At 61.7% G+C, this 114853-nt stretch carries 104 protein-coding genes and 5 pseudogenes (1 of these 109 cut by a window edge); 75 read left to right on the plus strand and 34 right to left on the minus strand.

Annotated features, from left to right (window positions below; translation table 11 throughout):
* The first annotated feature begins 135 nt into the window (after positions 1 to 135).
* Positions 136 to 936: a 3'(2'),5'-bisphosphate nucleotidase CysQ gene (cysQ, locus tag EN861_RS32275; protein WP_167531229.1), complete on the plus strand. Its 801-nt coding sequence runs from the start codon at positions 136 to 138 to the stop codon at positions 934 to 936.
* A 59-nt stretch (positions 937 to 995) separates the two neighbouring features.
* Positions 996 to 2258 carry an O-antigen ligase family protein gene (locus EN861_RS32280; RefSeq protein ID WP_127871302.1) on the plus strand — a complete coding sequence of 421 codons (1263 nt, stop codon included), beginning with the start codon at positions 996 to 998 and terminating at the stop codon, positions 2256 to 2258.
* Positions 2259 to 2316: 58 nt separating this feature from the next.
* Here EN861_RS32280 and EN861_RS32285 read toward each other — a convergent pair whose 3' ends face one another.
* From EN861_RS32285 to EN861_RS32300, 4 genes are all read right to left on the minus strand, one after another.
* Positions 2317 to 3459 (minus strand): DegT/DnrJ/EryC1/StrS aminotransferase family protein, encoded by a 1143-nt coding sequence (locus EN861_RS32285; protein ID WP_127281072.1) that lies wholly within the window; start codon positions 3457 to 3459, stop codon positions 2317 to 2319.
* 229 nt (positions 3460 to 3688) lie between these two features.
* Positions 3689 to 4612, minus strand: a complete 924-nt coding sequence (locus EN861_RS32290) for a carbohydrate kinase (RefSeq protein ID WP_127871303.1) — start codon at positions 4610 to 4612, stop codon at positions 3689 to 3691.
* Positions 4609 to 5055 (minus strand): RbsD/FucU domain-containing protein, encoded by a 447-nt coding sequence (locus EN861_RS32295; protein WP_127276098.1) that lies wholly within the window; start codon positions 5053 to 5055, stop codon positions 4609 to 4611. Before EN861_RS32295 ends, EN861_RS32290 begins: the two co-directional genes overlap by 4 nt.
* The gene (locus EN861_RS32300) at positions 5056 to 6282 is read right to left on the minus strand and encodes an ROK family transcriptional regulator (protein ID WP_127276097.1); all 1227 of its coding nucleotides are present in this window, start codon (positions 6280 to 6282) and stop codon (positions 5056 to 5058) included. It lies immediately after the preceding gene.
* A gap of 230 nt (positions 6283 to 6512) precedes the next feature.
* On the opposite strand from EN861_RS32300, the gene EN861_RS32305 reads away from it, so the two are divergent.
* The 10 genes from EN861_RS32305 (at position 6513) to EN861_RS32350 (ending at position 22654) form a co-directional block, all read left to right on the plus strand.
* On the plus strand, positions 6513 to 7529 hold the full coding sequence (locus tag EN861_RS32305) for a sugar ABC transporter substrate-binding protein (RefSeq protein ID WP_167531230.1): 1017 nt from the start codon (positions 6513 to 6515) through the stop codon (positions 7527 to 7529).
* Positions 7530 to 7687: 158 nt separating this feature from the next.
* Positions 7688 to 8749, plus strand: a complete 1062-nt coding sequence (locus tag EN861_RS32310) for an ABC transporter permease (RefSeq protein ID WP_127276095.1) — start codon at positions 7688 to 7690, stop codon at positions 8747 to 8749.
* Positions 8746 to 9528: an ATP-binding cassette domain-containing protein gene (locus EN861_RS32315; protein ID WP_127276094.1), complete on the plus strand. Its 783-nt coding sequence runs from the start codon at positions 8746 to 8748 to the stop codon at positions 9526 to 9528. The genes EN861_RS32310 and EN861_RS32315 overlap by 4 nt, the downstream gene beginning before the upstream one ends.
* Positions 9529 to 9662: 134 nt before the next feature.
* Positions 9663 to 12125, plus strand: coding sequence for a glycogen/starch/alpha-glucan phosphorylase (locus tag EN861_RS32320; protein ID WP_135867589.1), 2463 nt, complete (start codon positions 9663 to 9665; stop codon positions 12123 to 12125).
* A gap of 71 nt (positions 12126 to 12196) precedes the next feature.
* Positions 12197 to 14410: a 1,4-alpha-glucan branching protein GlgB gene (glgB, locus tag EN861_RS32325; protein WP_127276092.1), complete on the plus strand. Its 2214-nt coding sequence runs from the start codon at positions 12197 to 12199 to the stop codon at positions 14408 to 14410.
* Positions 14411 to 14461: 51 nt separating this feature from the next.
* Positions 14462 to 15727, plus strand: a complete 1266-nt coding sequence (gene glgC / locus EN861_RS32330; protein WP_127276091.1) for a glucose-1-phosphate adenylyltransferase — start codon at positions 14462 to 14464, stop codon at positions 15725 to 15727.
* Between the two features lie 21 nt (positions 15728 to 15748).
* Positions 15749 to 17194, plus strand: coding sequence for a glycogen synthase GlgA (gene glgA, locus EN861_RS32335; protein ID WP_127276090.1), 1446 nt, complete (start codon positions 15749 to 15751; stop codon positions 17192 to 17194).
* Positions 17195 to 17197: 3 nt separating this feature from the next.
* Entirely contained in the window at positions 17198 to 18826 is a 1629-nt protein-coding gene (locus tag EN861_RS32340) for an alpha-D-glucose phosphate-specific phosphoglucomutase (RefSeq protein WP_135867590.1), read from the plus strand.
* A 196-nt stretch (positions 18827 to 19022) separates the two neighbouring features.
* On the plus strand, positions 19023 to 21020 hold the full coding sequence (glgX, locus tag EN861_RS32345) for a glycogen debranching protein GlgX (protein ID WP_135867591.1): 1998 nt from the start codon (positions 19023 to 19025) through the stop codon (positions 21018 to 21020).
* A complete protein-coding gene (locus EN861_RS32350) occupies positions 21020 to 22654 on the plus strand; it encodes an alpha-glucosidase family protein (protein ID WP_135867592.1) in 1635 nt (544 codons plus the stop codon). The genes glgX and EN861_RS32350 overlap by 1 nt, the downstream gene beginning before the upstream one ends.
* 28 nt (positions 22655 to 22682) lie before the next feature.
* On the opposite strand, the gene EN861_RS32355 is transcribed toward EN861_RS32350, so the two are convergent.
* Together EN861_RS32355 and EN861_RS32360 are read right to left on the minus strand one after the other, a co-directional pair.
* Positions 22683 to 24452 carry a TadG family pilus assembly protein gene (locus EN861_RS32355; protein WP_127279559.1) on the minus strand — a complete coding sequence of 590 codons (1770 nt, stop codon included), beginning with the start codon at positions 24450 to 24452 and terminating at the stop codon, positions 22683 to 22685.
* Positions 24453 to 24899, minus strand: coding sequence for a TadE/TadG family type IV pilus assembly protein (locus tag EN861_RS32360; protein WP_189343786.1), 447 nt, complete (start codon positions 24897 to 24899; stop codon positions 24453 to 24455). It lies immediately after the preceding gene.
* Between the two features lie 283 nt (positions 24900 to 25182).
* On the opposite strand from EN861_RS32360, the gene EN861_RS32365 reads away from it, so the two are divergent.
* From EN861_RS32365 to EN861_RS32380, 4 genes are all read left to right on the plus strand, one after another.
* Entirely contained in the window at positions 25183 to 26775 is a 1593-nt protein-coding gene (locus EN861_RS32365) for a peptide ABC transporter substrate-binding protein (protein ID WP_135867593.1), read from the plus strand.
* 164 nt (positions 26776 to 26939) lie between these two features.
* Entirely contained in the window at positions 26940 to 27863 is a 924-nt protein-coding gene (locus EN861_RS32370; RefSeq protein WP_127279557.1) for an ABC transporter permease subunit, read from the plus strand.
* Positions 27856 to 28977, plus strand: coding sequence for an ABC transporter permease subunit (locus EN861_RS32375; protein WP_127279556.1), 1122 nt, complete (start codon positions 27856 to 27858; stop codon positions 28975 to 28977). The genes EN861_RS32370 and EN861_RS32375 overlap by 8 nt, the downstream gene beginning before the upstream one ends.
* A 49-nt stretch (positions 28978 to 29026) precedes the next feature.
* Positions 29027 to 30646, plus strand: coding sequence for an ABC transporter ATP-binding protein (locus EN861_RS32380; protein WP_127871312.1), 1620 nt, complete (start codon positions 29027 to 29029; stop codon positions 30644 to 30646).
* 28 nt (positions 30647 to 30674) lie between these two features.
* Here the strand turns inward: EN861_RS32380 and EN861_RS32385 are convergent, their stop codons facing one another.
* The 5 genes from EN861_RS32385 to EN861_RS32405 form a co-directional block, all read right to left on the minus strand.
* On the minus strand, positions 30675 to 30908 hold the full coding sequence (locus EN861_RS32385) for a hypothetical protein (RefSeq protein ID WP_348630914.1): 234 nt from the start codon (positions 30906 to 30908) through the stop codon (positions 30675 to 30677).
* Between the two features lie 248 nt (positions 30909 to 31156).
* Positions 31157 to 31606 carry a hypothetical protein gene (locus EN861_RS32390; protein ID WP_245464386.1) on the minus strand — a complete coding sequence of 150 codons (450 nt, stop codon included), beginning with the start codon at positions 31604 to 31606 and terminating at the stop codon, positions 31157 to 31159.
* Positions 31603 to 31833, minus strand: a complete 231-nt coding sequence (locus tag EN861_RS32395; protein WP_127278659.1) for a hypothetical protein — start codon at positions 31831 to 31833, stop codon at positions 31603 to 31605. Before EN861_RS32395 ends, EN861_RS32390 begins: the two co-directional genes overlap by 4 nt.
* A gap of 578 nt (positions 31834 to 32411) precedes the next feature.
* A complete protein-coding gene (locus EN861_RS32400; RefSeq protein WP_127278660.1) occupies positions 32412 to 32702 on the minus strand; it encodes a hypothetical protein in 291 nt (96 codons plus the stop codon).
* Positions 32703 to 33488: 786 nt separating this feature from the next.
* Positions 33489 to 34769, minus strand: coding sequence for a tyrosine-type recombinase/integrase (locus EN861_RS32405; protein WP_245512157.1), 1281 nt, complete (start codon positions 34767 to 34769; stop codon positions 33489 to 33491).
* Between the two features lie 609 nt (positions 34770 to 35378).
* On the opposite strand from EN861_RS32405, the gene EN861_RS32410 reads away from it, so the two are divergent.
* The 3 genes from EN861_RS32410 (at position 35379) to EN861_RS32420 (ending at position 39951) form a co-directional block, all read left to right on the plus strand.
* Positions 35379 to 36569: a DUF932 domain-containing protein gene (locus tag EN861_RS32410; RefSeq protein ID WP_135867596.1), complete on the plus strand. Its 1191-nt coding sequence runs from the start codon at positions 35379 to 35381 to the stop codon at positions 36567 to 36569.
* Between the two features lie 171 nt (positions 36570 to 36740).
* Entirely contained in the window at positions 36741 to 38837 is a 2097-nt protein-coding gene (locus EN861_RS32415) for a ParB/RepB/Spo0J family partition protein (protein ID WP_135867597.1), read from the plus strand.
* A gap of 61 nt (positions 38838 to 38898) precedes the next feature.
* On the plus strand, positions 38899 to 39951 hold the full coding sequence (locus EN861_RS32420; RefSeq protein WP_245512158.1) for a toprim domain-containing protein: 1053 nt from the start codon (positions 38899 to 38901) through the stop codon (positions 39949 to 39951).
* Between the two features lie 141 nt (positions 39952 to 40092).
* Here the strand turns inward: EN861_RS32420 and EN861_RS32425 are convergent, their stop codons facing one another.
* Entirely contained in the window at positions 40093 to 40302 is a 210-nt protein-coding gene (locus EN861_RS32425; RefSeq protein WP_135867599.1) for a hypothetical protein, read from the minus strand.
* Here EN861_RS32425 and EN861_RS32430 point away from each other — a divergent pair.
* The 3 genes from EN861_RS32430 (at position 40301) to EN861_RS32435 (ending at position 43048) form a co-directional block, all read left to right on the plus strand.
* On the plus strand, positions 40301 to 41230 hold the full coding sequence (locus EN861_RS32430) for a DUF2493 domain-containing protein (protein WP_135867600.1): 930 nt from the start codon (positions 40301 to 40303) through the stop codon (positions 41228 to 41230). The genes EN861_RS32425 and EN861_RS32430 overlap by 2 nt on opposite strands.
* Positions 41231 to 41575: 345 nt before the next feature.
* Positions 41576 to 41743 carry a hypothetical protein gene (locus EN861_RS35640; protein ID WP_181167519.1) on the plus strand — a complete coding sequence of 56 codons (168 nt, stop codon included), beginning with the start codon at positions 41576 to 41578 and terminating at the stop codon, positions 41741 to 41743.
* A gap of 711 nt (positions 41744 to 42454) precedes the next feature.
* A complete protein-coding gene (locus EN861_RS32435) occupies positions 42455 to 43048 on the plus strand; it encodes an SOS response-associated peptidase (RefSeq protein ID WP_127277134.1) in 594 nt (197 codons plus the stop codon).
* Between the two features lie 21 nt (positions 43049 to 43069).
* On the opposite strand, the gene EN861_RS32440 is transcribed toward EN861_RS32435, so the two are convergent.
* The 4 genes from EN861_RS32440 to EN861_RS32455 all read right to left on the minus strand — a co-directional run bounded on the left by EN861_RS32440 (position 43070) and on the right by EN861_RS32455 (position 44531).
* Positions 43070 to 43324, minus strand: a complete 255-nt coding sequence (locus EN861_RS32440; RefSeq protein ID WP_127277136.1) for a hypothetical protein — start codon at positions 43322 to 43324, stop codon at positions 43070 to 43072.
* Complete coding sequence (locus tag EN861_RS32445; protein WP_135867601.1) at positions 43325 to 43522, minus strand: hypothetical protein; 198 nt, start codon at positions 43520 to 43522, stop codon at positions 43325 to 43327.
* A gap of 223 nt (positions 43523 to 43745) precedes the next feature.
* Positions 43746 to 44018, minus strand: a complete 273-nt coding sequence (locus EN861_RS32450; protein ID WP_127277140.1) for a hypothetical protein — start codon at positions 44016 to 44018, stop codon at positions 43746 to 43748.
* Between the two features lie 87 nt (positions 44019 to 44105).
* A complete protein-coding gene (locus EN861_RS32455; protein WP_135867602.1) occupies positions 44106 to 44531 on the minus strand; it encodes a hypothetical protein in 426 nt (141 codons plus the stop codon).
* A gap of 536 nt (positions 44532 to 45067) precedes the next feature.
* Between EN861_RS32455 and EN861_RS32465 the strand changes: the two genes are divergently transcribed.
* The 12 genes from EN861_RS32465 to EN861_RS32520 all read left to right on the plus strand — a co-directional run bounded on the left by EN861_RS32465 (position 45068) and on the right by EN861_RS32520 (position 53903).
* Complete coding sequence (locus EN861_RS32465; RefSeq protein ID WP_135867603.1) at positions 45068 to 45394, plus strand: DUF736 domain-containing protein; 327 nt, start codon at positions 45068 to 45070, stop codon at positions 45392 to 45394.
* Positions 45395 to 45570: 176 nt separating this feature from the next.
* Positions 45571 to 45831: a DUF2285 domain-containing protein gene (locus tag EN861_RS32470; RefSeq protein WP_127277148.1), complete on the plus strand. Its 261-nt coding sequence runs from the start codon at positions 45571 to 45573 to the stop codon at positions 45829 to 45831.
* Between the two features lie 119 nt (positions 45832 to 45950).
* Positions 45951 to 46322, plus strand: a complete 372-nt coding sequence (locus EN861_RS36485) for a DUF6499 domain-containing protein (protein WP_245464304.1) — start codon at positions 45951 to 45953, stop codon at positions 46320 to 46322.
* Positions 46225 to 46716, plus strand: coding sequence for a DUF2285 domain-containing protein (locus tag EN861_RS32480; RefSeq protein WP_348629805.1), 492 nt, complete (start codon positions 46225 to 46227; stop codon positions 46714 to 46716). Before EN861_RS36485 ends, EN861_RS32480 begins: the two co-directional genes overlap by 98 nt.
* A gap of 126 nt (positions 46717 to 46842) precedes the next feature.
* On the plus strand, positions 46843 to 47124 hold the full coding sequence (locus EN861_RS32485) for a helix-turn-helix domain-containing protein (protein ID WP_127277152.1): 282 nt from the start codon (positions 46843 to 46845) through the stop codon (positions 47122 to 47124).
* Between the two features lie 146 nt (positions 47125 to 47270).
* A complete protein-coding gene (locus tag EN861_RS32490) occupies positions 47271 to 47741 on the plus strand; it encodes a DUF2840 domain-containing protein (protein WP_245458500.1) in 471 nt (156 codons plus the stop codon).
* On the plus strand, positions 47738 to 48283 hold the full coding sequence (locus EN861_RS32495) for a S26 family signal peptidase (protein WP_135867604.1): 546 nt from the start codon (positions 47738 to 47740) through the stop codon (positions 48281 to 48283). The genes EN861_RS32490 and EN861_RS32495 overlap by 4 nt, the downstream gene beginning before the upstream one ends.
* 69 nt (positions 48284 to 48352) lie before the next feature.
* The gene (locus EN861_RS32500; RefSeq protein ID WP_127277158.1) at positions 48353 to 48688 is read left to right on the plus strand and encodes a DUF736 domain-containing protein; all 336 of its coding nucleotides are present in this window, start codon (positions 48353 to 48355) and stop codon (positions 48686 to 48688) included.
* A gap of 3 nt (positions 48689 to 48691) precedes the next feature.
* Complete coding sequence (locus EN861_RS32505; RefSeq protein ID WP_135867605.1) at positions 48692 to 49465, plus strand: lytic transglycosylase domain-containing protein; 774 nt, start codon at positions 48692 to 48694, stop codon at positions 49463 to 49465.
* Positions 49466 to 49708: 243 nt separating this feature from the next.
* On the plus strand, positions 49709 to 51448 hold the full coding sequence (locus EN861_RS32510) for a VirD2 family relaxase/mobilization nuclease (protein ID WP_135867606.1): 1740 nt from the start codon (positions 49709 to 49711) through the stop codon (positions 51446 to 51448).
* 20 nt (positions 51449 to 51468) lie between these two features.
* On the plus strand, positions 51469 to 53457 hold the full coding sequence (locus tag EN861_RS32515) for a conjugal transfer protein TraG (protein WP_135867607.1): 1989 nt from the start codon (positions 51469 to 51471) through the stop codon (positions 53455 to 53457).
* A gap of 5 nt (positions 53458 to 53462) precedes the next feature.
* Positions 53463 to 53903 (plus strand): CopG family transcriptional regulator, encoded by a 441-nt coding sequence (locus EN861_RS32520; protein WP_127277166.1) that lies wholly within the window; start codon positions 53463 to 53465, stop codon positions 53901 to 53903.
* A gap of 93 nt (positions 53904 to 53996) precedes the next feature.
* Here EN861_RS32520 and EN861_RS32525 read toward each other — a convergent pair whose 3' ends face one another.
* Both EN861_RS32525 and EN861_RS32530 read right to left on the minus strand, forming a co-directional pair.
* Positions 53997 to 55307 carry a type II toxin-antitoxin system HipA family toxin gene (locus EN861_RS32525; RefSeq protein WP_135867608.1) on the minus strand — a complete coding sequence of 437 codons (1311 nt, stop codon included), beginning with the start codon at positions 55305 to 55307 and terminating at the stop codon, positions 53997 to 53999.
* A complete protein-coding gene (locus tag EN861_RS32530; RefSeq protein WP_127277171.1) occupies positions 55307 to 55561 on the minus strand; it encodes a helix-turn-helix domain-containing protein in 255 nt (84 codons plus the stop codon). The genes EN861_RS32525 and EN861_RS32530 overlap by 1 nt, the downstream gene beginning before the upstream one ends.
* A gap of 355 nt (positions 55562 to 55916) precedes the next feature.
* On the opposite strand from EN861_RS32530, the gene trbB reads away from it, so the two are divergent.
* The 11 genes from trbB to EN861_RS32585 are packed head-to-tail and all read left to right on the plus strand — an operon-like array spanning position 55917 to position 65564.
* Positions 55917 to 56900, plus strand: a complete 984-nt coding sequence (gene trbB / locus EN861_RS32535; protein ID WP_135867609.1) for a P-type conjugative transfer ATPase TrbB — start codon at positions 55917 to 55919, stop codon at positions 56898 to 56900.
* A complete protein-coding gene (locus EN861_RS32540; RefSeq protein WP_135867610.1) occupies positions 56897 to 57229 on the plus strand; it encodes a TrbC/VirB2 family protein in 333 nt (110 codons plus the stop codon). The genes trbB and EN861_RS32540 overlap by 4 nt, the downstream gene beginning before the upstream one ends.
* Positions 57229 to 57510, plus strand: coding sequence for a VirB3 family type IV secretion system protein (locus EN861_RS32545; RefSeq protein ID WP_127281203.1), 282 nt, complete (start codon positions 57229 to 57231; stop codon positions 57508 to 57510). Before EN861_RS32540 ends, EN861_RS32545 begins: the two co-directional genes overlap by 1 nt.
* Positions 57511 to 57519: 9 nt before the next feature.
* Positions 57520 to 59976 (plus strand): conjugal transfer protein TrbE, encoded by a 2457-nt coding sequence (gene trbE, locus EN861_RS32550; RefSeq protein ID WP_135867611.1) that lies wholly within the window; start codon positions 57520 to 57522, stop codon positions 59974 to 59976.
* Entirely contained in the window at positions 59973 to 60731 is a 759-nt protein-coding gene (trbJ, locus tag EN861_RS32555) for a P-type conjugative transfer protein TrbJ (RefSeq protein WP_127280923.1), read from the plus strand. Before trbE ends, trbJ begins: the two co-directional genes overlap by 4 nt.
* An 11-nt stretch (positions 60732 to 60742) precedes the next feature.
* Complete coding sequence (gene trbK-alt, locus EN861_RS32560; protein ID WP_135867612.1) at positions 60743 to 61069, plus strand: putative entry exclusion protein TrbK-alt; 327 nt, start codon at positions 60743 to 60745, stop codon at positions 61067 to 61069.
* Between the two features lie 2 nt (positions 61070 to 61071).
* Positions 61072 to 62448 (plus strand): P-type conjugative transfer protein TrbL, encoded by a 1377-nt coding sequence (gene trbL / locus EN861_RS32565; protein ID WP_135867613.1) that lies wholly within the window; start codon positions 61072 to 61074, stop codon positions 62446 to 62448.
* A 3-nt stretch (positions 62449 to 62451) separates the two neighbouring features.
* Complete coding sequence (gene trbF / locus EN861_RS32570) at positions 62452 to 63141, plus strand: conjugal transfer protein TrbF (RefSeq protein ID WP_127278043.1); 690 nt, start codon at positions 62452 to 62454, stop codon at positions 63139 to 63141.
* Positions 63142 to 63149: 8 nt separating this feature from the next.
* Complete coding sequence (trbG, locus tag EN861_RS32575) at positions 63150 to 64199, plus strand: P-type conjugative transfer protein TrbG (RefSeq protein WP_245512161.1); 1050 nt, start codon at positions 63150 to 63152, stop codon at positions 64197 to 64199.
* Positions 64196 to 65338, plus strand: a complete 1143-nt coding sequence (locus EN861_RS32580; RefSeq protein ID WP_127278041.1) for a TrbI/VirB10 family protein — start codon at positions 64196 to 64198, stop codon at positions 65336 to 65338. Before trbG ends, EN861_RS32580 begins: the two co-directional genes overlap by 4 nt.
* 1 nt (position 65339) lies before the next feature.
* Positions 65340 to 65564 carry a DUF2274 domain-containing protein gene (locus EN861_RS32585; protein WP_127278040.1) on the plus strand — a complete coding sequence of 75 codons (225 nt, stop codon included), beginning with the start codon at positions 65340 to 65342 and terminating at the stop codon, positions 65562 to 65564.
* A 10-nt stretch (positions 65565 to 65574) separates the two neighbouring features.
* Here the strand turns inward: EN861_RS32585 and EN861_RS32590 are convergent, their stop codons facing one another.
* Positions 65575 to 66540, minus strand: coding sequence for a LysR family transcriptional regulator (locus tag EN861_RS32590; protein ID WP_135867615.1), 966 nt, complete (start codon positions 66538 to 66540; stop codon positions 65575 to 65577).
* 177 nt (positions 66541 to 66717) lie between these two features.
* On the opposite strand from EN861_RS32590, the gene EN861_RS32595 reads away from it, so the two are divergent.
* The 7 genes and pseudogenes from EN861_RS32595 to EN861_RS32625 all read left to right on the plus strand — a co-directional run.
* On the plus strand, positions 66718 to 66939 hold the full coding sequence (locus EN861_RS32595; protein WP_127280293.1) for a helix-turn-helix transcriptional regulator: 222 nt from the start codon (positions 66718 to 66720) through the stop codon (positions 66937 to 66939).
* Positions 66940 to 67364: 425 nt separating this feature from the next.
* Positions 67365 to 68024, plus strand: a complete 660-nt coding sequence (locus tag EN861_RS32600) for an ABC transporter permease subunit (protein WP_127280292.1) — start codon at positions 67365 to 67367, stop codon at positions 68022 to 68024.
* 12 nt (positions 68025 to 68036) lie between these two features.
* Positions 68037 to 68786, plus strand: coding sequence for an ABC transporter permease subunit (locus tag EN861_RS32605; protein ID WP_135867616.1), 750 nt, complete (start codon positions 68037 to 68039; stop codon positions 68784 to 68786).
* A 53-nt stretch (positions 68787 to 68839) separates the two neighbouring features.
* Positions 68840 to 69688: a transporter substrate-binding domain-containing protein gene (locus EN861_RS32610; protein ID WP_135867617.1), complete on the plus strand. Its 849-nt coding sequence runs from the start codon at positions 68840 to 68842 to the stop codon at positions 69686 to 69688.
* A gap of 77 nt (positions 69689 to 69765) precedes the next feature.
* Positions 69766 to 71019 (plus strand): CapA family protein, encoded by a 1254-nt coding sequence (locus EN861_RS32615; protein ID WP_135867618.1) that lies wholly within the window; start codon positions 69766 to 69768, stop codon positions 71017 to 71019.
* A gap of 74 nt (positions 71020 to 71093) precedes the next feature.
* Positions 71094 to 71567 carry a helix-turn-helix transcriptional regulator gene (locus tag EN861_RS32620; protein ID WP_245512159.1) on the plus strand — a complete coding sequence of 158 codons (474 nt, stop codon included), beginning with the start codon at positions 71094 to 71096 and terminating at the stop codon, positions 71565 to 71567.
* A 299-nt stretch (positions 71568 to 71866) separates the two neighbouring features.
* Positions 71867 to 72205: pseudogene (locus tag EN861_RS32625) on the plus strand (DUF1403 family protein); the annotation flags it as partial.
* A 154-nt stretch (positions 72206 to 72359) separates the two neighbouring features.
* On the opposite strand, the gene EN861_RS32630 reads toward EN861_RS32625, so the two are convergent.
* Positions 72360 to 72941 carry an amino acid synthesis family protein gene (locus EN861_RS32630; protein WP_127279672.1) on the minus strand — a complete coding sequence of 194 codons (582 nt, stop codon included), beginning with the start codon at positions 72939 to 72941 and terminating at the stop codon, positions 72360 to 72362.
* 163 nt (positions 72942 to 73104) lie between these two features.
* Here EN861_RS32630 and EN861_RS32635 point away from each other — a divergent pair, with 163 nt between their 5' ends.
* From EN861_RS32635 to EN861_RS32675, 9 genes and pseudogenes are all read left to right on the plus strand, one after another.
* Positions 73105 to 74904: a helix-turn-helix domain-containing protein gene (locus tag EN861_RS32635; protein ID WP_127279673.1), complete on the plus strand. Its 1800-nt coding sequence runs from the start codon at positions 73105 to 73107 to the stop codon at positions 74902 to 74904.
* Positions 74905 to 75080: 176 nt separating this feature from the next.
* Entirely contained in the window at positions 75081 to 76058 is a 978-nt protein-coding gene (locus EN861_RS32640; protein WP_127279674.1) for a flavin reductase family protein, read from the plus strand.
* 22 nt (positions 76059 to 76080) lie between these two features.
* A complete protein-coding gene (locus EN861_RS32645; protein WP_135867621.1) occupies positions 76081 to 77592 on the plus strand; it encodes an aldehyde dehydrogenase in 1512 nt (503 codons plus the stop codon).
* 28 nt (positions 77593 to 77620) lie between these two features.
* Entirely contained in the window at positions 77621 to 78697 is a 1077-nt protein-coding gene (locus EN861_RS32650) for an LLM class flavin-dependent oxidoreductase (RefSeq protein ID WP_135867622.1), read from the plus strand.
* Between the two features lie 2 nt (positions 78698 to 78699).
* The gene (locus EN861_RS32655; RefSeq protein WP_127278742.1) at positions 78700 to 79527 is read left to right on the plus strand and encodes an alpha/beta hydrolase; all 828 of its coding nucleotides are present in this window, start codon (positions 78700 to 78702) and stop codon (positions 79525 to 79527) included.
* A gap of 264 nt (positions 79528 to 79791) precedes the next feature.
* Entirely contained in the window at positions 79792 to 80625 is an 834-nt protein-coding gene (locus tag EN861_RS32660) for a transporter substrate-binding domain-containing protein (RefSeq protein ID WP_135867623.1), read from the plus strand.
* 54 nt (positions 80626 to 80679) lie between these two features.
* Complete coding sequence (locus EN861_RS32665; RefSeq protein WP_127278740.1) at positions 80680 to 81654, plus strand: amino acid ABC transporter permease; 975 nt, start codon at positions 80680 to 80682, stop codon at positions 81652 to 81654.
* Positions 81651 to 82394 carry an amino acid ABC transporter ATP-binding protein gene (locus EN861_RS32670; protein ID WP_127278739.1) on the plus strand — a complete coding sequence of 248 codons (744 nt, stop codon included), beginning with the start codon at positions 81651 to 81653 and terminating at the stop codon, positions 82392 to 82394. Before EN861_RS32665 ends, EN861_RS32670 begins: the two co-directional genes overlap by 4 nt.
* A 119-nt stretch (positions 82395 to 82513) precedes the next feature.
* Positions 82514 to 83145: pseudogene (locus EN861_RS32675) on the plus strand (tyrosine-type recombinase/integrase).
* A gap of 128 nt (positions 83146 to 83273) precedes the next feature.
* Here EN861_RS32675 and EN861_RS32680 read toward each other — a convergent pair.
* The 6 genes from EN861_RS32680 to EN861_RS32705 form a co-directional block, all read right to left on the minus strand.
* The gene (locus EN861_RS32680) at positions 83274 to 86648 is read right to left on the minus strand and encodes an adenylate/guanylate cyclase domain-containing protein (protein ID WP_189343788.1); all 3375 of its coding nucleotides are present in this window, start codon (positions 86646 to 86648) and stop codon (positions 83274 to 83276) included.
* Positions 86649 to 87009: 361 nt separating this feature from the next.
* Positions 87010 to 88245 (minus strand): arabinose transporter, encoded by a 1236-nt coding sequence (locus EN861_RS32685; RefSeq protein ID WP_135867625.1) that lies wholly within the window; start codon positions 88243 to 88245, stop codon positions 87010 to 87012.
* A 47-nt stretch (positions 88246 to 88292) separates the two neighbouring features.
* Complete coding sequence (locus EN861_RS32690) at positions 88293 to 89036, minus strand: SDR family oxidoreductase (protein ID WP_127279415.1); 744 nt, start codon at positions 89034 to 89036, stop codon at positions 88293 to 88295.
* 30 nt (positions 89037 to 89066) lie between these two features.
* Positions 89067 to 89462: a cupin domain-containing protein gene (locus EN861_RS32695; RefSeq protein WP_135867626.1), complete on the minus strand. Its 396-nt coding sequence runs from the start codon at positions 89460 to 89462 to the stop codon at positions 89067 to 89069.
* Between the two features lie 15 nt (positions 89463 to 89477).
* Positions 89478 to 89945, minus strand: coding sequence for a cyclophilin-like fold protein (locus EN861_RS32700; protein ID WP_210235204.1), 468 nt, complete (start codon positions 89943 to 89945; stop codon positions 89478 to 89480).
* A 76-nt stretch (positions 89946 to 90021) separates the two neighbouring features.
* Entirely contained in the window at positions 90022 to 91116 is a 1095-nt protein-coding gene (locus EN861_RS32705) for an alpha/beta hydrolase (RefSeq protein WP_127279417.1), read from the minus strand.
* A gap of 270 nt (positions 91117 to 91386) precedes the next feature.
* Between EN861_RS32705 and EN861_RS32710 the strand changes: the two genes are divergently transcribed.
* The gene (locus EN861_RS32710; protein ID WP_127279418.1) at positions 91387 to 92280 is read left to right on the plus strand and encodes a LysR family transcriptional regulator; all 894 of its coding nucleotides are present in this window, start codon (positions 91387 to 91389) and stop codon (positions 92278 to 92280) included.
* Positions 92281 to 92652: 372 nt separating this feature from the next.
* Here the strand turns inward: EN861_RS32710 and EN861_RS32715 are convergent, their stop codons facing one another.
* The gene (locus EN861_RS32715; protein ID WP_135867627.1) at positions 92653 to 94050 is read right to left on the minus strand and encodes a PLP-dependent aminotransferase family protein; all 1398 of its coding nucleotides are present in this window, start codon (positions 94048 to 94050) and stop codon (positions 92653 to 92655) included.
* A 118-nt stretch (positions 94051 to 94168) separates the two neighbouring features.
* Between EN861_RS32715 and EN861_RS32720 the strand changes: the two genes are divergently transcribed.
* The 10 genes and pseudogenes from EN861_RS32720 (at position 94169) to EN861_RS32765 (ending at position 106216) form a co-directional block, all read left to right on the plus strand.
* Positions 94169 to 95488, plus strand: coding sequence for a hydroxymethylglutaryl-CoA reductase, degradative (locus EN861_RS32720; protein ID WP_127280677.1), 1320 nt, complete (start codon positions 94169 to 94171; stop codon positions 95486 to 95488).
* Positions 95489 to 95617: 129 nt separating this feature from the next.
* The gene (locus tag EN861_RS32725) at positions 95618 to 96856 is read left to right on the plus strand and encodes a CoA transferase (RefSeq protein WP_245464518.1); all 1239 of its coding nucleotides are present in this window, start codon (positions 95618 to 95620) and stop codon (positions 96854 to 96856) included.
* The gene (locus EN861_RS32730) at positions 96857 to 97609 is read left to right on the plus strand and encodes an enoyl-CoA hydratase/isomerase family protein (RefSeq protein WP_135867628.1); all 753 of its coding nucleotides are present in this window, start codon (positions 96857 to 96859) and stop codon (positions 97607 to 97609) included.
* Positions 97610 to 97671: 62 nt separating this feature from the next.
* On the plus strand, positions 97672 to 98634 hold the full coding sequence (locus tag EN861_RS32735) for an ABC transporter permease (protein ID WP_210212420.1): 963 nt from the start codon (positions 97672 to 97674) through the stop codon (positions 98632 to 98634).
* Positions 98635 to 98666: 32 nt separating this feature from the next.
* Positions 98667 to 99671, plus strand: coding sequence for a sugar ABC transporter substrate-binding protein (locus EN861_RS32740; RefSeq protein ID WP_127278775.1), 1005 nt, complete (start codon positions 98667 to 98669; stop codon positions 99669 to 99671).
* 68 nt (positions 99672 to 99739) lie between these two features.
* A complete protein-coding gene (locus EN861_RS32745) occupies positions 99740 to 101854 on the plus strand; it encodes an SMP-30/gluconolactonase/LRE family protein (RefSeq protein WP_127278776.1) in 2115 nt (704 codons plus the stop codon).
* Positions 101855 to 101856: 2 nt separating this feature from the next.
* Positions 101857 to 102993, plus strand: a complete 1137-nt coding sequence (locus EN861_RS32750) for a strictosidine synthase (RefSeq protein WP_127278777.1) — start codon at positions 101857 to 101859, stop codon at positions 102991 to 102993.
* Positions 102990 to 104492: a sugar ABC transporter ATP-binding protein gene (locus EN861_RS32755; protein ID WP_127278778.1), complete on the plus strand. Its 1503-nt coding sequence runs from the start codon at positions 102990 to 102992 to the stop codon at positions 104490 to 104492. The genes EN861_RS32750 and EN861_RS32755 overlap by 4 nt, the downstream gene beginning before the upstream one ends.
* The gene (locus EN861_RS32760) at positions 104492 to 105358 is read left to right on the plus strand and encodes a hydroxymethylglutaryl-CoA lyase (protein ID WP_127278779.1); all 867 of its coding nucleotides are present in this window, start codon (positions 104492 to 104494) and stop codon (positions 105356 to 105358) included. The genes EN861_RS32755 and EN861_RS32760 overlap by 1 nt, the downstream gene beginning before the upstream one ends.
* Positions 105359 to 105585: 227 nt before the next feature.
* Positions 105586 to 106216: pseudogene (locus EN861_RS32765) on the plus strand (tyrosine-type recombinase/integrase).
* A 485-nt stretch (positions 106217 to 106701) separates the two neighbouring features.
* Here the strand turns inward: EN861_RS32765 and EN861_RS32770 are convergent.
* Together EN861_RS32770 and EN861_RS32775 are read right to left on the minus strand one after the other, a co-directional pair.
* Positions 106702 to 107490: an SDR family oxidoreductase gene (locus tag EN861_RS32770; RefSeq protein WP_127278386.1), complete on the minus strand. Its 789-nt coding sequence runs from the start codon at positions 107488 to 107490 to the stop codon at positions 106702 to 106704.
* Complete coding sequence (locus tag EN861_RS32775) at positions 107487 to 107816, minus strand: nuclear transport factor 2 family protein (RefSeq protein ID WP_127278385.1); 330 nt, start codon at positions 107814 to 107816, stop codon at positions 107487 to 107489. Before EN861_RS32775 ends, EN861_RS32770 begins: the two co-directional genes overlap by 4 nt.
* A 126-nt stretch (positions 107817 to 107942) precedes the next feature.
* Between EN861_RS32775 and EN861_RS32780 the strand changes: the two genes are divergently transcribed.
* Positions 107943 to 108878, plus strand: coding sequence for a LysR family transcriptional regulator (locus tag EN861_RS32780; protein ID WP_127278390.1), 936 nt, complete (start codon positions 107943 to 107945; stop codon positions 108876 to 108878).
* A 244-nt stretch (positions 108879 to 109122) separates the two neighbouring features.
* On the opposite strand, the pseudogene EN861_RS32785 reads toward EN861_RS32780, so the two are convergent.
* Positions 109123 to 109727: pseudogene (locus tag EN861_RS32785) on the minus strand (EAL domain-containing protein); the annotation flags it as partial.
* 475 nt (positions 109728 to 110202) lie between these two features.
* On the opposite strand from EN861_RS32785, the gene EN861_RS32790 reads away from it, so the two are divergent.
* Positions 110203 to 110595, plus strand: a complete 393-nt coding sequence (locus EN861_RS32790; RefSeq protein ID WP_135867630.1) for a helix-turn-helix domain-containing protein — start codon at positions 110203 to 110205, stop codon at positions 110593 to 110595.
* Positions 110596 to 110737: 142 nt separating this feature from the next.
* Positions 110738 to 110878 (plus strand): annotated as a pseudogene (locus tag EN861_RS32795) (IS3 family transposase); the annotation flags it as partial.
* 67 nt (positions 110879 to 110945) lie between these two features.
* Here the strand turns inward: EN861_RS32795 and EN861_RS32800 are convergent.
* The 4 genes from EN861_RS32800 to EN861_RS32815 form a co-directional block, all read right to left on the minus strand.
* Positions 110946 to 111695, minus strand: a complete 750-nt coding sequence (locus EN861_RS32800; protein ID WP_189343789.1) for an outer membrane beta-barrel protein — start codon at positions 111693 to 111695, stop codon at positions 110946 to 110948.
* 230 nt (positions 111696 to 111925) lie between these two features.
* Positions 111926 to 113338, minus strand: a complete 1413-nt coding sequence (locus tag EN861_RS32805; protein WP_127278383.1) for a hypothetical protein — start codon at positions 113336 to 113338, stop codon at positions 111926 to 111928.
* Positions 113328 to 114581 (minus strand): MFS transporter, encoded by a 1254-nt coding sequence (locus EN861_RS32810; RefSeq protein ID WP_127278382.1) that lies wholly within the window; start codon positions 114579 to 114581, stop codon positions 113328 to 113330. Before EN861_RS32810 ends, EN861_RS32805 begins: the two co-directional genes overlap by 11 nt.
* A 48-nt stretch (positions 114582 to 114629) precedes the next feature.
* A protein-coding gene (locus EN861_RS32815) for an AraC family transcriptional regulator (RefSeq protein WP_245464364.1) crosses the window boundary here: on the minus strand, positions 114630 to 114853 show its end. 502 nt of this gene lie beyond the right edge of the window; the window shows 224 of its 726 coding nt (coding positions 503-726); the start codon falls outside the window, past its right edge; it ends in the stop codon at positions 114630 to 114632.

The following is a 114853-nucleotide window of genomic DNA, read 5'->3' on the forward strand; positions in this document are numbered from 1 at the left end:
AGAAACCGGAGATCCATCTCAAGACGCTCGGCAAGTCGGCCGAAGAGATGGTAGATACCCTGGAACACTGGCTGGACGAGCGTGACATTGCCGAAGAGCAATATGACAATGGCGGCGGCATCTGACGACAGGCCGATGCTCGAAATCTTCGAGCGGCTGGCGCTGGCGGCCGGGCGCGAGGTCATGCGCGTGTTCCATGCCGGCTGCGCGGTCGACCGCAAATCGGACTCCTCGCCAGTGACCGAGGCGGACCGCGAGAGCGAGAAGATCATTCTTGCCGGCCTGCGTACGGAATTCCCCGACATTCCCTGCGTGGCCGAGGAAGAAGCGGCTGCCGGTGTCATGCCGGGCGAACTTGGCGAGGCTTTCTTCCTTGTTGATCCGCTTGACGGCACCAAGGAATTCGTCAACCGGCGCACCGACTTCACCGTCAATATCGCGCTTGTCCGCCATGGCGTGCCGGAAGTTGGCGTCGTCTTCGCCCCTTGCGGTGGCCGCTTCTTTTCCGGTCTGCCGGGCAGGGCGGAAGTCCTCGACATCGACGGCGATTACCAGATTATCGCCCGTCGGCCAATTTCGGTGAGAACGGCCGCGTCGCCGCTGGCAGTGGTCGCCAGCCGCTCGCACAACACGCCGGAAACCGAAGCCTATATTCGCGACCTTGGCGCCGCCGAGATCGTCTCGGTCGGTTCGTCGCTGAAATTCTGCCTCCTCGCCAATGGCGAGGCGGATGTCTATCCGCGCTTCGGTCGCACCATGGAATGGGACACCGCGGCGGGTGACGCGGTGCTGCGCGCCGCCGGCGGCACGACGCGCACGCTGGACGGCAAGCCCTTGGCCTATGGCAAGCGCAACCAGGCCGATGACGAGGACTTTGCCAATCCGCATTTCATTGCCAGCGGCAGCGCTGCAACCGGAAGGCGCATCGAACGTTGAGGTGGAAACCTCCCGTAGATGGCCTATCCTGTATGGACGTTCCCTGAGTCGGTAGTTGAATGTCCTTTTTTCAGAAATGCCATGCCGTCACTTTGGGCGGATTTCCGGTATGGACCAGCAGTCGCGATGAACTAGGCCTCAGGATGTTGCTGGGCCTCTACGCCCTCTCTCCCGCCCTTTTCGTCTTCGTCGAAATGTCTCCCACTGCCCTGGCATTTGTCGCGGCACTCATGGGTGCTCTTACACTTTTTACCAAGGGGGCACGCTTTGGCAGGGCAACGATAGGCCTGGCCGTCACTCTGGCTCTCTTGTCCGGCTTTGTCCTGTCGAGCGCCCTGTGGTCGATCGACGCGAGCCGCTCTCTCATGGCGGCGAAGGACGTGTTTGGCTACTCGGTCGCCGCCATCTTGCTGTTTGAGTGCATTCTGGCGCTTCCGGACGCTCAACGCGACCGGCTGGCACGGGTCTCGTTATTCGGCATGTTGATTGGCCTGGTGTCGGTGATGGGTTGGGAACTGTATTTTGCGTTTTTGACCGAAGATCCAAGATTTGTGGAAAATGTTTTCACCCTCCACAAGATCACGGTCTACGGAGCTTTTTTTGCCGTCATATTTCTTGCGCAGCCGAGGCTGGTCTGGAAGGGGCTTGCGGCTCTCTTTGCCGTGCTGACATTGCTCTACGGCCAATCGACCGGCGTCAATCTGGCGATTGTCTTCGTGGCGGCGATGTTTGTCATGCCCGCCAAATACCGCCAGCACGCCTTGGTCGGATTCTTCGCCGCCTATTTGTCTCTTGCCCTGATTGCCCCTTTCGTCGTCTCGCCGCTGTTTGCCTACCTCAAAACAACGGGCTGGCTGGCTTTCTATCCGGGAACGTTCGCCGCGCGGCTTGATCTTTGGCAGATGATCTCGCCCCACATTGCGGAGCAGCCGGTTCTCGGCCATGGCGCCAATACGATGAGAAACGCGGTCGGGGTCGTGGTGAATCCCACATATTACGCGCAGGCGGATCTTCCGAGCGCGCACAATATCGTATTCGATTTGTGGTACGAGTTGGGAGCGCTGGGCATCATTGTGTACGGGGTGCTCCTGGGCACGATCATAAGAATGATCGGCCGTTTGAGCGGCCCCTGCCATTTCATAGCCAGCAGCTATCTGATCATAGCTGTTGTCGAACTGTCGGTCGACCATCGGATCTGGTTGTCATGGGTGCTGGGCACTTTGGTCTTCACAGCGGGCATCTGCATATTGCAGTGCCGTTCCGTGGCCCGGCCGGGAACGGATGACCGGATCACAAGACGCGCGGCGACCTTCTCAAAATAGCGGCGCGAAGCGCACGACCGCCTATGCCGGCGAGGTGTCGCCTCTGGTATCCGGCGCCTTATTCGGCCGCGGCCTGCGCCGAGTTCGAGCCGATATAGTTGCGGATCGTTTCGATGATCCGGTTCTGGTCAGCCTCGCTGAGATAGGGGTGCATCGGCAGGCACAGGATGCGTTTCGGCAGGTCCTCCGAAACCGCGAGACCGGTCGGCGTGCGCGGGTAGTCGCGATAGGCGATCTGCTCATGCAGCGGCTTGACATAGTAGATGACGGACGGGATGCCCTTTTCGCTCAGATGCCCCTTAAGGCCATCGCGTTTCGGCGTCTCGATCGCGTATTGCGCCCACGCCGAGCGGCTGCCATCCAGGTTGCGGGCGGCGGTGACGATGTCGCCGAGGCCTTCCGCGTAACGCTGGGCGACCACTTGCCGCGCCACCATTTCTTCCTCGAGGATGGCGAGCTTCTCGATCAGGATCGCCGCCTGAAGCGTATCGAGCCGTGAATTGATGCCGACGCGGACGTTGTCGTACTGCGTCTCGCCCTTGCCGTGGAAGGCGAAGGAACGCAGCGCGTCGGCCAGAGCGTCGTCATTGGTGAACATCGCGCCGCCGTCGCCATAGCAGCCGAGCGGCTTGGCCGGATAGAAGCTGGTCGAGCCGACATGGCCGAACCCGCCGCACATCCTGCCTTCGAGCGAGCCACCCATGGACTGGGCGGCATCCTCGATCACCAATAGGCCTTCGCGATTGGCGATGGCCATGATCGCCTCATAGTCGGCGGCAAGACCGAACAGGTCGACGGGGATGATCGCCTTCGGCTTCAGTCGGCCTTCCTTCTTGATGGCCGCGATCGCCGCCTCGAGGCTGGCGATGTCGATGTTGTAGGTCTTCGGATCGACATCGACGAAAACCGGCTCGGCCTTGGCCAGCGCCACCACTTCCGCCGTGGCGGCGAAGGTAAAGCTCGGCACGAACACCGCGTCACCTGGGCCGATGCCGGCGGCGAACAGCGGCAAAAGCAATGCGTCGGTGCCGTTGGCGCAGGCAACCACATGCTTGACGCCGACATAGGCGGCGAGCTTCTTCTCGAATTCGGCGACCTGGGGGCCTAGGATGTAGCGGCCATCTTCGACGACGTGGTCGACCGCGGCTTTCAGCCGGTCGCGGATTCGTTCGCGCTGCGCGCCAAGATCGATGAACTGCATGTCGGCCTCAATACCTGCCACTAACCGGCCCGCTGGTACCAGACTTGGCGCGGCTGAAAAAGCCGGCTGCGGGCCGGGCATATGGCGCAAGTGTCGCAGCCCGTTACCGTGTTTTGCCGGCGCATTGGCCTAAAAAGCCGGGAATCCGGCCTTGGCGGCGCAATTCAGGCCATGTCTATCGCGGTTTTCCGGCGCATGGAAACATAAAGTGATCGCGCTGGAGGGCCGATCAGCCGATCTCGTGCCGCCATGGGGAATTGGCGCCGGCCCGTGATACCGTCACCGCCGCCGCCTTGGCGCCGAGCGCCAATGCTTTGCCGATAGCGTCTTGCGACAGGCTGGAAATCGCCGCCTTCGTCAGCAGGCCTTGCTCATGCAGGGAGGCAAGGATGCCGGCATTGAACGTGTCTCCGGCGCCGACGGTGTCCACCACCTTCACTGTCTCCGGCATGACGGTGACACGGTGCTGCTTGCTATAGCCAACGGCGCCTTCGCTGCCATGCGTGACGACGATCAGTTTCGGGCCGCGGTCGAGCCAATTGCGCACGACATCCTCGTGCGAACCGGCTTCACCGAACCAGTTGAGGTCTTCGTCCGAAAGTTTGACGATGTCGGCCATCGCCATCATCTCCCGGATGCGCCTGAGGTGCTTGGCCTTGTCGGGGATGAAGTTCGGCCGGATGTTGGGATCGAGCATCATCACGCGGGCCTCGTGCTCGCGCCGCATGAATTCCTCATAGGCCGAGCCAGCCGGCTCCGAGATCAGGCTGATGGCGCCGAACAGCATCGCCTCGATCTCGCCGCCGAGTTGCGGCAGGTCCTCGATGGTCAGCATGCGCCCGGCCGTGTTCTCGTCATAGAAGGTGTAGGTCGCCTGGCCGTTGTTCAGCCGCACGAAGGCCAGTGTCGTCGGCCGGGGCGATGTGTGCGCGTAGGTCGAACTGACCTTGCTCGCTCCGAGCGCCTCCCTGAATTGCCCGCCAAACAGGTCCGACGACAGGCCGGAGAAGAAGCCGGCCGGCGCGCCGAGCCGGCCGAGTGCGATCGCCGTGTTGAAAACAGCGCCGCCGACATAGGGAGCGAAGGCCGGCTCACCCTGCGTGGTGGTGCGCGGCAGCATGTCGATGAGGGCTTCGCCACAGCAGAGGATCATGGCTTCCTGGTCTCCGGCGGATAGATCACGCCCTTGCGGATGATGATGTTGGCGTAAAGCCGCGGCTCGCTCGTCGCGACGATGGCATGCGCCGATTTGACCCGTGCATAGAAGTCGGCGCCGGCCAGCGCAACCACCTTGCGGCCTGGTGCACGTTTGGCGCAGATCGCCTCCATTTCACGATGGACAGGGTCGGCAAGCGACGGATCGCCTTTCACCGAGGCTCGAAACAGCGCCTCCGGAACCGCGTCGTCGACCGGAAGCAGCGTCAGTATCGCGTCGAGTACGGGAATGAGGGCATGGCCGTCGGTCCGGATGAGGCGTCTTGCCTGCTCCAGCGCCGGATAGTTCCCGTCGACCAGGGCAATCTCGTCACCATGCCCCATGGCGCGCAACGTTGCCAGAAGCTCCGGACCAAGCAGCGCCGGAATCCCGATCAGCATTCAGGCGCTCCTGGCGATCGTCGTCGAACCGATCAGGAAGCGTTCGGAAAGCGGCAAGCTGGCGCCGCCGAGCGCCCGTGCATGGATGCCCACGCTTCCCTCGCGGACCGCCGGAAGTTTCAGCCCTTCGCCGTCGATGGCGCCGATTGCCGTCACGACCGCCTCGACCAGCTTCTTGCGCACGGCCTTCGGCATCCACCCGTCGATCACCGCGGCCTCGAAATCGATGACCGAGGACGCTGCGACGATGGCGTAAGCGAGTGCCTGCGAGGCGCTGGCGATCCACTCGTCGAGTTCGGCGCCGATCTCCCCCCAATCCTCGGGTGAGGTCCACAGATACGAGGCCTCGACGCCACGCGCATTGAGTGTTTTTTCGAGCATGGCGATCGAGGCCACGTCGATCAGCTGGGTCGGTTTTCCACCCGGCCCGGGCACGGGCATGGAGCCGAGCGCGCCGGCATTGCCGGTCGGTCCGCCGAACAGCCGGCCGTTGAGCACAATGCCGCCACCGGCAAAGGCGCCGATGTAGAAATAGACGAAGTCCCGCGCCGCGCCCGTCTGGCCGAAGACCAGTTCGGCGCCGCAGGCCGAGGTGGCGTCGTTCTGCAGATAGACCGGAAAATCGCACTGCGTCTGGATGTCGGTCCTGATATCGCGATGGCGCCATTCGTCCATGACCTCGCGCGGCGCGCCGGCGGTGTCGGCCCAGTTCCACAGCTCGAACGGCATGGCGATGCCGAGTCCGGCAATGCGTTTGTCCTGCGCCGGTGTCAGCGCGCCGCGCATCGTCTTCATGCCTGACGTGACGAACTCGACCGTTTCGCGTGGGGCAGGGTAGCGGTAGGAGTGCTGCAGCATTGCGCGCACGTTGCCGAGGAAATCGATCAGCACGAGTTCGGCGCTGCGGCGGCCGATCTTGAGGCCGATGAAGAAGGCGCCTTCGGGGTTGAGCGCCATGGGGATCGAGGGCTGGCCGATCTTGCCGCGCAACGGCGCCTGACGGACGAGCAGGCTTTCTTCCTCCAGTTCGCGCATGATGACCGAGACTGTCTGCGCCGAAAGTCCGGTCATGCGGGCGATGTCGGACTTCGCCAGACTGCCGTGCTGACGCACCAGCGAAAGCACCAGGCGCTCATTGTGATCGCGCATGCCGCTCTGGTTGGTGCCGCGGTGAATAAGGCTCTCATTCGCTTCGGGCGAACCATGCCTCGCAGTGGCGGTCTCCACCCTGTTCCTCCCGTCGTTTCCCCGGCAATGCTTTTGGGTCAGAATGAGTGAAGGACGCAAGGCTGTCAATAATAAATAAGAGTGATTTAATTATTGACAGATGCCTTGGTCTGGTGTTTTTTGATCTGGCATCCGCGCTGGGAGAAGTCGCCTGGATGCCGTGCGGGTGCCGGTTGGCCGGCATTCGAAAATGTTCCACTGGGAGGAAAATCGTGACCAATACAAAATTGTTGAAGTCCACCGTTTTTGCGGCGGCCGCGCTGGGTCTGATGGCGTTCGCTTCGTCCGCATCCGCCGCCGGCGTCGGCGCCTGCCTGATCACCAAGACCGACACCAATCCGTTCTTCGTCAAGATGAAGGAGGGCGCTACCGCCAAGGCCAAGGAACTCGGCGTCGATCTCAAGACCTATGCGGGCAAGATCGACGGTGACAGCGAGAGCCAGGTGGCGGCGATCGAAAGCTGCATCGCCGACGGCGCCAAGGGCATTTTGATCACCGCGTCCGACACCAAGGGCATCGTGCCGACGGTGAAGAAGGCGCGCGATGCGGGCCTGCTGGTGATTGCGCTCGACACGCCGCTCGATCCGATCGACGCCGCCGACGCGACCTTCGCAACCGACAATCTGGAGGCCGGCAAGCTGATCGGTGCCTGGGCCGCCGCGACGCTGGGCGACAAGGCCAAGGACGCCAAGATCGGCTTCCTCGACCTGACCCCCTCGCAGCCGACCGTGGACGTTCTGCGCGATCAGGGCTTCATGATGGGCTACGGCATCGACGTGAAGGATCCCAACAAGATCGGCGATGAGACCGATCCGCGTATCGTCGGCCACGATGTGACGAACGGCAATGAAGAGGGCGGCCGCAAGGCGATGGAAAACCTTCTGCAGAAGGACAACACCATCACCGTCATTCACACCATCAACGAGCCGGCCGCGGTCGGTGCCTACCAGGCGCTCAAGGCCGTCGGCCTCGAAAGCCAGGTGCTGATCGTCTCGGTCGACGGCGGCTGCCCCGGCGTGAAGTCGGTCACCGAAGGCGTCATCGGCGCCACCTCGCAGCAATATCCGCTGCAGATGGCCGCGCTCGGCATCGAGGCGATCGCCGCTTTCGCCAAGGATGGTACCAAGCCGAAGCCGACCGAGGGCAAGAACTTCTTCGACACCGGCGTCAACCTCGTCACCGACAAGCCGGCCAAGGGCGTCAAGTCCATCGACACCAAGGAAGGCCTCGCCAAGTGCTGGGGCTGATGCTGGCCTGACCGGTAACAGAACCGATCGGCCGGGGGGACTTGATCCCCGGCCGCATCGGGTGGACGATACATCACTGTAAACGCGAACAATCCCGGCGACAGACCGGAAGGCGTGGACGGCGTAAGCGCGTGGCTGAAGCCCTACGGGGAGGAAACATGGCTCAAGCTCAGGAATTCGAGAAGGTTCTCTCGGCCAGCGACACAAGCGTGGCCGCTTTCGACGAGCACAAATCAGCCGTCAAGCGCATCCAGCATTTTCTGCATTCAACGCCGGCGGCGGTGCCGCTGATCGTGCTGCTTCTGTCGATCATCATCTTCGGCATCGCGATCGGAGGGCGGTTCTTCTCGTCCTACACGCTGACGCTGATCCTGCAGCAGATCGCCATCGTCGGCATTCTCGGGGCCGCTCAGACTCTGGTCATCCTGACCGCCGGCATTGACCTGTCGATCGGGGTGATCATGGTGATTTCTGCCGTGATCATGGGCAATTGCGCGGTCAGCTACGGCATGCCGAGCGTGCTCGCCGTGGCGATCGGGCTTGCCGCCGGTGCGGCTTGCGGGCTGCTGAACGGACTGCTGGTCGCCTATATGAAGTTGCCGCCCTTCATCGTGACGCTTGGCACCTGGAACATCGTCATGGCCACGAACTTCATCTATTCGGCCAATGAGACGATCCGCGACACCGACGTCGACACTCAAGCGCCGCTGCTGCATCTGTTCGCCCTGAGCTTCAAGGTCGGCACGGCGGTGCTGACGCTCGGTGTCATTGCCACGGTCGTGCTCGTGATGGTCCTTTGGTACGTGCTCAACCACACCGCATGGGGCCGTCATGTCTACGCCGTCGGCGACGACCAGGAGGCGGCGAAGCTGTCTGGCATCCAGACCAAGAAGGTGCTGGTGACGGTCTACACCCTTGCCGGGCTGATCGCCGCTTTCGCGGCCTGGGTCTCCATCGGCCGCAACGGCTCGATCTCGCCATCAGCCGCCGTCACCGACTACAATCTGCAGGCCATCACCGCGACGGTGATCGGTGGTATTTCTCTCTTCGGCGGTCGCGGCTCCATCCTCGGCACCTTGTTCGGCGCGATGATCGTCGGCGTCGTCTCGATGGGCCTCAACATGCTGGGCGCCGATCCGCAATGGAAAGTGCTCCTCACCGGCGTGCTGATCATCGGCGCCGTCGCCATCGACCAATGGATCAGAAAGGTTTCGGCATGACCCAGGAACCCATCCTCACCGCGCGCGGCCTGGTCAAGCGCTATGGCCGCGTCACCGCTCTCGACAATGCCGATTTCGACCTATACCCCGGCGAAATCCTTGCCGTCATCGGCGACAACGGCGCCGGCAAGTCGTCGCTCATCAAGGCGATTTCCGGCGCGGCCGTGCCGGACGAGGGCGAAATCCGGCTTGAAGGCAAACCCGTCTCCTTCAAGTCGCCGATGGAAGCGCGCGAAGCCGGCATCGAAACCGTCTACCAGAACCTCGCGCTGTCGCCGGCGCTGTCGATCGCCGACAACATGTTCCTCGGCCGCGAGATCCGCAAACCCGGCTTCGTCGGCCAGTGGCTTCGCATGCTGGACCGTCCGGCAATGGAAAAGCGCGCCCGCGACAAGCTTACCGAACTCGGCCTGATGACCATCCAGAACATCAGCCAGGCGGTGGAGACGCTGTCGGGCGGCCAACGCCAGGGCGTGGCGGTGGCCCGCGCCGCCGCCTTCGGCTCGAAGATGGTCATCATGGACGAGCCGACGGCGGCGCTCGGCGTCAAGGAGAGCCGCCGCGTGCTCGAACTGATCCTCGACGTGAAGAAGCGCGGCCTGCCGATCGTGCTCATCTCGCACAACATGCCGCACGTCTTCGAAGTGGCCGACCGCATCCACATCCACCGTCTTGGCCGTCGCCTGTGCGTCATCGACCCCAAGCAATATACGATGTCTGATGCCGTTGCCTTCATGACCGGTGCAAAAGCACCCCCGGAGACGGCATTGGCGGCCTGAACTGCCTGATTGCCGCTGGGTAAGGAGGCGGGGGTGTTCTCTAAATCGATTGAAAACATGCTGCAATGCACTAGGATGGGCTGGGAGAAACGGTGAAAGCCGGTATGATCAGGCCAAACCGAACGAGAGGCGATATGACATCCGCCATGACGATCGAAGCCCCCGCTCTCGACAATCCCGATCCCAAGACGCTCGCCGAAGAAGTCTTGATGTCGCTCAAATACCGGGTCGGCAAGGACACCACCGTCGCGACCCAGTACGACTGGCTGACCGCCTCGATCAAGGTCGTGCGCGACCGCGTCGTCGACCACTGGATGCAGGCGACCAAGGAAGCCTACGACCAGCAGGAAAAGCGCGTCTATTACCTGTCGCTCGAGTTCCTGATCGGACGTCTGATGCGCGACGCCTTTTCCAATCTCGGCCTGATGGAGAACATGCGTGAGGCGCTGTCCTCGCTCGGCGTCGATCTCGACCTGATCGCCGCGCTCGAGCCGGACGCTGCCCTTGGCAATGGCGGCCTTGGCCGGCTCGCCGCGTGCTTCATGGAAAGCATGGCGACCGTCGACATTCCCGCGCATGGCTACGGCATCCGCTATGCCAACGGCATGTTCCGCCAGGAAATCCATGACGGTTGGCAGGTCGAACTGCCCGAGACCTGGCTGGACCACGGCAACCCCTGGGAGTTCGAGCGGCGCGAGCGCTCCTTCGAAGTCGGCTTCGGCGGTTCGGTCGAATCGATCACCTCCAGGGACGGCCGGCTCGAACGCCATGTCTGGAAACCGAGGGAGCATGTTCTGGCGGTTGCCTATGACACGCCCGTGGCCGGCTGGCGCGCCAAGCGCGTCAACACGTTGCGCCTTTGGTCAGGCATGCCGATCGATCCGATCCTACTCGACAAGTTCAACGCCGGCGACCACATCGGGGCGCTGGCCGAAAGCAACAAGGCCGATGCGCTGTCGCGCGTGCTCTATCCCGCCGATTCCCACATGGCCGGACAGGAACTCAGGCTCAGGCAGGAATATTTCTTCTCCACCGCCTCGCTGCAGGACATCGTCCAGCGGCATCTGAGCCAATATGGCGACCTGAAGTCGCTTCCCGACAAGGCGGCGATCCACCTCAACGACACCCATCCGGCAATCGCCGTGCCGGAGTTGATGCGGCTTCTGATGGACGTCCACGGCATGGATTTCGATCTCGCCTGGGATATCACCAAGCGTACCTTCGGCTACACCAACCACACGCTGCTGCCCGAGGCGCTGGAAAGCTGGCCGGTGCCGCTGTTCGAGCGGCTTTTGCCGCGTCATATGCAGATCGTCTACGCCATCAACGCGCAGGTGCTGCTGGAGGCGCGCGCCACTGATCAATTCTCCGATGAGCAGATCAGCCGTATCTCGCTGATCCAGGAGAATGGCGACCGCCGGGTGCGCATGGGCAATCTGGCCTTTGTCGGTTCGCATTCGATCAACGGCGTGTCGGCGCTGCATACCGAACTGATGAAGGAGACGGTGTTCGCCGACCTGCACCGGCTCTATCCCGACCGCATCAACAACAAGACCAATGGCATCACGCCGCGGCGCTGGCTCATCCAGTGCAATCCGGGCCTTACCGCGCTCGCCCGCGAGACGATCGGCGATCGCTTCATGGATGACATCGAGGCGATCAAGGGGCTCGATCCGCTCGCCGACGACACCGCCTTCCGCGAAAAATTCGCCGCCGTGAAGCGCCAGAACAAGGTGAGGCTAGCCAACTTGGTCGCCGACCGCCTCGGCATCAAGCTCGACCCTTCGGCGCTCTTCGACATTCAGGTCAAGCGTATCCACGAATACAAGCGTCAGCTCCTCAACATCCTCGAAGCGATCGCGCTCTATGACCAGATCCGCTCGCATCCCGAGCGCGACTGGATGCCACGCGTGAAATTCTTCGGCGGCAAGGCCGCGCCCAGCTACCACAACGCCAAGCTGATCATCAAACTGGCCAACGACGTCGCCAGGGTGATCAACAGTGACCCTTCGGTGCGCGGCCTGCTCAAGGTCGTGTTCGTACCGAACTACAATGTCAGCCTGGCCGAGGTGCTGATGCCGGCCGCCGATCTCTCGGAGCAGATCTCGACCGCCGGCATGGAAGCGTCGGGAACCGGCAACATGAAGTTCGCGCTGAACGGCGCACTGACCATCGGCACGCTCGACGGCGCCAATGTCGAGATCAAGGAGCATGTCAGCGACGACAACATCTTCATCTTTGGCCTCACCACCGAAGAAGTCGCCGAGCGGCGCAACAATGGCTACAATCCCCGCGGCGTCATCGAGGCGTCCCCCGAACTGGCGCAGGCGGTCGCGGCCGTTTCTTCGGGCGTCTTCTCCCCCGATGATCCCAATCGCTACCGCGATCTGATCAACGGCCTCTACGACAGCGACTGGTTCATGGTCGCGGCGGATTTCGACGCCTATGCCGCCTGCCAGCGCGACGTCGATGCCGTCTGGCGCAACAGCCCGGACTGGTACGCCCGCGCCATCCGCAACGTCGCGCGCGTCGGCTGGTTCTCTTCCGATCGCACGATCCGCCAATACGCCAAAGAAATCTGGAACGTGCCCGTCTGATATGATTGCATGAGGCCACGAACGATGGCCGCAAAAACAAACATTTGGTGCCCGGGGAGGGCGACCGCCTGATGAGGAAGCCGCGCGCGACCGCTGCGACAAGCGGGCCGGACGGACTGGCGTCAGCCAGCGATGTCGAGGCGATTGTCGCCGGTACGCACGGTGATCCTTTTGCGGTTCTCGGTGTTCAGGAGGCCGGCAAGAGCCTGTTCGCGCGCTGCTTCGTTCCGCATGCGCAGTCCGTCACCGCCTACACGCTGACCGGCATCGAGGCAGGCGAATTGACCAGGCGCGACGAAGCCGGTTTCTTCGAGGGCAAGCTGTCGATCAGGAAGCGCCAGCCGCTCCGCTACCACGCGCGCAATGCCGGCGGCGACTGGTGGCTGACCGATCCCTATTCGTTCGGTCCGGTGCTCGGACCGATGGACGATTACTATATCGCCGAGGGCTCGCATCTCAGGTTGTTCGACAAGCTCGGCGCCCATGTCATTGAGCACGAAGGCGCCACCGGCGTGCATTTCGCGGTATGGGCCCCAAATGCCAGGCGCGTCTCGGTGGTCGGCGATTTCAATGACTGGGACGGGCGCCGGCATACGATGCGCGACCGTCGCGACACCGGCATCTGGGAGCTGTTCATTCCCGATATCGGCGCCGGCCGGCCCTATAAATATGAAATCATAGGTCCCGACGGCGTGAGATTGCCGCTGAAAGCCGATCCATTCGCCTTCAAGTCGGAGCTGCGCCCGGCAACGGCCTCGGTGACCGCGGTGCCCCCGGCGCATCCATGGGGCGACGAGGCGCATCGCAATTTCTGGCGCAACGCCGACCCCCGGCGCGAAGCCATCTCGATCTACGAAGTCCATGCCGGTTCCTGGCAGCTTCGCGACGACGGCACCTTCCTGTCCTGGGATGAGCTGGCCGACCGGCTGATCCCTTATGTGGTCGAGGCCGGGTTCACCCACATCGAATTCCTGCCGATCTCCGAGCATCCCTATGACCCGTCCTGGGGTTATCAGACCACCGGCCTCTACGCGCCATCGGCCCGCTTCGGCGATCCGGACGGCTTTGCTCGCTTTGTCGATGGCGCCCATCGTGCCGGCATCGGCGTAATCCTAGACTGGGTGCCGGCGCATTTTCCTGTCGACGAGCACGGTCTGGTCCATTTCGACGGCACCGCGCTCTACGAGCATGCCGACCCGCGCAAGGGCTTCCACCCGGACTGGAACACCGCGATCTACAATTTCGGCCGCCGCGAGGTGGTGTCGTTCCTCGTCAACAACGCCTTGTTCTGGGCCGAAAAATACCATGTCGACGGTCTTCGCGTCGACGCGGTGGCCTCGATGCTCTACCTCGACTATTCGCGCAAGCAGGGCGAATGGATTCCCAACGAAAAGGGTGGGCGCGAAAACCTCGAGGCGGTCAGCTTCCTGCAGAAGATGAACAAGGAGCTCTACGGGCACCATCCCGGTGTCATGACTATCGCCGAGGAATCGACTTCATGGCCAAAGGTCTCGGCGCCCGTTCATGAAGGCGGGCTGGGCTTCGGCTTCAAGTGGAACATGGGCTTCATGCACGACACGCTGGAGTATTTTTCCAAGGAGCCGATTTTCCGCAAGCACCATCACAACGAGCTGACCTTCGGTCTGACCTACGCCTTCTCGGAGAATTTCGTGCTGCCGCTCTCGCATGACGAGGTCGTGCACGGCAAAGGCACGCTGCTGGGCAAGATGGCCGGTGACGACTGGCAGAAATTCGCGACTTTGCGTGCCTATTACGGCTTCATGTGGGGTTATCCCGGCAAGAAGCTGCTGTTCATGGGCCAGGAATTCGCGCAGCGCCGCGAATGGAGCGAGGCGCGCGCGCTTGATTGGAACCTGCTCGATTTCCGGCCGCATCGCGGCGTCTGGCAGACGGTGCGCGATCTCAACTATCTCTACCGTTCACGTCCGGCCCTGCATGGCCGCGACTGCGAGCCCGAAGGGTTTTCCTGGCTGATCGTCGACGACAGCCAGAATTCGGTTTTCGCCTGGGTGCGCAACGCTCCTGGCGGCAATCCGGTCGCCGTCATCTCCAATTTCACGCCGGTGCCGCGCGACAATTATCGTGTACCTCTGCCGAAGGCCGGCAAGTGGCGCGAGATCATCAACACCGATGCTTCCGAATATGGCGGCTCCGGCATGGGCAATGGCGGCGTGGTCGAGGCGAGGGCGGAGGGCAAGAGCATCTCGGCAACGATGCTTCTGCCGCCGCTGTCGACGATCATGCTTGAACTCGCCGACGACTGAACTCGTTAAGGCTGGTCAACGCATAAAGACGAGTAACTTGGGAGGGTATAAATGGCAGACTTGAAAAGAACCCAGCCGCTGGCCCGCGACGCCATGGCCTATGTGCTGGCCGGCGGACGCGGCAGCCGCCTCAAGGAGCTGACCGATCGGCGCGCCAAGCCGGCGGTCTATTTCGGCGGCAAGACGCGCATCATCGATTTCGCGCTCTCCAATGCACTGAACTCTGGCATCCGCCGCCTCGGCGTCGCCACCCAGTACAAGGCGCATTCGCTGATCCGCCACCTGCAACGCGGCTGGAACTTCCTGCGGCCCGAACGAAACGAGAGCTTCGACATCCTGCCGGCGAGCCAGCGCGTGTCGGAAACGCAATGGTATGAAGGCACGGCTGACGCCGTCTACCAGAACATCGACATCATCGAGGCTTATGGCCCGGAATACATGGTGATCCTGGCCGGCGACCACATCTACAAGATGGATTACGAGCTGATGCTGCGCCAGCATGTCGATGCCGGCGCCGATGTCACGGTCGGCTGCCTCGAAGTGCCGCGCATGGAAGCGACAGGCTTCGGCGTCATGCATGTCGATGCCAAGGACAACATCATCGCCTTCGTCGAAAAGCCCGTTGATCCGCCCGGCATTCCGGGTAACCCGGAATTCGCCTTGGCCTCGATGGGCATCTACGTCTTCAAGACCAAGTTCCTGATGGAACAGCTGCGCCGCGATGCCGCCGAGCCGGGCTCCAGCCGCGACTTCGGCAAGGACATCATCCCCTATATCGTCACGCACGGTAAGGCGATCGCGCACCGCTTCACCAAGTCCTGCGTGCGTTCGACCGCCGAGAACGAGGCCTACTGGCGCGATGTCGGCACGGTCGATGCCTATTGGGAAGCCAACATCGACTTGACCGACGTGACGCCGGAACTCGACCTCTACGACCGCGACTGGCCGATCTGGACTTATGCCGAGCTGAAGCCGCCGGCAAAATTCGTCCACGACGAGGATGGCAGGCGCGGTTCTGCCGTGTCGTCACTGGTGTCGGGCGATTGCATCGTCTCGGGCGCTTCGCTGAAGAAGAGCCTGATCTTCACCGGCGCGCGCATCAATTCCTATTCGGCACTCGAAGAAGTCGTCATGCTGCCCGACGTTCATGTCGGCCGGAACGCAAAGTTGAAGCGCGTCGTGATCGACCACGGTGTAAGGATACCGGAAGGGCTGGTGGTCGGCGAGGATCCCGCGCTCGACGCCAAGCGTTTTCGGGTTTCGGAAAAGGGCATCTGCCTGGTCACCCAGGACATGATCGACAAGCTGAAGCTTTAGGCCGGATCGGATTGTAGGCGCATGCATGTTCTGTCGGTCACGCCCGAAATCTTCCCGCTGATCAAGACCGGCGGGCTTGCCGACGTAACCGGGGCGCTGCCGATCGCGCTCGCGGCCAAGGGCGTGACCATGCGCACGCTCATTCCGGGTTTTCCGGTGGTGATGGGCGCCTTCAAGAAAAAGAAGGCCGTCTACCAATACCCCTTGTTGCAAGGCGGCAAGGCCGCGATCCATGCCGTCGAGGTCGCCGGGCTCGATTTGTTCGTGCTCGACGCGCCGCATCTGTTCGACCGCCCCGGCGGCCCCTATGGCAACGCCTCGGGCGCGGATTGGCCGGACAATTGGCGGCGCTTCGCGGCGCTGAGCCAGGCCGGCGCCGATATCGCCGGCGGCGCCATTTCGGGCTACCTGCCTGACATCGTGCATGCCCATGACTGGCAGTCGGCGATGACGCTGGCTTATATGCGTTACGGCAAGGCGGTTGGCACGCCATCAATGATGACCGTCCACAATCTCGCCTTCCAGGGTCAGTTCGGCGCCGGCATCTTCGGCGAACTCGGTCTGCCGGCCGCGGCGATGGCGCTTGACGGCGTCGAATATTATGGCGGCGTCGGCTTCCTCAAGGCGGGTCTGCAGGCGGCCTGGGCAATCACCACGGTGAGCCCGACCTATGCGCAGGAGATCCGTTCACCGGAATTCGGCATGGGCCTCGATGGTCTCATCAACATGCGTTCAAGCGATCTCCATGGCATCGTCAACGGCATCGACACCGCCATCTGGGATCCAGCAACCGATAGACATCTGGTGTCGACCTATACGGCCGAAACGTTGAAGGCCCGCGCGCCCAACAGGGCGGCCGTCGAGGACCGTTTCGGTCTCGACCGCGACGGCAGCCCGATTGTCTGTGTCGTCAGCCGGCTGACCTGGCAGAAGGGCATGGACATATTGGCGACGGTGATCGACGGCATCGTTGCGACAGGCGCCAGGCTGGCTATCCTCGGCTCGGGCGACGCCGGCCTCGAAGGCGCGCTGCTGGCGGCCGCCGCACGCCACCGTGGCCGCATCGGTGTGGTCGTCGGCTATGACGAGGGGCTGTCGCACATCATGCAGGGCGGCTGCGACGCCATCGTCATCCCTTCGCGCTTCGAACCTTGCGGGCTGACGCAGCTTTACGGCCTGCGCTATGGCTGCGTGCCGGTCGTCGCGCGCACCGGCGGCCTCGCCGACACCATCATCGACGCCAACGAAGCGGCGATTGCAGCCGGCGTGGCGACCGGCTTCCAGTTTGCCCCCAACAATGGCGGCGCGCTGCTGCACGCCATCCGCCGCCTGGCCGACGCCCACGCCAGTTCCGCAACCTTCGAGACCATCCAGCGCCAGGGCATGAAGACCGATGTGTCGTGGGATCGAAGCGCCGAAAAATACGTCGAACTCTATCGCCTGCTGCTTTCGAAAAGGGTTGCCTGAAGCATGATACGCACCGTCCCCACCAAGCCCTATTCCGACCAGAAGCCCGGCACGTCGGGACTGCGCAAGAAGGTGCCAGTGTTCCAGCAGGAGCACTATGCCGAGAACTTCATCCAGTCGATCTTCGACGCGCTCGACGGATTTGCCGGCAAGACCCTGGTCATCGGCGGCGATGGCCGCTTCTACAACCGCGAGGTCATCCAGAAGGCCATTGCCATGGCCGCCGGCAACGGCTTCGGCAAGGTGATGGTAGGGCAGGGCGGCATATTGTCGACGCCGGCGGCCTCGCATGTCATCCGCAAATACAAGACCTTCGGCGGCATCATCCTGTCGGCCAGCCATAATCCCGGCGGCCCGCATGAGGATTTTGGCATCAAGTACAATGCCGGCAATGGCGGCCCGGCGCCGGAAAAGCTGACCGACGCCATCTTTGCCAGGACCAAGGCGATTTCGAGCTTCAAGATCGCCGACATCGATCCAATCGACATCGATACGGTCGGCACCGTCAAGGCCGGCGGCATGACCGTCGAGATCATCGATCCGGTCACCGACTATGCCGAACTGATGGAGAGCCTGTTCGATTTCGACGCGTTGCGCAAACTGTTCAAGTCGGGCTTTCGCATGCGCTTCGACGCCATGCACGCGGTGACCGGACCCTACGCCAAGGAAATCCTCGAACACCGGCTCGGCGCACCGAACGGCACCTGCCGCAATTTCAAGCCGCTGCCCGATTTCGGCGGCCATCACCCCGATCCCAACCTTGTCCATGCCAAGCACCTCTATGACGAGATGATGGGGCCGGACGCGCCGGATTTCGGCGCCGCCTCCGACGGCGACGGCGACCGCAATTTGATCATCGGCAAGGGCATTTTCGTCACCCCGTCGGATTCGGTCGCCATGCTTGCCGCCAATGCCCGCCTGGCGCCCGGCTACAAGGACGGGCTGAAGGGCATCGCCCGCTCGATGCCGACCAGCGGTGCCGCCGACCGCGTCGCTCACAAGCTCGGCATCGGCATTTACGAGACGCCGACCGGCTGGAAGTTCTTCGGCAATCTGCTCGACGCCGGCATGGCGACGATCTGCGGTGAGGAAAGTGCCGGCACCGGCTCCAACCATGTCCGCGAAAAGGACGGTCTGTGGGCGGTGCTCCTGTGGCTCAACATCCTCGCCGCGCGCGGCGAAAGCTGCCAGCAGATCGTCACCGAGCACTGGGCGGCCTATGGGCGCAATTACTATTCGCGGCATGACTATGAAGAGGTGGAGAGCGACCGCGCCAATGCGCTGGTCGACGAACTCAGGGCCAAGCTCGGCTCGCTGCCCGGCACCAGCGTGCGCGGCTTGAAGATCGCCAATGCCGACGATTTTGCCTATCACGACCCGGTCGACGGCTCGACCAGCGAGCACCAGGGCATAAGGGTGCTGTTCGAAGGCGGCTCACGCGTCGTCTTCCGCCTCTCCGGCACCGGCACCTCGGGCGCGACCCTCCGCGTCTACATCGAGCGCTACGAGCCGGACAAGTCGAGGCACGATCTCGACACGCAGGAGGCGCTCGCCGATCTCGTCGCCGCCGCCGACGACATTGCCGGGATCAAGAGCCACACCGGCCGCGACAAACCGAGCGTGATTACTTGAGGGTGGGGAGGCGCGACTCCCCCTTCTCCCCTTGTGGGAGAAGGTGTCGCCGAAGGCGACGGATGAGGGGTGCTCCAGCTTGGCGCAAACCGGCGCCCGGGACACCGATGCCTCATTCCTTCCAACACCCCTCATCCGTCTCGGCGGTGCGCGCCGATCCACCTTCTCCCACAAGGGGAGAAGGGAAGGCGCTCACGTGAACAATCTCGGCGCCGCCATCACCAGCGAAGGCATCCGCTTCGCCGCCTGGTCGTCGTCGGCGCGGCGGCTCTGGGTGTCGATCTTCGATGAAACCGGCGACCACGAAATCGAGCGGCTTGAACTCCAGCCCGAAGGCGAGGGTTTTTACGCCCTGTTCGTCGCGGGTCTCGCCGCCGGCACCCGCTACGGCTTTCGTGCCGATGGCGACTATGCACCCGAGCGTGGGCTGTGGTTCGACCCCGACAAGCTGCTGACCGATCCTTATGCCGCCGAAATCGACCGGCCCTATGCCTATCACTGGCGGCTCGCCGCGCGGCGCAATGAGGGTGCCGACACCGCGTCGCTGATGCCCAAGACCGTGGCCAAGGCCTTGCCCGCGGCCCCACCGATCCTGCCGCCGCTGTTTCGTCCGGGCGGCCTGATCTACGAACTGAATGTCCGCGCCTTCACCAAGCTCCACCCGGATGTGCCGCAAGAACAGCGTGGTACGATCGCCGCACTTGCCCATCCGGCCATCATCGAGCATCTGCAAAGGCTCGGCGTCTCCGCCGTCGAATTGATGCCGGTGACGGCGTCGATCGACGAGCGGCATCTGCCGCCGCTGGGCTTGAGCAACGCCTGGGGCTACAATCCCGTCACCTTCATGGCGCTCGACCCTCGCCTCGCACCCGGCGGCCTGACGGAATTACAGGACACGGTCGCAGCGCTGCGCCGGGTTGGCATCGGCACCATTCTCGACCTCGTCTTCAACCATACCGGCGAAAGCGACAGGCTGGGGCCAACGCTCTCGCTGCGCGGCCTCGACAACCAGGCCTACTATCGGCATCGGCCGGATGGCGGGCTGGTCAATGACACCGGCACCGGCAACACCATCGCTTGCGACCATCCGGTGGTGCGCGAAATGGTGCTCGACACGCTCCGTCATTTCGTGCGCCGGGCTGGCGTCGACGGCTTCCGGTTCGATCTGGCTCCGGTGCTGGGCCGGGTCGATGGTCTGTTCGATCCGGAAGCACCACTGCTCCGGGCCATTGCCGATGATCCGGTACTTTGCGACCGCGTGCTGATCGCCGAGCCTTGGGATATCGGGGCAAACGGATATCAACTGGGCAATTTTCGGCCACCGTTCCTCGAGTGGAACGATCGCTACCGCGACGATGTCAGACGCTTCTGGCGCGGCGATGCCGGCATGGTCGGCACTCTCGCCACGCGCCTTGCCGGTTCGTCCGACGTGTTCAACAGGGCAGGGGAGCCGGCAAGCCGCAGCGTGAACTTCATCGCCGCCCATGACGGCATGACGCTGGCCGACATCGTCGCCTACGAGCGCAAACACAACGCCGACAATGGCGAGCAGAACCGCGACGGCCATAACGACAACCTGTCCTGGAACAATGGCGTCGAGGGAGACACGAACGAGGCAGCGATCATCAAGGCGCGCTTCGACGACCAACGCGCACTGCTCGCCACGCTGTTCGCCTCGCGCGGCACCATCATGCTGACGGCAGGCGACGAATTCGGCAGAACGCAGCAAGGCAACAACAACGCCTATGCGCAGGACAACGCCATTACCTGGCTTGACTGGACAGGCCGCGATCAGGCGCTGGAGCGTTACGCATCGGCGCTTGCAGCGCTTCGCCAGGCGGTGCCGGCACTGTCGGACACACGTTTCCTGGCCGGAGAACCGGTCGAGGCTTCAGGCGTTCCCGACGTCGCCTGGCTGACCGAGACGGGTGAGCCGCTCGCAGAGACCGACTGGAACGACTCCAGCCGGCATCGCCTTATCATGCTGCTTGGCGGCGAGGATGGCAGGCTTGCCGTCATGATCAATGGTGACCGCCGCCAATGCGTCTTCACCTTGCCGGCGCGCGATGGCTTCCAGTGGCGCCCGGCAATCGAGACACAGGCGATCGACCTCCTGCGCCCGCTGCCGGGCCGCAGCGTCAATTTCATGATCGAGGGCCGGACCGGAAACGGTGGCGCCGGGAAGGGTTCGTAATGGCCGACGACAATGCCAGGCAGGGAGCCGAGTGGTGGCGAGGCTGCGTCATCTATCAGATCTATCCGCGCTCTTTCCAGGACACGACCGGCGATGGCAGCGGCGATCTCAAAGGTATTACGGCAAGGCTCGCCCATATCGCCTCCCTCGGCGTCGACGCTGTCTGGCTGTCGCCCTTCTTCAAGTCGCCCATGGCCGACATGGGCTATGACGTATCGGACTACTGCGACGTCGACCCGATGTTCGGCACGTTGGCGGATTTCGACGCGCTGGTCGCCGAAGCGCATCGGCTCGGCCTGAAAATCATCATCGACCAGGTGCTGTCGCATTCATCCGACAAGCATGAATGGTTCATCGAAAGTCGCGCCAGCCGCGACACCGCCAAGGCCGACTGGTACGTCTGGGCCGACGCCAGGCCCGACGGCGGCGCGCCCAACAATTGGCTGTCGGTCTTCGGGGGGCCATCCTGGGAGTGGGACGCGACCCGTCGCCAATATTACATGCACAATTTCCTCGCCTCGCAGCCGGATCTCAATTTCCACAATCCGGAAGTCCAGGACGCGTTGCTGGACACGGTGCGGTTCTGGCTGGAGCGCGGTGTCGACGGCTTCCGGCTCGACACGGTCAATTACTATGTCCACGACCGCTGGCTGCGCAGCAATCCGCCCTTGGCTTCGAGCGTTGCCGGCACCAACACGGAAACCAACACCTACCTCTATCAGGAGCATCTGTTCGACAAGACGCAGCCGGAGAACCTGGCGTTCCTCAGGCGTTTCCGCGCGTTGCTCGACGAATTTGGCGACCGCGCCGCCGTCGGCGAGATCGGCGATGAAGGCCGCTCGCTGCAGACGCTCGCAGCCTACACCTCCGGCGGCGACAAGCTTCAGATGAGCTACACGTTCGATTTGCTCGGCTCGCAATTTTCGGCGGCGCATGTGCGTGGTTGCGTCGAGGAGTTTGAGAATGCGGTTGCCGACGGCTGGGTCTGCTGGGCCTTCTCCAACCATGACGTCGTGCGCCATGTCAGCCGCTGGACGCGGCCGGATGGCGATCCCGATCTGGTGGCCAAATTCTCGATCATGCTGCTCGCCTGCCTGCGCGGCTCGATCTGCCTCTATCAGGGCGAAGAACTCGGCCTTGAGGAAGCGGAGCTTGCCTATGAAGATTTGCGCGATCCCGTCGGCATCCGTTTCTGGCCGGGCGTGAAGGGCAGGGACGGCTGCCGCACGCCGATGGCCTGGGAGGTCGGGGCCGACAATGCGGGCTTTTCCACCACAAAACCATGGCTGCCTGTGCCGGCAAGCCATCGCGCCCGTGCGGCGGATGCGCAGAACGGCGAGGAGCAATCGGTGCTGTCGGTCTACCGCTCCACGCTTGCCTTGCGCAGACAGCACCCGGCACTGGTCGGTGGTTCGATCCGTTTTCTCGACGCCGAGGGAGACATGCTCGCCTTCATCCGCGAAGGAGACGGGGAGAGGCTGCTCTGTGTCTTCAATTTCGCCGGGGAGCCGGCGACGTGGCCCTTGCTGCCTGATATCGGAACCGTCGCGGCTGTCCTGGGCGGTACCGCGGCTGTCGAGGAAAACGCGCTCTCGCTGCCGGCTCTCGGTTGCTTCCTCGGTCGGCTCGGCTGATCGGCGCTTCGGTTGCGGCCAAGCGGTCCTACTGAACGAGCACTGCCCGTCCGCAGGTCGCACCGGTGACGCGCACGTCGGCCTGGCCGACACCGACGCCCAGGGCTGAAAGCACATTGTAGAGCAAGTCGTCGACGGGCGCCGTTACGGTGTTGAGCAGGGCCACCACTGCCGGTTTGACCGTTCCAAGCAGGGCGGTCAGATCGATGCCCAAACCAAGCGCATTGACCGAAAGCGACAGGTTGTTGACCAGAGACGTGGTGAGCGACTGCGAGATGTTTCGCGTCGAAACGGTCTTGATCGTCTTGTTGGCGATGTCGGTTGCGTTGAAGGTCAAGGTCTGCGGGCTGTTGTTGGTGATCGCGGTCGCGGCCGAACCCATCACCTGAATCAGCGGGATGTTGATCAGCAGGAGCTTCAGACTCACATCGGCGATCTCGGCGTCGGTGAAGGTCTGCGGCTGGCTGAAATCGGCGAAGCCGGACGGGTTGTTGCTGTTGGCCAGGTTCAAACGCGCAATGCCGGGGTGCGCGGCGATGGAGACATTGATGCTGGACGGCCCTGTCGGACAGCTTATGTCGGTCAGCTTGGCCTCGGCATAGGCGACTTCCACATTGAGCGGCAGATTGACGGCAAGCAGGCTGATGCCGCCGGCCAGGCTCGGCGTGCCGACACCGACGGAGGCCGTCAGCTTGATGCGCGTCTGGGCGGTCCGCACGACGGTGCCGATGCCATCGATGGCCAGCCAGGGCGAGGATTGCATCGGCTCCCCAATGGCGATGCTGAGCTTGGTGGAGAGCAGCCCCGGGATGGTCGCGCCGAGATCGACCGCGGCCTGGTTGGTGCCGTTGGCGAGTACGGCCGCCGCCGTCAGCATCCCCATTGCGCTTGCGTCTACGCCAAGGCCGGACGGCTGTTGCCCGAGGCCCAGGCTGCCGATGGAACCAAGGTTGACAAGACTGCTGAGTGGGATCTTGACGGTGCTGGTCGACTTGGAGGCGATGGTCTGCAAGGCGACCTTGGCGGTATTGCCGAGACCGGGAACATTGGCCATGGCAGTAGCGATCTGGCCGACGGTCGCCTTCGAGGCCAAAACGTTGGAATAGGTGCCGGCCGTGATGTTCAGTTGTGTGCCGAGCGCACTGACGAAGGAAAGCACGCTTACATCGGCCGAGATCAGTCCGTTGTAATCCATGACGCTGAGCGAGATGTTGCCGCCGAGAAGTCCGCTCAAAAGTGCGTTGAGGATGCCGCCATTGACGCTGAGCAATCTCGACCCGACCGAGAATGTCGCCTGCGGCGTCATGCTGGCGGTGGCTTGGGTGCCGATGACGGGAGTGGGGATCAGCGAGCTTGCGAAGTAGCGCTTGGGGATCTTCGCCAAAGTCACCCGGACGGCATTGTAAGGCGTCACGCCCGCCTGGAAGCGCTGGCTGACATTAGCGGTCGATGAGGCATATCGGCCTTGCGTAACCGTCACCACCGTCTTCCCGGCGGCCGCCGGGATGGTCTGGCCCGAAGCTTGAACAACGACACCCGGCATGCCGTTGTCGGTGAGCGTGGTGACGACGGCTGTGTTGACGTTGTTGATGTTCGAGGCAGCGGTGATCGCTGCCAGGTCGACCATCGCCTGGGCTTCCCGGCGCTCGGTGTAGATGGAGGCCTCGTCTATCGCCACCGCGGCCAGGGCCAGCGCGACCGGCGCGCTCAATGCGGTCATGACGGCGAAGTTCGCCTTCCTGTCCCCCATCATCGACCGTGCAAGCCGGCCGATGCCCTTGCCCGCCCGCTGCAGCATTCAGATACCCCCGACCCTGATCGTTGACTGACGCCTGATGGTCGTCCCTGGCATGGCTATGCCCGGGAACAGATTCCAGATCGGCAGGTTGCGGGCATCGTACGAGATGGACACCACGAACTGGCTTCCGTCGGCAACGCTGTCATTGGCCTGGTAGGTCAGTTTGCTGGCGTCCACGAAGGGGTAACCGCCGGCGTTGTTGGCGAGGTAGCTGGCCACGAGCGTCTGGCGCTCGGTCTGGTTCACCCCGGCGATAGCCGTCCGGGCGGCGTCGGCTGCAATTTGCTGTATCGAATTGGCGGCGCCAAAATAGATGCCGTACCCAACCATCCCGAGCAAGAGAAGCATGAAGAGCGGCGACAGCAGGGCGAACTCGACCGCTGAAGTGCCCGAATTGTCTGTTCGGAACTGGCGCCTTCGGACCTTGCAAATGAGGTTGTCAACCATGGCTGCAGCATGCCCAAGTTCGCATGCAGAAAGCGAAAACTCTGGACGCAACCAAAGGATGTGCTCGATTGAAAAAGACTCTCTAATTTAGTCATTGCTTCTGCAATCATGAGGCTTGACTTAAGGTCAATCAGTACTCGGTTGAAAAGAGCTGACCTCCTGTCTAGTCTCCTGCCACCAGCCGCCGGAGGGAACCGGCGGCGCGCTCAAAGGAATCAGACATCGGTTCCGGGGCGTCAACACGTTAAGGCGCGCCCATGGCAGCGCCGACAGGGAGAACTTCATGCTGAAAAACATGCTGAAGGCGACGGTGTTCGCCACGACCATGACCTTGGCTGCCGGCACTTTCTTGACGCCAGCCTTCGCCGAGACCGTCTATAACAGGGGCACCGCCGCTGAATCGGAGTCGGTCGACCCACACAAGACCTCGACGGTCTATGAAGCCAACGTGCTGCGTGACCTGTTCCAGGGACTGGTCATGCAGGATGAGAAGGCCAACCTCATTCCGGGCGCCGCCGAAAGCTGGACGGTATCGGATGACGGCACGGTCTATACCTTCAAGCTGCGCAAGGACGGCATGTGGTCGGATGGCAGCCCGGTGACGGCGGACGACTTCGTCTATGCCTTCCACCGGCTGGAGGATCCGGCGACCGGCGCGGAATACGCCTCGATGCTGTATCCGGTGAAGGGCGCGGAGGACGTCAACACCAAGAAGGGCAAGCCGGAAGACATGGGCGTCAAGGCGATCGACGCCAACACCCTGGAAGTGTCCTTGAAGGCGCCGACGCCGTACTTCCTGGAGATGCTGACCCATCAGGCGACCTATCCGGTCAGCAAGGCCTCGATTGAAAAGCTCGGCGCCGACTGGATCAAGCCCGGCAAACTGGTTTCGAACGGCGCCTATACGCTCGCCGAATGGGTTCCCAACGACCACATGAAACTGGTCAAGAATCCGAAATTCTGGGACGCCGCGACCGTCAAGTTCGACGTCGTCAACTACATCCCGACCGAAGATCGTTCGTCGGCGATGAAGCGCTTCGAGGCCGGCGAACTCGACAGCTATGACGATCTGCCGACCGAACAGCTGGCCGACCTCAAGACCAAGTTCGGCGACCAGATCCATGTCGGACCGTATCTCGGCACCTACTACTATGCGATCAAGACCGACAAGGCGCCGTGGAACAATCCGGAGCTGCGCAACGCCATCTCGATGGCGATCGACCGTGACTTCATCGCTGAAAAGGTCTGGCAGAACTCGATGCTGCCCGGCTATTCGATGGTGCCTCCCGGCATCGAGGGTTATGCGCCCGCAATGGCCAAATACGCCGACATGCCGCAGATCGACCGCGAGGACGCCGCCAAGAAGATCCTCGAGAAGCTTGGCTACACGCCCGAGCATCCGCTGAAGATGGAAATCCGCTACAACACCTCGGAAAACCACAAGAACACCGCTGTGGCGATCCAGGAACAGTTGAAGCCGCTTGGCGTCGACGTCACGCTGCTCAACACCGACACCAAGACCCACTACTCCTTCCTCGAGCAGAAGGGCGACTATGACGTGGCGCGCGCCGCCTGGATCGCCGACTACAAGGATCCGGAAACCTTCCTCGGCATCACGCGCAAGGCCAGCGGCAACAACTATTCGAACTACAACAGCCCGCAATACGAAGCGGCAATGGACAAGGCCGCGGCCGCCGGCGGCAAGCCCGAAGAGCGCATGAAGGATCTCTCCGCGGCCGAGCGCATCCTCATCGACGATGTCGGCCAGATCCCGCTTCTGTACTACAGCTACCACGATATCGTTTCCTCGAAGCTGCATGGCTTCGTCGACAATGTGATGGACGTGCATCCGTCGCGCTTCGTCAGCAAGGACTGATCCCTGGCCAAGCCGCCGCGCAACCGAATGCGCGGCGGCGCTGGTTTGCCATCGCATCGGCTCGGGAAGCGGAATCGATTTTCGGAAAGTTCGGTGCGAAGATTTGAAGGCTGGAGCGCAATCGTCCGAGTGGACGGGCCTGCTCTGGATCAAGCGGGGCACCGATGCTGCGATACGTATTCCGGCGGCTTTTGACCGCCATCCCGACGCTGTTCGTCATCGTGACGATGGCGTTCTTCCTGATGCGCGTCGCGCCAGGCGGTCCATTCAACCAGGAGCGGGGTCTGAGCCCCGAGATCAAGGCCAATCTTGAAGCCCAGTTCGGCCTCAACGATCCGCTCTGGCTGCAATATGTCCATTATCTCGGCAATCTGCTGCGCGGCAATTTCGGCCCGAGCTACAACATGCCGGATTTCACCGTCACCGAACTGTTTGCCAAGGGCCTGCCCATTTCCGTCCAGCTCGGTGCCTCGGCGCTGATCCTGGCGCTGTTGCTCGGCAGCGTGCTCGGCACCATTGCCGCGCTCAACCAGAACAAGCTTGGCGACTATACGGTGATCGCCCTGGCGACCGCCGGCAGCACCATCCCCACCTTCGTCATCGCGCCGGTGATCCAGCTCCTTTTCGGGCTGACCTGGAGGCTGTTGCCGATCGGTGGCTGGGGCGACGGCGCCTTCATCAACAAGGTCGGCCCGGTGCTGACACTTGCCTTGCCGCAGATCGCCATCGTTGCACGCCTGATGCGCGGCTCGATGATCGAATCGCTGCGATCCCATCATATCCGAACGGCGCGCGCGCTCGGCCTCTCCGACTGGTCGGTGGTGGTCAAGCACGCGCTGCGCGGCGCCATCCTGCCGATCGTCTCCTTCACCGGCCCGGCTGCGGCGGCACTGCTGACCGGCTCGGTCATCGTCGAGACGATCTTCTCCATTCCCGGAGTCGGCCGCTATTTCGTCGATGCCGCGCTCAACCGCGATTACACACTGGTGATGGGAACGGTGGTGGTGATCGCCATTTTCACCATCGTCTTCAACCTGATCGTCGACGTCATGTACGCGGTCGTCGACCCGAGGGTGCGCTATGACTGACATCACGGCCACGGCTCCCGCCATCGTTGGTCGCTCGCTTTGGGGCGATGCCTGGGCGCGCCTCAAGGCCAATCGCGCCGCCATGTTCAGCCTCTACTACCTCATTCTGATCGGTGTCGTCAGCGTCTTTGGCCCCTGGTTCGTGCCGCATCAATACACGACCATCTACGCCGACTATGTGCGCATGCCGCCAAGCCTGTCGGCCTACCCGAAACCCGATATGATCGAGACGGCGCTTGCCGAAGCGATCAAACGCATGCGGGTCGATATCAAGGAGTGGCACCAGGAGGGGAGCCAGGTCTTCGTCACGGTCAAGTCGACCAAGCCGATCGACGACCGTAACATCCGCTACCTCGACCGTTCCGATGCCTTCGACGACACCAAGATAGAGAGCAAGTCCCCCGACGGCCTCGAAGTGACGATGAGCGCATCGGTCAAGCAGCAGTATTTCCTGTTCGGAACCGACAACACTGGCCGTGATCTGTTGTCGCGCACGCTGATGGCCGGGCGCATCTCGCTTGCCATCGGCCTGCTCGCCGGCATCGTTGCCGTGGTGATCGGTGTGATCTATGGCGCCGCCGCCGGCTTTTCCGGCGGCAAGGTCGACGAGGTGATGATGCGCATCGTCGACGTGCTCTATTCCTTGCCGTTCATCTTCTTCGTCATCATGCTGGTGGTGTTCTTCGGCCGCAACTTCGTGCTGATGTTCCTGGCGGTCGGTGCCGTGCTGTGGCTCGACATGGCGCGCATCGTGCGCGGGCAGGCGCTGTCGATCCGCCGGCAGGAATATGTCCAGGCGGCGGAAGCCATGGGCATCGGCCAGCGCGGCATCCTGGTGCGCCATGTCATCCCCAACCTGCTTGGCCCCGTGGTGATCTACATGACCCTGCTGGTGCCGCAGGTCATCATCCTGGAGAGCTTCCTGTCGTTCCTCGGCCTCGGCATCCAGGAGCCGATGACCAGCTGGGGCGTGCTGATCTCCGTCGGCGCCAAGAACATCGGCACCGCCAACTGGCTGCTCCTGTTTCCCGCCTTCTTCCTCGTCTCGACGCTGTTCGCCCTGAACTTCGTCGGCGACGGCCTGCGCGACGCGCTCGACCCAAGAGATCGATAAAGATTGGGATCGGTAAAAATGGGGTTAGATAGAAATGGGGATCGCTGACATGGCCACTCCCGAAACGATCCTCAGCGTCAAGGACCTGCGCGTGCGCTTCCGCACGCTCGACGGTGCCGTCGAAGCGGTCAAGGGCATCAACATCCATGTCAATGCCGGCGAAACCGTCGCAGTCGTGGGCGAATCCGGCTCCGGCAAGAGCCAGACGATGATGGCGGCGATGAGCCTGCTGGCCTCCAACGGCGAAGCGTCGGGCCATGTCGATTATCGCGGCCGCAATTTGCTCACATTGAGCAAGTCCGAGCTGAACAAGGTCCGCGGCCGCAAGATCAGCATGATCTTCCAGGAACCAATGACCTCGCTCGATCCGCTTTATTCGATCGGCAACCAGCTGATGGAGCCGATCCGCAGGCATCGCGGCCTTAGCGCCGCCGAAGCGCGTGAAGAGGCGCTCAAGCTGCTGCGGCTCGTCCATATTCCCGATCCGGAACGGCGGATGAAATCCTATCCGCACGAGATGTCCGGCGGCCAGCGCCAGCGCGTGATGATCGCCATGGCGCTCGCCAACGACCCCGACATCCTGATCGCCGACGAACCGACGACGGCACTCGACGTGACCATCCAGGCACAGATCCTGATGCTTCTGGCCGAGCTGCAGCGCAAGCTCGGCATGGCGATCGTCTTCATCACCCACGACCTCGGCATCGTGCGGCGCTTCGCCGACCGGGTCTATGTCATGCGCCAGGGAGAGGTCGTCGAGGAAGGCGCGGCGGAAGCGATCTTCGCCAACCCGCAGCATGCCTACACCAAGATGCTGCTGGCGGCCGAGCCGACGGGAACCAAGGCACCTCCGCCCGCCAACGCGCCCGTGGTGCTCGAAGGCAGGAACGTCGAAGTCACATTCAGGATCGGCGGCGGGTTCCTGGCCGGCGAACCCCTGATGCTGCGGGCTGTCGATCACATCTCGATCCGGTTGCAACGCAACCAGACCATCGGCATCGTCGGCGAATCCGGATCGGGCAAATCGACGCTCGGCCGAGCCTTGCTGCGGCTGTTGCCGAGCGATGGGCTCATCCGGTTCGGCGATCGCGACATTTCCACGGCCGACCGGCAGCAGATGCGGCCGCTGCGGCGCCAGATGCAGCTCGTCTTCCAGGATCCCTTCGGCTCGCTGTCGCCACGCATGACCGTCGGCCAGGTCATCACCGAAGGGCTGCTGGTGCATGAACCGAACCTTTCGGGAAAGCAGCGCGACCAGCGCGCGGTCGAGGCGCTGCGCGAAGTCGGCCTCGACCCCAATGCCCGCAACCGCTACCCGCACGAATTTTCCGGCGGACAACGGCAACGCATCGCCATTGCCCGCGCCATGATCCTGAAGCCCAAGATGGTCGTGCTGGACGAGCCGACCTCGGCGCTCGACCGCTCGGTGCAGAAACAGATCGTGGAATTGCTGCGCAAACTCCAGGCCGACCACGAACTGTCCTACCTGTTCATCAGCCACGATCTCGCGGTGGTGCGCGCCATGGCCGACTACATCATCGTCATGAAGCAGGGCAAGATCGTCGAGGAGGGGCCGACCGAGGCCATCTTCAGCAACCCGCAAGCGCCTTATACGCAGACGCTGATGAACGCCGCGATCGACGTCACGCGGTTCCGGTTGAGCGCGTGATGAGCCGCTGCAGGTAAGGCCCGTTCGCTCAGCCCGCCGAACTCGCGCACTTGTGTGCGCGCATGGCGACAGCGGCATCCTGCTGTTGCTTCAACCGGTCGATCCTGGCCGTTTCACGATTGGCGACCGCCGTCTTCACGCGCGATCCGCCAAGCAGCCAGCGCGGCACGCTGGTGTTGGCGACCTTGCCGCGGGTGATCGCGGTTTGCGAGATGTCGCTCGCGCTGCTTCCCACGGCGCTGTTAAGCTCGGTGCAGCTCATGCTCTCGTATTTGGCCGGATCGGCCCTTCCGCCGATCGTCCCGCATCCGCCAACCAGGAGCATGGCAGCCAGAAGAACCGGTGCTGACCCTGTTGTTGAGATCAAATTCATATTCGCGTCCGGTTCGCCGTGTGCCGGCCCCCTCATATTCGTCGGTCAAACTAGCGCGGATGCCCTTTTCGTCAAAGTTTGACCGGCCGGCCGGCTCTGCGCTGGTTACCGGCCCGTCTCACTGTCGTCGAAAATTCTTACGCTGCTTCGGCGGCCAATCCGGTCATGGGGACACAACCGCCGCCGAGCACCATTTGGGCAATGTCGGCCGCGTTGTCATCGACATGGGCTGTCACCAGCACGATCCCTTCGCCGACACTGCGGCGCTCCGGCCTTCTGGCGGTCGCGACCAAGGGTCCGAGCAAGCCGCCGAGGGCGCAGCCGCAGAACGTGCCTGTCAGGGCCATCGCCGACAGGCCGGTTGCGAAAGGATTGATGCCGTAAGCAGCAAAAGCGCCCAGGCACGCCAACAGCCCGGCGGCAGCGCCAAGCATGACTGCCGGAGATTTCAGGACACCGATTTCGTCGTGGTAGGGCCCGATAATGGCGATCTGTACGCGCGGAACCCCGGCCGCCAAAAGGTTGCCGGCGATCCGGGTCGCTTCGGGATGGGATTCAAAAAGCCTGCTGATTGTTGGCATGGTCATTCAGGACGTGTCGTGTCCGTCAGCGCGTCGGTAACGAAGGATGCGGCGATCAAGTCGTCGCCATCGATCCGGCCTTGACCGTCCTCCATTACCGCCGCGACCTTTTGGAAGGTCTTGATTTCGCCCTCGGTGATCCGCGCGCTGCGCATCCTGCTCCGGAGGTCTGCCACGCGCAGCTGCAAGATATCGGATCTTGCGTCTTCACGATTCGAGATTGTGCTGGTCATTTATTCCGTCTCGTTTTTTGATGGTCCTCGCGCCCAATCAACCGAACTTGGAGCGCGGGCAAACGTTCCCGGTTAGGGCTTCGGTCTGGTAAGGCGCGGGACTTAAGTCTTGCACCAGGACGCAATGGTCTTGCCGGGCGCGGAACCCGGAACGGCCGCTGATTGCCGCCGTTTGTCCGCTAGCAGATTGTGGGAGGAAGCCGATGGAGAAGAGTGTTGACCAGGCGCGTTGGTTGCTCGCACCGATCTTCGCGACGGCCATCACTTTCATGGTGGCCGCAATAGTCCTCGGCTAACCTCCTCGCACATCGGCGCAATCCAGTCCCTTCCTGCGCTGACAGGGTTCGCTCGCTCTTCCAAGTGGCGAGCGAACCCTGGATTTGGCACAAACCCTGGCTGGACTGGCCAGCGTCGGGAAAATTGCCTGACCCGAGCCGAGCTTCCATAACTTACCAGCGGTGATGGGGTATTCAGGACTGGCACGGTCCACTGCGCCTGGATTTTCAGCCGCGCATAGCGTGCCAGGGAAAGTCATCTGGTGGCCAGGCTTGATCGAGAGCCGGGCCACCAGTCGGTAATCAGTAACCGCCGTTTTCGATCACCACCGGGTGGTGGTGACGGTGGGTGGAGATGGAGCCGGTGACGACAACGGCATCCCGATCCTGCCGATAATGATGCCGGCGACCATGGTCGTAGAACGCAATCGTTCCGTGGTGACGGTGATGAAGCCGCTGACCTTCCTCGTTGATGATCCTGACCTGGTTGTGATGTCGATGATGGGTCGTGACGACAACGTCCGCCTCAGCGGCCGAAGCCAAAGCGGGCAATCCCATCGAAAGCGCCAAAGCGCACATGATCATTGTTTTCACTGCAATTTCTCCATTGCCTTGATTAGCCCTTCCTTGGATACAACTGCCGCTGACCCCTTTGGTTCCGGGTTTCCCGGGACAGGCGGGGACGTGCGGCAGGTCGAAGGGCGGCTATGGCGTCGCTAGCCAAGGATGCAAAAACCGCAACATTTAGCCACCGCCCCCTAGCCATCCTCATGCCACGGCTAGTCGCGGCATCGCGTTCTCTACGGTTTCACTCAGGCTGCGGAACATTAGGAGGGTCTAACTGTTCTATCTCCGCGGCAGGCATCACAATTGAGGTCTGCTGAAGATCAGTCGGCAAAGGCTGATCGGCCCGTGTCCTCCGCCAGAGGCGCGGGCTCACCAGGCAACAGGAGAGAGACTATGAACAATATCATTTGGCTCGTTGGAGCGGTGGTCATCGTCATTGCGATATTGAGCTTCTTCGGCCTCCGTTAGGCGCCGCGCGCCATGCCCTGTCGGAGTGTGATCCGTGGCAGCGACGCCGCGAACACTCCCCGCAGATTGACCGGCACGATGCAGGAACCTCGGTGCTCATGCGTCATGCGAGGAAAGGGATTTCGTGTCCGTTCCCCGCGCTGAGGGAAAAGGCATCAGCCTGGACGCAGGCCTATCAGGTGAATCGCCGATTGCGCCAAAGTCGGGATGCGCTAATACATTGTTCTTTCTGGTCGGAGTGGCAGGATTTGAACCTGCGACCCCCTCGTCCCGAACGGGCGGGTTAGGCAGCAAAAGCCCGGATTTCCGCCATTTCTGGTGTCGTCTGAAGGCCAATGTTCACGTTTATTTCCGGTATATCTGTGGGGTAACTGTGGGGTAGCTGGAAATGTTCTCCTTCTGTGCCGCGCGCGTGCTGACTGTCGTTTTGGGCAGGTTTCGCATCCGTGACTTGGAGACGATTGCCTCAGCGGCCTGGGCCTGAAAATCGGGGTGATGATGGCCATAAGTCTGAATGAGCACTTGAACGCTCATACCGAGGTATCCGGCCGCTGCCCAGGGATCGGAACCGCGCTGCATCAGCCAGGTCGCGGCCGTGTGGCGGAAAACGTGCGGGGTGATGTCTGTGCGGAAGACGCGCCGGGCGCTGCCGTGCGGTGTCGCAACCTCCTCATACCAGCCAAGTCCGGCTGCCTCGACCACCGAGCGGAAGGCCTTCTTGATCGACTGCACCGGTTTGCCGTTCCACTCGACCACGTAGTCATGGGCGATCATGCGGCCAATGCTGGCGCTTTTTCCGCGGCCCTTGGTCTTGATCTCCAGCGGTGTGCTCGCCCATCGGCGCACATGTGCCAGGAGGCGATCAGGCAGCCTGACGGGCGGTTGACGCTTCTTGGTCTCGCGGCGACCGCTGGCACGGCGGTAGAAAACGCCGCGTTCGGTGTCGACATGTCCCGCACCATCCGTCCGCCGGACGGCCGCGCCGCAGATCGCGGCCGAGCGCGTGCCGGTGTAGAGAGCGACCAGGATGAAGCGCGCGACGTGGCGTGCGGTGCGACGATCGCTTGGCCTACCCTTCCATGACTGGCGCATGCGCCACGCGGCGCGAAGCAGGGCGGCTGCCTCGTCGCGGGTCAGCCAGCGGTCGCGCGGTGCTGCCTTCGCGGGCAGCACAATTGCCGGCGCAGAAGTTATATAGCCTTCGCGATGATAATGGTTCAGCGCCGCTCTCAAATCCTCCAACTGACGCCTGGCGGCAGCGCCCTTGCCGTGTGCCTTGGCGTAATCCCGACACATCTTGCCATCGATGTCGCCGATTTTTTTGTCGCCGAACCACGTTAGAACAACGATCAGCCGTTCGGCGGTTTCCTTCGGCTTGGCGTGCGAGGGCGCGACGTCGGTAAGGTATACGCTTACGGCGTCTGCTATCGAGACCGTGGCGGAATCACGACCGCGCTCGCGGGCCGGTCGGTATTTTTCGGTAATGTGACTGGCGAGCCGCTTTTCAGCGCGTTCGCGTTCGCCAGTGCCGCCGCAAGCGCTGAGGAAGGTTGCGCCGTCGCGGATGAACCAGCCGGCTGCGTTGCGGAGCTTTCCGTCCACCCTTCTGCTTTCGGCGCGCCACACAAGGCGCGCCCCTTTCGACGTCCGCGGCATAGTTCTCTCATTTCTGCGATCGCTGCCAAAGTGACGTATTCCTTGCCAGCAATCAACTCTGTCTGAAGACGGCCAGCATCTCGTTCTTTTCGTAGACCTGCCGCACCCATAGAGCCGTCCGGAAAGGCGATTTCGGCAGCTATGTTAATTCGTAGGGGCGTACGGTCGTCCAACTGCTCTGTAATGCTCATTGCTTGCCTTTCGGGGAGACATTGGAAAACAAGCTGATCGTCATCGCATAGAGCTTACTTAGGCGATCATCCGGTCGGAATGTACGGATCCAAGGGCGATGTGTGAATGACATCAAATCTATTCTGCGGTGATTGGGACACCCTGGCGTAGAAATCGGCGGTGCATACAATAACCATCGTCAATTTCAGATCGGATGAGTATTCGCTCGAATGTGAATATATCGGCTGCGTCGCAGCAAAAAAGTTGGGTCGGCGACAAGGGACTCTCGAAGGAGCGCGAATATTGCGGCCCGACATCCTGAGACAAGAGAGTGAGAGTTTGGATGAGCTTCCGTGACGGGCTGATAGCTGGGAGAGTGGCTCCCGGCGCCCGTCATGGAGACGACCCATGACACAAGTTTTGGACGCCACCCGGGATCGTTCGGGCGGATATAAGGTGGATGTGAGCCGCGGCGAGCGGATTGGCCGCGTATCCTCGGAATGGTTTTCGCGGCCGGCCGATGAGCGCTACCTGTCTTTGTCGGAGCTATTCGCCGCGGTGCAGATCCGGACCGAGCGCAGCCGGACGAGGACGGTGGACAGCGCGGCTATTCGGGTGGAGGCAAGCCGAGACGATGCCGAACGCCTATCGCTGGTGCTGCCAGGCAAGGACACGCCCATTATCCCGACCCATTGGAGCTTTGGCCAACTCGCGAGCCTCGTTGGCGCCCCGACGGCCTATCTGCGCCAGCTTCCAGCACCGCTCGCCGGGATTAATTTGCAGTACGGCCTGGCGTCCCACCGCGCCGAGCAGGTGAAGACGCTCGAGACCGAGGATGGTCGCATCGAGCTGCGCGCGCTCACCGGCCCGGACTACGGCCGCATCTTCGACCATGAACTCGTCGCCGCCGTGCAGCGTATCGCCGGCAACGGCACCGGCGACACCCGGTGGAAAGTGCCCGGCGTACTTGAATGGTCCACCGGCGTCTACCATCCTCACGTCGACGTCACGAAGGACACTACGACGCTCTATGCCTCCGACCGCGACGTCTTCCTTTTTCTGGTCGACGACCTCAACCCGATCGAGGCTGGGCGGCTCCCGGATGGCTCGCCCGATCTCTATTTCCGCGGCTTCTACTGTTGGAACTCGGAGGTCGGCGCCAAGACGCTCGGCATAGCGAGCTTCTACCTCCGCGCCGTCTGCCAGAACCGCAATCTCTGGGGTGTTGAAGGTTTCGAGGAGATTACCATCCGCCATTCGAAATACGCTGCATCGCGTTTCGCGCACGAGGCCGCACCGGCGCTGGCACGCTTCGCCAACTCCTCGTCAGTGCCCTTCGTCAACGGCATCAAGGCGGCGCGGGAGCGGATCGTCGCCCGCACCGATGAGGACCGCTGCGACTTCCTGCGCAAGCGCGGCTTCTCCAAAGCCGAGGCGGCGAAGATCATTGAGACGGTGCTGGCCGAGGAAGGGCGTAAGCCTGAAAGCGTGTTCGACTTCGTGCAGGGCATCACGGCGGTAGCGCGCGACAAGGCTCATCAGGATGCTCGGCTCGATCTGGAGGCGCGGGCGAAGAAACTGCTCGACCGAGCGGCGTGAGTTTCGGGTGCCGGAGATGCGAACGCAGTCTCCAGCTTCGTTGCTTCGCGTCCTTCTACTTCTTCGTCGTTCCGCGGCGCCGCCTCAAGAGTCAGAGGGCGGCGCTGCGCTTCGTGACGGGTTGGAGGCCGAGAGAGTGGCTTTGGGCCGCCCGTCGCGGAGTACATCCTGATGGCTACCAATGCCAAAAAGATCACCCTGTCGCCCTCGCGCGACATTCCTTTCAACAAGCTCTTGCTCAGCCAGGCGAATGTCCGGCGCGTGAAGGCTGGCATATCGATCGAGGAACTCGCCGAGGACATTGTCCGCCGTGGACTGCTGCAAGGCCTCAGCGTGCGACCGGTCAAAGACGAAGCCGGTGTCGAAACCGGCATGTTCGAGATTCCGGCCGGCGGCCGGCGTTATCGTGCATTGGAGCTGCTAGTGAGGCAAAAGCGGCTCGCCAAGACAGCGCCGGTCCCCTGCGTCGTGCGCGAGGAAGGCATTGCCGAAGAGGACTCTCTGGCGGAAAACGTCCAGCGAGCACCCTTGCACCCCCTCGATCAGTTCCGCGCCTTTCTCGCCCTGCGAGAGAAGGGCCAGTCGGAGGAGGAAATCGCTGCTGCCTTCTTCGTCTCGGTCAGTGTCGTCAAGCAGCGCTTGAAGCTGGCCTCGGTGTCGCCGTCGCTGCTTGAAACCTACGCGGAGGACGGCCTGACACTCGATCAACTCATGGCGTTCACCGTCTCCGGCGACCACGAACGCCAGCAGCAGGTGTTCGAGCGCATGAAGGCTTCCTATGACAAGCAGCCCTATGCCATCCGCCGTATGCTGACCGAGGGCGCGGTGCGTACGTCAGACAAGCGGGTGCAGTTCATCGGCATCGAAGCGTACGGCGATGCCGGAGGCATAGTTATGCGCGACCTGTTCCAGGGGGATGATGGCGGCTGGCTGCAGGACGTCCTGCTGGTAGATCGGCTGGTCGCGGAAAAGCTGGAACGTGAGGCGGAGGCGGTTCTCGTCGAAGGCTGGAAGTGGATCGAGGTCGCGCCCGACTTCGCCTACGGCCACACCTTCGGGCTCCGCCAACTTCGCGGCGAGCCGATGCCGCTTTCGGCCGAGGAGGTGACGACGCGCGAGGCCTTGCAGGCCGAGTTCGATCGTCTGTCCGAGCAATATGACAGCGTGGAGGACCTTCCGGACGAGATCGATCAACGTCTCGCTGAATTGGAGACTGGCCTCGAATCCTTCGAGGCCCGACCAATCGCCTTCGACCCAGCCGATATTGCCCGCGCCGGCGCCTTTATCAGCATCGCTCCTGACGGTTGTCTGCGCGTCGAGCGCGGCCATGTGCGTCCTGAAGATGAACTACCGGTCGATACACAGACGGCCGAAGGCGGAAACGAGCATCTCACGGCTGGGGCGATTCATGATGACGACGGCGTCAGGATGGATAGCGAGCCGCTGGCCGAGCCCGAAGACAATGAAGGGCTTTCGCCTATCTCGGACCGGCTCATGACGGAGCTGACGGCACATCGCACGCTTGGCTTGCGCCAGGCGCTCGGCGAACGGCCTGACATCGCCTTCCTCGCAGCGTTGCACGCGCTCGCGCTGAAGATCTTCTACCAATACGGATCAGAAAGCTGCCTGGAACTGGATCTGAAGAGCATTAGCTTCGGCGCCCAAGCTCAAGGGTTGAACGACAGCATCTGTGGTCAGGCGATCCGCGTCCGACACGACGACTGGGCCAAGGCTTTGCCGAAGGAAGCGGCGGACCTGTGGGACGCGCTTCGGGACTGGGATCGCGATCGCCAGACCGCGCTGTTCGCTCACATCGTCAGTCTGTCGGTGAACGCCGTGCATGAAGCGTGGAACCGGCGGCCACGTGCGCTCGCCCATGCCGACCGGCTGGCGCAGGCCGTCGAGCTGGACATGGCGGCGGCCGGCTGGCGGCCGGCTGTGGACAACTTCCTAGGCCGCGTCACGAAGGCCCGCATTCTCCAGGCGGTCACCGAAGCGAAAGGACAGCAGGCTGCTGACCGGTTGATGCATCTGAAGAAGGGCGACATGGCAAGTGAGGCGGAAATGCTGATCGCCGACGCCGGCTGGCTCCCCGAACCGCTGCGCACGCCGGGGCACCGGGAAGCAGAAGTCGAGGAAACGCAAGCGTCGGAACCCGTGGTCGAACCGACGGCGGAGAACGACGGCGAAACGTCCATGGGCGAAGCCGACCGCTTCGCCCAAAATGACGAAGCCGACAAAACACTTCACACGATCGCGGCTGAATGAGCGGCGGAAATTCCTCATCTGGCCCGCCGGCGACGGCGGGCCTTTCCCTTGGAGGCGCACCGTGCCGCAAAACCAGCATGATCTTGCGCGCCGTCTCGGGCAGCAGGCAGAGGCGGTATGTCGCCACTATCTCTCAAACGGCCGACGCCAGGGCAACTATTGGCAGATCGGCGACGCCCAAAACACGCCAGGGCGTTCGATGTACGTGCGGCTGAACGACTCTCCCAAAGGCCCGGCCGGCAAATGGACCGACGCTGCCACGGGAGAGCACGGCGACTTGCTGGATGTTATCCGGGAGAGCTGCGGTCTGATCGACTTTCGCGATGTCGCTGCGGAAGCCCGCACCTTCCTAAGCTTGCCGCGTTCCGAACAGCAGCCGACAGCACCGATGTGGACCAAGACCCTCGCACCTTCCGGTTCCGCGGAGGCCGCGCGGCGACTGATTTCCATGTCGCAACCGATTTCAAGGACGCTCGTGGAGACGTATTTGCGTGCACGCGGCATAACAGCTCTGCACAAGACCGGATGTCTGCGGTTTCATCCGCATTGTTATTACCGTCCCGACGATAACGGCCCGACCGAGACCTGGCCGGCGATGATTGCAGCCGTCACCGACCTCACTGGCAAGCTTACTGGCGCACACCGTACCTGGCTCGATCCCCAGGGTTTCAGCGAGGCCCATCTCGGCCGCGCTCCGGTAGATACTCCCAGGCGGGCCATGGGCGAACTACTTGGGCACGCGGTCCGCTTCGGTGTCGGCTGCGATGTGGTGGTGGCCGGTGAAGGCATCGAGACAATGCTCTCGCAACGCTCGGCGCTGCCGACAATGCCGGCGATCGCAGCCTTATCGGCGGCTCATCTGTCAGCAATACAGTTCCCCTGCGCCCTGCGGCGACTTTATATCGCCCGCGACAAAGATCCGGCGGGAGATGGGGCCGTGGCGACCCTTGTCATACGCGCCAACTCGGCGGGGATCGAGGCGAAGGTGCTGACGCCGCGACTTAGTGACTTCAACGAGGACCTGCGGCTGCTTGGTCTCGATGCCCTAAGAGCGATCTTGCGCCCTCAAATCGCCCCCCATGATGTCGCCCGCTTCATGGCCCTGACGGGGTGACCGGAAAGAGGAGGAGACGGGCAGGTCGCTGTCGGGCGATCCATGTGTGCATGGTGATCCTCCCCGCAAAAAACCGCCCCAAGGCCTTCCAGAGGGCGATCGGGCCGCGACCGGCCCGGACCGACAATGGCTGCGCTCCGGCTATTTTCCGGCGGCCCGTTCCACCCCACGCGGTAGCCGCGTGAGGAAGCGGGCCTTTCCATCGCGAAACAAAATAACCAGGCTGTCGCCATCCTCCACTGCCGTTGCGGCCCTGCGCTGGCGCTGCGGGTGCAAGTCCAGGCCGCCCGCCGCCTTCGTCGCCATGAAGGCCGCGATGGCGCGGCCGTTACGGAGAAGGAAAACCACCATGGACGACCACGATGACACCGCCTTCAAACCATCGCATACGTCATCTCCGACTGACCACGTCCTCCAGGAACTCCAGCTCTACGGTCACCGTCCCTTCGACGACGAACCCGATCCACGCCCGCTTCCCGAAGGCCACGCTATCGCGGCCAGCATATCCGACATCTTCGACGCCCTGGTGGTAGCGCTGGCCGACACACGGCTTGAACCCGACCTTGAGGAACTCCTGTGGGGCGCGGTCAACCTGTTCCACCGCGCAACGCATCGGATCGAACGCGAGCTCGACGACAACGAACTCGCTCAGCAGCGCCTGCAACGGGAACAAGATGGATCCGAGGTCAAGTCCGTCGAACTCGAAAGGCTGATCGCGCAAGGTCAGACGCTGCTCGAACGCCGTAGCGCATTTGAACTGATGCGCGACCAGGCCGCCGAACACTTCGAGCGCCATACCCTTTCGATATGGCGGCCTCGTTCGGGCTCCAGGGTCAATCATCGGAACCTCACCGCGGCAATGATCGACAGTCGTGACTTTCTTGCCGCGAAGAAGCACGCAGACAGCCAGGCACTCTTGCCTCCCGGCCCGAAGGTCGCCCTTACTGGCGGGCTCGATTTCAATGACCACCGCCTCATCTGGACGAAACTCGACCAGGTGCATGCCAAACATCCGGATATGGTTCTGCTCCATGGCGGATCGCCCCGCGGTGCGGAGTTGATCGCATCCAAATGGGCATACAATCGCAAGGTGCCACAAATCGCCTTCAAACCCGACTGGACAAGGCACGCCAAGGCCGCCCCCTTCAGACGCAATGACGCCATCCTCGACACGATGCCAATCGGTGTCGTCCATTTTCCAGGCACGGGCATCCAGGACAACCTCGTCGACAAGGCGCGCGGGCTCGGCATCCCGGTCATGAAATTGGGCGCCCCATGAGGCGTCGCCTCCTGCCAACGGCAAAGGAGCGGTCCCTTTCCGACCGGTCGCCCTAGACAACGTCCGGCGATGGTCCTTCCCGGTATGGCTGCCCCGAATGCAAGGTCGTGAGCTTGGATTTCGTCTCGCCGGCTCCTGTTTGGAAGTGGGGATCGCTTTCCTCGTTCATGGCGCGATTCCTTGCTCCGGGCCGAGGGCCTGATGCCATCAACCCGTAAAGGGTCGGACTACGCAAAGCGTGCCGCCGTTTCGACTTCGCCTCCACGGTGATTGCGGCCTTCGGCCGGACACATGGGGCGCCTGTCACGCGGGGAGCGATCCCCGCCTCCTAACAGGAGCCGGAAGATGTCTCTCGCACAAGCCAACGCCTTTGCCTTCAGCCTTGCCACCAGCCTCATGGTCAGCATCGTCATCTTCCGCGCCGGCGACGGCACGCTCGCGGTCATGCCAGTTGCCGAATACGACGGTGATGACTCGGAGATCGTCCGTGAAATCGACCCGTACGCGGGATGAAGCCATGCCACTTGCTAGGAATGTGGCGGTTGCGGCTCTCTGCTCATGTCCAGCCTGCCGATATTTTCAACAACTTTGATATTGCAGGATCGCTGTTCGCAGCAATGCCGCCTCGCTCCATGGCGGCTCACCGCCAACCGCAAAGAACGATGTTAGAGTTCGCCAGGGTGACATAAGTCTCGATATGGCGCCCTTCGCCGGGGGCTGTCGGTCCCGCATCCCGCCTGGCGGCGGCGCTATACTGATGCTCCTACGGCCGCCCTTTTGAACCGGTCTCAGGGCCACGAGCTTTCTCCAGCACCGAAATGGCTCGGTCCCACTGGCGGGCATTTCGATCCTTCCGCTTTGTACGCCCTTGTTTGGTTTGAAAAGAGGACGCTGGCAGCTTGCGCGCGCCGGAAGGGCGAGGGCAGGTGAGGAAGAGGACAACGACGAGGCAGAGTGTCAAGTGAGCGGTCGGTCGGCCAACCTTGTCGAGGAACCGACTGCTCGGAAGGGCCGGTGCAGTTCGCACAGACGAAGTCTAGGACAGCAGCGGCGAGCCTCGACAGCCCACCGGGTAGAATTCGACTGGCCGCAGGGCTCAGACGGCCAGAGCGCCGGGAGGGACGCAGACGTCCTGGTTGAACGGGCCGCCTTCGGTTGAGTGCCGGCACTTTTCACCCCGGGTCTGCTTGCCCTAGAGTGAGGATCGTCAGTCCGGAGCCTTTCATGTGCAATGATTATGAACAACACGTCGCTTGGGCTGAATATTGCCGGATGATGGCGTCGTTGGCGCTTAAAATCTCGACACGTCAATCCGACCTCGATTTGCCACAGGCGGATGATATCCGCATCAATGATCCCGCACCCGTAGTGCGCGCCGCAGGCGACACTATGGAATTGGCCTCGATGACGTTCGGATTTCCGCCGAGCGGTCCAAAGGGCGGGCCTGTGTTCAATTTCCGTTCTGAAGGGCGGCAATTCGGCAATAGCAAACGCTGCCTGATTCCGGCGTCAGCGTTCTTCGAATTCACTGGCACGAAATATCCGAAGGCGAAGCATAGGTTCACGCTCAACGGCTCGCGATTCATGGCCATTGCCGGGCTGTGGCGCGAAGGGACGGGCAATAAGCCGCCCACGTTCACGATGCTGACGACCGACCCCGGACCGGATATCGCGCCTTACCACAATCGCCAGGTCGTGGTGCTTCGGCCTGAGAATTGGGCGGCCTGGATTAATTTGACGAAGCCGGAGGCGGAGCTTTTGCGGCCGCTTCCGGCGGGATCGCTCTCGGCGGAAACCGTGCGTCCAGAAAGCTCGTGATGCTCGGTCCGGTGGTGGCGTCTACTCCATGTCTGGAACATCGCCGCTCACGAATAGTGTCGTAGGTGGACCATAATCGCCAAGCGCCGGGTCTGCATCGCGGCTCCATGCGATGACTCCTACATGTTGCCATGCTAGCGCCTTGGCCGTTCTCACAGCGCGATCCTCGCTCTGCTGGTCAGTCGGGCCATAGGCCGTGAATAATTCTCCGTCCTCGGCGCGGTCGAACGCGACGACAACGATGAGCTTTGGCTTCTTCTGGGAGGGGTCGGACATTCAGTGCGCCTTGTCCGAATGGAGATGCATTTCGATCTTGTTGAGCGCTTTGGTTAGGACGTCCACCGCCTCGAGATTGATGGCGAAGTCGAACGTACCTTGCGCCGTATGAAATATCAGAACACCGACCTTGGCTTCATCGTCGACCAATATGCCCATCCCAATGCCTGTCGGCATGTACGGCGGTTTATCTGGCATGGTCTTTCTCCTTCAAAGGTACCGGTCGCCATCGCCGCGGTGGGCCAGGCAGAACCAGTGCGATGTTTGTCGCGGCCGGGCGAACCCGAATGGTGCGCCATTGCCTGGCCGGCGTGCTCACAAACATGGTTTTCGATATGCCCGCGATCCCGCGGCGCTACCGTCACGCCTTCGGCAAGCCTGATTGGTTCGTCCCTCATCAATCTACCAATTCAAGGAACAGCTAGTTTTCCGGCACGGCGTCGGCTGGCCAGTCGGCACAGCACGCGGCGATTTCGGCTTTGTTTGCATCCAAACGCTCGCTGCGCGGTCCTCGTCCGCGGTGTTGGCTCGCTGCTTTCCAGGAACTGGCGTCATCCCAACCCTCCAGCGCAAACATACCATCGGCAGCCCGCTGGGCAGAAATTCCCGTCGCGACAAAAAAAGCGTCCGCAGCGCTGATGCCGCGCTGCTGTTCTGCCGGCGAGGCGCCTTTTATTTCCAAGCGGAGCTTCATAGCTCCCTTCCTGTGCCTATCTGGCCAACAGTGAACAAAATGAGAACAAAGAGTCAAGAGCCCCTTGACTGGCGAGGAATATGTTCCTCATTTCCCGATATGCCCGAGCAACCCGAACGATGGCACAAAGGCGCGCCGTGGACCCTCATGCATGCTCACAACGCCGGTCAGGTTGTGCTTATTCGCTGTCGGCACTGCAATATCAAGCGGTACTTCAAGCCCGCCGAGCTGAGAGAGATCTATGGCAACGTGCCGGTCGAAGCGCTGCGAGGGAAGATGACATGCCAGAAGTGCCGCATGAGCGAAAGCATTGACGCAGAATTGCTCCACCTCGTCGGTGAGGAGGCGGTCAAAGTTCGCTTTCGGCGCTTGGTTGGAATCAAATTCGTGCGCCGCGTGGTCTGGCGAGATGAATAGGCACTCGCGTGAGAACGTTAGATTTGAGTGCTCACATCTGCAACATCGTGCGAGGCATTCCAATTTCGCCGCGGTTTTTCGGGCGATGGCAATCAACTCCAAGCCTCGGTTTCAGTGCAGACGAGCGTTGGCGTCGAGCGGCATGTCTAAGCCGGGCACCAGTTAGCATAGTCGTTAGAGCCGCGACCGCCCCGCGACGTCTGGGAGGCCGCCGAAATCAATCGCTCCCGTGACTTTGCCATGTTGAACAGGTTTGGTGCTGCACACGCTCAAGCCGTGGCAAAACGACCTCGACCACCTGTGACGTCTGTGGCCGGATAGGGTAGGTGCCCAGGACCGCCAACTCTCCTGGATAAAGTCCTGTCGCGGCGAGCACACCGATAGCGGTCTCTTCGACTGGTGTTTCTGGTCCGAAGAACGGCTTCGCCTCGGTCGCCTGTGACGCAACGGCACGTCGCGACTTTCTTCCCCTGCCGGCTGCGCCGTCATTCCTCGCGCAACAACAAAGTCGCTTCCGTACCGTCCTCCGCTTCGCTTCGGCCCTGGTGCGCCGGCGATCGCCTTCCGCCTTGCGACCACCATCGAGACCGCAATGGTGCGGCTCGAAGCAGACAGGATCAAGGAGAACTACCATGGCTACCATCGGCACCTTCAAGAAGTCCGGCAACAACGAGTTCACTGGAGAAATCGTCACCCTCAGCGTCCAGGCCCGCGGCGTCCGCATCGTCCCCGAAACCCGCGCCAACGGCGAAAACGCCCCCAGCCACCGCGTCTTTGTCGGCGGCGCCGATATCGGCGCCGCCTGGTCCAAGCAGTCCAACGAAGGCCGCGACTATCTGGGGCTCAAGCTCGACGATCCAAGCTTCACCGCCCCGATCTTCGCCAACCTCTTCAATGACGAGGACGGTGAGGGCTACAGCCTGATCTGGTCCCGCCCGAGCCGCCGCAACGCAGAATAGGGACGCCGATCAGAAGTTCCGCCCGGACCATCCGGGCGGAACCTCACCTGACGAAAGCTGCTGAGGCCCAAGGCGGCGATGCCGAGATAGCATCGTGTGATGCTCGCAAAGCGGCCTCCGTGGCCACCGTGACATCTGTAAGAGTTGTTTTTTCGCCTCGCCGTGGGGAACACAATATGATTGAGCCCTTTGACGACACCGCGCCAACGGGGGAAGAACTCACCGACTATGATCGCCGCCACATCAAGCTCTACATGCGCTTGTTTGACGCCGACGCCGACGGCGCCGATTGGCGGGAGGTAGTCAAGATCCTCTTCGGGATCGATCCGAAAGAGGAGCCGCGGCGGGCCCGACAGGTTCATGACAGCCATCTGGCGCGGGCGCGCTGGATGACACGAACTGGCTACCGTCAGCTCCTGCGCAAGACCGACACCTAGCGAACATTGTCGCCCGGTGATGCCGAAGAAGCATCACCCGATGCCCATCCGTGGTCTTCCGCCAATCGCAATCACCCGGAATCGATTCGGGCACACTTGCAGCCTGATGAGAACGCACGATGAAGCCGGATACGTCACGTTGGCGGGATAACACCAGCTACGACTTCTTCGACAGCTTACCAGTCGAAGGATTGGCCTGGGAATGCCTGCGCCGTTGGAATTCATATCAGCGCCTCTACGCCGCGCTCGCCCGTTCGGGAGCGGAGACGCAACCTTTTCCGACGGAAGCGCAGAAACGTTGGGGGTTGCGATTTCGCCGCCCGTCCCGACCTGTCCGCGTTGATGCAGGACGTTCTGTGGTCGCCTCTTGCCGACCCCGCGGTGCTGGCCCTCGTGCCGTCCCCCGATTTCCTGTCATCCGACCCTCCCACGGCGCTCGCCGGGATCAGTGCTCGCCACGACAGTCCGCAGGGGTCGCACGCTATCCATGACAGCGGGATCGCAACGCAACTCCTTCTCTTTCCGGGTAGCGCCGCGAGTTGTTCCCGCGCGGCCTTGATACCGCTGGATTCCGAGACCTTAGGCCGGGTCGAGGCTCTGGTCCGTTTCTGGCGCGGCCATAACAGTCGGCCCGTGCCGCCCGATACCCGAATGACTGTTCAGCAGAGGCGCCGCCTGCGCTTGATGATGCGGGCCGCCGACGGTCGCACGAACGGCGCCAGCTATCGTGAAATCGCGACCGCTTTCTATGGGGCGGGGCGTGTGGTCTCCAATCCCTGGAAAACCTCGTCGCTTCGCAACACCGTGATCGGTCTCGCCAAGGGCGGAACAGCGATGATCGCCGGCGGCTATCTGCAATTGCTGCGCCATCGGAAGCGCTCCTAGCTCCGGGGTGGCAATATTGCACCCCCCCATCTTCCTCATCCCCTGCGAAGCCGCCTTTCCGCCACAGTGGTCGCTGCCCGCCGCTGAGCATCAGCGGTTCTCAAAACCCCCTGGGAGGCTCGATACATGCGACCAGATCTAGCCGTTTTGCCGCCGCGCTTTCTACGCACCAAGGAAGCTGCCGAGTTCCTCAGCCTGTCGTCCCGCACGCTCGAGAAACACCGTACCTACGGCACTGGTCCTGGCTATCGCAAACTCGGCGGCCGTGTCGTCTACGCCGTGGACGATCTCCAGGCTTGGGCAGAGCGTGGCGCCGTTACCTCGACTTCGGACCCGCGCGGCTCAGTCCTTCCGGCCAAGCGCCATCCAGCAGCGGCTCCAACGCCGGCCGGACGGTATGGGCGTTGAACTGACCCCGCGCGAAGGCGCAGCGGGTCCACCGCGCCGGCATCACTTCAGTAACTCCATCACCGCGGTTGCTTCCCCGCGAAATCAGGAGACAAGCAATGGGCACTGTCGTTGACTTCCGTTCAGGCCGATCGGTGATCGGCGCGATGGGCGATGACGGCTTGACCCACGTCGAATTGACGTGGGTCGAAAAGAAGATCGAGTACTGGATCCGCTTCGGTTCGGTCGCCCAGGAGAAGATTCTCGACCGCCACCGGCGCGTTGTCTCGTTTCGCCCACGCACTGTCTTTGCCTTCGTTCGCTGGGCCGCGAACGACTTCGGCACGATCATTTCCCGCGTCGATATCGTGCGCGTTGTCGCTGAGGGCGAAGCACACCAGACGCTGCCTTTCGTGCGACCCGGCGGCGACATCCTGCTCAGGTCTGACGGCTGGCCCAAGGTGGAGCGGGTGTTGCAGATGATCGACCGGATCGAGCAACTCGGCATCGATCCGGAAGCGGTCTCGGCTGATCATTGGCGGCATGTCCACAACCGATTGACGGCGGGACAGGAGCCACGCGCCTATACGTTGGATATTCACCGCGCCCACTTGCTCCGGCGGCGGGTCCAGCCATGACGCGGCACGCGATCGTCCTCGCGACGGCACTGGCGATCACGGCCATGCTCTGTCCCGCGTTCACCGAGGTGTCGCCGAGGTTCATCTGGAATGCTTCAGCCAGCACGCCAATTGGCCTGTACCTGATCGACGGCGGCGTGCCGTTTTCGGCGAACGATCTCGTTGCCGTCGAGCCGCCCGAACCGCTCGCAACATTGCTTGCCGACCGCGGCTATCTGCCAAAGCGCGTGCCGCTCATCAAGCACATCCTTGCGGTTTCAGGCCAAACCGTGTGCCGCAAAGAGCTGGTCATTTCAGTTAGTGGCACTGACGTCGGTACCGCGCTCAAACACGATCGCAACGGTCGCGACCTGCCGGATTGGCAGGGCTGCCGGCGCATTCCCGCCGGCGCCGTTTTCCTGATGAACAGCCACGTCCGCGAAAGCTTCGACGGACGCTACTTCGGCTTCCTTACCACAGATCACATCATCGGCCGCGCCGTTCCGCTGTGGACGGACGAGCAGGGCGGCGGCCACTTCCAATGGCGTGCGACAGCGCGGTGAGCGCGCCACCGGCGGCGTCCTCCGTGCCGTCTGATCGTCACCGCAGACATCAAAGACAGGAGACAGGAAATGCCACAGATCGGTGAGTTCATAAGCCATCAGACCGGGTATTCGGGACGAATCCGCACGCTCAGTCTCAACCTCGAGATTGCGATCGTCGCGGCCGAAGCGAACGAGACAGACAATGCGCCCGACTACCTTGTGCAAGCTGGCGGCGAAGACTGCATCGCGATCGGCGCCGGTTGGAAACACTCCAGCGAAAAGGCGGGAGAGTTCGTATCACTGCAGATAGACGACCCGACTTTCGCGCAGCCGATCCGCGCCTATCTGTTCCAAAACGGCGCCGACAAAAAGTCCTGGTCTTTGCAGTGGTCGCGTCTGCGTGACCGCGTGGAGAAGGATTAGGCGATGTTGGCGCGCCGCCGGCCGGCGAGCCAGTTGGGAACGCCTGCGTTGCCTCGCGCTACCCGACGTTCAGCTGTGTTTGTACTTGCCGGGCTCTGCTTCACATGCGTCGTTCCCGCGACTGCACCGGCGCAGAGCCCGCCATTAGGCACGCCGACGGCGCGCGGTCGCTACGACACCCACATAGCGGAGGCGGCGCGCCGCTTCCGCCTTCCGCCGGGCTGGATCCGCGCCGTCCTTGGCGCCGAGAGCGCCGGCGATCAACGGGCCACATCGCCCAAGGGTGCCATGGGTCTGATGCAGATTGTGCCCGATACCTGGTCCGACCTGCGCGCGCGTTATCGACTTGGCCCCGATCCCTATGATCCGCACGACAATATCATCGCGGGCTCGGCCTATATCCGCGAGCTGGTTGATCGCTACGGATCGCCCGGCTGGATTGCTGCCTATAATGCCGGCCCGGGACGGTACGAGGCGTCGCTGCAGGGCAGGCGGCTGCCTCGGGAGACCAGCGCTTACGTCGCCGTCGTCGCATCCGCCATACTCAACGACGGTGCACCGAAAGCTCTCAGTCCGGCATCCCCAGCACAGCACGGCTGGAGGTACGCTTCGCTCTTCGCCGCGCAGCCAATAAGCAAGCCGGAGGACGGTTCGATGCAGTTGAGGCGTTCCCGCAATGATCCTTCAAAGGCCATGCCCACGGAAGGATTGGGCGACGCTACGGTGCCATCGACCGGTCTGTTCGCACCGCAAGTGAGGGGAAGGTCCGCGCCATGAGCGTCATCAACGCGCTTCGCACCATTTCGTGCTCCAGCGGGCCATGGCGTACGGAGGGGGGAGATGCAGGCAACACGACCGAGGGATGGCTAGATAAAAGCCCGCACATTGTGTGCCGGCCGGTCGGTTGGTTTTTGAGGATTTTCAGGCGCCATGCGCACATTGCAGCAATTCCGCGCAATGTGCGTCGCACGCCCAAGACATTGTATCGGCATCTTCTTTTCCACGTTGCGGGATAGGAACATGGCCGATGAGCACGAGCTTCGCCTTCGACCCGGGCGCATTCGTTCCAACCGCGATCAGGCTTTGCGGCCGTTCATCGCACAGGCACTGGCGGCGGCGAAAAAAGCCGGCGGAAGCATCTCCCGCACCGGTCAAATCAGCCCCGGTAACCGATCGCGCTTCGGCCGGGGCCAGGTCGCCAACATCCGGGCCAACCGCCTGCTGACCAGCCGCTCTCGCGTCACTGTCATCAAAACCCGTGTCGTTCGTCACTCCGCGGGTGCTGTGCCGCTGACCGCACACCTCTCCTACCTGCAACGTGAGGGTGTCACCCGTGAAGGGCAAAAGGCCCGCATGTTCGGCCCGGGAACGGACGATGCGGACGTCAAGGTGTTCGCCGAGCGCTGCGGGAGCGATCGACACCATTTCCGCTTCATCGTCTCGCCAGAGGACGCTCCGGAGATGTCGGATCTCAGATCCTTCACGCGCGACCTCATGGGGCAGATGGAGAAAGATATCGGCACGAAGCTCGATTGGGTCGCGGCGGACCACTGGAACACCGACAACCCCCATATCCACGTCATCCTGCGTGGACGCACAGATGACGCGCAGGATCTCGTCATCTCACGCGACTACATCAAGGAAGGGATGCGAGCCCGAGCCGCCGATCTTGTTACCCAGGAACTCGGGCCCCGCGCCGATCTCGACGTCCGCCGCAATCTGCAGCGGCAGATCGAAGCAGAACGCTGGACCCAGCTTGACCGTCAGCTGGTCCGTGACATGTCGCGCACCGGCGTCATCGATCTTGCCGCAAGTGCCCATAGGCGGCCCGACGAGTATCACGTGCATAAGGTCGGTCGCCTGCGCAAGCTCGAAGCCCTCGGTCTTGCCGATCAGGTTGCTCCAGGCCAATGGGTGATCGACGATAGGGCCGAGCCTACCCTGCGGGAGCTCGGCGAGCGTGGCGACATCATAAAGCGAATGCATCGCGCGTTGACCGAACAAGGGATCGAGCGCGGTTCGAGCAGTTATGTCTTGGCCGCCGAAAGCCTCGATACGCCCATTGTCGGGCGGTTGCTTGATCGCGGTCTCGACGACGAACTGACCGGCACTGCCTATGCCGTAGTCGACGCTGTCGACGGACGCACGCATCACATCAGACTTGGCGGTCTCGAGGCAACTGGCGACGGCCCGCCAGGGTCGGTCGTCGAATTGCGCCGCTTCGAAGATGCGGGCGGCCGGCGTCGTGTCGCGCTCGCCGTTCGCTCCGATCTTGGTGTGCATGAGCAGATCACGGCAGCGGGAGCGACCTGGCTCGACCGGCAGGCCATCGCGCGCGCGCCTGCCGCCTTGAGCATCGGTGGCTTCGGTGCCGAGGTTCGTCAAGCTATGGAACAGCGGGCCGATCATCTGATCAGCGAAGGCCTTGCGCAGCGTATAGGTGGGCGGGTTGTTTTCACCAGCAACCTGATCGAGACGCTACGGCGCCGCGAACTCGAACGGGTTGGTGAGAGGCTCGCGGCCGAGGCTGGGCGGCCCTTCAACCGTGCCGCCAGCGGCGACCATGTCGCCGGAATATACCGCCAGCGCTTCGCGCTCGCCTCTGGTCGCTTTGCCATGCTCGACGACGGCCTCGGCTTCCAGCTGGTGCCTTGGTCACCCTCGCTCGAAAACCATCTTGGCCGGCATGTCTCCGGTGTCGCCCGCAGTGACGGCGGCATTGACTGGAGCTTTGCTCGCAAACGCGGGCTCGGTCTCTGACAACACGAGAGAGGACCTCCATGTCCGCGACGAAGATACTCTGGGGCCAGATACTCAGTATCTTCCTGATCGTCCTGGTGACGATCTGGATGGCGACGCAATGGACGGCATGGCGCCTTGGCTTCCAGGCGCAGTTAGGCCCGCCTTGGTTTGAGCTCGCCGGCTTGCCCGTCTACTATCCGCCAGCGCTATTCTGGTGGTGGTATTTTTACGACGCCTACGCCCCGGACATCTTCGTGGAAGGCGGATTGATCGCGGTGTCCGGCGGCTTCCTGTCGATCATTGTTGCGATCGGCATGTCTGTGTGGCGTGCACGCGAAGCCAAGAACGTCCAGACCTATGGGTCGGCGCGATGGGCCGAAAGGAGGGAGGTGGAGGCTGCCGGGTTGCTCGGCGCCGAAGGTGTCGTGCTCGGGCGCCACGATCGCCATTACCTGCGCCATGACGGGCCCGAGCATGTGCTGTGCTTCGCTCCGACCCGGTCTGGCAAGGGGGTCGGCCTGGTGGTGCCTTCGCTGCTAACCTGGCCAGGCTCGGCGATCGTCCACGACATCAAGGGTGAGAACTGGCAGCTCACCGCCGGCTTTCGCGCTCTGCATGGTCGCGTGCTGCTCTTTGATCCGACCAATTCAAGATCGTCGGCGTACAATCCACTGCTGGAAGTCCGTCGCGGCGAATGGGAGGTTCGCGACGTCCAGAACATCGCCGACATTCTCGTCGACCCGGAAGGAAGCCTGGAAAAGCGCAATCACTGGGAAAAGACCAGTCACGCGCTGCTGGTGGGTGCGATCCTCCACGTCCTCTATGCCGAGAAGGACAAGACGCTGGCCGGCGTTGCCGCCTTGCTCTCCGATCCAAGGCGGCCGATCGAGTCGACGCTTTCAGCAATGATGAAAACCGCGCATCTCAGCGAAACCGGCCCGCACCCGGTCATCGCCAGTGCTGCGCGCGAACTGCTCAACAAATCCGACAACGAACGCTCGGGCGTGCTGTCCACCGCAATGTCCTTCCTCGGCCTCTATCGCGATCCCGTCGTCGCCGAGGTGACGCGGCGCTGCGACTGGCGGATCGCCGACATCGTCGGCGGCAAACGGCCGGCGACGCTCTACCTGGTCGTGCCACCGTCCGACATCAATCGGACCAAACCACTCATTCGCCTTATCCTCAATCAGATCGGGCGTCGGCTAACCGAGGACCTGCACACAAAGACCAGCCGCCACCGATTGCTGCTTATGCTGGATGAGTTTCCAGCGCTCGGCCGTCTCGACTTCTTCGAGTCCGCCTTGGCCTTCATGGCTGGCTATCGGCTAAAGAGCTTCCTGATCGCGCAGTCGCTGAACCAGATCGAAAAGGCTTACGGGCCAAACAATTCGATCCTCGACAATTGTCATGTGCGCGTGAGCTTTGCCTCAAACGATGAAAGGACTGCCAAACGTGTGTCCGACGCGCTCGGTACGGCAACCGAGATGCGGGCAATGAAGAACTATGCCGGCCACCGGCTGTCGCCCTGGCTCGGACATCTCATGGTGTCGCGGCAAGAGACAGCTCGTCAGTTGCTCACCCCTGGCGAGGTCATGCAGCTTCCACCAAGCGACGAGATCGTGATGGTAGCGGGTGTGCCGCCGATCCGGGCGAAGAAGGCGCGCTACTATGAGGATGTTCGCTTCCAGGAGCGCGTCCTGCCGCCACCTGAACTGGTCCGTCAAGAAGGGGGGCAACTTGATGATTGGAGCCTGCTGCCGGTCCTGGCCGGCCACGAGGCCGCCGCTCCCCCAGGCTCGCCGCCACAGGACGATGAAGATCCGACTGGATCAGAGCAGCGCCAACAACCCGAACTCAATCGCGCGCCGCCAGTCGAGAAGACGGCCTCGATCGAGAACGAGTTCGAGATCGAGATCGAGATCGATGATGGCGACGATGACGCTGTCGGCAATCGACGCCTTGCCCGCCTTGTAGAGGGTGTGGCGCGGCAGGTTTCCCTGGACCCCGACGATGGCATGGAGTTGTAGCCGCCATGACCGGCCGCAAGAAGAAAGTGCAGATCTCCGTCTATCTCGATCCGCCCGTCATGACGATGCTTCAGGACTATGCGGCGCGACGCGATCAATCCCAGTCCATGATAGCCGAAGCCGCGATCGCTTCGTTCCTCTCGCCCGATGCGGATGAGCGTCGCGAGGCCGCGATCGCCAAGCGCCTGGATCAGGTCGATCGGCGTCTGGCCAGGCAGGAGCGCGATATAGGCATCGCGGTTGAGACCTTGGCCGTGTTCGTCCGCTTCTGGTTGGCGACCACACCGGCCTTGCCGGAGCCAGCGGCACAGGCGGCGCGTGCCAAGGCGGCTGAACGCTACGAAGCCTTCGTCACCGCCCTGGGCCGGCGGCTGGCGAAGGGGCCGAAGCTACGGCAGGAAATTTCGGAGGATATCAATCCGATCGACGAGGGCGGAATACGATAAAGCCGATGGCGATCTTCGCCATGGTGATGGCGATGATTGGCAGTGCGACGATAGCGATGCGGGCCGATGACGATGATGATCAGCAGACCATGGTCAATTTGCGTCGGCGAGAAGACTTGCGCGCTTGCCTATAGCCAATCTGACTGACTCGACAACCTGCTCGGGAAAGCCAGGCTGCAATGAGGAGATCACGATCTCGGCCTGCTTCTCCACGTTTCCAGCAATGTCCTCGAAAATTCCGCGTATGACAGGTGTACCCACGCCGGCAATGTCGGCGGTCTGCATGAAGTGGCGGGGCATGATCTCATGGACCGAATAATGCCGGCTCGTGCCGACCGACATCGCCAACTTGAATTTTCTTCGAGGGATCTGTCCGGCATCAAAGCTGGGCTGTGCCGTCAGTACGTCATAGAGGGGCGTCATACGGAACCGCCCGCCAGGGCTCAGAAAGATACTGAAATTCTTGGCGTGGCCATCGGTAGCGCCAATCAGCCAGAACAAAACGCTGGCGCGCATGAAGACGGTGATGTCTTCCTCGGGCGTGTCACTGCCCCTCAAAAGCGCGACAATCTCAGGGATGCCGGGGCCGCCTTCGGATTGATACTTGCGTGTGGGCGGCACCGACAGCGCCTGACAGATGTCCTCTTGCGGCAGGCGCAAAAGGCGGCCATCGCGAGCCCACAGCCGGTCGAAACGCTCGACGATCAGGGTGGGGCGCCCCCCGAAATCAGCGATCTCTGCCTGAGCGGCGGGAACGCCGAAGGCCTGGAGCAGCTTGAGGCACAGATACTCGTTCTCAACACTATGGGAGAGGTCGATACCGTTCGGCAACTGGCCGATCTGTGGTTTCAGAATATGGGTGGTCGCAGCCGTTCCGATCGGCTTGAACCAGCCCCCATCCTTGCGCAGCAGCGCGGTTTTTTCCTGGGCGCCCGCAATCGAGATGCGGAAATCCTCGTCCTCGCCGAGACCGAGAGGAGCAGTGGCAAGGTTTTCAATTATCCCGGCGATGTCCTCGTTGGAGACTGGCTTGCCGTTGATGCTGCCTGGAATGCCGGGATCGATGCCGTCAGGCAGGAACTGTAGCGCGCCGACGCAATCATGCCCGACCGCGGCGAGCATGCTGTAGGCGTCCGTGCCATCAGCGCCGACGCGTTCGGCAACACGCTTGCGGATGGCGTCATTGTCGGGAAGCAGGTTGTCGAAAACGTTGATCACAGGCGCGCCGATATAGCGATCTTCCCGCAAAGGAAGCGAGAGTGAGACCGGGAAGGTGCCGCGCCAGTCCAGCCATTCGCGGGCGTATTGGAAGTCTATCGCGCCCGTGGATGCTCTGCGCAAAACGCCCACCAGGCGCCCGTTCAGCAAGACATTCAGTGGCGTGTGGGCCGATCGCCGCGCCATCAGAACAGGTCCTCGACGTCAGCGGAGCTGCCTTTGCTGCGCGTGCGAATGACGAGCTCAAGGCCGAGGGCGGAGAGTGCCGCCATCACTGTACGAAGCTGCACAGCCGGCTCTCCGGCTTCAAGGCGCGATACCGTGCCCTGGCGCAAGTGGATCTGATCGCCAAGCGCCCCTTGCGTGAGGCCGGCCTGCTTGCGGGCACGACGCAGGATGGCTGCGAGTTGTTTTTCGTTGCGGGCGATCTGATCGGTCATGGCGGCCTCCAGGCGTTAGCATACGGGCTCGCGTATATTCGGTCAATATACGCGGTCACGTATATTTTTAGAATATACGCGGTCACGTATAAAAAAATGATATACGCAATCGCGTATGAACGCCCGGCAACGATGTTCACAGTTAAGCCAGGTCCAACAGCCTTCCGAGTTCGCGCATCGATCGCGGAGCGTCCTCGCATCGAAGCCAGGCGCCAGCGGCGCCGCCGTTCTCCTGTATTTGTACGCCACGCCACTACGGCTCAACATACTTGTTGAAGCGATCCAGAATCCGGCTCTTTTAATCATCCCCGACAGGGGCGTCTGAGTTGTCCCTGCCGAAAAACCGGGGACACCGATGGCGGCATCGCATCACAATATGGAAGGACGCGCGCGCACCTCGCGTATGCTCCGGACAGCGCTCGGAACCGCCATCACCCGGTTACTGGACGATGCCGTCATCGTCGAAGTGATGCTGAACCCGGATGGCCGCATCTGGGTGGACCGGCTCTCCGAAGGTCTTGCCGATACGGGAGAGGTGCTGTCGGCCGCCGATGGCGAGCGCATCGTCCGCCTTGTCGCCCATCATGTCGGCGCGGAGGTGCATGCGCGCTCGCCGCGCGTTTCGGCCGAGTTGCCGGATACCGGCGAACGCTTCGAAGGGCTTCTTCCGCCGGTCGTTGCCGCGCCGGCCTTCGCAATACGCAAACCCGCCGTCGCGGTCTTTACGCTCGAAGATTACGTCACTGCAGACATCATGACCGCCGAGCAGGCCGACGCGCTTCGCAGCGCCGTCAGTGCTCGCGCAAACATCCTTGTCGCCGGCGGCACATCCACCGGCAAGACGACCCTCACCAATGCCCTGCTCGCCGAGGTCGCGAAGGGAGCCGATCGCGTCGTCATCATCGAGGACACACGCGAGTTGCAGTGCGCCGCGCAGAATCTGGTCGCCATGCGGACCAAGGATGGTGTCGCCACGCTCGCGGACCTGGTTCGCTCCTCGCTGCGTTTGCGGCCGGACCGCATTCCCATCGGCGAAGTGCGCGGCGCAGAGGCCCTCGACCTCCTGAAGGCCTGGGGCACCGGACATCCTGGCGGCATTGGCACCATCCACGCCGGCTCGGGCATCGGGGCATTGCTCCGTCTCGAGCAACTCATCCAGGAAGCCGTCGTCACTGTCCCGCGCGCCCTCATCGCGGAAACCATTGATCTCATCGCCGTTCTGTCCGGGCGCGGACCCGCGCGGCGGCTGACAGAACTTATGCGCGTCGACGGGCTTGGGCCTGACGGCGACTACCGCACCTCCCAAACCAACCAGAACAGTCCAGGAGACAGCTCATGATCCGCATCCTTTCGCGTGGCTACAGGCGCTTGGCCGCTGGCGCCACGACCCTTGCCACCACCCTCATGCTCGCCCAGGTCGCTCATGCCGCCGGCTCGTCGATGCCGTGGGAGCAACCGCTTGAGAAGATCCTTCAGTCGATTGAGGGCCCGGTCTCCAAGATCATTGCCGTCATCATCATCATCGTAACGGGGCTAACGCTTGCCTTCGGCGACACCTCGGGTGGATTCAGGCGGCTGATCCAGATCGTCTTTGGCCTGTCGATCGCCTTTGCGGCATCCAGCTTCTTCCTGTCGTTTTTTTCCTTCGGCGGCGGGGCGCTGATCTGATGGCGGCCGCTTTCGAACAGGTCGGCGCTGTGCCAGGGTTTACGGTCCACGTTCACAGGGCACTGACCGAGCATATTCTGCTCGGCGGCGCACCCCGCTCGATCGCAATCCTGAACGGCACACTGGCAGGCGCGGTTGGCCTGGGCCTTCGCCTCTGGCTGGTCGGTCTCATCATCTGGGCAGTTGGACACTTCACCGCTGTATGGGCCGCAAGGCGCGATCCGCTCTTTTTCGAAGTGGGTCGAAGGCATCTGCGCCTTCCCGCTCATCTGCCGGTGTGAGGTCCTGTCATGATGAACCTTTCCGAATATCGTCGCACCGCCAACCGTCTTGCCGACTACCTGCCCTGGGCCGCGCTTGTCGCGCCCGGCGTGGTGCTCAACAAGGATGGAAGCTTTCAGCGCTCCGCAACGTTTCGCGGGCCCGATCTCGATTCCGCGGTCGCGGCCGAGTTGGTCGCGGTGGCCTCGCGTATCAACAACGCCTTTCGTCGCCTTGGCTCGGGATGGAGCATCTTCGTCGAGGCGCAGCGGCATCAGGCGGCGACCTATCCCGAAAGCCAGTTTCCTGACCCGGCCTCAGCCCTCGTCGACGCCGAGCGCAAGGCCGAGTTCGAAGAGGAAGGCGTTCACTTCATCTCGAGCTACTTCCTCACCTTCCTCTATCTGCCGCCGGTCGAGGATGTCGCGCGCGCCGAGACATGGCTTTACGAGGGGCGCGAACAGTCGGGCGTTGATCCCAATGAGATTCAGCGCGCCTTTGTCGACCGCACGGATCGCGTGCTTTCCCTGCTCGACGGTTTCATGCCGGAATGCCGGTGGCTCGACGATAGCGAGACCCTGACCTACCTGTATTCGGCTGTCTCGACGAAGCGCCATCGTGTGCGCGTCCCCGAGACGCCGATCTATCTCGATGCGCTGCTGGCCGATCAGCCGCTGACCGGTGGGCTGGCGCCGCGTCTTGGGGATCAGCATCTTCGCGTGCTCACCATTGTTGGCTTTCCAACAGCAACCACGCCCGGCCTTCTCGATGACCTCAACCGGCTCGCATTTGGCTACCGCTGGTCGACGCGTGCGATCCTTCTCGACAAGGTCGACGCTGCCAAGCTGCTGACGAAGATCCGTCGGCAATGGTTCGCCAAGCGTAAGTCGGTCGCGGCCATCCTGAAGGAGGTCATGACGAACGAGGCGTCCGTGCTCATGGACACGGACGCCGCCAACAAGGCGGCCGACGCCGACATGGCTTTGCAGGAGCTCGGCGCGGATATGACGGGCATGGCTTATGTCACCGCGACCATCGCGGTCTGGGATGCCGATCCGCGTCTTGCCGATGAAAAACTGCGTCTTGTCGAAAAGGTCATCCAGGGACGCGATTTCACCGCGATGGTCGAGACCGTCAATGCCGTCGATGCCTGGCTCGGTTCATTGCCCGGACATGCCTACGCCAACGTCCGCCAGCCACCCATCTCGACACTCAATCTCGCCCACATGATCCCCCTCTCTGCCGTGTGGGCGGGGCCGGAACGGGACGAGCACCTCGGTAGTCCCCCCTTGCTTTACGGCAAGACCGAGGGCTCGACCCCGTTCCGGTTGTCCTTGCATGTCGGCGACGTCGGCCACACGCTTGTTGTCGGGCCTACCGGAGCTGGCAAGTCCGTGCTGCTCGCGCTGATGGCCCTGCAGTTCCGCCGCTACGCGCGCAGTCAAGTCTTTGCCTTCGACTTCGGCGGCTCGATCCGCGCCGCCGCACTGGCAATGGGAGGCGACTGGCACGATCTTGGCGGAAGCCTAACCGAAGGCGCCGATACCTCCGTCTCGCTCCAGCCACTCGCCCGCATACACGACACTTACGAGCGCGCCTGGGCCGCCGACTGGGTAGTGGCAATCCTGGCGCGCGAAGGCATCCCGATCAACCCGGACGCCAAGGAGCATATCTGGGCCGCTCTGACGTCGCTCGCCTCGGCGCCGGTGGAGGAGCGCACCATCACCGGCCTGAGCGTCTTGCTGCAGGCCAACGATCTGAAGCAGGCTCTCCGGTCCTACTGCATCGGTGGCCCGTACGGGCGGTTGCTTGATGCCGAGGCCGAGCACCTTGGCACGGCGTCCGTGCAGGTGTTCGAAATCGAGGGTCTTGTTGGGACTGGAGCCGCACCGGCGGTTCTCTCCTACCTGTTCCATCGCATCGGTGACCGGCTCGATGGACGACCGACGCTGCTCATTATCGACGAGGGCTGGCTTGCCCTTGATGATGAGAGTTTTGCCGGGCAATTGCGCGAATGGCTGAAGACCCTGCGCAAGAAGAATGCCAGCGTCGTCTTTGCCACGCAGTCGCTGTCCGACATTGACAATTCGGGCATCGCACCAGCGATCATCGAGAGCTGTCCAACCCGGCTGCTGTTGCCGAACGAACGCGCAACCGAACCACAGATCACCGCGATCTATCGTCGCTTCGGCCTCAACGACCGCCAGATAGAGATTTTGGCGCGCGCCACACCGAAGCGCGACTACTACTGCCAGTCTCGACGCGGCAACCGCCTCTTTGAGCTCGGCCTGTCCGAGATCGCCCTGGCGCTTTGCGCTGCATCCTCGAAGACCGATCAGGCTCTGATCGCCAGCATCGTCGCCGGACATGGCCGCGCCGGCTTCCTCCCTGCCTGGCTGCGCGCGCGAAACGCCAGTTGGGCGGCTGACCTCGTTCCCAACGTTTCGACATTCACCTCCCAACCCGAACAGGAGCATCAAACATGAATACCCATCGCTTTCGCTCGCGCGCGCTTGCCCTGGCCGCGGCCATGTTCACCGCGCCGCTCGCGGTGTTGCCCGCAGCTGTCAGGCCAGCATACGCGTTGATCGTGTTTGATCCGTCGAATTATGCGCAGAATGTCCTGACGGCGGCGCGATCGCTTCAGCAGGTGACCAATCAGATCACCTCACTTCAGAACGAAGCACAGATGCTGATCAACCAGGCCCGCAATCTCGCGAGCCTGCCTTTCTCCTCGCTGCAGCAGTTGCAGCAATCGGTGCAGCGGACGCAGCAGCTGCTCGGCCAGGCGCAGAACATCGCCTTCGATGTCCAGCAGGTCGACAGGATCTTCCAGCAGCAATACCGCAGCATCTCGCTATCCGCGTCCGATCAGCAACTCGTCACGGATGCGCGCTCGCGCTGGCAGAATACGGTTGGCGGCCTGCAGGACGCCATGCGCGTGCAAGCGGGCGTCGTTGGAAACATCGACACCAATCGCACGCAAATGTCGGCGCTTGTCGGCGCCAGCCAATCAGCCACCGGCGCGCTGCAGGCGACACAAGCCGGTAACCAGCTTCTCGCGCTTCAGGCGCAGCAGCTTGCCGATCTCACGGCGGTTGTCGCCGCGAACGGTCGCGCCCAGGCAATGACCGAGGCTGAACGTGCCGCCGCCGCCGAACAGGGGCGCGAGCAGCGCCGCCGGTTCCTGAACCCGGGCTCCGGGTACCAGGCCGGCAATGCCGCGATGTTCAACCAGTGAGGCTCACCGCCATGGATGGCAAGTCACTCGCTCGCCTCGCCGCTGTCATCTTCCTCGCGATCGCCGTCACGGCGGCCGCGGTCGAGTTGGCCCGAAAGGAGGAAAAGTCGGTTAGGGCCGCTCCCGAGGCGCCGGCCACTTTGTCGCCAAACCCGCTCCGCGAAGGTCTTCGCCGCTGCCAGATCCTCGGTGGGGCTGCTTTGCGCGACGGCGGCTGCTTGCGCTTGTGGGCGCAGCAGCGCGACCGGTTCCTCGGTCTCAAGTCGCCATTTGCGCGTCCAACGCCAGAGACCGCCGCACCGCAATTGCCAGATGCGGCGTCGCAGGGGGCGCGATAAGCATGGGCGATACCGGCGTCATCGATCAATTCCTGGGCACCTTCACCCGCTACATCGACAGCGGCTTTGGGCTGCTCGGCGGCGAAGTCGCCTTCGTCGCCACCACACTGATTGTCATTGATGTGACGCTTGCCGCTCTCTTCTGGAGCTGGGGCGCGGACGACGACATCTTGGCGCGGCTGGTCAAGAAGACGCTGTTCGTTGGCGTCTTCGCCTACCTGATTTCCAATTGGAACAGCCTTGCCCGGATCGTCTTCGAAAGCTTTTCCGGGCTCGGCCTGAAGGCGAGCGGTACCGGCTTCACTGTCCAGGACCTGCTTCGCCCCGGCAAAGTGGCGCAGACCGGCCTCGATGCGGGACGACCGCTGCTTGAGGCGATCTCGGGGCTGATGGGCTATGTGTCCTTCTTCGAGAATTTCATTCAGATCGCCTGCCTGCTCTTTGCCTGGGCGCTCGTGCTCCTCGCCTTCTTCATCCTGGCGGTGCAACTCTTCGTCACGCTCATCGAATTCAAGCTGTCGACGCTGGCTGGCTTCGTCCTCATCCCCTTCGGCCTCTTCGGCAAGACAGCCTTCATGGCCGAACGCGTGCTCGGCAACGTCATCTCATCCGGCATCAAGGTGCTTGTGCTTGCGGTGATCATCGGCATCGGCTCGACGCTCTTCAGCGAGTTTACCCAAGGCTTCGGCGGCGAGAACCCAACCATCGATCAAGCCATGGCGATCGTGCTGGCGGCCCTGTCACTGCTTGGCCTCGGCATCTTCGGTCCGGGCATTGCCAACGGTCTCGTCTCTGGCGGACCGCAGCTTGGTGCGGGCGCTGCCGTCGGCACCGGTCTCGCCGCCGGCGGCACGGCGCTCGTCGCCGGTGGTGCTACCGCCCTTGCAATGCGGGGTGGAGCGGCCGCGTTCTCCGGAGCGGCTTCCACAGCGCGAGGCGGCTCGTTCCTCGCAGGCAGTGCATCGACTGCCTATACGCTCGGCTCCGCCGGCCAGGCGGGCGCCGTGGGTGTCGCCTCAGGGCTGAGCGGCGTTGCAAGCGCCGGCGTTTCGGCCGCCGCTTCGCCGCTTAAGCGCGCGGCCGCGCGCGCCATCCAGTCCCTGAATTCAAGCTTCGCTTCCGGCGCCAATTCTGCCTTCGAGGCCACCGGTGGATCATCGACCCTCGGAACGGTCGGAGGCGATCCCGGGTCTACCGGCGGTACGTCTTTCCGCGGCGGCAGCGAAGTCGCCGCCGCGGCAAGGAACCCGCCTGACTGGGCCAAACGCATGCAGCGATCTCAGCAACTCTCCCATGGCGTCCAGACGGCTGCCCACGCCGTGCGCGCCGGCGATGCCCATGGCAGCGGAACCTCCATTTCTCTCTCGGAAGGCAAGTGACCAATGAACATCTTTCGACGGCCCGCCGTTCACTACGGCAAGACACCGCAACCGGAGACGCCCTATCAAAGGGCAGCGCAGGTCTGGGACGAGCGCATTGGCTCCGCCCGCGTGCAGGCCAGGAATTGGCGCACCATGGCCTTCGGATCGATGATGCTCTCGGCGGGCCTCGCGGGCTCCCTTGTCTGGCAGTCAGGCCGAGGCACGGTGGTGCCGTGGGTGGTCCAGGTCGATGCGCTCGGACAGGCGCAGACGGTCGCGCCCGCGAACGCCGATTACAAGCCGACCGATCCGCAAATCGCGTGGCATCTCGCCCGCTTCATCGAGCAGGTCCGCTCAATCCCGGCCGATCCGATTATCGTGCGACAAAACTGGCTACGCGCCTATGAGTGGACCACTGACCAGGGCGCTATGGTGCTCAACGCCTATGCTCGCGGCAGTGAACCCTTCTCCAAGGTGGGCAAGCAGCAGGTCGCTGTCGAGGTCTCCTCCGTCATTCGCGCCTCACCGGATTCTTTTCGCGTCGCCTGGACCGAGCGTCGCTACGAAAACGGCAAGCTCTCCATCACCGAGCACTGGACCGCGATCCTGACGATCGTGGTCCAGCCGCCAAGCGACGCCGAACGGCTTCGGGCCAATCCGCTCGGTATCTACGTCAATGCCATCAATTGGTCGCGGGAGATGAGCCAATGAGCCGCGATATGCCTATCACCGCCATCCCGGCTCCCCGCGGGTGCCCACTCGCCGCGTTTTTGATTTCGGGGGCCTTGCTCACGGGCTGCGCCACGCCGCATGAGCCGCCGCAGATCGCCTATGACACCAACGTGCCGCCGTTGCCGTCTATTCCGGCTGTCACGATCGATCAGAGTCCGAAACCACTGCACGTTCCACCAGGCTGGGCGCCTTCGCGCGGTGGCGCCGCAGGCGACACACCGGCTGCGCGTGTCGAAAACGCAAACGCCGCCGCACGCGTCCAGCCGCGGCGCGAGGGCTATTACAATGCCATACAGGTCTATCCATGGAGCGAAGGGGCACTTTACCAGGTCTATGCGGCACCGGGGAAGATAGCGGACATCTCACTGGAGCCCGGAGAGAGCCTGACTGGCACAGGCCCAATCGCTGCGGGCGACACCGCGCGCTGGATCATCGGCGACACCGAAAGCGGGTCGGGCGTGACTCGGCGCGTCCATGTGCTGGTCAAGCCTTCGCGTCCCGACATCACCACCAATCTCGTCATCACCACCGACCGTCGCAGCTACATGATCGAACTGCGAGCGGACGAGAAGCTCTACATGCCTGCCGTGGCATGGGCATATCCGACCCAGCCCGGCAGCCGGCGACAGGCCGCTCCCGAGACACCGATCATCCCGGACGTCGCCGCGCGCAACTACCGCTATCGTCTTGCTGGTGACACACCGCCCTGGAAGCCCATCGCCGTCTATGACGATGGCCGACGCGTCTACGTCGAGTTTCCGCGCGGTATCGTACAGGGCGAGATGCCGCCGATCTTCGTCATCGGCCCGGACGGCGAGGCTGAGATCACCAACGGCCGGGTCTATCAAAACATCCTGATCGTCGACCGCTTGTTCGGCGCGGCCGAATTGCGTCTTGGGAGCGGCAAACGGCAACAGACTGTCAGGATCATCCGCATCGATGCGACGAGGACAAGCCGTCTATCGTGGATCCCGGGCTTGAGTGCCGCGCCGAAACGCAAGGTCGCACCGAGGCAAAGGGGAGGGGAGCAGTCATGAGCGACAACGAGCACGCCACCGCGCCGATGCGACTTCGCGCCGAGCCACCGCGCGTGACCCGCCTGTCGCGCAAGCTGCTTGCCGGCATCGGCTTCGTCGCGTCGCTTGGCATCGGCGGCGCGCTGATATACGCGCTTCAGACTCACGATAGAGACACGCAGGGTGAGGAGCTCTATTCGACCTCCAACCGCCAGCCGGCAGATGGCCTGGCTGGCCTGCCACGCGACTATACCGGCCCGATCCTTGGACCGCCGCTGCCCGGAGATCTCGGCCGCCCGATTCTCGAGGCGCAGAACAAGGGGCAGTCCGTCGTGCCGCCAATGATTGCGGCACCTAGCGTCGACGAGGCCGAACAACGCCGGCGAGACGAAGAGGAGGCCGCTCGAACATCGCAGGTCTTCTTCCAGGCTGCGGCGAGGGCCGGAGCCACAGCCGAACCGCCTGGCAATATCGCGACACCGAACCTTGCCGGTCTGGAACCTGCCGGACAGACGGCGCAGGATCGCCAACTTGCCTTCCTGAATGTGGCCGCCGACCGCCGCACCGTGGCGCCCGACCATGTCATGGCACCGGCATCGCCCTATGTGCTTCAGGCCGGGGCGGTTATCCCGGCAGCTCTCATCACCGGCATCCGTTCCGACCTGCCCGGTCAGATTACCGCTCAGGTGACCGAAAACATCTACGACAGTCCGACGGGAAGGGCGCTGCTTATCCCCCAAGGGACACGTGTCATCGGCGAATATGACAACGGTGTTGGGTTCGGGCAGCGCCGCGTATTGCTTGTCTGGAGCAGGCTGATCTTCCCCAATGGCCGCTCGATCGTTTTGGAGCGCCAGCCCGGCGCGAACGCGCAGGGTTATGCCGGCCTCGAGGATGGCGTCGACTATCACTGGGCCGAGTTGTTCAAGGCGGCTGCGCTTTCCACCATCCTCAGCGTAGGAGCGGAGGCGGGCTCGTCGGGCCAGGAAAGCGATATCCTGCATGCCTTGCGCAGCGGCGCTTCCGATAGCGTCAGCCAGGTCGGCCAGGAGATCGTCCAGCGTCAGCTCCAGATAGCGCCGACGCTCAACATTCGTCCGGGTTTCCCCGTGCGCGTTCTCGTTACCCGCGATCTCGTGCTCGAACCGTATGGAGGCTGAAATGGCTAAGCTGAAACTCGGCCCCATTGCCGACGACAAACCTGTCAAGGTTACGATCGAGCTCCCGGCTCCGCTGCATCGCGACCTGACCAGATATGCCGAGATCCTTGGACACGAAGCGGGGCAATCTTCCAGAGATCCATTACGCTTGATCGTGCCCATGCTTGAGCGCTTCATCGCGACGGATCGCGGCTTCGCGAAGGCGAAGCACGAGCGGAAGGATTAGTCCGGAGCTGTTAAGAGGGACGATCGGAGGTGCGAGCGGCGGCGTGTATCGGGAGAACGGTCGGTGCGCTTTTCGCCACCGGATGAAAGGCGGAGAGGATCGCCCCAAGGGAGACTTCCAACACGTTGGAAAAGACCCTGCCTTTCTGCCAGACCGCAACGTAGTGATAGAGTGCCGTGGGCTCCACCGGCTTTGCTTCCAGTTCGAACGCCGCATATTCGCGGGCGATGATTTCGTTGGTGATGGAAACGCCGAGACCGGCCGAGACGAAGCCGACCTCGTAACCATTGCAATCGTATTCCACCAGTATGTCCGGCTCGACCCCTGCGAAGCGCAGCGCGTTGAAGTTCATCTGATGCGACGCAAACTGAGGGTCGATGTCGACAATCTTTTCCCCCTCGAGGTCGTGCGCTTCGACACGTGACTTTGTTGAGAAACGGTGCTTGGGGTGGAAGATGCACACATTGCGCGCCGAGCCGATCGGTGCCCACTCAAACAGCCGGGGGTCCAGGGGCAGCCTCGAGATTCCGAGATCTGCCCGCCCCGACAGGATATGTTCACCCACCTGTTCGTAGTTTCCCGAAATTGATCGCACACTCGAAGCCGTTTTCGAACGGATAGTCGCCACGACCTTCGGCAATGTCACGAAACCGAAGACGGCGGGTGCGGCAATTGCGATCCGCTGCTTCTCATCGTTCTTTATCGCGAAAATCGACGCTTCCAGGCGATCCATTGAAGTCAGGGCTATTTCCACGTTGCGCAGGAGTTCCCAGGCCTTCCTTGACGGAATGATCCGATTGGTCGACCGTTCAAAAAGAGCGATGCCGAGGGCGGCCTCGAGCTGCTTTACGTGCTGGCTAACCGCAGGTTGGCTTATCCCGAGCGCAGCAGCTGCCTGCCTCGTCGATCCGGTGCGCAACACCTGACGAAAGACCTGCAACTGTCGGAGCTTCAGGCCGCTTTGCAGCAACTCCATTTTGCGCCCTTTCTCGAGAACGCCCAAGCCACATGTGAATTGGCTCGGCTAACCGAGCTCAGAATTGGATTGCGCCGAGCGCCCTAAAGCTAAGTCGCCAAGCAAACTCCGAATCCATCACTCTATAGTCACTATAGTGACTGGTAAAGGGGGAGGTTTGCTTGTCGCTATGCGCGCATGCGCCTTGCGGAGATTTTTGGAGCAAACGTTCGAAGGGTCCGGCAGGAGCGCGGCATGACCCTGGAATCTCTGGCAACCGAGGCTGGCCTTGCGTACAGCTACATGGGCGGCATCGAACGAGGACAAAAGAACCCTTCTCTCAACGTGGTGGAGAAGATCGCGAAGGTGCTGGGCAGCGATCCGGTCACATTGCTTTGCCGGTCTCCGACGTCAAAATAGCCGGATACCATACTCGGCCAGATCAAATGGCGACGACAGCTCCCAAGTGATCGTCAGGCTGGCAATCTGCGCGGCGCCATCTAAGGGCATCGCCCGACGTCGAGCTCATTCGATCTCCGAATTCTAGCTGATAATTCCATTTGAAGCTGGGAGGCGAGGTTGCTCGAGCCTCAGTGCGACGCTGCGGCGGTCAAATCGGATGGCCCGTCAGAGTGCTGATTGCGTATATAACCAGCCGTTATAGCTCAAATTCTGAAAATTATAGATTGAATGAATAGGCCTTGTCAGTAATCTAGGCGAAATCCTGCAAAATTGTTGCAAGATATCCCTTAGTAGATTTCGCAATCTTTGGCCATCAGCCGTAGATCTGCCGCGTGGGCAGGCGCGGCACACATTGCGAAATTGCGCATTGATGGAAGAGTCTCATGGGCGGTTTTGCTGCTCAATTTGCTGCCGCCTTCATGGTTACCGTAGGCCTTGCTCTTGTTAGCGGCTTCCTCGGCACCGTATTCGGCCTGCTGTTGGCCATCTCGAAAGGCACGTCTACGGCCCGTTTCAGAAGTCTCGTGACGGCTTACACGACTGTGGTTCGGGGCGTTCCAGAACTCCTCATCATCCTTCTTATCTATTTCGGGGGAACCACGTTCGCCAGCAAGCTCGCTGGCAGGTATGTGGAGGTGAACTCTTTCACCGCAGGGGTCATCGCGCTTACTGTTGTCTTCAGCGGCTATGCGACCGAAGTTTTCCGCGGTGCGATTGCGGCGGTGCCAACGGGGCAGACCGAAGCGGCGAAGTCGCTTGGCCTGAATATCTGGCAGCGGTGGTTGTTCATCGTTGGGCCGCAGATGCTGAGGCTGGCGCTGCCCGCCTATGGCAATCTTTGGATATCGCTCTTCAAGGACACGGCGCTGGTCTCTGTCGTGGGCCTGACCGACATCATGCGCGTTGCCTATGTCGGCGCCGGATCCTTGCGCGCGCCGTTAACGTTCTACCTTGCGGCATCCGCTTTCTATCTCTCCCTGACGACGATCACCCTGCTGTCGATCCGCTTCGCGGAGCGGCGATATCCTGCATTCGGTCGATAGAAGGGCAACGCTATGAACTTCGATTTGATGTTCGACGCCGTCCTGGTTCTGCCCTCAGGCATCGGTCTCACCTTGATCCTGACAGTCCTTTCACTGACGGCAGGATTTCTTCTGTCGGTACCGCTGGCGTTCGCCCGCGCGTTTGGACGCCCGAGCCTCTCTTTCGCTGTTCTGGCCTATACCTATGTCATCCGCGGTACGCCCATGCTGGTTCAGCTCTTCTTGCTCTATTATGGTTTGAGCCAGATCGAGGCGGTGCGCGCCAGCGTCTTCTGGGTGATCCTTAAAGACCCTCTTTGGTGCGCCCTTTTTACCTTTTCGCTGAACAGCGCGGCGCACACCACCGAAATCCTGTGCCGCGGTCTCCAATCCGTGCCGAACGGCGTTATTGAGGCCGCCAATGCGCTTGGCCTGAAACGTTTGCAGATCGCCCGGCTTGTCACCTTTCCGATCGCTTTCCGGATTTCGCTTCCGGCTTACGGAAACGAGGTCGTGGGGATGATCAAGGGCTCGTCGCTGGCAAGCACCGTAACGCTGCTTGAGATAACCGGCATGGCGCGACAGATGGTGTCGGCCACCTTCGCGCCCTACGAGATCTTCATCGTCGCAGGAGCGATGTATCTCGCGCTCACGACGCTCGCCGTGAAAGCCACCCAGTTCCTGGAACGGCGGCTTTCGACTGAAGGCACTTCAAAGCAAAGACGCAAGGCGCGGCTCCGTCCGACCTTGCCTCACCACGAGATCACGACACTCGTGCCGTGACGCCGCCGCCTTAAGGCTGGCTTCCCATCCAAACCCAAACAAAGAGGTGTCCCATGCGCATGCCCTTGGCTATTGCCATTTCTGTCGCGTCCTTGATCCCAGCATTGCCCGCCCGTGCCGATAGCGAGCGAACGATATCTATCGCCACCGAAGGGGCGTCGCCGCCCTGGGACGGGACAGACGCGGATGGCAAGCTTTACGGCTACGATGTCGATGTCGGTCTCGAACTGTGTAATCGCATCAAAATCAAATGCAGCTTCGTGGCGCAGGATTGGGACGGGATCATTCCTGCGCTACTGGTCGGGAAATACGACGTCATCATGTCAGGGATGGCGATTACCGAGAAGCGCAAGCAGCAGATCGAATTCTCCAGCCCGTACGCCAGCGGCTACAACCAGTTCGTTGTCCGCAAAGAGCTTGGGCTCGATGCCGGCGACACCAAAGAGAAGGTCAACCTCTCCTCAGTCGGAAACAAGGAGAAGGCAACCATCGAGCGGCTCAGGTCGACCCTCAGTGGCAAAGCCATTGGTGTCCTCCGTTCATCGAACTCCGAGGCTGTTGTGAAACAACTCCTCGGCGATGTCGTGACCATTCGCAGCTATGACAGTCTCGACAATTTGAAGCTCGACCTTACCGCGGGGCGCGTCGACGGTGGCCTCGCCGACTATTTCACATGGCGCGATTTCCTGGAGGCGCCTGGAGGGTCGGTTGCGGTATTTTTCGGACCGCAGCTGAATGGTGGTCTCTGGGGTCCGGGTGTGGGCGCCGGTATGCGCAAAGACGATAGCAAACTGCTGACCAAGTTCAATGCGGCGCTCGACGCCGCCACCAAGGATGGCACCATCAAGGCGTTGAGCCTCAAGTGGTTCAAGACGGATATTTCTCCGGCCCTGCCAAAATAGCCCGGCCCCGCGGCCGACTTCGATGTGGTGCTGGCCGAGTGTTGGCGCCAGACCTTCACGACCATGAGGCGAGTTCCATGAAAGACCCATTTTGCGCGGTCGTAACCGGCCAATCATTGATTACGCATGACATCCGTCATGTTCAAGACGAGCGGTTCGCGGAGGTTGTACGCTTCTTGCAGCAGGGTGACGTCGTCTTCACCAATTTCGAGTCGACGATCCTCGGCAAACATGGTGGTTGGCCGACCAAGGGCAGGTATTTCGGCTATTCCAGGGCTGAGGTGCTGGATGCATTGCAGGATATCGGTTTCAACGCGCTTGCCTTGGCGAACAACCACGCGTTCGATCTTGGTGCTGGCGGTGTTCTCTCGACGCTAGAGGAAGTGCAAGCGCGAGGCTACCTGCATGCGGGCATCGGGGTCGATGCGACCGATGCCCGCAAACCGGGTCGCCGCCGGCTAGGTAAACGCGACGTCGCCCTTCTTGCGATCGATGCCGGTCCCGGTCCGTCCAGCATGTATGCCGAGAACCACACGGCCTTTCGTCCGGCTCGCCCTGGCGTCAACCGGCTCAAGACCGTTCGGAAAATCGGGGTGCCTGACGGGCATTTCAGGCGATTGGCACGGCTTGGGGGCCATTTGCAAAGCTCTCCCTTCGAACTGACCAATTATGCGCAGCCGGAGGATCCGCCGGAGGTGGCCAGCGACAGAGAGCTCAATTTCTACGGCACCGTATTTACCCAAGCTGCCAACTTCGGCCGCATGGTCGAAGTCGATCAGGCAAGCGCGAGCATCCATTTGTCCGCCATCCGTCAGGCGGCAGCGCAAGGCGATTTCGTTATCGCCTACCTGCACCATCATCATTGGGAACCGGGTTGGCAGGATGTACCGCGCTGGGTGCAGGCCTTTGCTCGCACATGCATTGACGCCGGTGCAAACCTTTTTGTCAGTCACGGCGCCCCCGTCCTGCAGGCGATCGAAATCTACAATGGCTCGCCAGTTTTCTACGGTCTCGGAAATTTCCTCTTTCATGTCCATCCTGACGAGGGCGAGTGGGATCCTCCGGAAGTCTGGCAAAGCATTGTCGCTGCTTGCCGCTATGAGGCGAATGGAAACCTTGAAGGCATCGACCTTCTGCCCGTCGTGATCGGCGAGATAAATGAGCGCCCAGCATCCGAAACGGGAAAATTGGTTCCTGTCCCCGCCGGCGGACGCGTGGCGCGAGATATTCTCGAGGGGTTCGCAAGCCGTTCACGTGCCTTCGGTACCGGGATCGAAATATCGGAGTACTCAGGCAGGATAGCAGTTCCGCCTGCACGAAAATTCGGCTGACATCGACACAAAGACCCAGAACCGACCGCGACGGATTTTCTACCCAATGACCTGTTGGAGCATCGGACGCGTTGTTGAAGCCGAAACGCACTAGCCCGTCCCGGGCGGCGCAAAAACCAAAGATCGGGCGTGACCCTCACCCCGCTGATGTGCACGTCGGCAGGCAGATCGCAACGGTTCGCGTGCAGTCGGACGTATCCCAGGTTCAGCTTGCCCGATCGATAGGCATCACGTTTCAACAGCTCCAAAAATACGAGAACGCTAGGAACCGGGTGAGCGCGTCCATGATCTACGAGATTGGGAAGTCACTGGGCGTCCCCGTCAGCCGTTTTTTCGAAGGCCTCCCGGCGAAGGGTGAGAGCGGCCATGAGGCTTCACGCCTACGAACGGATGAGCGCATTGGTTTCATTGCCAGCGCAGAAGGTCGACGCCTGATCGAGCGTCTTGTTCGACTTCCTCCGCGGGTGCGTACCCGCGTGTCCGCCCTTGTCGCCGCAATCGGGGAAGAATGGACCGTCCCTCAATACGATCAAGAGCAGGCAGACTGACGGCGAACTGGTGCCTGCCAAACGCAAGATGGTTTGACCGCCGGTTGGGGTACGGTTCGATTACGCCGACCGTGCGTTTTGCGCCTCCCATTCGGCCAAATAGTCGCTTCGGAGGCCCCATAAAACAGACACTTCGTCTGTTAGCGCCAACAGAGAACTCTCACCGATACGATGTCACGCCAGCGCAACTAAATAGCTGATAAGGCAACATTATCATTCGTTTTGTCGCGCCTACAAGCTGTGCGTTTTGATGCGAAAATGATGGCACAAAGCGCACGGCCGCTTTACCCTCCAAACACATGATTCGCCTCGATCCCGCGACCGCAAGATCCGCCGCCGCGCCCCCGACCGTTCCGGGCTGGGCGCTCGAGGTCAGTGGCGCTCCGCATGAGGCAGACGCTGCCTTCAGGGCCGGCGCCGCGCTGGCTTCTCTCGACAGCCTCGCCCGCGCGCAGCCTGCCTGGGCCGGCGCCTGGCGCCAGCGGCTGGGGCTCAAATGCGCCGCCGCTGCCGTGCGCCTCGCTGGCCGGACGGAAGACGAGGCGGCGCTGCGCGATGCTTGGTATCTGCGCCAGCCCGGCGACGATCCAGGCCCCGCCGGCACTATCCTGGCCGCGTGGAAGCGCCTCGCCTCCCGCTCGTCGCATGTCCGACGTTTTTTGCCGGCCGGAGCGCTGACTCGAAGGAGAGGTGAACGGCGGCTTTGCGCCTGATGTCGGCCTTTGAGGCCAGCTGCGCCGATTCTCGAAAGCGGACATCATCGACGACAGCGCAGGGGATGCGGCGCAAGCATCACATCGCTGCTTCCTGCTCCATCTCTTTCATGTCCTGAAAGCGGTCCGCAATCCGTGGGTGAACCCGTCCGCCGTCTGCGGCGCCAATGGCCACGACGATCTCGTCGGCAGCCGGTCCGTCGGCGATCTGGAAGTTGGCGGTGATGAAATGCGAGCGGCGGCCGTTCTCGCTCTTGTGCATCATCGGCAGCGACAGCAGCGCGCCAGGCGCGTTGCGTGTGTTGCAGAATTCGAGATAGGTCGTGCCGCCGACGGCGTCGCGGAAGACATTGCCGAAGCGCAGCGTGTGGATCATGGCCGAGGCGTGCTCGATCTCGCCGGCGGTTCCGACGGCGGCCGCCTTGCCGTAGCTTTCGATACGTTCCGCCGGCATCAGCCCAATCAGGCGGCGCGTCAATTCCTGCCCGAGTCGGGGTGCGATGGCGACAATCTCTGGCCGCAAATCCTCGACGAAGCCGCGCCCGGCCCATGGATTGCTCAAGACGGCGGCGACGACGATCGATGTCACCGGCCTTGCGGCCGCCCTGCTGCCTTCGAAGTGCACTTCCTCGATGAAGGTACAGATCTTCCGCAATTCCATGATTTGGCCTCTTCAGTGAAAGCTCAAATCTAGTAGGCGCCGATCGGCGGGTATTCCTCCGGTTCGTAGGAAGAATCGGCGTGCGCCCCGCTTGGAAGCGGTGTAGCGTTGGTACATCCGCGACGGCTAAAATTCGCCCTTCGCGAGTGGCGGAAGATCAGGCGTGGACCACGAGTCGCAAATTCTCTCCTTGCGGGACGCCGCCAGCCTCATCAATTCGGGCGGCGATCTCCAGTCCGTGCTGCGCGACCTCGTGCTGGCGGCCTGCCGTCATGCCAAATGGACGCTGGGCTCGATCATGGGCATCGATGCCCCGCATGGCCACGCCTATGTCATCGTGCGCCACGATCCGACGCTCATTCACCGCACGCTGCCCGACCGCTGGGAACTGGCCACCAGTCCATCGATCGTCGCGCTCAACCGCAATGAGCCGGTTTATATCAGGGACGCGCGGGTGTCGGAGGAGTTTCCGGGCTATCGCCGCGAGGCCTTCGAGCGCGACTACCGCAGCGTGCTCGTAATGCCGATGAACTGCGTCGACGAGGACGGCCGGCCGATGGTGCTGACCGTCGTCTCGCGCGAAATCACCGAAGTGACGGCGGAGGATATCGCCTTCATCGGCATGATCGTGCATCTGGGCGAGATCGCGGTCGAGAAGCAGCATCGGCTGCGCCAGGAGAAGCAGGCCGGCGAACGCCTGCAACGCGCGCTTTCGGCGCACACCTCGCTTCTGCAGCAGGCCTTGTCGGACGGGTCGGTGGTCTCGCTCGCCGAAAAGGTCAGCGAGCTTCTGCCCAATCCGGTGGTGGTGATCGATTTCCATGCCAATCTGGTCGTCGCCGGTCGTTCCCCGAGCGAGGCGCATTTCGACATCGCCTCCTGGCAGCAGGCGGTGAGCGGAACGCTCAGCCGACAGATCTTCAAGATAGCGCGCGGCGCGTCCGACGGGCGCCACGCCGAGACGCTGTTTGTCGATGACGGCAAGCGCCAGCTCAAGCTCTCGGTGCGCATCGAACCGCTCACCATCGACGCCGAAGTGGTTGGCGCGCTGATGATTTTTCCGACGCCGCAGGCATCGGGCCAACTCGACCAGATGCTGCTCGACAGCACCAAATTCGCGCTCAGCGTGCAGATGATGCGCAGCTTCGTGCGCTTCCGTTTCGAGACGCGTTCGTTGACCGAGCTTTTCCTGGAGGTGGCGGAGCGCCGCTGGCGCGACGAGGCCGACATCGTCAATCGCGCCCGCCGGCTTGGGCTCGACTTGACCGTTGCGCAGAAGATGATCGTCGTCGATCTCGCCGAGCAGGTGAAGGATGGTGCCATCGGCCTTGCCGATCCGCATCATGCGCTCGTGCGTCTCTTGCAGCAGGCAGGCATTGCCGGCACGGCAATCGCGGTGGAGGATGGGCTTGTCTGCCTGGTTCCTGCCGATGCCGGGCAGGACGGCGCGCGCTTCGCGAAATTGCCGCACAGGATCGCGGCCGAGCTCGGCCGCTATTTCGAGCGCGAGCCGGTGGTGGTGCTCTCCGAGGCCTGTGCCGCGCTGGCCGATTATCCGATCGCCTGGGAGCGGTGCCGCCGCATGATCCGGATCGGCCGTTCCTTCGGCCGCACCGGTGTTTTTGCCGGCCAGGATTTCGGTCCGCTGCCGATATTGGTTGCCGCCGCCGACGCTCCCGACGTGCGCGGCTTCGTCGAGGACAGTGTAGGCGCCCTGATCGCGCACGACCGCGAGCACGGCACGCCCTATCTGGACACGCTGTTTGCGTATCTGCGCGAGGGCTGCCGCAGCCAGGCCTGCGCCGACGCCATCGGCCTGCACGTCACCACCTTGCGCTATCGCCTGTCGCGCATCGAGGAACTGTTCGGGATCCGTCTCGACAAGCCCGAACAGCGCTTCGCGGTCGAACTTGCGATCCGTCTCAGCGGCATCATCGACAGCCGCGTGCCGGCAGCCCGCTAGACTCCCTTGACCCCGCCACCCCTGTAGCGACACGGCAGCCACCGCAAGCACAGGCTTGTCGCACCTGCATTTGCTCGGGATAACAGCAGCACGCCGCGCCATCTTTCCTACAGACCGGAGGAAGAACGCCGGCCGGCTCCTGCCTAGCTTTCCATCCGACACTTAGGAGGAAAGCAATGGCGGACGCGGTGGCACAAAGGACGATCGATCCGATCGCCTTGCGTCGTGCCTTCGGCACCTTCGTCACCGGCGTCACCGTCATCACCACGCGCGACTGCGACGGCAATCCGCGCGGCATGACCGCCAACTCCTTCACCTCGGTCTCGCTTGAGCCGCCATTGCTCCTGGTCTGCGTCGGCAAGGCGGCGGCGAGCTTTCCCGCCTTCAACGAAACACGGTCCTTCGCAGTCAATTTCCTGCATGAAGGCCAGGTCGATGTTTCTTCAGTGTTCGCGTCCAAAGCGGCGGACAAATTCCAGTCGGTCAACCATGACCGCGCCCACACTGGCGCGCCGATCCTCACCGACAGCCTGACATGGTTCGACTGCACCGTTCACAACCGCATCGAGGCCGGTGACCACATCATCCTGATCGGCCAGGTCCAGGCTTTCGGCACCAGCCCATCGGCGCCGCTCGGATTTTGCCGCGGCCGTTACGCCAGCGTGAAGGATCCGCTGCCTACCGGCTGGCTGGCCTCGCAGGACATGATCATCGGCTATCTGGTCGAAGCCGGGAACCGCATCCTCTTGCGCAGCGACGGCAAGGGACGCTGGGTGCTGCCGACGGCGCGGCGCCGCAAGGCCGACAGCCAGCTCGTCCTCGATGGCGGCGATGCGCTGAGCCTCGTCCCTGAAAACACCTTCCTCTATTCGGTGTTCGACGTCGCCGACAGCGACCCGGGTTATCTCATCTACCGCGCCGAACTGAGCCGTGAGAGCGCTGAAGCCGCGCTGCCGGATGGCCACGCCTTCTTTTCCGTCGACACGCTGCCCTATGAGCGGATCGCCACGCATGAACTGCGCGCCATGCTGCGCCGCTATGCGCGCGAGCGCCAGGACAAGCGTTTCGGCATCTACATCGACACCGGTGACGGCGGCCGCGTCGCCATGATCGACGGCCAGTCGCAATCGTGGACGCAGGCCGCGTCCGAATAATGCTCCACGCAGGACAGACAGTATGAAAACGACGGTCGGATCGCTCGAAGGCTCGCGCCAGAACCTGTTCATCAACGGTGCGTTCTTGGCGCCGAAAGGTGGGCAGTACATCGACAGTTTCGACCCGACCACCGGCAAGCCCTGGTATCAGTTCGCCGAGGCCGGTGCCGAGGACGTCGGCGCGGCCGTGGCGGCAGCGCGCGCTGCCTTTGCCGCTCCAGCCTGGCGGCGCATGACCCAGACCGACCGCGGCAGACTGGTGCACCGGCTGGCGGAGCTGGTGCTCGAGCACGCCGACGAGCTGGCGCTGATCGAGACACGTGACAATGGCAAGCTGCTCAAGGAAATGCGGGCGCAGATGCGCGCCATGCCCGACAGCTACACTTATTTCGCCGGGATGGCCGACAAGCTGCTTGGCGACACGATTCCCGTCAACAAGCTCGACATGCTCAACTTCAACCTGCGCGAGCCGATCGGCGTCGTCGGCATGATTACGCCATGGAACTCGCCGCTGATGCTGCTGACCGGCACGCTGGCGCCATGCCTTGCGCTCGGCAACACGGTCGTCGTCAAGCCGTCCGAGCATGCCAGTGCTTCCACGCTCGCTCTGGCCGAGCTGATCATGGAGGCCGGCTTTCCCGCCGGCGTGGTCAATGTCGTCACCGGCACCGGCGCCGTGGCCGGGGACGCGCTGACGCGGCATCCAGGCATTGCAAAACTCGTCTTCACCGGTTCGACGGCGACGGGCCGTCGGATTGCTGCCAATGCGGCGGAGAACCTTATTCCCTGCTCGATGGAGCTCGGCGGCAAGTCACCGCATGTCGTCTTCGGCGATGTCGACATCGACCATGCCGTCAACGGCGTCGTCTCCGGTGTCTTCGCGGCGGCGGGGCAGACCTGCGTCGCCGGTTCGCGCTGTTTCGTCGAGGCCAGCGTCTATGACCGTTTCGTCGAGGCGCTGGTCGAGCGCACGAGGCGCGTGCGGGTCGGATTGCCGACGCTGGAAGAAACCGACATCGGTCCGCTGGCGCTGTCGGCGCAGCTTGCCAAGGTGGAAACCTATGTCGCCTCGGGCGTGCGCCAGGGCGCCAGCATCGCAGCCGGCGGCAGGCGGCCGCAGGCGGCCGAGCTTGCCGGCGGCTGGTATTTCGAGCCGACCGTGATGACCAATACCGATAACGGCATGGACGTCATGCAGGAAGAACTGTTCGGTCCTGTCGTCGGCGTCATGCCGTTCTCGTCGGAAGACGAGATGATCCGTCTCGCCAACGACACACGCTATGGGCTCGCCTCCGGCATTTGGACGCGGGACATCAACCGCGCGCTGCGCTTCGCCAGGAATGTCGAGGCCGGCACCGTCTGGATCAACACCTACCGCGCGTCCTCCTTCATGTCGGCCAATGGCGGCTTCAAGGAGAGCGGCTATGGCCGGCGCGGCGGCTTCGACGCCATGGAGGAGTTCTCGCGCCTGAAGAACGTCGTCATCGACTATTCCGGCGCCATGCAGGACCCCTTCGTTATCCGCCTTCGCTGACCAAACCCGACGCACTGGGGAGACCGACATGAAATTCGCCGTTTCGCTGACCATGGAGCGCTTCTCGCCCGACATGCCGATGTCGAAGGTGAAGAGCAATCTGCTCGACCTGGCGCGCCTGGCCGACGAGGGCGGCTTCGAGACGCTGTGGACGGCGGAGCATCACACGATCGAATGCACGATCTCGCCCAACCCGCTGATGACGCTGACCTGGCTTGCCCAGCATACCGAGCAGATCCGGCTCGGCACCTCGACGCTGGTCGCGCCCTACTGGAGCCCGATCCGGCTGGCAGGGGAGGGGGCACTTTGCGATCACCTGACCGGCGGGCGGCTGGAGTTCGGCATTGCGCGCGGCTCCTACCAATACGAGTTCGACCGCATGGCCGGCGGCATGCCGCAGCAGGAAGGCGTTGCCTATCTGAAGGAGTTGGTGCCGGCGGTGAAGAAGCTGTGGGCGCAGGATTATGCCCATGACGGCCACTACTGGAAGTTCCCGCTCGCCGCCGGCGTGCCGAAGCCGCTGCAGAAGCCGCATCCGCCGATCTGGGTGGCCGCGCGAGACCCTGGTACTTTCGACTGGGCGGTCGGCATCGGCGCCTCGATCCTGTCGACGCCCTTGTCGGCGCCGGCGGCCGAGATCGCCGTGCTCGGCGAGAAATTCCGCAAGGCCGTCGCCGATCATCCAGAGGTGCCGCGCCCGCGCCTGATGATGCAGCGGCGCACCTGCGTCTACGAACGGGCGCAGGACTGGGAGATCGCGGTCGGGCATGCCATCGACTACGGCCGCGCCTTCGAGAACCTGTTCCAGAACATCGGCACCGTGCAAAACGGCTTTCCCGAAGCCGTCCCCTACGAGAGCGTCAAGGGCAAGGACAACTACAATCCCGAGAACATCCGCCGCAACCTGATGTTCGGCACACCGGACGAGGTGATCGAGAAACTGCTCGACTATGAAGCGGCGGGCGTCGACCAGTACTGCCTCGGCCTGACCTTCAACCTGCCGTTCGAGCTGCAGAAGAAGACGATCAAGCTGTGGGTCGACGAGGTGATGCCGGTTTTTGCCGCGCGCGAGCGCGACAGGGCGCGTCAGGCGGCGAGGGCGTGACCATGGCGCGCTCCGGCCAGCTCGATGTCGAGGGCGTGCTGCTCAACTGGCGCCTTGAGGGTGAGGGCGGCGTGCCGTTGGTCTGCATCCATGGCGTCGGCTCCTATCTCGAAGCCTGGAATGGCGTGGCGGGCCAACTGAGAGATCGCTTCGCGGTTCTCACTTTCGACCTGCGCGGCCATGGCCGCTCTAGCCGGGTCAAGGGCCGCTACGAGATCGACGATTTCGTCAAGGAGACGCTGGCGCTGGCCGACCATGTCGGGTTTGCCGCCTTCAATCTGGCCGGCTTTTCACTGGGTGGCCTGATCGCGCAGCGCCTGGCGCTGACGCATGCTGAGCGCCTGCAAAAACTGGTGCTGCTGTCGACGGTCGCCGGCCGCACGCCTGAGGAGCGGCACGCGGTGCGTGGCCGGCTGGCGGCGCTGATGGCGAGCGACGGCTCGGCGCATCATGCAGCCTCGCTGTCGCGCTGGCTGACGGAGGATTTCCAGGACAAGAACCCGGTCGTCATCGCCGAGTTGCGCCGGCGTGACGCCGAGAACGACCGCGACTGCTATGCAGCGGCCTATCGCGTTCTGGCCGAGACCGATTTCGGCGGCATTCTCGACCGCGTCACCTGCCCGACGCTGATCGTGACCGGCGAGGACGATCAGGGTTCCAGTCCGCGCATGGCACGGCTGATGCACGAACAGGTGCAAGGGTCGCAACTCGCCATCCTGCCCGGACTTCGCCATTCGATCCTGATCGAAGCGCCGGCTCGGGTTGCCACCGTGATGGGCGATTTCCTGCTGGACGCTGACCGCGGGAAAGGGGTCGCCGCCGATGAATAGCAGCCTTCGCGATGCGGCAGAGAATGTCGGACAGCAGGTGCTGTACGAGGGCTCGCAGGCAACAGGCCGGGACCTTCCCTGTGATCGGGGGAACGGCGACGGCAAACATCCTCCGCGACATCGGAAGACCGGACCGGCCGCGACGTCGCTAAATCCGCGTGCCTAGGGAGAGGACGCCGACCTGGTCGGCACGAAATTGCGACATCACGACCGGCTGAACGGAAGTGACAGCAAGGGACTGAACAACAACAGGGGAATACGCATATGACAATCTGGAACAGACGACTCGTAACGATGGCCGCGGCGGCGCTTGCGCTTGGCGCATATCCTGCTCACGCAGGCGCGGTGCTCGACCGCGTGATGGCGGCCGGCACGCTCAACGTGGCGACCGATGCCAACTGGGCGCCGCAGTCCTTCGTGAATGCCAGCAACGAGCTGGACGGCTTCGATGTCGACGTCGCCAAGGCGATCGGCAAGCACCTCGGCGTCAAGGTCGAGTTCATCACGCCCGGCTGGGACATTATCACCGCCGGCCATTGGGCAGGGCGCTGGGACATGCATGCCGGCTCGATGACGCCGACCAAGAAGCGCGCCGAGATCTTCGATTTTCCGGCAGTGTACTATTACACACCGGCGGCCGTTGCCGTGCACAAGGACAGCAAGGCCAAGACGCTGGCCGACCTCGACGGCAAGGTGGTCGGCGCCACCAGCACCTCCACTTTCGAGGCCTATGCCAAGAAGGATTTGACGCTCGACGCCGCCGGCGCGCCGCCATTCGAGTACAAGCTCAACCCGAAGGAGGTCCACTCCTACGAGAATTCGACGACCGCCTTTGACGACCTTCGCCTCGGCGACGGCGTGCGCCTCGACGCGGTGGTCTCTTCACTGCCGTCGATCCTCGATGCCGAGAAGGCCGGCTACCCGATCAAGCAGGTGGGCGATCCGGTCTTCTACGAGCCGCTTGCGATCGCCATCGAACGCGGCGATCCCGAACTCTCCGCCAAGATCGCCGACGCCGTGAAAGCGATGAAGGCGGACGGCACGCTGAGCAAGCTTTCCGAAAAGTGGTACGGGCAGGATTATTCGAAGACAAACTAGCTTCTCAAAAGGCGGCCTGCCCCCGGCAGGCCGCCGAACAGCCGGTGCTCAAAAATGCTCTATCCGGATACCGTCGAAGCCGAAATCCTCGTCCACAAACCTTGGTTCGTGGCGACGATGTTCGGCGTCGTTCTGCTGCTCTTCATGGCTTTCAACATGTCGGGCACCAGCTTTGCCGAACTGATGCGCCCGGTGATCGGCGAACCGTCGGTGAGTGGCTTCTACGGCCGCTTTGCGATTGCCTTCGCCATAGCGGTGATCTTCACCTTGAACGTCGTGCTGATCGGTTTCGCGCCGCTCAAGTTCCAGATCGGCATCGTCTGGCTCGAACTGCTGCTCCTGTTCATCGCCTTCTTCGAGACGTTCCATCTCAGCCTGCCCTTCATCAGGGAGAAGCTGCCGTTCCTGATCAGCCAGGGCGTTGTCACCACGCTCTACGTCTCGGCGATTTCCATCGTCATCGCCTCGGTCATCGCGGTCGCCGGCGCGGTTGCCAAGCTTTCCAGCAATGGTTTCGCTTACGCCATCGCCAGCTTCTACACCTCCTTCTTCCGCGGCCTTCCGCTGCTCATGCAGGTGTACCTGATCTATCTCGGCTTGCCGCAACTCGGCTTCGTTATCAACGCGGTGCCTGCCGGCATCCTGGCGCTGTCGCTCTGCTACGGCGCTTACATGACCGAGATCTTCCGCTCCGGCATACAGAGCATCGATCGCGGCCAATGGGAGGCGTCGCGCTCCATGGGCTTCGGCTTCACACTGACCATGCGCCGCATCATCCTGCCGCAGGCGCTGCCGGTCATCATTCCGCCGACGGGCAATCAGTTCATCTCGATGCTGAAGGATTCCTCGTTGGTCTCGGTCATCGGCGTGTGGGAGCTGATGTTCCTGGCGCGCACGCTCGGCCAGAAGACCTTCCAGCACATGGAGATGCTGATTTCGGCCGCCATGATCTACTGGATGCTGTCCATCTGCCTCGAACTGATCCAGGCGCGGATCGAACGGCATTACCACAGGAGCAAGGCGCGATGAGTGCTCAGGCCATCATTGAAGCCAAGGCCGTCTCCAAATGGTACGGCCAGTTCCACGCGCTGAAGGACATCAACCTGACGGTCCACAAGGGTGAACGTATCGTCATCTGCGGCCCATCTGGCTCGGGCAAGTCGACACTGATCCGCTGCTTTAACCGCCTCGAGGCGCATCAGTCCGGCGACATCGTCGTCAACGGCGTTGCCCTGCATGGCAAGATGAGCGATGTCGCCGCCGTGCGCTCCAACGTCGGCATGGTCTTCCAGCACTTCAACCTGTTTCCGCACATGACGGTGCTGATGAACTGCATGGCCGGCCCCATGTGGGTGAAGGGCGTGACAGAAAAAGAGGCGCGCAACACCGCGCTCAAGTTCCTGGAACGGGTCCGCATTCCCGAGCAGGCTAACAAGTTCCCCATCCAACTGTCCGGCGGCCAGCAGCAGCGCGTGGCGATCGCCCGCAGCCTGTGCATGAAACCCGATGTCATGCTGTTCGACGAACCGACCTCAGCGCTCGACCCGGAAATGGTCTCCGAGGTGCTCGAGACGATGACGGGGCTGGCGCGCGACGGCATGACCATGGTGTGCGTGACGCATGAGATGGGCTTTGCCCGGGCGGTGGCAGACCGGGTCATCTTCATGGACGCCGGCCAGATCGTCGAGGAGGGCACGCCCGACGAGTTCTTCAGCCGCCCTTGCCATGATCGAACGAAGTTGTTCCTCAGCCAGATTTTGAAGCATTAGCCTTCCTGGAAATGGCTGCGTTTCGACCTGAAGTTCGGGAAACGGAAGGTCCGCTTTCGGCCCTCAACGGTCTACCTGCGTTTTCTCCGGTGGCCAATCATGGCCTAAGGAGAAACGAAATGGGACACTCGTGCTACGACCTTGCCACCTCCGATCGCCGCGCATGGAATGCAGGCAAGAAGGTTGGAACGAAACGCCCTCTGAAACCTCGACAGATATGGGCGATACGCTTCTTTCTCGATCGGGAAAGGCGTCTGCGAGACAGAGCGCTCTTCGATTTGGCGATCGACAGCAAGTTGCGCGGCTGCGATCTCGTCAAGATCAAAATCGGCCATCTTGTTGTAGGACCTGAAATCCGAACGCGCGCGGTGGTCATCCAACAGAAGACCGGCCGACCTGTTCAGTTCGAGTTGATGAGCGACGCACGCTCCAGCCTTCTCACATGGTTGGAACGACGCGGCGGCACAGTGGATGATTACGCCTTCCGAGTAGGATCGATCCAACGGTTCACATGAGCACAAGGCAGTATGCCCGCCTCGTCGACGAATGGGTCGAGGCGATCGGCCTTCGGCCAGAGGAATACGGCACTCATTCCCTGCGTCGCACCAAGGCTTCGATCATCTACAAAGCGACGGGAAATCTGCGAGCCATCCAGATCTTGCTCGGTCATACGAAGATCGAGAACACGGTCCGCTACCTGGGAGTCGATATAGAGGACGCTCTCGAACTTGCCGAAGCAACTGAGGTTTGATCAGGAGCGGTTCCACTTCACGAGTGGAGCCGTGACCAATTTGCGCCCCACGACAGTCATACCTGCGGTCCCGTCCATTCACCAAAAGCGGACTTCGTTAAAGCGACGGCCAGAGGCAGCTTAGCGACTCAATCGGCCTGCTCCTCGGATTGTTCGGCCGGCTGGTTAGAAGCCAATGTCAATGTACTACATAGAATTTTAGTGGCCTCTCTGATGACCGCAGTTTCTAGGCCTTCAGCGACCTCCCCGACCTGAAGCAGATTCCGATATTCAGGTCGGGCCTCTTGCCCCGAGTTTGCCGAGACCTTTGCCAACTCGGTTGCCGCACGAACTGCCAACCAGCGAGCGCGCTGTCTTATTGCGGTTTGACAGGCGTCAGCCAAGAGCTCCATCCCTCGATTCACATCGATCTTGGCAACTAAACAACCCTGAATGCGCTCCACCTCGGCTTGCGCCCATCTCTCGTTCGTCTGGTCCATGACCTCCATGGCATTCGCGATCGCTACGAGTCCCTGCTCGATCCGTCCATGCCGGAGACAAATGTCCGCCATCGATGAATAGAAGTGCGGCAAGTGAAGCTCAGACCCGGTGGAGCGCCATCGCCTTACGCCCTCGCGCAGCATGTCCAGCCCTTCGTCGGGCGTGTCGCCACCAATAGCCCAACCGAGGAGAGCGCGCGCACCCCCTGACCAGGACGCCAGTTTGCGCTCATCAGCCAAGAGCAGCATCCGCTCAGCGATCTGACGGCATTCGGCCGGCTCATTGCGAAAGCGTCTGGCAACGCCGAGGTTCATCAGAGTGAACGCCAGATTAAGCGGATGATCGAGCCGCTCCGCAGTTGCAACCGCTGCTACACAATTCGCAAGCCCGGACTCGACCTTCGCCGCAAGCAGCTGCGCCAAGCCCAGGTAAGTGCGACAGATCGAAAAGGCGTCCTCTCCGAATTTCGCGACATCAAAATCCTTATCAGAGGTCGCCCAGGTATCGATGCCAGCCTGGGCTTCCCGTGCGGCGTCCTCTATCGCGCCGAGATATAGATAAGACGTGGCGAGCGCCCGATGCGCCAACGTCGCTTCCTCGAGATTTCCCCTGAGTGAGGCGTCGACAAGGAGTTGCTGGGCTAAGTCTCGGCTCCGCTGCAAGTCAGGCCGGTCAAGATAGAAGTTCCAAAGCGAACGCCGGACGAAAAAAAGGTTGGAGGTGCGCCCCGTTGATCTACAAAGCTCCTCGGCACGAAGAAAGTTTGCTTCAACCTTCTCGGATGCATATCCGGCCGATGCGTTGAGTGGAACACCCATTTCAAGCCGGACGTCGAGCTCAAGCTCATTTGTGTCGTCCGTTTTGGTTGCCGCTCCGAGGGCCTCCAGCGCACGGGCGAAATGCGCGACTGCCTCTGGGTTGGCGTATCGTGCCGCGGCGACGCGACCGGCATGGCGAAAGCATTCAGCTGCTTCGCGGTATCGCCTTGCAGCCATGAGATGATGTGCTACCAATTCCGGTTCAACGTTCAACTCCGAAATGAGTTTGTCGGCCAGCCTGCTGTGCACGTCCTGGCGCACCGTCTTCAACATACTATGGTATGCGGCATCGCGAACCAGCGCGTGCTTGAAAGTATATCGTGCGTCCGAGCCTCTGCCGCGGCGGAAGACGAGCTCGGCATGGACAAGCTTGTCGAGGGCATCTTCCAAGGCAGCGGCGCTGAGCGGTGTCACCGACCGAAGGAGCTCGTAGCGGAACTCGCGGCCGATGCAGGCGGCCATCTGCGCGACTTCCTTGACTGGCTGCAACCGGTCGAGGCGAGCCATCAGCGAATCGTGCAGCGTCAGCGGAATGTCGAGATCTGCGAGTCTTGCCTGATCATTGAATACGGTGGCACGATCGAGAACGCTCTTTGTTAGCTCTTCAATGAAGAGCGGCACACCATCTGTCGTTGCGATTATCTTGTCTACAAGGATGGGCGGCAGCCGCTTTTCGCCAGCAAGCTTCTCGATGAAAGAGGTGGTCTGTTCACGACCCAGGCGGTTAAGCGCCAGCTTCGTGACAATGGGATGCCCAACAAACCCATGTTCGAAGGTCGGTCTCGTGGTCACCATCATCATGACCCGAGCGTTCTGAATCCGGTCGACACACTGATTCAAAAATTCGAGCGTAGTCGCATCGATCCAATGAATGTCCTCGATCACGAACAACAAAGGCTGCAGGGCGGCAGCATCAAGGACGTCGTCTGCCAAGGCATCAAGCGTCCGCGCTCGCAGCTGCTGTGGGCTTAGCCCCTTAAGCGCATCACTTTGGGGGTGTGGGAGATCGAGCAGAGAAGCAAGAAACGGTACCGACCGGCACTCTGGACCTTTCGCGCGCTCGAGAGCTCTTAGCTTCTCGCTGTCGCTGGCAGATTCCGCAATCCCTACTGCATGGCGGAGCTGCTGGATTGCCGGATAGAGCGGAGTGCCCGAGTAGTAGGGCGAGCACTGATAGACGACGCGCGCGTGCCCCCCCTGCGAAACTGCGTCTATTAAGGCTCGGGTGATCCGTGATTTCCCGATGCCCGCCTCGCCGCTGAGCAGAACGAGCTGGCCTTCGCCTCTCTTCGCTTGCCCCCAACGCTCAAGAGCGAGTCGGAGTTCGAGATCTCTTCCAATCATGATTTGAGGAGCGCTGGAGGCGCGCGCCTCGTAGCGCGTCTCGACGGCCCGCTCCCCAACCACCAGAAAGGGCGAGACCGGTGCCGAAATTCCCTTAAGTTCGATGGAACTCAGCTTCTCAACCGCGAATACTCCGCCGAGCAGCTTTCTAGTGCTTTCTGACACTACTACACATCCCGGTTGGGCGAGCCCTTGCAGACGCGCGGCTAGGTTCGGCGTATCGCCGACAACTGCCTCCTCCTGAGCTGCCCCTTCGCCGATGAGATCCCCGACGACTACCAGCCCCGTGGCGATGCCGATACGCGCGGCAAGCGGCTTGCCGCTCGGCGCTCTTAGACCAGCGGTTGCGGACGCAGCGGCCAGACCGGCGAGCACCGCGCGTTCTGCATCGTGCTCGTGCGCCCGCGGCCAGCCGAAATAGGCGAGCACGCCGTCGCCCATCAGCTTGGCAACGCTTCCCTCGTAACGGGTGATCTCTCGCGACACCGCCTGTTGGTAGGCCAGCATCACCTCGCGCGTATCTTCAGGATCGAGCTGCTGCGACAGCTCGGTCGAGCCCACGAGATCGACGAACATAACTGTCAGCTGCCGCCGTTCGACGCGCCGCGCCGCAGCTTCTTCGATCGGCTCCGACGCGGTCGGTTTGGCAAGCGATGCAGCCGGTGCCGCCGTGCCCTTCTTTTCGACGAGCGAGGCAATGGCGTCGAGCAGCTTCCGCCGATGCCCTACAGACTTGACCCCGAGGGCTGCCAGGTCCTCGCCCGTCAGGCTGAGAAGCACTACGGCATCGATGTCATTATCACGGAAGGCTTGAGCGTATTCGCCCAATCCTAGGCTTACCAGCCATGCAACTACATCCACGCCCTCTTTCTCCCGACCAGTCGCAAGCAGAGCAGGATTATACCTCAAGTCGGCTGCAAGCGCTGTGCCGAGTTCATTTTGCAAAGTTCGTTCGGGTCACGACTTCCCGATGTCGACCGCTGGTGGAGGTCCCGAGAGGGTCAAGTTACGACATCGGATCTTGGAGGTTGAAGGTCCGCTGGCGCTCTTCCCTGTCCGCAAGCGGACTTACTGCTCCCGGCCCAAGGCCGCCAGTCTGCTTCGCGCCTCAAGCCGGACCGAGAGACCAGCTTTGCCTGTTCTGAAAGCCGACGTTCAGGCGACCGCTCCGGAGGTCGCGGTCACGCGCAAGCAGTCATATGATATCCCTGCGATTGAATGGCTACTTTGGCCGGTTTAACGAACGTCCGCGGTAGTCCGCCTGTCGGCCTCGACGGGTATTGTACGCTAAATGCAATGCAATGGCGGTTGTACAAAAGGTGACACCGGCGCTGATAAAGAAGACAACGCTCAAGCCTGCTCGATCGGCAGCCCATCCCAACGCCGGGCTTCCTAGAGCCATCGCGACATCCAGAAAGGCCGTGTAGATGCCCATCGCCAAGCCGCGGCTTTCCGGCGATGTGCCACCTACCGCCTCCACGCCAAGCGCGGGGTAGACCAGGGAGTAGCCCAGGCCCGCCAGCGCGGCTCCGGAGGAAGCAAGCACACTGCTTCGTGCCAACCCCATGAGCAGAAGCCCGGCTGACTGCACGAGCACGAACAGCAGGGCGATCTTCGCACCGCCGTATCTGTCAGGCAGATGACCGCAGATCATACGCGCTGCGATCAGCGCAGCTCCAAACGCCGTAAATCCAACCCAGACGGGTCGCCAATGATTGTCGGCATACAGAAGGGAGCTGAAGGCAAGGATTGAGCAGTAGCCGACACTGGCGAGTGCCGCACCAAGGCCTGGCAGCCACACGGCGCCAAAAACCGCTCTCAAATCGGATTTTCTCTGCCGCAACTGGATCCGAGGGTTTGGTGCTCGCATGAGCGATCCCAATACAAGCAACGGCAATAATGTGGTCAGCAGCCCTATCGCCGCAAAGCCGTAGGCTGTGAACAATATGGCTCCGAAAGGTCCGCTGAAGGCCAATGCCGCGAACATCGCAGTGCCGACCCATGCAATGACTTTCCCGGAATGCCCGGCATCCACGAGCGCCAGGCCCCAGGCCACGCCACCCCTGATGATGAAGCTCTCGGCACCGCCGAGCACCGCGCGTCCGACGACAAGGATCGAGACGGAGAGAACGGGCGAACGCGCGACGGCAACGGACAGAAGATAGAGCAGCCCGGCAGCCGCTGCCGTAACCAGGCCCACGAGAACGGCTCGTTTTCCTCCGTTCGCGTCGGCAAAGGAACCCGACCACACGCGTGAGACCAGGGATGCCGCGAACTGCGTTCCCGCCACCATGCCGACAACGACGCTACCGAAACCCAGATTGTGGCTGACGTGCAGCGGAAGCACAGGCAACGCTGCGCCGATGACAACAAACCCGGCCAACACCGCCGCCATGGTTGGCAGCAGGCTAACCGCGACCGAACGCGATGGTGTTGACGATGTCGGCAGGTCTGTCATTCGTCGGAAGCAATCTGGTGACGTTACTTCGGAGACTTTAGTTCTGATCACCAGGGTTGGTTGGCGGGCCCGACCGTGAACTCGTTGATCGTGGTGTCTTCCGGTGCATCGATGGCGAACGCAACGACGTCAGCGATCCGGTCCGGCGAGATTCCGTATTTGTCATAGGTGTTCTGCATCGCGGCGGCCGTGCCTTCGTCGCTGATCGTTTCAAGCAGCTCTGTGTTGATCGCGGCCGGATAGATGGTCGCCGTGCGGATGTTCGTCCCTTCCATGGCGGATTCCATGCGCAGGACTTCCATGAAGTTGCGCACGAACCATTTCGTGCCTCCATAGACCGCGCCGTTCGGGTAAGCCTTGAGCCCGGCGACCGATGAGGTCGCGATGACGTATCCGGATTTCCGTGCGATGAACTCCGGCAGCACCGCGGCCACGCCGTTCAAGACACCCTTGACGTTCACGTCGACCATCTGGTGCCAGTCGTCGGTCTTCAGTGCCGATAGTGGCGAGCTCGGCATGAGGCCGGCGTTCAGGAACATGACATCGACGCGGCCGAACGCCTTCCTGGCCAGCTCGACGATAGCGTCGTTATCGGACTGCTTCGTCACGTCCAGTACCTTGTAGGTCGCCTGACCGCCGTTCTTCGCGATCTCGTCGGCGATCCGTTTCAGCCTATCGGCGCGCCGCGCGCCAAGGACGACCTTGGCGCCTTTGCCCGCGAGCAGCTTCGCGGTTGCTTCGCCGATGCCTGACGATGCTCCGGTGATGATTACGACCTTGTCCTTGATCATGGCAGTTCTCCAGAATTGATGATTTGGTTCTCAGGCGTCGTATTGTGCGTCCGTCACATGCTCCATCCAGTCGACGACCTTGCCGTCCTTAACCTCCTGGAGCGCTATATGGCTCATGGCGGCCTCGGACGACGCGCCGTGCCAATGCTTTTCGCCCGGATCGAACCAGACGACGTCGCCGGGACGGATTTCTTCGATCGGCCCGCCCTCGCGCTGAACACGGCCAAGGCCAGAGGTGACGATCAGCGTCTGGCCAAGCGGATGAGTATGCCAGGCCGTGCGCGCGCTCGGCTCGAAAGTGACGAGCGCTCCCTGCACGCGATCGGGAGCCGCCGGGTTGAACAGCGCGTCGATGCGCACGCGGCCGGTAAACCAGTCGGCGGGGCCGGGACGGGAAGGTGTTTTTCCGGCACGATAGATCTGCATGATGACCTCCATGGATCACAGTGTTTCGACGCGCAGCGGATGTTCTCCGCGCAGCAGAAGCGGCGCCGGTCCGTGGTCCAGTCGCCCGAGCCGTATTAGGCCGCGCGACCACCGATAGGGACCATGAAAAATTGCCAGATTGCCCCAGGGGGCGTAGTAGCAGAGATCGCCCACGGCCTCGCTCCCGAAGCGACCGCTGCCTTTCTCGGTTAGCTTGCGCGGCAGATAGGCGATCTTCTCGTTGGTCGAATAGTCGTCGATCGTCAGGTCCAGCGGCAGCATCGAGACCAGATCGTGCGCGGAAGGATTGTCCTCCAGCGTTGCCGTGAAATCCTGATCCGCGAAGATGAATCTAAGGCGCATGGTGTCTCCTTTCCCATCCGTGGCTACGTTGTTCTGAGAGCGCACCGAGGAGGGAAGTGCGAAGCTGGCAGCGCCTGCCAGCAAAGCGCGACGTGAAAACCATGCGGCGTCGCGTGTCATTTGAAGTCTCCCAATTGGTGCGGCCATGTCCATTGTTTCGGCACACGACCGCGCGCTTGGAGATAGGACCTGGTCGTCAAGCAGCGAGATGCTGATTGAAGAAGCTGGTCAGCTTGTCGAACGGGATCACGTCCAGCTTGTCGTAAAGATCGGTGTGGTTGGCACCCGGAATGATCATGAGTTCCTTCGGCTCCGCCGCTGCCGCGAAGGCAGTTTCGCTGAAGTAGCGCGAATGGGCCTTTTCGCCATGGATGAACAAGACCGGGCGCGGCGAGATTTCCGCGATGTAGGTCACGATCGGCATGTTCATGAATGACAGCGGCGTCGTCTGCGTCCAGGAATTGCCTGAGTTGACCGCGCGCGCATGATAGCCGCGCCGCGTCATGTAATAGTCGTGATAGTCGACCAGGAACTGCGCCTCGGCACCCTTAAGTTCATTGAAGGGCGGTTGATAAGCCGGCGCGCCGTTTTCCGCGTCCGCCCAGCGCTGCCGGCTCATCTGTTCCAGCGCCTGCGTGCGCTGCTCCAGGGTCACGCTGTCGTTGTAGCCCTTCGACATGACGCGAGTCATGTCGTACATGGTGCTCGCCACCACGGCCTTGACGCGCTTGTCCGCGGCGACGGCATTCAAAGCCATGCCGCCCCAGCCGCAGATGCCGATGACGCCGATGCGCTCGCGGTCGACCGAAGCGTGCAGGCCGAGATAGTCGACGGCCGCGCTGAAATCCTCGGTGTTAATGTCCGGCGAGGCCACGTTGCGCGGCTCGCCGCCGCTTTCGCCGGTATAAGACGGATCGAAGGCCAGGGTGACAAAGCCGCGCTCGGCCATCGTCTGCGCGTAGAGGCCAGACGATTGTTCCTTAACAGCGCCGAACGGACCACCGACGGCAAGCGCCGGCAGGCGTCCGCGGGCACGGTCCTTCGGCAGATAGAGATCACCCGACAGCGTGATTCCGTAGCGGTTCTTGAACGTTATCTTCTCGTGATCGATCTTGTCGCTGAGCGGAAAGACCTTATCCCATTCGTTTGACATATTCTGAGCCTTCGCTTCGAGGGGGTTGGATATTGAAACAGCGCCCAATGCGGCGACGCCTGCGCCGGTCAGCTTCAACAGCTCGCGCCGGTGGATTGTGCGAGCTGATGTTTTCGTGTCAGGGGTGTTCACAGGCATTACCGATCTCCTTTTGGCCCAATTGGGTTGGGGCGCTTCGCTGAGTGAGCCATCAGTGTGGACGTTCGGGTTTCAGCAGCCGCCAGAACCGATTGCGGTTCAGCGTTCCTGCGGCGGTGCGCGCAGCCGTCCAGCGATCGGTTCTTTGCCCGTGCTGAATTGTTGCAATGCACATCTAGCGGCTTTGCCATAGAACGATTAGTCATCGAAATTTGCATGAACTAATCGACTGCATCGATTAATGTGCTGGGGGGCAAACGAAGGAACCTCATGGCCAAACCCGACCTCAACCAACTGACGTGGTTTCAGGCCGTCGCCGAAGAGCGCAGCTTCACCAGGGCTGCGGCAAAGCTCGGCGTGGCGCAATCGACGCTCAGCCACACGATCAAGCAGCTCGAGGCGCGAATGGGCATACGCCTCCTGACCCGCACCACGCGCAATGTCGCGACGACAGCCGCAGGCGAGCGGCTCCTACGAACGATCGCCCCGCGCATCGGCGAAATCGAGGATGAGATCGCGGCATTGATGGCCTTCCGCGAAAAGCCGTCAGGCTCGATCCGGCTGACCTTGTCCGACCACGCGCTGGAAAGCGTGGTTTGGCCCAAGCTGAAGCAGGTTCTCAGCGCCTATCCGGATATCGCTGTCGAACTGATCCTGGACAGCACATTCCGCAACATCGTCGAGGAAGGCTTCGACGCAGGCGTCCGGCTGGGCGAAAGCGTTGAAAAGGACATGATCGCAGTGCGGATCGGCCCAGACTGGCGCTTGGTTGCCGTGGCGTCGCCCGACTATCTGGCCGAGCATGGCGTACCGAGACACCCGCAGGATTTGGTCCGACATGTCTGCATCAACATGCGTCAAGAGACCGCCGGCGGCCTCTACGCCTGGGAGTTCGAGAAGGATGGACAGGCGCTGCGTGTCCGTGTGGACGGTCAACTTACCTTCAACAACACCTACGCTATGATCGACGCCGCAGCGAGTGGCTACGGCATCGCCTATGTTCCCGAGAACATCGTGGAGCGGCACATCGCTTCGAGCCTGCTAGTTCAGGTTCTCGATGATTGGTCGCCCCTCTTCGACGGCTATTTCCTCTACTATCCGAGCCGCCGACAGAATCTACCCGCATTCAAGGTCATTATCGACGCGCTACGCCATCGGGATTGAAGCGACAGGAACTTAGACCCGCGGTTGGCTGATGGTTGGAGGGCTCTAGACAGCAATAGAGTAGACATGGTTCTCATCGTTACCCCGTGTGGCGCGCGTGTGAGATTCGAACCTTAGGCTCCACGGCTCTATCGGCGAGAGCGGGTCTATTCTTCTCAATTTCGCTGTCCGCGTTGGGATCAGTTCAGGCCGAGGCACACAGACCTCCTGTTAAGTCCGCTTCTGGCGATCTGAGCCTAGAAGCTGGCAGTCCGATTCCGGCCCCGATTCGGTCGGGCTGCAAGGCGCCCATGTCGGTCGTACAGGCCGATCTTGCCGTTGCCCGAAAGCAGACGCTTGCGTACCGGTTTGATCAGCTTCTGTTTGTTGATGCTACAAGAGTTTTCGCAGCAAAAAGTCGAAAAACCTCTCGTCCTCCGCCCGTGACACATTTATCCGGATGCCAGCCGCCATTGGACTTTTCTTGTCGATACAAAAGACGCTGCCAGGCGCAATGAAAATGCTTTCCTTGGCCCCCAGTCGGGCCAGTTCAATGTCATCGATACCTTCGGGCAGCAGGAGGTAAAGATAATAGCCACCCCCATTGCCGGCGAAGATGGAATAACCGTTTCGGCCGAGGGCTGCGTGGACGCGAGTTGCGGCCGCTTCTATGCGCTGTGCGAGGCGCTTGAGGTGGCGATCATAGTGACCTTCGGACGTCAGTCGGTGCAGGAGCCTCTCCACGTGGCCAGAACTGTTCACCGTCGTCAGCATTTTCAGTTCCGCAAGTGCGGCGATCTTGTCGGCACGGCCCGCGATATGACCTGACCGCAGACTTGCAGACAGCGTCTTGGAAAATGTGCCGATCGAAATCACATGATTGAGCTGGTCGAGCGTTGCAAGCCGATTGGGCGCAACGAGCGAGAGGTCCGCGAAAGGATCGTCCTCAACGATGGTGACGTTGTGCTTCGCCGCAGCGGTGAGGATTGAGTGCGCGACAGACAGACTGATTGAGCCGCCGGTCGGATTGTGGCCAATTGACTGCGTGAAGAACAGTTTTGGCCGCTCCGCTGAAACCTTAGCCGTGAAATCCTCAACGTCTGGCCCGTCAGGCAGGCGCCGGACGCCAATGACCCGCACCTGGGCCAGTTTGAGCTTGGCGAAGAGCGGGTAGTATCCGGGCTCGTCGACGAGCACGACGTCGCCAGGCGCCAAGAACGCCCGAACGACGAGATCGAGCGCGTGATTGGCGCCGAACGTCAGCAAGATTTCCTTTTCAGTCGCTTGAATGTGCTGGTTCCCCAAACGCCGGGCAATCTGCTGCCGTAGAGGTGGGAAACCCCAAGCGGACCCATAGCCATCCGCGCCTGGTGAGGGGCCACGCCCGAGAAAACCAAGATGGCGTCGGATTTCCGACTCCTCCGTCCATGCTGGGGGCGGACGCCCGTCGCCGACACGGATCTCAAAGCTTTCCTCCAACTGCGCATTGAGAAGCGAAGCGATATCGACGGCTTCCGATACGTGTTTTGGCCTCATCCCGTTCGTTTGCGCAGTCTTGCTGACTGTGAATCCGGAGCGTGCCTTCGGTATGACGTGACCGGATGCCGCCAATCTGTCGTAGGCTTCGACAATAGTGTTCTTGGAGACGCCGTAGTCGCGGGCCGCATTCCTGATTGAGGGTAGCTTGCTTCCCGGCGAACGGTTGCCCGCTGCAATCTCCGCGACCAGCCTCGCTGCGACATTCTCCGCAAGAGTTTCACCGGATTTGCCGCTTGGATTTGTCGCCCTCAACGTCGCCTCCTATGGGTACAGATTCAGACAAATTCTTTGATCTGTACCTTTCATGAGATGGTAACAATGATCATTTTTGTTTCAAGAAGAAAAATTATACATCGCGTGGGAGGCGCCTGTGACCGACGCAGAAAACGGCAGAACGCGTTCCGCCATAAATTCGCGCATTGAGAACCTGCGGAATCTTTCGCCGACCGAGAGACTTGGCCGGGTTGGCGATGTGATGTCGCTCACCGATACCGAACGCGGCGTTTTTGCAGGCGGCGGCCTCCCGATTGCGCTGGCCGATGGCATGATCGAGAACGTCATTGGGACGTTTGAGCTACCGATCGGCGTGGCCACAAATTTTACAATCAATGGCCGAGACTACCTGATCCCGATGGCCGTCGAAGAGCCATCTGTCGTGGCGGCGGCGTCGTACATGGCCCGTCTTGCCCGCAAGAGCGGTGGCTTCTTCACCTCGAGCACCGGGCCGATCATGCGGGCACAGGTGCAAGTTCTTGAAGTGCGCGACCCGCACGGCGCGCGGGCCCGCATCCTGAGGGAACGAGAGGCGATCATTGCTGCTGCAAATGTCAAGGACAAGGTCCTGATATCGCTTGGCGGAGGGTGCCGCGATGTCGAGGTACACGTATTTGATCAGACAACTGCCGGCCCCATGGTTGTCGTTCACCTAATCGTCGATGTGCGCGATGCCATGGGCGCAAACACGGTCAATACAATGGCCGAAGCCGTCGCGCCGATGATCGAAGCGATAACCGGCGGCGTCGTGCGACTTCGCATTCTGTCCAACTTTGCCGATCTGCGCATCGCCCGCGCAATGGTCACAGTCACCCCGGAGACGCTGCAGACCGAAGAATACAAGGGTGATCGTATCGCTCGCGGCATTGTCGAAGCATGTGCCCTTGCCATCGTCGACCCCTACCGCGCCGCCACCCACAACAAGGGCATCATGAACGGTATCGATCCGATCGTGGTAGCCACCGGCAACGACTGGCGGGCCATAGAAGCGGGCGCGCATGTGTGGGCTTCGCGCTCAGGGCGTTACACATCGTTGTCGACCTGGGAGCTTGATGCCAAGGGTCATCTCGTCGGCACCCTGGAGATGCCCATGGCCCTGGGCCTTGTGGGTGGTGCGACAAAGACCCATCCGGCAGCCCGTGCCGCCCTCAAGATCCTCGGCGTTGAGAGTGCCCAGGAACTTGCCGAGGTGGCGGTGGCGGTTGGGCTTTCGCAAAACATGGGGGCATTGCGTGCATTGGCCACCGAGGGCATCCAGCGAGGCCATATGGCGCTGCACGCCCGCAACATCGCAATTGTGGCCGGCGCAACCGGCGACGAGATCGACAAGGTGGCGTCGACGCTGTCTGCGAACCATGACGTGCGCGTCGATCGCGCCAAGGATGTACTTGAGCTGATCAGGGCGGAAAAGGTCTGAGATCATGCGGTACCGCGATGCTGAAAAATCAGTTGCCGTCGGTTGGCGATGCGGCGGCCGGCAATGCTCGATTGCGCGATCCAGAAATCCGGGCAGATATCTCTCAGGATTGTTTTCCGGGAGAATGACGTGACCGAAGCATATGGGAATGACGCGATTCCAACACGGACGGGCCCTCTAAGCGGAGTGACCGTTCTCGACATCACACGTGTCGTCGCCGGCCCCTTCTGCTCCATGTTGCTGGCCGACCTTGGCGCGACCGTGATCAAGGTGGAGCATCCCGACGAACCGGACTACGCCCGTACCTTCCCTCCTTTCGTCGGCGACGAGGGTGCGGAACTCAGCGCCTTCTTTTCGCAGTTCAACCGCAACAAGCTGGGAATCACGATCAATCTCAAATCCGCTGACGGCAAGGCGCTCTTGAAAAAGCTCGTGCGCCGGGCCGACGTGCTGGTCGAGAATTTTCGACCGAGAACCATGGACAGGCTGGATCTCGGATACGAGGTCCTCAAAGCTGAAAACCCCAAGCTGATCTACACCGCGATCAGCGGCTACGGCCGCAGCGGGCCAAACGCATCAAAGCCTGCCTATGACAACACCGGACAGGCGTCAGGCGGCCTGTGGTCGATGAACGGCTATGCGGACCGACCGCCGGTTCGGGTGGGCACTATCATCGGCGACCTCGCGGCGTCCTTGTATGCTGCGATCGGCACTCTCGCAGCCCTGCGCGAGGCGGACAAAAGCGGCCTCGGACAGGTGGTCGACGTCTCGCAACAGGACTCCGTGCTGACGCTGACGGAAAATGCTGTTGTCCGTTACACGGGGAAGAATGAAATCGCCTCACCACTCGGCAATGACCATCCCTTCGTGCGCCCCTACGGCCAGTTCCCCTGCAAGGACGGCTATGTGTTCTTCGGCGGCTACACGGACAAGTTCTGGGCGATTACCTGCGCTCTGTTCGGCGAGCCCGACAAGGCATCCGACCCTGCCATCGACACGATGGAGAAGCGGTTCGATCCGACAGTGGCGGAGACGAAGGTCAATCCGCTGCTTAACCGCTGGTTCAGCCGCTACACCAAGGCCGAACTGGAGGAGATCGCGGGCGACAAGATCCCGCTGAGCGCGATCAAGACGATTGCGGAAGTCGTCGAGGATCCACACATCGCCGCTCGCAACATGATCGTCAAGGTTCCCATCGCGGGCAAGCTTATCGGCATGTTTGGGCTGCCGATAAAGCTTTCGGGCGCCGTCGAGGTCGCGCCCCAATCGGCGCCCGCGCCGGGAGAGCACAATGACCTGATCCTTGGGAAATTGGCAGGCCTTTCCCCAGAGGAGTTGCATGCGCTCAAGACCGGGGGAGCGATCTAGATGGGCATCGACTTTACCCAGGACGGTTACGTCGCAACAGTCCGGATCGATCGGCCGGAGAAGCTCAATGCGCTGACCTTGGCCATGTATGAGGATCTGGGCCGCGCCTTCAAGGCAGCCAAGGATGACGATGCCATTCGGGCGGTCGTCCTCGCCGGCAGCGGCGGGCGTGCTTTTTGCGTCGGAGCCGACCTGAAGGAATCCATTCCCGCGCTTGCCGCGGATGCTTTCGACATTTCCGCTTGGGATCCGGCGCATATCAAGTTTCCCGGGTTCTTCAAGCCGATTATAAGCGCGATCCGGGGCATGTGCCTTGGCGGTGGATTCGAGATCATGCTCGCCACCGATATCCGGATTGCGGCGCATGACGCCATCTTCCAGCTGCCTGAGGCGACCCTCGGCTTTGTGCCTGCCGGCGGGACGCTGGTGCGCCTTGTCAGGCAGATCGGTTACGCCCACGCGATGGAGATCATGCTGACTGCGCGACGCTTCACGGCGGCCGAGATGGTCGCCAAAGGCGTGGTCAATCAGGCGGTGGATAGCCGGGACGTCGAGCGTGTGGCGTTTGAAACGGCGCATCATGTCGCAAGCCTGAGCCCGACCGCCGTCCAGACGATCAAGGAAGCCGCTCTCACACTGCAAGACTTGCCGCTGACAGAGGCATTCCGCCAGGAAGCGATCCTGGGGCAGCGGACTTTCAGGAGCGACGATGCCAAGCGTGGCCTTGCTGCTTTCGCCGAAAAGGGGAAGTGACCGTGTCGAGCACTCCCCAAGACCTGGGATCGAATGCCCCGCGCAAAGGCGTCGGCCATCGCATCGGCGTGACGCAGGAGCTGATCGTATTCCTGGTATCGATCGCTCTGTTCGCTTATTTCTCGATCACGCTCGACAACTTTCTCAGCCGGGACAACATCCTCAACCTGATCCGAAACGTCGCCATGCTCGGCATGCTGAGCCTGGGCATGGCGGTCGTCGTGATCGGACGCGGCGTGGATCTTTCGCTGGTCGCGGTGATGGCCGTCTCGCTGACGTTCTCGATTGTTCTGGCCAACCAGGGCTATGCGTTTTCAACGGCCTTGGTGCTCGGCCTTGCCTTCGTCATCGTCGTCGCGATCATCATGGGTTTTCTGATCGCCTATGTCGAAATCCCCGCCATCTTTGCGACCCTTGCCGTATCGGCGATCGTCTACGGACTGGGGCGCGGCGTGATCGCCACGCTCGACGTCAACAATGTTCCGGACAACCTAAACTGGTTCCTGTTCCTGGGGCGCGGCAGCCTTCTTGGCATCCCGGTACCGATCTGGCTTTTCGCGGTCTGTGCCGCCGCGCTCTATTTCCTTCTTCGCAAGACAGGGCTCGGGCGGTTCATCTACGCCATCGGCGACAACATCTCGACCGCGCGGATCACGGGCATTCCCGTCAGGCCGATGATCATCCTCCAATACGTGCTTTCCGGCGTCATGGCCTTTCTCGCCGGCTGCGTGACAGCGGCCTCCGTCGCCAGCATGAACATGAGGATGGTCAATTCGACGCTCATCTACGACGTTCTGCTGGTGGTCATCCTGGGTGGCATCGGCCTCACCGGCGGACGGGGAGGCGTCCGCAACGTGCTGGTCGGCACGGTGCTGATCGGTCTCCTGCTCAACGGCATGACGATCCTCGACATCTCCTACACCGTCCAGAACCTGGTCAAAAGCACGGTGCTGCTTGGAGCCTTGATCGTGGACGCGCTTCTCAACCCTCGCGATGAACAGACGTCGCAGCAGGGAGACATCTGACGCTCAATATCATCCAACGGGAGGAAACCAACATGATGATAGTGAAATATGCCGCGGCAGCGGTCGTGGCCGGCATTCTCTCATTGGGCGCTGCCCATGCCCAGGAGGGCATGGTCGACGAATTGAGACAGCCGACGCTTGATACACTCGCCGGCAAGAAGGTCATCTTCGTGCCGATGTCCATGAGTTTCGATCTGCCGGAGGGTTGGGCGGCGATCATGCAGAAGGAGGCGACACGTGTGGGCTACACCCTCGATATCCGCGACGCCAACTGGAGCACGGATACCGGCACGCGTGCATTGACCCAGGCGATCACCGAAAAACCCGACGTGATCGTGGTGCAGAATTTCGACGTCGCGTCCTACGCACGCACGCTGAAGAAGGCCGAGGATTCGGGGATCAAGGTCATCCAGGTCAACATGAAGTCGAGTTACCAGACGGACGCTTTTGTCGGGGCGGACTGGTATGGCATCGGCCAGTATGCGGCCAATCGCATGATCGAGAAATGCGGCAAGGCGAGCGGCAAGAGCGGCAAGATCGCGATCATCCAGGGGCCGGCGACGGCCGCTGCAAGTGTCTATCAGCTCAATGCGATCTCCGAGACGCTGAAGGGGCATGACGACATCAAGATCGTTTCCAGCCAGACCGGCGACTGGGACCAGTCGAAGGCGCGCGGTATCGCACAAACGGTGATCCAGCAGAACCCAGACCTGTGCGGCATCATCGGCTTTTGGGATGTGATGGACGCCGGAACGGGCGCCGCGATCCAGGAGTCCGGCAAGGATATTTATCTGATCACATCCGGTGGTGGCAACAAGACGGCATGCCAAGGGGTGGAAAACGGAACGTTCAAGGAGGTCATCTCCTACGACGTCGAAGGCCAGGGCCGCGATCTGAACAACGCGATCAAGGTGTTGCTGCAATCGAAGGAAGCAGCAGGCGCCGTGAAGTTCGCGCTGTACACGCCAAACAAGATCATCAGCAAGGACACGATGTCGACGAACAGCTGCTGGGATCTGGATCAGCTCAAGAAGTGATTTCGAATCGGGTCACCGCGCGCAAACGCGGTGACCCTCCCAGCAATGTCCGCAGTCAGGGTCTTGAGATGGAAGCCATCGAGCGCCTCTATTTTCACTATTTTCCGGAAAAGGTGCTTGGCGAAGTGCTGACCAAGCGCTGGAGCGACAACGCCGTTCCCGTGCTTGCGACGATCTTGACGATCGGCTTTTTTGTTCTCCACAATCCGCATTTCTTCACGCTGTCGAGCCTGACGGAAACGTCGCGCCAGCTGTCGGAGTTTTCGCTGGTCGTCGTCGCCATGGGCATTGTCTTGCTTGCTGGCGGCCTCGATCTCTCGGTCGGCAGCGTGTTTGCCCTGGCCAACATCACGGCCCTTATCTGCATCACCTTGCTGGGATGGCCGGTGTGGGCCACCGTGATGGCCACGCTGGCCGTCGGCGCCCTGTGCGGTGCGGTCAACGGCGTCCTGATCGGCTATCTGCGCATCCGGGCGTTCCTGACGACGCTGGTCACGCTGATCATCATCCGATCGATCGTCGATATCCTTCTCCTGCGTTACGCAGTCCAGATCTCGGCGGTTTTCCCGGAGTCCGACCTTTGGTACTTTATCGGAGAAGGTCAGGTCCTTGGCATTCCATTCGCTTTCCTCGTCGCCATTGTCGTCATAGGGCTCTGGCACGTCATCCTGACCAGAGCACGGGCCGGGTGGCATATCACGGCGGTCGGCGGCAGCCGTCGTTCCGCCTACAATGCCGGCCTGCGGGTCAAGTTCACGATCTTCACCACCTATGTCTGGTCGAGCGTGCTCGTGTCGTTGGCCGGTGTGTTTTTCGCCGCACGCCTGGGCAGTGCGGGATCGGATACCGGGGTCGGCCTCGAGATCGCGGCGCTGACCGCCGCCGTCCTTGGCGGCAACAGTCTCGGGGGCGGCCGTGGGTCGGTGGTAAAATCGGTGCTGGGCGCGGTTGTCGTGCTCATTTTGACCGACAGCATGGTTCGCGTCGGGATCAGCGGCGGCATCAGTTCGATGATCCTCGGCATTGTCCTGCTCGCAGTCGTGGCCATCGACGTCCGCTGGCTGAAGAACCGGCACAAGCTTCTGAACAAGGTTTACGTGTCACCCGGCTACTTCCGTCTCCCGGCCCTTCCCGAGACGGACGCCGGATCTGGAAGTCCCTACGCGCTCAACGACCGGCTGAAGGACGTCTCGCTCATTGGCAAGGGCGAGATCGAAGGTCCCGAGGACGTCATCTTCGACCGCAACGACAATCTCTACTGTCCAAACCGGCACGGCGATATCGTTCGCTTCTTCGCACCGGACTACACCAGATGGGAGATATTCGTTCATATCGGAGGCCACCCGCTGGGGCTGGCTTTTGACGCCAGCGAGAACCTGAATGTCTGTATCGGCGGGATGGGTCTCTATCAGGTTTCGCCGGATCGGCAGGTCACAAAGCTGACCGACGAGACCAAGCGGACGGTCCTCTCGGTGATCGACGATTCTCGCCTGAAGCTTGCCGACGATCTCGACATCGCACCGGATGGCCGCATCTTCTTTTCCGAGGCGACCATCCGTTACGACATGCACGACTGGGCGACGGACGCGCTGGAGAGCCGGGGCAATGGCCGCCTGATCTGCTTTGATCCACGCGATCGTTCGACGAAGACGATCCTCAGAAATCTGCAGTTTCCCAACGGGGTCTGCATGGCCGGCGACGGTCAGTCGTTCTTCTTCGCCGAGACCTGGGGCTGCCGTATCAATCGCTATTGGTTCGACGGTCCCAAGAAGGGAACCTGCGAGACGACGATCCCGAACCTGCCGGGGTATCCCGACAACATCAATCGGGCTTCGGACGGAAGCTTCTGGGTGGCGCTTGTCGGCATGCGGTCGCCGGCTCTCGACCTCGCGATGAGAATGCCGTCGTTGCGCAAACGCATGGCCAAGCGCGTGGCCCGTGACGAATGGCTGTTCCCGAACATCAACACGGGCTGCGTGCTGAAGTTCACGCCGAACGGCGAAATCGTGGAATCCTATTGGGATCTGGGAGGCAAGAACCACCCGATGGTGACCTCGATGCGCGAGCACAAGGGCTATCTGTATCTCGGCGGGCTCTACAATGATCGGATAGGCCGTCTCAAGCTGCCCGATGCCGATCCCACATGGACGTCACAAGCGTCCTATTGGGGGGCAACCGCATGAGCATGTCTGGCCGCATCGGCAGTTTCTTCGATAAATTCATGGGCGGGCGTGGCGATCATTCCATCACGGTTCCGGTCATGGACGGCGCGCTCAAGCCCAACAATTACCTCGAACGCATCGCCAGCGTCTCGATGTTGGAGGCGGCCGACAATCTGACGATCGCAGGTGGCCACGTGCTGCTCACCTCCGGCAACCGGCTGGTTGAGCTTCACGACGACGCAAGCACCTCCGTTCGGAGCACTTACGATGCCGAGATCACGTTCCTGTCCGCGTCACCGCAGGGCGCTCTTGCCCTGGGATTAGACAGGCTTGGCATCGCGATTGTCGGCGGTCGCCATGACGGCAAGCGACTTGCCGCGAACCTGTCCGGCCAGCAGCTCAACTGCCCGACCGCCGCTGTTTTCCTGGATGAAGACACGCTTGTCGTCTGCAATGGTTCGGGCGTGCATTCGGCCCTCGAATGGAGCCGGGATCTCCTGAACCTTGGTCGCAGCGGAAGCGTCGTGAAAATTGACCTCGGATCCGGAAAAGCGAGCCTCATCAAAGGAGGACTGGGATTTCCCTCGGGCGTTGGCATTGCCGGGGACGGCAGACTGGTCGTAGCTGAGGCCTGGAAACATCGCCTCCTGGCGCTGGACGTTGCCGGCGGCGGCTCCATTGCCGTGCTTGCGGATTTGCCTGCCTATCCCGGACGGATTCAGCCGGCCAACCAGACTGGGTACTGGCTGACGATGTTTGCGGTCCGCTCCCAGTTGCAGGAATTCGTGCTGCGCGAAAACCGCTATAGGCGCGAAATGATGGAGACCATCGCGCCGGAATATTGGATCGCGCCTACACTTTCGAGCGGACGCAGTTTCAAGGAGCCGTTGCAGGCAGGCAGCGTCATACGACTGGGCATCCACAAACCCTGGGCGCCCAGCCGTTCCTACGGTCTGCTGGTTCGTCTCGATGACAGCTTTCAGCCCATCTGGAGCGCTCACAGCAGGGCCGATGGCCACCGGCACGGCATCACATCCTGCGTCGAAATCCGCGACCGGCTGTTCGTCGCCTCCAAAGGTCGTGGCGAAATCCTTGCGCTCCATCATCTCGGGCCGATAGAGCCGGACGACCTCTCGGTTTTTGAGGAGGCCGCGGCATGATACCGATTGTCGAACTCAAGGGCGCAACAAAGGATTTTCGCGGCAATCCCGCTTTCTCGGATGTCGACTTTCAGCTGCGGCCTGGTGAAATTCATGCGCTGCTCGGCGAGAATGGCGCTGGAAAATCGACGCTGACCAAGATTATAGCCGGCGTCTATCCGCTCAGCGGCGGCAAGATGTTCATCAACGGCCGTGAGGAGAAGCTCGCAACCCCCGCCGAGGGGCTCGCGAAAGGGATAGCCATGGTCTACCAGGAAAATAGCTTGGTCCCGTCGATGTCAGTGGCGCAGAACATCTACCTCGGCAAAGAAAAGCCGTTGAACCGACTTCGCGGCATTTACATTTCCGCGCAGCAGTTTCTTCAATCGCTGAACTTCCACGTGGATCCTTCCGCCATTGTGGGCTCGCTTGGCGCCGCACAGAAGCAGATGGTCGAGATCGCGCGAGCCGTACATCACAAGGCCAAGGTCATCATCTTTGACGAGCCGACCGCAACTCTGACCCCGGAAGAAAAGAGCTATTTCTTCAAGCTGATCAAGAAGCTGAAAGGCGAAGGGGTCTCGATCATCTTCATTTCGCACGCGCTCGAAGAGGCGCTGATGGTCGCAGATTGGATCACGATTCTCAGGGATGGACGGCTGGTCGCGTCTGACAAGGCAACGGCCTTCGATCGTCAGAAGATCATTCAGGCCATGGTTGGCAGAACACTGACTGATGAAATCTACAGCGGCACATCTCGAATGCGCGCGCCGCGCAAACGCGGCGTGAAAGTGCTCTCGGTCGAGAATCTCTCGATGGGCAGCATGGTCCGCAACACCTCCTTTTCTCTCTACGCAGGTCAGGTCACCGGCATCTTCGGACTGGTCGGCTCCGGTCGGACAGAGACGCTGAAGGTGGTCTGCGGTGTCCTGAAGCGCGATTTTTTCCACGGTGGGGAGGTGAAGATTGACGGACAGCCCAAACGCTATTTGGTTCCGGCACCCGCCGTGCGGGACGGTGTCGTCTACGTCACCGAGGAGCGGAAGGCCGAAGGCTTCTTCGAGACGATGAGCATCGCTGAGAACATTTACATGGGGCAGATCGGCGGCCAGTCATACGGTGGGTTCAAAATCGTCTCAATGAAGGAAGCCAGATCCGTGGCCGAGGAATGGCGTAAGCGCCTGAACGTGCGCGCCATCGACCCCGACGCAAAGGTGATCGAGTTGTCCGGCGGCAACCAGCAGAAGATCGTGATTGCCAAGGCCCTGGTCCAGAAGCCCAAGATCGTCATCTTCGACGAACCCACCCGCGGCGTCGACGTCGGCGCGATTGCGGAAATACACGACTTCATCAATCAGCTTGCTGACCAAGGGATCGCGGTCGCGGTTATTTCGTCTTACTTACCTGAAATCCTCAGCCTGTCCGACAGAATACTGATCGCGCGACAAGGAAAGATCGTCGAGGAGATGGACCGCCGCATGGCGACTGAGGAGACGATCATGTACGCAGCCGTGCATTGATGAGCGGCGATCGGAAGGTTACGATCGTTGAGGTGGGTCCTCGTGACGGCCTGCAGAATGAAAAAGGCATCGTTCCAACCGCCGACAAGCTAAACCTCATTCGGCTTCTCGCGGATGCTGGCCTGTCACGCATCGAGGTGACGGCTTTCGTCTCACCGAAGTGGGTGCCGCAAATGGCGGACCATGACGCGGTGATGCGGCAAGCTCCCCGGAGCGCCCGGTTGGTTCGGTCGGTCCTCGTGCCCAATGAAAAGGGAGCCGAAGCCGCCATTGCCGCAGGAGCTGACGAACTGGCAGTCTTTACTAGCGCGTCCGAAAGTTTCGCGTCCAAGAACGTCAACTGCACCATCGCTGAAAGCATGCAGCGTTTCATCGCCGTGGTGCGAATCGCAAAGGCACACGGCCTGCCGGTGCGCGGCTATGTGTCGTGTGCCGTCGATTGCCCCTATGAGGGCGCAATCGCGCCGGGTGCGGTTGCGGCCGTATCGTCTGCATTACGCGACCTCGGTTGCTATGAGATAGCCCTGGCAGACACGATTGGACGTGGTTCGCCTGATCGGGTGGATCTGATGCTGCAGCACGTCCTTGAGCGAATTCCGGCATCGATGCTCGCTTGCCATTTCCACGACACGTCGAAACGGGCACTGGAGAACGTCGACGTTGCGCTGATGCGAAAGATAACCACATTTGACAGTTCCGCCGGCGGTCTAGGCGGTTGTCCATACGCGCCGGGTGCCGCCGGCAATGTTGCGACCGGCGCCATTGTCTCGCACCTCCACAAATGTGGCTACAGCACTGGGATTGATCCAGTCGGACTGCTGATTGCCGAGGACTTCGCCCTAGGCTTGCGCGCTACGGCTAGATGACTGCTCCCGCTACCAGATGCGACGCCGCCCAAGGTGTTGCCATATCGGCTAAGTGTCTGGTTCTGAGCTGAGAGGAGAGAGCAGACCTAGTGACAGATTCCAGTTACTCGTTTTGCCGAATGTCCGCACTAGCGGACTGTGTTCCGAAAGCGGCTCGGCAGCTACCGGCCCCGCAACAGTCTAGCGGCGTTTCTTTGGTGGCCAATCATGGCCGAAGGAGAAACCAAATGGGACGCTCTTGCTACGACCTCACCACCTTCGATCGCCGGGCATGGAATGCAGGCAAGAAAGTCGGAACGAAACGCCCTCTGAAACCTCGGCAGATATGGGCGATACGCTTCTTTCTCGATCGAGAGCGGCGTCTGCGAGACAGAGCGCTCTTCGATCTGGCGATCGACAGCAAGTTGCGCGGCTGCGATCTCGTCAAGATCAAAATCGGCAACCTCGTTGTAGGACCGGAAATCCGACCTCGCGCGATGGTCATCCAACAGAAGACCGGCCGACCTGTTCAGTTCGAGTTGATGAGCGATGTGCGCTCCAGCCTTCTCGCGTGGCTGGACCGACGCGGCGGTACAGTCGATGATTACGCGTTTCCGAGCAGGATCAACCCAAGGACTCACATGAGCACAAGGCAGTATGCCCGTCTCGTTGACGAATGGGTCGAGGCGGTCGGACTTCGACCAGAGGAATACGGAACCCATTCCCTGCGTCGCACCAAGGCCTCGATTATCTACAAAGCGACGGGAAATCTGCGAGCCATCCAGATTTTGCTCGGTCATACCAAGAGAGAACACGGTCCGCTATCTGGGTGTCGATGTAGAGGATGCTCTCGAACTTTCCGAGGCAACTGAGGTTTGATCAGGCACGGCTCCGCTTCAGGAGTGGAGCCGTGACCAATTTGCGCCTTATGTCGGTCGTTCAGCCTGACCGGCATCGATCCCAAAAGCGGCCGTTCGGTCATGCGGGCAAGCAGCCCCTCAGGAATACCTGGCTTCCGGACATTCCAGTCAATGCGCCTCGTGGGAACGGTCCGTCATAAGCAGCCTCATAGATTGGAGCTGAGAACGCCGTTGGCGGCTGAGTACGGGAACGCGTTTCATTACCGGCGACGGCTTTGCGTCAAATGTCGGCCACACCGATGTTCGCCCCCGCAACGAAGCCTCACCTAAGAACTTTGCCGGAGACAGTCGCTATAGGATCTTGGCCCGGATCGTAAAGGGAACGCCACTGTCGGAGGAAATCCTTAAACGTGCAAGGAAGCGCCTGCATCGCTAGGCGCTCCCGGTCTCGACGACGCCGTGACCGCTTAGCCAGCTCGACCTAGCGTGGACGAGTCCCCGCAATCAAACGGTCGGGACGGTGCCGCCGTCGATGACAAACTCGGCACCATGGATCGAAGCGGCCCGATCCGAGGCCAGATAGGCGATGACGTCGGCGACCTCGAAGGGTTCGGCTCCGCGACCTATTGAAATGCCGCCAAGGCCAGCCAGTACGAGTTGGCGCGCGTCCTCGATACTGCCACCGTTGGCGGCTTGGATGCGCTTGAGAAATACATTGGTCCCCTCGGTCATGATCCAGCCAGGAGAGACGACGTTGACCCTCACGCCCTTGGGACCCAGCTCCTTGGAGATGGACTTGCTGTAAGTCCGGAGCGCGGCTTTGGCGCTGGCGTAGGCGGTGGTTGCGTCGGGAAGCGGCAGGACCGACTGGATGGAGGTGACGTGCACCACCGCGCCGCTTCCCCGCTCGATCATCTGCGGAATCAGGAGCCGGTCGAGGCGGACTGTGGCTAGGAGGTTCAAGTTGAGCTCGGACAGCCAATGATCGTCCGTCAGGGCGACGAAGCCGCCGCCCGGCGTGGTCGAGCCCCCCAGCACATGGGCCAGAATGTCGACGCCGCCTAGACGCTCGACCGCCGCTTTCGTCAAGCTTGCCGCACCCTCAGCCGTTGTAAGGTCCGTCTGGACGAATTCGACGCAGTCGATGGGATCCAGGTCTCCGCGGGCGGAGGTGATCACCCGGGCGCCGCCGGCCAGGAAGCGGTCAACGGTGGCGCGGCCCAGACCCTTGGTGCCGCCGCTGATGAGCACGCGCTTTCCAGCGAACTCGGTCGGATCAGCCTTGATGGTCATGCCGTGATCTCCAGCGCTTTTATGGCGTCACTTTCGAGCGTAAAGCGGTAGGTGAAGCGGATCGGGCTGCCCTTAAAGTCGCCATGGGCAGGGCCTTCGACCACGACCTGACCGTTCTCGTGGCGAACGGCATCCGGCTTGAAAATCGCCCTGACCGGGATCACCGCTTCTTCGAACAAGGTCCGCATTCCGGTGTAGCCTTCGTGACGGCCTTCATCTGCAAAAAGGACCGCGTCGCGCGTGAAGGGCTTCAACATTCCGTCTACATCGAGACGGGCGTTCGCGGCCACATACGCGGCAATCGGGGATGGAAGTTCGGGTGTCATTGTTTTGTCCTTCTTACTGCTGGGGCAGCCTCGAATGGCTGCTTGCGGTTGGCAGTGAAGATAGAGGTGGACAGGTCGCACGATAATGGGGACAATTCGGGATGTTTCATCACGAAAGTCGGGATAATTGTGCAAAGTAGCCTGATGGAATTAGACGCAGTTCTGATGGTTGCGCGCCGGGGCAAGTTTCGCACGGCTGCGCTAGAGCTCGGAGTTTCAACGACCGCGCTCAGTAATGCGGTGGGAAAGTTGGAACGCACGCTCGGCATACGGCTATTCAATCGGACGACGCGAAGCGTTTCGTTAACAGAGGCAGGTCAGCAATTTGTCGCGCAGGTTGCTCCCGCCGTGCAGGACATTCATGAGGCGATGGACGTCGCGCGCTCTCAACAGGCCACGCCTTCAGGCACGCTGCGCATCAACGCCTTTCCGACAGCGGCGCGGGAAATTTTTTCGTGGCTTGTCTTACCGTTTCTGCGCGAGCACCCTCTGGTCCACATCGATATCGTCACGGAGGGACGCCTGGTGGACATTGTCGCGGGCGGCTTCGATCTAGGCGTGCGCAGCGCCGATCTCGTGCCGGTCGACATGATCGCACTGCCTTTGGGGAGTGGAAGGCGTAACGTTGTGGTGGGCTCGCCGCGCTATTTGGAAACACACGGGACGCCCATCGTCCCCCAGGATCTCGCCGAACACTCTTGTCTTCGCGTCCGGCTTCCCGATGGCGCAATCTATCGCTGGCCCTTCGAGAAGGATGGACAATCGGTCCATATCGATGTCGACGGCGCCATCACCCTCGACGAAGCGAGCCTCGCACGCGCCGGCGCCCTCGCTTCCGTCGGTCTCACTCTGGCGATGGAATCCGACGTCCGCGACGACATCGGGGCAGGCCGCCTCGTTCGCGTGCTTGAAGATTGGACACCCACGCTCTCGCCCTTGAGCCTCTACTATCCGAGCCGCCGCAACCCGACCGCTGCGTTCAAGGCGTTCGTCGATTTCGCGCGGCGGCACAGTGGGGGCAGCGAGGCCCTGACGCCATCCATAGGTCGGGAAGCGCGATGAGCCTGGGCACGGTTGCCGCCCTGCATCTGTGCGCTGTCTGCATAAAGCATATGAGTTGCGGAGCAGCTCACAAAATCACGGGACACTACTTGAACAAGTGACCACCACCCAGCGGGCTCGCACGCCAGAGCACCGGGTCAGCGGCCATCGAACGAGACACGCGCTCGGTAAGCCGGTCGTACCCTATGCTCGGGTTAGACCGTCGCGTAGGCACTTTGCAAGCTCAGGCCGGCGTGTGGCGATCTCAGGACGCTGTGCGCATTCGCCGGCTGCTTAAAAACTCCATGATCTTGTATGCGCTCATCGGTCGGCTGAGCGCATAGCCTTGCAAGATGTCACAGCCCAAATCCTTGAGGATCTTGGCCTGCTGCATTGTCTCGACACCTTCGGCGATGACTTCCACCCCCAAGGACCTGCCAATCTGCACGATTGATCCTACGACCTCGCGCTGCTGGTCTGACCCGGCGATTGGACTAATAAGTTGGCGTGCAATTTTCAGCCGTCGTGGTTGCAGTTTGAGCAAGCTGACAATCGACGCGTGGCCGGTGCCAAAATCGTCAATTTCTATGTCGATTCCGAGTTCCTTGATCTGGTTGACGTTCCAAACCATAAGCTCATCGGTATCGTCGAGGAAGATTGATTCGAGGAGCTCGAACGAAACGGTTCCTGGTTTTATTGAAAGTGAAGTCAGGCTGTTGATCAGTTCATCGTCCTGCAGCCGTCTTGCCGAGACATACACCGAAACGCGCGGAACCAACAGCCGGGCTCTTTGCCACTGATCAAAGTCCCGGAGAGCTTGCTCGAGCACTAGTCGGTCAATGTCGAAACGACATTCAACTCTTCCGCAATTTCATCACAGCCGGAAGACTGGTCCAGGTCATCAAGGTGCGGAAGCGCTGATGAATGGCAAATTGCAAGGTTGAATCTCGGTCGGCCTAACTTCCGACCGGTGCAGGGTATAGGAGCAGACTTAATCGAACCTTGGTGCCTCTGCTCAAAATTTAGAAAAGGCTCATGGAGATCAACGCTGATTGTCAGTCTGGACGGTAGATCGACGAGGAAAGCGAAACGGTCGGAAGCGAGTATCGCGCCAAGCGCTGCCACCGGCGGAAAAGGAAAGCGACAAAGCAGTCATCTCAACCCGCAACCGCTATCTTCTGCAGCGCGAAGGCTGCAACCGCCTTTTGTCAGGAAACGACGCATGGCTGTCCTGATTCATGGGGTCGGGTTCGTGTGAACTGACCCCCGAAAGTTGGACACAACCTTCGGGGGTTTTGCATGTCCAGATATAGTGCGGGTTTCAAGCGCTCTGTTGTCGGTAGCTATGTCCCAGGCGCACGGCGATGCCGGGCCGTCGGGCAAATACGATCATTACGACGCGGCGTTCAAGCTGTCGGTGCTCGAGCGGATGTGGAAGGAAGGTCTGTCGCATCGCCAGACGGCGGCACTGTTCAATATCCGCAATGCCGGTTGCCTGACGGAGTGGGAGAAGCGCTATCATGCGGACGGAATAGAGGTGCTCGGCCCACGCCCCAGAGGACGACCCATGTCGAAGCCGACCCCCGCAGTGCCTGTTGCAGCCCGTGACGAGGCCAAAACCCGCGAAGAACTGCTGGCCGAGCTGAAGCATCTGCGGATGGAAAACGCTGACCTAAAAAAACTGGAGGCCTTAACGCAGGGACACGCGCCCAAAAAGCGCAAGCCGTCCAGGCGTTAAGGCCGTTGCATCCGCTTAAGGGCCTGCTCGAACTGGCGAAGCTGCCACGCAGCACGTTCTATTACAGGCAAAAGGCGGCCGCGCGCCCGGACCGCCATGCGATGCTGAAGGAGGCGATCAAGACCATCTTCGACAACCCGGAACCTTCGACACCGTCCAAAGCCTGGACGAAGCCATCACGGACTACATCGACTACTACAACCAACGCCGCATCAAACTGAAACTCAAAGGGCTGGCCCCTGTGCAATACAGGACCCAGCCCTTAAATCTACCAGCTCAATGAACCGTCCAACTTTACGGGGTCAGCTCAATCTGCCGGGCTTTCTTCTCGATGACTTTGTGGCTACAAACTACTGACCCATCCCGAACTTGTAGGTCAGCCTAGCCATCACGGCATCAACCTTTGCCACTGTGCGATAGGTCTCAGGATTAGCACCCAGGCTGCCGTCATCGAACACGTTGTTGCCCGTGCTCGTCTTATGACCGAGGTCAATGTGGGTGTAGTCGACGCCGAGCGAGAGGTTGTTCGTAACGGCGTAGTCGATGCCGGCGCCAAGCGCATAGCCATTCTGCCAATCATTTTTCTCGTAGGTCACGAGAGCGTCGTTGTCTCGGGCTCGGAAATCGACCTTGCCGCCGGCATAACCCGCCTTCGCGTAAATCAGCACGCGATCGAAGGCATAGCCGACGCGGCCAACGACCGTTGCGTAATTCGAGATCTTGACGGTTTCGGTGTCACTGTCCGGGAAATAGGGACTGGTGATGGTTTTTCGGATGCCCGTTGCAGTCCAGGTCGCCTCGCCTCCCAGCACGAATTGCCCCCACTGCCATTGCGCGCCTGCATGAATACCTCCAGCTACGCCGGCTTTGTTGAAGTCAAAGCCTTCCGTGCCGGCCGGAACGGCGTCGGTGAAAAACCCACCGTTCGGCTCCGTTACGTCCGTCGCCGTGATGTCACCATTGGCAACGCCGAGGTGGCCGCCGACATAGAAACCGCTCCAGTCGTAGGCCGACCCAGCGATCGGCGCGACCATGTCGGCTGCTGAGGCTGTGCTTGCCGACAGGGCAGTAAAGGCGATAACTGCTAAGAATCTATTCACGATTTTTCTCCCAACCCAAGACAATCCCTCGCATATAGCAATAGCCGGGACGGCTCTAAAAGTGTGTGATGTTTTTGCCACAAAGACATATTAGTTGCCACTATGAAGCATGGAGAGGTTCGATATCACCCCGGCACTTGCGAAAGGCAAGATAATGCCAAGTACAGCCCGATAGTCGGCACTCTTGCCGAGGATTCGGCTGACATTTAGCTACGGGCAGTCGCCCAGTCTTAGGAAAAGGCCCATTCTGGATCGCTTGGGGCAATCGCTCGCTCCCGCAGCAGTGAGCCAAGTTCAGTCCACGAGGGATCAGAAACGAAACTGCTCAGACCTCCACAGGCATCAGCGAAAGGCATATCGCCGAAGCGGTCGATGACCTTGCTGGTTTCGCCTATGCTGCCCTTTCGGATCGACTCGAATGGATTCTCATCGCATTCAATGACGCGATGCCCCCAAGCTCCTGGCACATCATCGCTCGCGATAGCGCGTCGAAGGTCCGCATCCATGTCTGCGGTCTCTAGAGCCCGACAAATGACGTAGCGCATCAGGGGATAGTAGACTGGCTGGTGGCTGCCTCCAAGCGCGCGCACCCCGGGCAGGATCGACAGGACCAGAAACATGAGGAGCAGATTCGGAACAAGGCTGCGGTTCGCTAGCCGCTCAATGATATCGGGAGCCGCGAAGCGAGCTACCTTCGTTCTGGTCGCCAGATTGACGAGTTCTCCACCCACCATGCGCAGCGGCAGGCGCTTTCCGTTTTCATAGTACCAAAAGAAATCCGTACCGCGTGCGAACCAGCCACCCCAGGGGCCAGCCCCCAGCCTGTCGATCTCGTCAAGGATATTCAAAGCCAGCTTTGGGCTTTCCAGCAACCTCGTACGCAGCCAGGAATCCTGGTCTGATAGGTGGTCCGCCACCAGGTCGGCAACATCCTCATCGTCGATTTGCAGGAAGGCAAAGCTCTCTCCGAACAGATTTGGCCAGAGGATACGATTGGCTGCCTTGATGGCATGCGCAGGCCGCTCGAACTGCGTCTTCGGCAGAAGGCTGCGAAGCAGGGCGGGGGCGTCTCCCTCGGCATTTGGCTCCGTTGGCACCAGCTCGAACCGGTATGATCCAGGCCCGGTCAGAAGGCTGTAGCCGATCATCTGGCTTCGGCTGAGACCGAACACGTTCACCGGCTTCCCGTCAATCATGATCCAGCCTGGCCCCTTGCGGGGCTTTTCAACGAGACTCACCGTTGAAACGGCATAGGAAACGTAGGTCGAGCAGCCATGCGCCGAGAGGCCAAGCAGGCTGAAGATATGCGTGTAATAGGCCTCTGGCTCCATGAGGAGAAACAAATGCGGGCCGGTCTGCAACACGCGGCGTTGTTCTAGATCTTTGCATATTTGGGAGACGGCGTTGATCGGCAATCCGTTTCGCGTTCCCGCGTTCCTGATCGTGTCGAGCAGCCTGGCAAGCGCGCGGCTGCGAATTTCGGGTTCCTGTTTCTGGGCAGGCGCTTCGAACAAGCGGGACGCATAATCGCGAAGAGGGCGGCAATGATAGGAGCGCGTCCAAGGATAGAGCGCCGCCAGAGAGTCCAGCACCGCGTGCTTGGCGCCTGTGTCGGTCGCTAGCTCGTCCACCTCACGGTTCATCCTTTCGCTGCGCGATGCCGATGCTCAATGCAGGAATGCTGATAAGGAGCAACACTCCGAATCCGAAGAAGATCGTCGAAGGAAATACACTCTCGCCTATAACGCCAGCGATGCTGAAAATCACCAGTCCGAGCGCGACAGCGAGACTGTGCATGACGCCCTTGGCCCTGCCCAATACATTGCCATGCATCCGCGACTGCAGTGTGACCTCGATACTCACCCGGCCCAGATTGTAGAGAAACCCCAGAGTGGCGAAGACGATCAATGTCCAGGGCGCCCGTAAAGTGATCAACGACATCCACGCGAGCGCCGTTGAGGCCAACAGCATGAGGTGCAGTATAGGACCACTGATCGCTCGTGTCAGCCTGACGAGAACAGCCGCCCCAATAACCGAACCAGCCGACCACGCGGCCTCAAGGTAGCCGAAATCGGCGGCGGTGCCTTGCTGCTCTTCGAAGACGAAGCTTGATCCGATCACCGTGACCAGCACCGCGCCTCCATAGAGAAGGGCATAGGCGGCAAACAGACGAAGGAGATTCCTGTCCATGTTCGGTGCCAGGCCAGTGGCCGTTCTGACACCTTGCGGGGGGAGGCCTGGCCGCATCCAGAAGAGTGAACCGGCTGAAACGAGGAACAACAGGGCGAGCACCAAGAACGTCAGGGCAGGGGAGCGCCCACCTAGCAACGACCCGGCTAGCAACGCTGCGCCGAGGCTGCCAAACTGCATGGTGAAGAACACGGTGGAATTCGTAGTCGCAAGTTCGGCGCCTCTCGTCATGAGCGGGATCATCGCTTGCGAGGCGGTCAGCGCGACACGATCGCAAATCGAAAAGAGCGCCGCTGACACGCAGAGTGTCAAAAAGGCGTCCAGATACAGCACCGAACAAGCCGTAGTGAGCAAGATGGCAAAGCGACCGAGGTCGGTCGCGATGTTCAATCGCCGTCGGTCAAACCGGTCCGCTGCCAGGCCGGCCAGAGGGCTTGCGACGAGTTCGACAACGCTGACGGTCGCAAGCAGTGCCGGCACGCCGGAGCCTCCGTAGCCTGCTGTGACAACAGTCCAGGCGGATGCGATGTAATAGCCGTTTCGACCGACTGCCGCTGATAGCGTGCTGGCCAGGAATCCAAGCCATAGCCGGGACTGGACGCCTGATCTCAGGTTAGCGTGAATTTGAAGTGTATTTGACAAGGGCGCATCCAATCGACGCTTGTCATACCCGCTGCCCAGATTGATGCTTAACAATCACGCCTGATTTTTCAGTTCGTTGCTGAAATCACCGGAAGTATTGAATCAGATCCTGGACCGGCGGCGGTATTCCGTCGGACTGACGCCGAACGCCCGCTTAAAGGCGATCGTGAAATGGCTTGAGCTGCCGAACCCGCATTCCAGCGCGATCTCCGTCGCCGACAAATTGGTCGATCGCAGCAGGTCGGCGGAGTGATCCAGTCGACGCCGTGCGATGAACGCATGTGGCGTCATCCCGGTCGATTGCTTGAAAGCCCTACTGAAATGGA

The organism is Mesorhizobium sp. M8A.F.Ca.ET.218.01.1.1 (assembly GCF_004791165.1).
In the GTDB taxonomy this organism is placed as follows: domain Bacteria; phylum Pseudomonadota; class Alphaproteobacteria; order Rhizobiales; family Rhizobiaceae; genus Mesorhizobium.

What these genes read in the sequence shown, in the direction of transcription:
- EN861_RS32435 (WP_127277134.1), top strand. Translation starts at nt 42,455, where the DNA reads ATGTGCAATGATTATGAACAACACGTCGCTTGGGCTGAATATTGCCGG.
- EN861_RS32775 (WP_127278385.1), bottom strand. Translation starts at nt 107,816, where the DNA reads ATGACACCCGAACTTCCATCCCCGATTGCCGCGTATGTGGCCGCGAAC.
- EN861_RS32295 (WP_127276098.1), bottom strand. Translation starts at nt 5,055, where the DNA reads ATGCTGATCGGGATTCCGGCGCTGCTTGGTCCGGAGCTTCTGGCAACG.
- EN861_RS32615 (WP_135867618.1), top strand. Translation starts at nt 69,766, where the DNA reads ATGAAAGACCCATTTTGCGCGGTCGTAACCGGCCAATCATTGATTACG.
- EN861_RS32760 (WP_127278779.1), top strand. Translation starts at nt 104,492, where the DNA reads ATGAGCGGCGATCGGAAGGTTACGATCGTTGAGGTGGGTCCTCGTGAC.
- EN861_RS32600 (WP_127280292.1), top strand. Translation starts at nt 67,365, where the DNA reads ATGGGCGGTTTTGCTGCTCAATTTGCTGCCGCCTTCATGGTTACCGTA.
- cysQ (WP_167531229.1), top strand. Translation starts at nt 136, where the DNA reads ATGCTCGAAATCTTCGAGCGGCTGGCGCTGGCGGCCGGGCGCGAGGTC.
- EN861_RS32790 (WP_135867630.1), top strand. Translation starts at nt 110,203, where the DNA reads ATGTCCCAGGCGCACGGCGATGCCGGGCCGTCGGGCAAATACGATCAT.
- glgC (WP_127276091.1), top strand. Translation starts at nt 14,462, where the DNA reads ATGGCAGACTTGAAAAGAACCCAGCCGCTGGCCCGCGACGCCATGGCC.
- EN861_RS32665 (WP_127278740.1), top strand. Translation starts at nt 80,680, where the DNA reads ATGCTCTATCCGGATACCGTCGAAGCCGAAATCCTCGTCCACAAACCT.
- EN861_RS32750 (WP_127278777.1), top strand. Translation starts at nt 101,857, where the DNA reads ATGTCTGGCCGCATCGGCAGTTTCTTCGATAAATTCATGGGCGGGCGT.
- trbF (WP_127278043.1), top strand. Translation starts at nt 62,452, where the DNA reads ATGAACATCTTTCGACGGCCCGCCGTTCACTACGGCAAGACACCGCAA.
- EN861_RS32645 (WP_135867621.1), top strand. Translation starts at nt 76,081, where the DNA reads ATGAAAACGACGGTCGGATCGCTCGAAGGCTCGCGCCAGAACCTGTTC.
- EN861_RS32375 (WP_127279556.1), top strand. Translation starts at nt 27,856, where the DNA reads ATGACTGACATCACGGCCACGGCTCCCGCCATCGTTGGTCGCTCGCTT.
- EN861_RS32355 (WP_127279559.1), bottom strand. Translation starts at nt 24,452, where the DNA reads ATGCTGCAGCGGGCGGGCAAGGGCATCGGCCGGCTTGCACGGTCGATG.
- EN861_RS32320 (WP_135867589.1), top strand. Translation starts at nt 9,663, where the DNA reads ATGACATCCGCCATGACGATCGAAGCCCCCGCTCTCGACAATCCCGAT.
- EN861_RS32500 (WP_127277158.1), top strand. Translation starts at nt 48,353, where the DNA reads ATGCCACAGATCGGTGAGTTCATAAGCCATCAGACCGGGTATTCGGGA.
- EN861_RS32445 (WP_135867601.1), bottom strand. Translation starts at nt 43,522, where the DNA reads ATGCCAGATAAACCGCCGTACATGCCGACAGGCATTGGGATGGGCATA.
- EN861_RS32770 (WP_127278386.1), bottom strand. Translation starts at nt 107,490, where the DNA reads ATGACCATCAAGGCTGATCCGACCGAGTTCGCTGGAAAGCGCGTGCTC.
- glgB (WP_127276092.1), top strand. Translation starts at nt 12,197, where the DNA reads ATGAGGAAGCCGCGCGCGACCGCTGCGACAAGCGGGCCGGACGGACTG.
- EN861_RS32545 (WP_127281203.1), top strand. Translation starts at nt 57,229, where the DNA reads ATGGCGGCCGCTTTCGAACAGGTCGGCGCTGTGCCAGGGTTTACGGTC.
- EN861_RS32490 (WP_245458500.1), top strand. Translation starts at nt 47,271, where the DNA reads ATGGGCGATGACGGCTTGACCCACGTCGAATTGACGTGGGTCGAAAAG.
- EN861_RS32450 (WP_127277140.1), bottom strand. Translation starts at nt 44,018, where the DNA reads ATGAAGCTCCGCTTGGAAATAAAAGGCGCCTCGCCGGCAGAACAGCAG.
- EN861_RS32580 (WP_127278041.1), top strand. Translation starts at nt 64,196, where the DNA reads ATGAGCGACAACGAGCACGCCACCGCGCCGATGCGACTTCGCGCCGAG.
- EN861_RS32470 (WP_127277148.1), top strand. Translation starts at nt 45,571, where the DNA reads ATGATTGAGCCCTTTGACGACACCGCGCCAACGGGGGAAGAACTCACC.
- EN861_RS32485 (WP_127277152.1), top strand. Translation starts at nt 46,843, where the DNA reads ATGCGACCAGATCTAGCCGTTTTGCCGCCGCGCTTTCTACGCACCAAG.
- EN861_RS32380 (WP_127871312.1), top strand. Translation starts at nt 29,027, where the DNA reads ATGGCCACTCCCGAAACGATCCTCAGCGTCAAGGACCTGCGCGTGCGC.
- EN861_RS32685 (WP_135867625.1), bottom strand. Translation starts at nt 88,245, where the DNA reads ATGACAGACCTGCCGACATCGTCAACACCATCGCGTTCGGTCGCGGTT.
- glgA (WP_127276090.1), top strand. Translation starts at nt 15,749, where the DNA reads ATGCATGTTCTGTCGGTCACGCCCGAAATCTTCCCGCTGATCAAGACC.
- EN861_RS32285 (WP_127281072.1), bottom strand. Translation starts at nt 3,459, where the DNA reads ATGCAGTTCATCGATCTTGGCGCGCAGCGCGAACGAATCCGCGACCGG.
- EN861_RS32415 (WP_135867597.1), top strand. Translation starts at nt 36,741, where the DNA reads ATGGCTACCAATGCCAAAAAGATCACCCTGTCGCCCTCGCGCGACATT.
- EN861_RS32710 (WP_127279418.1), top strand. Translation starts at nt 91,387, where the DNA reads ATGGCCAAACCCGACCTCAACCAACTGACGTGGTTTCAGGCCGTCGCC.
- EN861_RS32640 (WP_127279674.1), top strand. Translation starts at nt 75,081, where the DNA reads ATGGCGGACGCGGTGGCACAAAGGACGATCGATCCGATCGCCTTGCGT.
- EN861_RS32395 (WP_127278659.1), bottom strand. Translation starts at nt 31,833, where the DNA reads ATGACCAGCACAATCTCGAATCGTGAAGACGCAAGATCCGATATCTTG.
- EN861_RS32630 (WP_127279672.1), bottom strand. Translation starts at nt 72,941, where the DNA reads ATGGAATTGCGGAAGATCTGTACCTTCATCGAGGAAGTGCACTTCGAA.
- EN861_RS32530 (WP_127277171.1), bottom strand. Translation starts at nt 55,561, where the DNA reads ATGACCGATCAGATCGCCCGCAACGAAAAACAACTCGCAGCCATCCTG.
- EN861_RS32440 (WP_127277136.1), bottom strand. Translation starts at nt 43,324, where the DNA reads ATGTCCGACCCCTCCCAGAAGAAGCCAAAGCTCATCGTTGTCGTCGCG.
- EN861_RS32610 (WP_135867617.1), top strand. Translation starts at nt 68,840, where the DNA reads ATGCGCATGCCCTTGGCTATTGCCATTTCTGTCGCGTCCTTGATCCCA.
- EN861_RS32585 (WP_127278040.1), top strand. Translation starts at nt 65,340, where the DNA reads ATGGCTAAGCTGAAACTCGGCCCCATTGCCGACGACAAACCTGTCAAG.
- EN861_RS32390 (WP_245464386.1), bottom strand. Translation starts at nt 31,606, where the DNA reads ATGACCATGCCAACAATCAGCAGGCTTTTTGAATCCCATCCCGAAGCG.
- EN861_RS32510 (WP_135867606.1), top strand. Translation starts at nt 49,709, where the DNA reads ATGGCCGATGAGCACGAGCTTCGCCTTCGACCCGGGCGCATTCGTTCC.
- EN861_RS32745 (WP_127278776.1), top strand. Translation starts at nt 99,740, where the DNA reads ATGGAAGCCATCGAGCGCCTCTATTTTCACTATTTTCCGGAAAAGGTG.
- trbE (WP_135867611.1), top strand. Translation starts at nt 57,520, where the DNA reads ATGATGAACCTTTCCGAATATCGTCGCACCGCCAACCGTCTTGCCGAC.
- EN861_RS32695 (WP_135867626.1), bottom strand. Translation starts at nt 89,462, where the DNA reads ATGCAGATCTATCGTGCCGGAAAAACACCTTCCCGTCCCGGCCCCGCC.
- EN861_RS32605 (WP_135867616.1), top strand. Translation starts at nt 68,037, where the DNA reads ATGAACTTCGATTTGATGTTCGACGCCGTCCTGGTTCTGCCCTCAGGC.
- EN861_RS32705 (WP_127279417.1), bottom strand. Translation starts at nt 91,116, where the DNA reads ATGCCTGTGAACACCCCTGACACGAAAACATCAGCTCGCACAATCCAC.
- EN861_RS32690 (WP_127279415.1), bottom strand. Translation starts at nt 89,036, where the DNA reads ATGATCAAGGACAAGGTCGTAATCATCACCGGAGCATCGTCAGGCATC.
- EN861_RS36485 (WP_245464304.1), top strand. Translation starts at nt 45,951, where the DNA reads ATGAAGCCGGATACGTCACGTTGGCGGGATAACACCAGCTACGACTTC.
- EN861_RS32730 (WP_135867628.1), top strand. Translation starts at nt 96,857, where the DNA reads ATGGGCATCGACTTTACCCAGGACGGTTACGTCGCAACAGTCCGGATC.
- EN861_RS32360 (WP_189343786.1), bottom strand. Translation starts at nt 24,899, where the DNA reads ATGGTTGACAACCTCATTTGCAAGGTCCGAAGGCGCCAGTTCCGAACA.
- EN861_RS32385 (WP_348630914.1), bottom strand. Translation starts at nt 30,908, where the DNA reads ATGAGCTGCACCGAGCTTAACAGCGCCGTGGGAAGCAGCGCGAGCGAC.
- EN861_RS32805 (WP_127278383.1), bottom strand. Translation starts at nt 113,338, where the DNA reads ATGAACCGTGAGGTGGACGAGCTAGCGACCGACACAGGCGCCAAGCAC.
- EN861_RS32660 (WP_135867623.1), top strand. Translation starts at nt 79,792, where the DNA reads ATGACAATCTGGAACAGACGACTCGTAACGATGGCCGCGGCGGCGCTT.
- EN861_RS32505 (WP_135867605.1), top strand. Translation starts at nt 48,692, where the DNA reads ATGTTGGCGCGCCGCCGGCCGGCGAGCCAGTTGGGAACGCCTGCGTTG.
- EN861_RS32595 (WP_127280293.1), top strand. Translation starts at nt 66,718, where the DNA reads ATGCGCCTTGCGGAGATTTTTGGAGCAAACGTTCGAAGGGTCCGGCAG.
- EN861_RS32525 (WP_135867608.1), bottom strand. Translation starts at nt 55,307, where the DNA reads ATGGCGCGGCGATCGGCCCACACGCCACTGAATGTCTTGCTGAACGGG.
- EN861_RS35640 (WP_181167519.1), top strand. Translation starts at nt 41,576, where the DNA reads ATGTCTCTCGCACAAGCCAACGCCTTTGCCTTCAGCCTTGCCACCAGC.
- EN861_RS32290 (WP_127871303.1), bottom strand. Translation starts at nt 4,612, where the DNA reads ATGATCCTCTGCTGTGGCGAAGCCCTCATCGACATGCTGCCGCGCACC.
- EN861_RS32755 (WP_127278778.1), top strand. Translation starts at nt 102,990, where the DNA reads ATGATACCGATTGTCGAACTCAAGGGCGCAACAAAGGATTTTCGCGGC.
- EN861_RS32540 (WP_135867610.1), top strand. Translation starts at nt 56,897, where the DNA reads ATGATCCGCATCCTTTCGCGTGGCTACAGGCGCTTGGCCGCTGGCGCC.
- trbK-alt (WP_135867612.1), top strand. Translation starts at nt 60,743, where the DNA reads ATGGATGGCAAGTCACTCGCTCGCCTCGCCGCTGTCATCTTCCTCGCG.
- trbL (WP_135867613.1), top strand. Translation starts at nt 61,072, where the DNA reads ATGGGCGATACCGGCGTCATCGATCAATTCCTGGGCACCTTCACCCGC.
- EN861_RS32310 (WP_127276095.1), top strand. Translation starts at nt 7,688, where the DNA reads ATGGCTCAAGCTCAGGAATTCGAGAAGGTTCTCTCGGCCAGCGACACA.
- EN861_RS32515 (WP_135867607.1), top strand. Translation starts at nt 51,469, where the DNA reads ATGTCCGCGACGAAGATACTCTGGGGCCAGATACTCAGTATCTTCCTG.
- EN861_RS32590 (WP_135867615.1), bottom strand. Translation starts at nt 66,540, where the DNA reads ATGGAGTTGCTGCAAAGCGGCCTGAAGCTCCGACAGTTGCAGGTCTTT.
- EN861_RS32495 (WP_135867604.1), top strand. Translation starts at nt 47,738, where the DNA reads ATGACGCGGCACGCGATCGTCCTCGCGACGGCACTGGCGATCACGGCC.
- trbB (WP_135867609.1), top strand. Translation starts at nt 55,917, where the DNA reads ATGGCGGCATCGCATCACAATATGGAAGGACGCGCGCGCACCTCGCGT.
- EN861_RS32430 (WP_135867600.1), top strand. Translation starts at nt 40,301, where the DNA reads ATGGACGACCACGATGACACCGCCTTCAAACCATCGCATACGTCATCT.
- EN861_RS32280 (WP_127871302.1), top strand. Translation starts at nt 996, where the DNA reads ATGTCCTTTTTTCAGAAATGCCATGCCGTCACTTTGGGCGGATTTCCG.
- EN861_RS32670 (WP_127278739.1), top strand. Translation starts at nt 81,651, where the DNA reads ATGAGTGCTCAGGCCATCATTGAAGCCAAGGCCGTCTCCAAATGGTAC.
- trbJ (WP_127280923.1), top strand. Translation starts at nt 59,973, where the DNA reads ATGAATACCCATCGCTTTCGCTCGCGCGCGCTTGCCCTGGCCGCGGCC.
- EN861_RS32410 (WP_135867596.1), top strand. Translation starts at nt 35,379, where the DNA reads ATGACACAAGTTTTGGACGCCACCCGGGATCGTTCGGGCGGATATAAG.
- EN861_RS32365 (WP_135867593.1), top strand. Translation starts at nt 25,183, where the DNA reads ATGCTGAAAAACATGCTGAAGGCGACGGTGTTCGCCACGACCATGACC.
- EN861_RS32650 (WP_135867622.1), top strand. Translation starts at nt 77,621, where the DNA reads ATGAAATTCGCCGTTTCGCTGACCATGGAGCGCTTCTCGCCCGACATG.
- EN861_RS32655 (WP_127278742.1), top strand. Translation starts at nt 78,700, where the DNA reads ATGGCGCGCTCCGGCCAGCTCGATGTCGAGGGCGTGCTGCTCAACTGG.
- EN861_RS32350 (WP_135867592.1), top strand. Translation starts at nt 21,020, where the DNA reads ATGGCCGACGACAATGCCAGGCAGGGAGCCGAGTGGTGGCGAGGCTGC.
- EN861_RS32700 (WP_210235204.1), bottom strand. Translation starts at nt 89,945, where the DNA reads ATGACACGCGACGCCGCATGGTTTTCACGTCGCGCTTTGCTGGCAGGC.
- EN861_RS32425 (WP_135867599.1), bottom strand. Translation starts at nt 40,302, where the DNA reads ATGGTGGTTTTCCTTCTCCGTAACGGCCGCGCCATCGCGGCCTTCATG.
- trbG (WP_245512161.1), top strand. Translation starts at nt 63,150, where the DNA reads ATGCCTATCACCGCCATCCCGGCTCCCCGCGGGTGCCCACTCGCCGCG.
- EN861_RS32340 (WP_135867590.1), top strand. Translation starts at nt 17,198, where the DNA reads ATGATACGCACCGTCCCCACCAAGCCCTATTCCGACCAGAAGCCCGGC.
- EN861_RS32465 (WP_135867603.1), top strand. Translation starts at nt 45,068, where the DNA reads ATGGCTACCATCGGCACCTTCAAGAAGTCCGGCAACAACGAGTTCACT.
- EN861_RS32315 (WP_127276094.1), top strand. Translation starts at nt 8,746, where the DNA reads ATGACCCAGGAACCCATCCTCACCGCGCGCGGCCTGGTCAAGCGCTAT.
- EN861_RS32370 (WP_127279557.1), top strand. Translation starts at nt 26,940, where the DNA reads ATGCTGCGATACGTATTCCGGCGGCTTTTGACCGCCATCCCGACGCTG.
- EN861_RS32740 (WP_127278775.1), top strand. Translation starts at nt 98,667, where the DNA reads ATGATGATAGTGAAATATGCCGCGGCAGCGGTCGTGGCCGGCATTCTC.
- EN861_RS32520 (WP_127277166.1), top strand. Translation starts at nt 53,463, where the DNA reads ATGACCGGCCGCAAGAAGAAAGTGCAGATCTCCGTCTATCTCGATCCG.